The following is a 112,375-nucleotide window of genomic DNA, read 5'->3' on the forward strand; positions in this document are numbered from 1 at the left end:
CATGTGCCGGCAGTGAGGTAACGCACGTGCCAGATGGGCGATCAGTGCACCCGTGGAGCAGGCGGGGTCGTGTATCAAGGCCCCAGGTTTGAGACGGTCACGCAATAGGCGGACGCAGTGTTCTCGAAAGTGCCCTTCGTCTATATCTAACTGCGCGGCGCGTTCATCGTCGCACTCCCAGAAGCTCGGCGGGCAGATAAACTCTTTACCGTCCGGGCCCAAGGGCGGGTAGGGAAAGCAGACTTCACTGTGGGCGTATTGCTTGGCCTGGATGAATGCCTGTTGTTTTTCCTTCAGGGTGGCGGCTTGAAAAAAAACGCAAAGGCCTTCATGACTCCAATGCAGGTATTCAAGTGGGCCCAGTAACATCCAAGGTTGCAGGATACTGGTTAACCGATGTTGTCCCTGCCCTGAGGTTGTACGCCGGTTTCGGCCCACCCAGCGCAGGCTACCGGTATTGAGTATGAACAAATGGGCGAGTCCGAAGCCCTGCGGCTCCACATGACGCTGCCATGTGCAGGGCGAATGGTTGGCAGGGCTCACACTGCCACCGCCTCGGGCGACCCGCACAAGTCACGGCCTCGTCGATGGGGAACGACGATATTGCCGGTGGATACCAGGAAAAATCGCTCAAGCCCGGGTACCACCACATTGACCAGCGCAGTTCCAAGATGGCTTTTGAACAGCGTGCATACACCGGATACCAGGCCGTGCTTGGCCAGGTCCTTTACCAGATGCGCGATTTGCTCACTCAAAGGCATTGGCTGCGGGCTCCCTTGCAAGTTCACCCATTCCACGGGTTGCCCCAGCAAATGGTCGGTGTTGAATTGCAGGCACCGTAGCAGGCGGGGGAACTGGGCGAGGTGCCGTTGGGCATTGAGCAGGTAAGCGTGCAAAGGAGGTTCGGCCTCCAGTCGTTTCAATTGAGCCAGCTCTGTCAGCGCGCGCCAGGCTGCATGATTGGGCGTCAGCGAGGTGCCCGTGCCGTATACCGTGGGCATCGCGCAGGGGCTATTGATGAAAGCCAGGCAGGTGGTCGCGCAAAATTCGCTGCTGATATCCAGCAAAATCACTTCGCCCTTCAATTGCAGGCTGAGCTCGCGCCAGTAGGCTCTCGCATCCGGGCTCAATTGGCTGGGATCGATCCGGCGCAAGCTGTGCGGACGCTGGTAGTAGAAATGGTTCAGCAGAAACACTGACAAGGCATCACGTTCAATACTCTCGTTCAATGCATGCAGCAGCGCCTCGTCGTAGCTGGCGCCGATGGCTGTTCCATTGTTGCTTGAGTAACGCCGCAAGGCGCGCAGATCCGTAGGGTCGTCTTGCAGTGGAAACTCATTGTACCGGGGGCATGTCAGCGCAAGCGGATAGGAGAATGGCTGATCGTCAACCAGGCTGCGATAGGTACGACAGACGATACTGCCTTGCTGTTTCTGGACCAGCAGGTTTACTGCATCATCCGACGCAAAGTGCGGGTGGCTGGCGAAGTAGCTGAACGGTTGGCGGTGAAACGAGGCGGGAGGTAGGTTGTCGCTCAAGTAATGCTCAAGCGCTTCGTATAGCGCGCCTACCTCAGCTGCTGCCAGGAGACCCTTGCCTGCGCCACGGGCAGCTTCTTTCGAATCTGCCGTCAGCAAGCTGGCTTGCACGCACAGGATATCGGCACCCAGGGTGCGCAGGTTGGCGCGTAGCCCAAGCTCATCCAGTTGTTTGAGAATCAGTCGACGAGCCTGCTCCAGTGGCAGGCTGCGTTCGGGAGCATTGGCTGAGTGCGTGTTCATGATGCTGACTCCTGAAAAGAGGAGAGGCATTGCCTCTCCTCGACTCACTTACTCGGCTTCCAGTTCGGCTTTTTCCGTTTCGGTGAGTTGCAGGTTGTCGATGAAGTCATCGACCTGGCTCTGTTCCAACTGCTCCATCTCAGCGATTTTATTTGCATTTGCGCTAGCCATATATCCCATGGTGAAAGCCTCTCGGTTATTTGAAGGTTGTTGTTAAGTACTCGGTGAGCACCCTTGAAACCTACAAAACACCGCGAAATAGGGCAAATATCACGCATTTGTTACGAAAACGTGTTGGCGGCTGCTCGGAAAACAATCCACACGCTTTATCGCTCGACAATGCATGAAGAGCGTAAAGGCTGCTGTGTGCGGGTGTTAATCAGGTGCGTGTGCCCTCGGGCAATAGCGAGCGCTGTAGCGCGCACTCGTTGGCAAGGCTGCGAAAAGGTGTTCGAACGCATGTTGATTGTCGACAGGGGGCGAGGACGGATCTGCTGTTACAGGGCGCGGGCGCTTGGAGACCACCGTGCGCGTTGATATTTTTTACAGAACAATTGCTGCCTCAATGACCGCTGATCCGCACTCACGCAATCCCAATGGAATTTTGCATATATCCCAAGGCTCTGCATTTTAGAAGCGCACGTGTTCGAGCGCTCTTGCGGGGCCGCCTTGTTGGGAGGCCTGTTGTAACGGACTTTGCGGAAACTGCCATCATGACACTCCTTACAGCGCTGTCAGGCCAGCCGGCCTCCATGACCCCATCGGCTCACGGCCCCTATCAGGAGCTTTACCAGCAGCTTTATGGGGAAACCCATGGCTGTGAAGAAGCTGCGCGTAACCTCCTGCAAGCGCAATTGGCCCAGGTACGCGAGGCACCCAGTGAATTGCCCGAAATGCCCGAGCAGTTGCCGGCCTGGATCGAACAGCGTTGCGCGGACGTGGCCCAGGCTTACGCCGACTACCTTGAGCAACGCCAGCAAGGCCGGCCTCGGCGCTATTTCCAGAACAAGGCCCATGCGTTGTATTTCCTGCAGCGCGTGGGCCCGACCAAACAGGTGGATGGCGCCTGGCTCAACGGCTTGCTGCGCTATTGGCAAGACCCGCGTTTCGATGGCCTGCTCACCACCTACCTGGAAGAGTTGGGCGATGGCGAGGCCGCGCAGAACCATGTGGTGATCTACCGCAAATTGCTCAGCGACCACGATGCCGACAGCGAAGCCGGCCTGGACGATGACCACTACCTGCAAGGTGCGCTGCAATTAGCCCTGGGCCTGTGCGCCGAAGAGTTCCTGCCGGAGATCATCGGCTTCAACCTGGGCTACGAACAGTTGCCCCTGCACCTGCTGATAACCTCCTACGAGCTGAGCGAACTGGGCATCGACCCCTATTACTTCACCCTCCACGTCACCATCGACAACGCCAGCAGCGGCCATGCCTGCAAGGCCGCGCAATCGGTGCTGAGCCTGTTGCCGCTGGGCGAGGGCAAGGCGGATTTCTACCGGCGCGTGGCGCAAGGGTATCGCCTCAATGATCTTGGCCCGGGCACCACGGCGGTGATCAAGCAATTTAACTTGCAGGACGAAGTGGTCGCGATGCTTGAACGCAAGCGCGCCTTCGGCCAGCACATGCATTCAGACTACTGCCGCTTCGAAGGCAAGACCGTTAACCAGTGGCTGGCCAAGCCGGGGCAGATCGGCGATTTCCTCAAGGCCCTGGAAGACAAGGGTTGGATCAAACGCAATGAGGATCCCGCCGAGAGCCGCTTCTGGCAACTGATCGAGGGCGCCGGCGCGGCGATGTTTGGTGTGTTCAGCGGCTATGAAAAACAACTGATGCATGACTGGATCGCCGGGGACTGGATCAGCAGCCAGCGCGTGCCGCCGGTTCGTCCGGGACGTGGCAGCCGTTTCTCCCGCGAGCAGCATCGCCCGGCGGATCCGGACACTCAGGCCCTGGTGGATTCATTGTGGAAACTGCCCGATGACCAACAGCTCAACGCGCTGATTCCCTGGATGTCGGCGCGCCGTCACTGTACGCCCGCGGGGCTGTATGCGACCCGCCGCTTTATCCAATTGCGTGCGCGTTTGCGCTAAGGAACCTGCCCATGTCTGCACAACAACTCGCTGATCGCGCCTTGCTGAACCTGGGCCGAGGGTTGAAGGAAAGTGGCTATCGCTTTATCACGCCAACGCCCCTGACCCACGAGCGTGTCTACCGGCGTTTGGCGACGCCGCTGGCGATGAACATGCGTGACGTATTCGGCTGGTCGATGCCGTTCGACAATGAGCTGTTGCCGGAGGCGTTTCGCGAAGAACTGCAGCAAGCCGACGTGATCGAAAAGCACGACTCCTTATGGCGCAGCACGGTGCGTTGGTCGAGCCTCGATGGGCTGCTGTTTGCCCATTCACCATTTCCCACCGTGCAAGCGGATGCGGTATTTTTCGGCCCCGACAGCTACCGTTTTGCCCAGGTGATCGAAGCCCATCTGCAACAGCGTTTCGAACCGCTCAAGCGCGCAGTGGATATCGGCTGTGGTGCTGGTGTCGGCGCCCTGGTGGTTGCCCGCGCACGGCATGACGCCGAGGTGCTGGCGGTGGATATCAACCCCCGCGCCCTGCGCATGACCGCCGTGAATGCCGAGCTGGCCGGGCTGAGTAACGTCAGCGTCTATCACAGCGATGTGCTGGCCAGCGTCGAGGGTGAATTCGACTTGATCGTCGCCAACCCTCCGTACATGAATGACGATTGCCAGCGCGCCTATCGCCATGGCGGCGGCGCATTGGGCGAGCAGTTGTCGGTGCGCATCGTCAGCGAGTCCATCGGGCGCCTGTCCCTTGGCGGCAGCCTGGTGCTCTACACCGGCGTGGCGATGGTGGCAGGTGGCGATCCGTTCCTGGAAGCAGTCAAGCCGCTGTTGGCCAACGATGCCTATGGCTGGACCTACCGTGAATTGGACCCCGACGTCTTTGGCGAAGAACTCGACAAACCGGGGTATGAAGGTGTGGAGCGCATCGCCGTGGTCGCGCTTACCGTCACACGGCTGCGCTGACGTCCATGCTCACCTTTGGTATCGAAGAGGAATACCTGCTCACCGATCTGCGCACCCGCTGCATGCTCGCCGAACCCTCGACGGCGGTGCTGGCGGCCTGCCGTGAGGCGATTGGCGGTGGCTTCGCCTATGAGATGTTCCAAGGGCAGATCGAGGCCGCCTCACCAGTCTTCACTACCAGCGGCGAAGCGGCGGATTACCTGGCGACAGTGCGCGGCAACCTCGCCGACGCCTTGGGCGAATTCGGCCTAGGTGCCGTGTGTGCCGGCAGCCATCCCTTGGCCGATTGGCGCATGCAGCGGCCAACCCCACAGGCGCATTTCCAGCAACTGTTCGATGATATCCAGTATGTGGCGCGGCGCAGTGTGTTGTGCGGGCTGCACGTGCATGTGCAGGTCCCGCAAACACTGGACCGCATCGCCGTGATGAACCAGGTGTCGCCGTGGCTGCCGTTGTTGTTGCTGCTCAGTTGCTCGTCGCCGTTTTGGGACGGCATGCCCAGCGGCTTCATGAGTTATCGCCAGGCGGCTTGTGATGAGTGGCCGCGCATGGGCGTGCCCGAACATTTTGCCGATTGGGACGAGTACCTGCACTACCTTGCCTTGCTGCAGCGCATGGGCGCGATCAAGGCCGACGGCAACGGCTGGTGGGGCATTCGCCCGGCAGCGCGTTACCCGACCCTTGAGCTGCGCATGACTGACGCCTGCCCACGGCTGGCGGATGCCTTGGCCCTTGCCACGCTGTTTCGGGTGATGGTCACCCACGCGTGCACCCTGGAGCGCCCCGGCGCCGAATTCAGCGCCCAGGCGCGTTGGCTGCTCAAGGAAAACCGCTGGCAGGCTAAACGCTACGGCGCAGCGGGCCGGTTTGCGTTGGACGACAAGGGTGCCATGGGCAGCGCTGAGCAATGGCTGCAATGCGCCCGACAGACCTTTGCCGCCACCGCCGAAGCCATGGGCGAGGCGCAGCTGTTCGATTCCCTGCAAGCACTGCTGCGGCGCGGCAACAGCGCGACCGAACAATTGCGCTGGTACGCCCAGGCGCGGGCCGATGGTGCCGATGACCTGGAGTGCCTGCGCTATGTGGTCGACCAGCTGCTGGCCCAGGGCAGGGGCGACCACTGATCGGGTGCTGCACCAGGTTGAAGGAACACTGACGCACTTGCGCCGCCCTTAACTAGTAACCCCTCAACGGCAGGAGCGCAGAGCATGCGAGCGATGACTTACCAGGGCGCACACAAGGTGCAGGTCGACACGGTGCCCGATCCGACCATTGAACAACCCGACGATATCATTCTGCGTGTAACCGCCACGGCCATCTGCGGCTCGGACCTGCACCTGTACCGCGGCAAGATCCCCACCGTGGAACACGGCGACATCTTCGGCCATGAGTTCATGGGCATCGTCGAAGAAACCGGCCCGGCGGTCACGGCCGTACAGCGCGGCGACCGCGTGGTGATTCCATTCGTGATTGCCTGTGGCGATTGCTTTTTCTGCCAGCTCCAGCAATACGCCGCCTGCGAAACCACCAACGACGGGCGCGGAGCGATCCTGAATAAAAAAGCCATTCCACCGGGCGCCGCGCTGTTCGGCTATAGCCGCCTGTACGGCGGCATTCCCGGCGGCCAGGCAGAGTTGGTGCGAGTGCCCAAAGCCAACGCCGGGCCATTCAAGGTGCCGGGCACCCTGGCCGATGAAAAGGTGCTGTTCCTCTCCGATATCCTGCCCACCGCCTGGCAGGCGGTGACCAATGCCGGTATCGGCAAGGGCTCAAGCGTGGCGATCTATGGCGCCGGGCCCGTGGGCCTGCTCAGTGCGGCGTGTGCGCAGATGCTGGGGGCCGGGCAAATCTTCATGGTCGACGACCATCCGTACCGGCTGGCCTATGCGCAGAAGATGTACGGTGTGATCCCGATCAACTTCGAAGAAGACGATGACCCGGCCGATACGATCATCCGCCAGACCGCCGGCATGCGTGGCGTCGATGGCGTGGTGGACGCGGTAGGTTTCGAAGCCAAGGGCAGCACCACGGAAACCATCCTCACCACCCTCAAGATCGAAGGCAGCAGCGGCAAGGCCCTGCGCCAGTGCATCGCTGCCGTGCGCCGCGGTGGCGTGGTCAGCGTAGCCGGGGTGTATGCCGGATTTATCCATGGCTTCATGTTCGGCGATGCCTTCGACAAGGGCCTGACCTTCAAGATGGGCCAGACCCATGTGCAGCGCTTTTTACCCGAGCTGCTGGAGCATATCGAACTGGGGCACCTGAACCCCGAGGCGATCGTCACCCATCGGCTGTCCCTGGAACAGGCCGCGCGGGGCTATGAACTGTTTGATAAAGCCGAGGAAGAGTGCCGCAAGGTGATCCTGCTGCCGGGGATCAGTGATCGGCCGCTGACCGAGCCGCTGGAAGAGGAACTGACCCCTGAGTTGCGCGTGCAGGGCGTGCCTGGCTACTAAAAAATGTGGGAGGGGGCTTGCTCCCGATAGCAGTGTGTCAGCCCATACATCGGTTGACTGACACGCCGCCATCGGGAGCAAGCCCCCTCCCACATTTACAGTGTCAGGCCATGGCTTGGGGCTGAATGCGCAACTCGCCGTCCACATCCTTGACCAGCCCGCTGGCCACGAATAACGGCGCCAGGCGCTTGTGCAACTGCGGCTCGACAAACTCCTTCACCATCTCCAGCACCAGCACGCCACTAAGCGGCAGCTCGACCTTGGTGTACGACAACCACGCCTTTTTCAATGCCATCAACACATCACTGCCCGCTGTCGAAGCAAAGCGACGGTGCATAGGTTTGCCGTCGAAGGTGAACGTGTGCTGGAACTCATAGCCGCTTTCATCACCACCGCTGGCAGCGCAACGTACGCAGGTGCACGGGCCATCACCAAAGGCGCTGCGCAGGTAAGCGTTGAAGTCCACCACGGGCTTGAGTGACAGGCGCTTATCGACCTCAAACAGGTCCCCGGTCATTTTTTCGTCAGTGTTCAACGTCCATTTCCTCGCAGGTCAGTAGCGGTATTTCAAGCGCGGCACAATACCAGCCGAGCGCGGGTTTGTGGGTTATTTGCATGACAATAGATCCCGATATTCTGTTCGGGCCCTATGGCGCGCAGGCGGCCAACCCCCATTCTAGACATGAAATGCCGTCAAAAATGTGGGAGGGGGCTTGCCCCCGATGGCGGTGTGTCAGCCACAGTTGTGTGTGCTGATACTCCCTCATCGGGGGCAAGCCCCCTCCCACATTTTGATCTTCACAGCACCAAAGGATCAGCGGAAAAACTCACCAGGTGTCGTCTCAAACTGCTGACGAAATGCATTGATAAATGCCGACGTCGATTCATACCCACATCCCAACGCCACATCCGTGACCCGCTCACCTCGTTCCAGGGCGGGCAGGGCGCTCAGCAGTCGCAGGCGCTGGCGCCAGGCGCGGAACGTCAGCCCGGTGTCACTCAAGAACACGCGGCTGAGGGTCTTTTCGCTGACCCCCAGCTTGGCGCTCCAATCCCCCAGTGTGCTCTGCTGCTCCGGTCGCTGGCTCAGGCTGCGATAGATCTGCCGCAACCGCGGGTCATGGGGCAACGGCAACATCAGGTCCACCTGGGGCGCGGCGGCGAGTTGGTCGAGCAGCACCTGGGCCAGGCGTCCATCGGGCCCGTCCTGGGCATATTCCACCGGCACTTCGCTGAAACTGCGGATCAACTCGCGTAGCAGGCTGCTCACCTCCAGCACCTGGCAACGCTCGGCCGCCCAGGCCATGACGCTGCAATCGAGGTACAAACTGCGCATTTCCGTATGGGGCGAACTGAACACCCGATGGGGCATGCCCGCCGGGATCCACACTGCACGTTGCGGCGGCGCGACGAAGCGGCCAACGCTGGTCTGGATCTCCAGCACCCCGGAAATCGCATAGGACAACTGCACCCACGGGTGACTGTGCCGTCGTGTCAGCGCCCGATTGGGCAAGGATTCAGTACGCCCATACACCGGCCGGGGCAGGCTGGAAAGCCCGGGCACACTGCGTCGAATGGCTTTTTCATGTCCTTTAGGCGGCATTTACTGGCTCATTGGCGTTAGTCGGTAACAGGCGGTTACGTTAGAGTCGCCACGACGCTCTTGGCAACCCCTGGAAGACTTGCTTATGACCCGCCCGCGCTTTCTACCCGATAACTTCACCCTGACCCTGATTGCCACGGTGATCCTTGCTTCCTTGCTACCGGCCAGCGGCCAGACCGCCGTGGCCTTCGGCTGGGTCACCAACCTGGCCATCGCGCTGCTGTTTTTCCTGCACGGCGCCAAGCTGTCACGCCAGGCCATCGTTGCCGGTGCCGGTCACTGGCGCTTGCACCTGCTGGTGTTCAGCCTGACCTTCGTGCTGTTCCCGTTGCTGGGCCTGGCGCTCAAGCCGGTGTTATCGCCGCTGGTTGGCAAAGATTTGTACATGGGCATGCTCTACCTCTGCGCGTTGCCGGCTACTGTGCAGTCGGCGATTGCCTTTACGTCACTGGCTCGCGGCAATATCCCGGCGGCGATTTGCAGCGCGGCGGCTTCGAGCCTGTTCGGAATTTTCCTGACGCCGTTGTTGGTGGCGCTGCTGCTCAATGTGCAGGGGGACGGCGGCTCCACGGTCGACGCGATCTTGAAGATCAGCGTGCAGTTGCTGCTGCCATTCATCGCCGGGCAAATCGCCCGCCGCTGGATCGGCGACTGGGTCGGTCGCAATAAAGCCTGGCTGAAATTCGTCGACCAGGGCTCGATCCTGTTGGTGGTATACGGCGCGTTCAGCGAAGCGGTCACCGAAGGTATCTGGCACCAGATCCCATTGTGGCAACTGGGCGGTCTGGTGGTGGCCTGCTGCGTATTGCTCGCGCTGGTGCTGGTGGCATCCACGTTGCTGAGCAAGGCGTTTGGCTTTAACCAGGAAGACCGCATCACCATCCTGTTCTGCGGCTCGAAGAAAAGCCTGGCCACCGGTGTGCCCATGGCCCAGGTGCTGTTCGCCGGGGCTAGCATGGGCGTGTTGATTTTGCCGTTGATGCTGTTCCACCAGATCCAGCTGATGGTGTGCGCGGCGCTGGCCCAACGTTATGCCCAGCGCCCGGAGAGCATTCCTGAGTTGATGGGCCAGGTGGATCCCTGATTCACCTCTCATTCTCGGGTAAATAAGCTCAAGTTAACCGCCGCGCCGACGACTAACTTCTTACTAGCCCAAGAAGGAGTGTCGGCATGAACGTTGGTCGTTTTTCGGTAATGACAGGCTTCCTTTGCCTATGGGCAAGCACCTGCGGCGCGGCGCAGATAGTGGGGCAGGGCACTCTCAGGTTCACCGGCGCCATCGTCGAGTCGGGGTGTGCGACAAATGCGCGCAGCGGTGCCGTGATGGAGCTGCGCGGCTGTGCCAGAGTGAGTCGCGGCAGCCGCTTCGAGGTGCGCAATGTAGCGCCGGTTGCCAGCGTCAACGCGGCCCATGTGCGGCTGGTGGCGGACAGTGGCGAGGGGCGCTATTACGACCAGCGCTATCTGCTGGTGGACAACGCCGGTAAGCCCATCGAGTCGGGCAACTACGTGATTACCATGACCTCGCCATAGCTCCCGGGGCGACGATCCGCCTCAACAGCCGCCCGAGAAACCTATAGAATGCTCGGCGGCGGCGCTTGTCCTGGGCGGCGCCTGACCATCGCCAGAGTACCGCGCCCGTCAATGAGCCTTTCAGCCGCAACCCCCCAAGCCAATTGGCAACCGGTCATCGCCCTGGCGCTGGCCGCGTTTGTGTTCAATACCACCGAATTCGTACCTGTCGGGTTGCTCAGCGCCATCGGCGCCAGCTTTGACATGCCCGTGGCCAGCGTCGGCCTGATGCTCACCATCTACGCGTGGATCGTGTCGCTGACCTCGCTGCCGGTGATGCTGCTGACCCGCAACGTCGAACGGCGCAAATTGCTGATCGTGCTGTTCGGCCTGTTTATCGCCAGCCATATCCTTTCCAGCGTGGCTACCAGTTTTGGCTTGCTGATGGTCAGTCGGGTCGGCATCGCCCTGGCCCATGCGTTGTTCTGGTCGATCACGGCTTCTTTGGCCGTACGCCTGGCGCCGGAAGGCAAGCAGGTGCAGGCCCTTGGCTTGCTGGCCACCGGCACGTCCCTGGCGATGGTGCTCGGCATTCCCCTGGGCCGCCTGCTCGGCGAGGCCATGGGGTGGCGCACCACCTTCCTGGTGATCGCAGCGTTCGCAGCCGCCTTGGTGTTCTGGCTGGCGCGCACCTTGCCGCCGCTGCCCAGCCAGAACTCCGGTTCCCTGCGCAGCCTGCCACTGCTGTTCAAGCGCCCGGCGCTGGTGGCCCTCTACGTGCTGACCGCGATGACGATCACCGCCCAATTCACCGCCTACAGCTATATCGAACCCTTCGTCGAAGGCGTCGCCGGGCTGGGCGGCAGTGCGGTGACATTGATCCTGTTGGTGTTCGGCGGGGCCGGCATTATCGGTTCGTTGTTGTTCAGCCTGGTGCATCGCTTCAACCCCCATGTCTTCGTGATCAGCACGGTGTTCCTGCTTGCCGCGTGCCTGGCCTTGATGCTGCCGTTGAGCGGCGCCGAGTCTTACCTGGTGGTGTTGAGCATTTTCTGGGGCATGGCGATCATGGGCTTTGGCCTGGCCATGCAATCCAAGGTGCTGGTACTGGCACCGGACGCCACCGACGTGGCCATGGCGATGTTCTCCGGTATCTACAACATCGGCATCGGCGGTGGCGCGCTGATGGGCAGCTGGGTCGGCAGCCACTTCGGATTCGCTTGGATCGGCGCGGCGGGCGGGTTGCTGGCGGCGCTGGCGCTGGTGGGGTATTGCCTGGCGATTCGGCGCTTTGGGCAGGGTGTAGAGAAGTAAGGACGGTGCCTATCTAATAGTCGCAGGAGATTTATCATTAGATCAAATCCCCTGCGACGGATTTGGAATATCAACTCATTTCGCTCGGTGCATCAAAATTGAGCTTGGCCGCTCTTAATTATCTCCTTGACTCTATCTACACTATAGTAAGTCAGTGTACTGGTTTTGCCATTTTTTTGGTAAGTGTAAGCCTTGACTTGACCAACCAGGTTATCACCTTCCCAATGCCCTCCTGTCAGGCCTTCATGTATCTCATAGCCGTTGTAATTTTCTACCAGTGCCATATCAGTCTTCCTTATATAAAACTTGGTTGAAGAAAAACGCATTCAATCTGAGTCATCAACACGTGTTTAAGTATTGAGGCAACTTAAAGATAGATAAGGGCAGCGTGGGTTTGCACTGTCAAAATTGACAGTTATTTAGATCTTTTAATTATATAGGCATATTGATTTAGCGTTATGCAGGGGTGAGTGATCAAGCAAGGTTGACGATCTGGAGCCATCTCTTAGCGGACAAATTGCCTCATGCCACCGCAATCAACGGATCCGCCGCCGCCAGCGCCACTGCCCGATCCGCCGCCGGTGGGTAGATCCACACACTGTTGATCTGCTGCTTGAGTGCCTTGGCCTCCTGGCCCACCAGTTTCAGCTGGCGGTCCCAGCCTTCGGTGTACACCGCGCCCCAGGCGCCGAGGTCGAGGCAGGTCACGTATTTGGGTTGGCTGTAGGCCCTCAGCGCAACGCCGATCAGGCCTGCGGAGACGTTGTTGCCGGCGTAGCGGCCCAGGGCGATGGTGTATTGGCGGGACATGGCGGCGAAGTTACCCATCTCGTCGGTGGCGGCATAGGCCACGTCACCGGCGGCCCCTTGCACAAAGGCCACGCCCACGGCATCGAACAGCGGGCCCAAGGGAGCCAGCATGGTGTGCATCTCGGGCTCGTAGAACCGCGGGCGGACCCGCAGTTCCGCTTGCGGGGCGAGCAGGCTGATGTGCACATCGTTGCGGTCATGTTTGTCCAGCAGCCTGTCGGACCTGACCCGTGAACAACAACGCAGGGATGTGATGGAGATTATGGCGGTGCTCTCCAGGAAAAGGGGCAGGGCTCCTTTTGTACCACTTCCCGTCGGCCTTGTTTACCTTAGGGTTGCCAGGTCTGTACTGCCTTGGCATCCACCGCTTTGGGTAACAGCCCCGCCTTGAAGAACGCATCGGCAATCTTCTGCTGCTCCCCCAGTTGCTCGAGTGTCACCGGCTGCACCTGGTAGCTGCGGTGCGCATTGGCAGCTTCCACCGTCGCTGCATCCAGGTTGCCCCATAACGGCCCGAGCACTTTTGCCGCGTCCTGCGGATGGGCCTTCACCCATTGACCGGCTTGTTCCAACTGCGCGTATACCACCTTCAACACCTCGGGATGAGCCCGGGCGTAAGGCGTGCCGGTCAGGTAATAACGCTTGTAGCTCGCCAACCCGGCGCCGTCCGCCAGGGTGCGTGTGGGCAGTTGCCGCTGCACGCTGGTGAGGAAAGGCTCCCAGGTGACCCATGCATCCACCTTGTTGTTTTCAAAGGCGGCGCGGCCGTCAGCGGGGGACAGATAGGCTGGCTGGATATCGGCAAACGCCAGGCCGGCTTTGTTCAACGCGGCGATCAATAAATAGTGAGTGCCGGCGGCTTTGGTCACGGCGATTTTCTTGCCTTTGAGGTCCGCCAACTGCTGGATCGACGAGTCCTTGCGTACAACGATGGCCTGGGCCGCGGGCGAGGGCGCTTCCTGGGCGAAGTAGGTGAGCTGAGCCTGGGCAGCCTGGGCGAAGATCGGCACGGTATCGGCCACATCGGCGCTGATATCCACGTTGCCGACGTTCAGCGCTTCGAGCAAGGGCAGGCCGCTGGGGAACTCATGCCAACTGACGTCGATGTGGTCGGCCTTGAGGGCTTTTTCCAGGGTGCCCTGGGTTTTCAGCAAGGTGATCAGGGTCGAGGATTTCTGGTAGCCGATGCGCAGGGTTTCCTGAGCCTGGGCACTTACAGCGACAGCAAAAGCCAGCAATCCTAATACAGCGGCGAGAGGGCGGCGAAGGGTCATGAGGCGCTCGATTTTTCAACAAAATGAACCGAAGCATAAGGTTCTGAAAACCATTCGATAAATACTCTTTCGATCTGAGCTTAAGGCGCTTTTTTCGGCTTTTGCTGAATCTGGCATATCCATAGAGTTATATGTTTCTATCATAATAACCAGTCATTAATATAATAAAAGCACAATCAATCTGCGTATAAACAAGGATACCGTGCATGGCTGCCTTCGACCCTTTAACCCGTCGCCGTCTGCTCGGCATGGCCGGCCTGACCCTGGCCAGCCTGACGCTGCCGCGCCTGGTCTTTGCTGGCGACGCACACGCCGGCCACAACATCCCCCAGGAACCTGCCGGCACCGGTGAGTTCATCCGCCTCAATGCACCGCGCAAGTTGAAATTGGCAGTCAATCTCAACGCGGTGTGCCTGGCGCCGGTGGTGATCGCCCACGGCCAGGGCTTCTTCACTCAGCACAACCTGGACGTGGAACTGGTCAACTTCGGTAACTCCACCGAGGTATTGCTCGAAGCCATCGCCACCGGCAAGGCCGACGCTGGGGTGGGCATGGCGCTGCGTTGGCTCAAGGCTCTGGAACAGGGCTTCGACGTGAAGCTCACCGCCGGCACCCACGGTGGTTGCCTGCGCTTGCTCAGTGCGGCAAGCGGCAGCGTGAGCAAGCTGGAAGATCTCAAGGGCAAGGCCATTGGCGTCACCGACATGGCCAGCCCGGATCGCAATTTCTTTTCGATCCTACTGAAAAAGCATGGGGTCGATCCGGTGCGCGATGTGGAATGGCGCCTGTACCCGGCCGATTTGTTGGGCACCGCTTTGGAGCGTGGCGAAGTGCAGGCGGTCAGCGGCAGTGATCCGTTCATGTACCGCCTGATCAAGTCCGGCGTGGCACGCGAGCTGTCCACCAACCTGGTGGAGGAATACGCCAACCTCAGTTGCTGCGTGGTCGGCGTCACCGGCAAGTTGGTGCGCGAGGACAAGCGCGTGGTCGCGGCCCTGACCCAGGCGATCCTCGAAGCCCATGATTATTCCGTGCAACACCCAGAAGCCGTGGCCAAAGGCTTCCAGGCTTTTGCACTGAACACCTCTACCGAAGAAGTGCAGGCGATTCTCCACGATCACACCCACGGCCACCACGCGGTGGGCGCAGCGCTGACTGAGGAAATCACCACCTATGTGACCGACCTGAAAACCGTGGAGGTGATCAGCAAAGGCACCGACCCGGTAGAATTCGCCAAGGAGATCACCGCCGATGTCTTCAGTTGACGCCAGCACCCTCAACCCAACCCTGGCCTTCAAGCTCGGCTGGCAGGGCGCAGCCGTAGTAGCAGCCTGGCTGGCCGTCGCGCTGCTGATCAGCTATTGGCCCAACGCGACACGCCACTGGCCGATGACCCAAGGCTTGGCCAATTTCTGCGTGGGCGTGGCCGTGGTGTTCAGTACGTTGAGCCTGTTGGGGCGCAGGCTGTCGACATTGGCGCTGCGCCTGCGCAATGCCACGCCCTGGCTGATTGCGTTGCCGCTGCTGCTGGGTCTTTGGGAACTGCTCACGGCCAAGCTTGCGCTGTTACCGGTGCCGTTCTTCGCACCGCCCCAGGCCCTGCTGGCGGTGTATATCGAAGACTACCCGCGCTTGGCCGACAGCCTGCTGCACTCGGCATTGCTGCTGGGCTCGGGCGTGGCCCTTGGCGCGGCGACGGGGTTTATCGCCGGCGTGGCCATCGGTTGGTCCACGCGCATCGGCTATTGGCTGCACCCGGTGCTGCGCATCCTCGGCCCGGTGCCTTCCACGGCGCTGTTGCCACTGTGTTTTTTCCTGTTTCCCAGCAGTTGGAGCGCCAGCGTGTTTCTAATCGCCTTGGCTACCTGGTTTCCGGTCACGGTGCTGACCTGGTCGGGGGTGGCAAGTGTCGATAAAGCTTATTACGACGTGGCCCGCACCCTCGGCGCCAAGCCCGGTTTCCTGATCTTCAAAGTGGCGATTCCGGCGGCGATGCCCCATGTGTTTGTCGGCCTGTTCATGGGCTTGGGCGCCTCATTCTCAACCTTGGTGGTGGCGGAAATGATGGGGGTCAAGTCCGGCATCGGCTTTTACCTGCAATGGGCCCAGGGCTGGGCGGCCTACGCGAATATGTACGCGGCATTGTTGATCATGGCCCTGGCCTGTTCGGGGTTGATCACCGGGCTGTTCCTGGTGCGTGACCGGTTGCTTGCCTGGCAGAAAGGAACGATGAAATGGTAGCCCTCGCACCAACAGCAGCGGCATCGACAGGGTTGGCGCTGAGCATTGAAAACCTCAGCCACGGCTTTGCCTTGGACGGCCAGCACTTGCCGGTGCTGGAACGGGTCTCGTTGGACGTGGCAGCGGGAGAGTTCGTCGCGTTGCTGGGCCCGTCCGGGTGTGGAAAATCCACCTTGCTGCGCCTGGTGGCCGGGCTTGAGCCGGCGGACAGCGGCAGGTTGCTGGCCGACGGGCAGCCCATCACCGGCCCCGACCCCAGCCGCGTGGTGGTGTTCCAGGACCCCACGCTCTACCCGTGGCGACGGGTGTGGGACAACGTCGCGGTGGGCCTGGAGGCCCAGGGCTTGCTCAAGAGCCATGCGGCGAAGGTCGACCAGGCCCTGGAGAAAGTCGGCCTCAGCCAGTTTGCCCGGGCTTACCCGCGACAACTCTCCGGCGGCATGGCGCAACGGGTGGCCCTGGCCCGCGCACTGGTCAATGAGCCGCGGCTGCTGATTCTTGATGAGCCACTGGGCAAGCTGGACTCCCTGACGCGAATCACCATGCAAAAGGAGTTGATTGGGCTGTGGCAGCGCCAGGGGTATACGGCGTTGCTGGTGACCCATGATGTGGAAGAGGCGCTGCTGTTGGCCAACCGGGTGGTTGTGTTCAGCGATCGGCCAGCCAAGGTTCAGGCGCAGTTGACGATTGAGCGGCCGTATCCCAGGCATCGGGATGATCCTTATCTGGTGGATTTGCGGCGCAGCATTTTGGGGTTGTTGGGGTTGGGGGGCGATTGGTAGCCGGTCAGCCCTGGACACAAAATGCGGGAGGGAGCAAGCCCCCTCCCACAGGGGTTATGGGGTGTTGGTAGGTTTGGGTTGCAGGCAATCGAGTGCGCGGTCGGCGAGGGTGCGGGCCATTTCGATCAAGTGAGCGGTGGAGCAAGCCAGGTCGCGTTGGGTGCCTTTGAGGCCCTCGGCGGTTTCGGTTGCTGTGGTTGCGGCGCAACGTAGCAGCGAGGAAATGCTGGCGATGGCATCTTCGAAGCTCAGGTCTTCGTGGGCAACAAAAACGGCATAGGGTGGATCGGGGACGACTTTGCTCATGGATATAGCTCCTACTCAGTTGGGGCGCCATCCGGTGCCGTTTCCACACGGCAGATTGGGTGGCAGCCATACGCGGGGTGGAAACCGGGGAGTAGGACCCAGTCAGACCGAAGTCTGCCCGCGCACAGCCGCCATTGAGCGTTTGCATACGATCATGACGCCTACTCATTCCCAGGTTTCCACACCCGATCGCTGATATGCAGCGACGAAGCGAAGGCTAGCCAGTGCATTGAGCAGGCGCAAGGCCGAAGGATTGTCTAGGAAACGTCCTGCAAATTAAAGGGATATGGATTGCTGGCCTTTAACAATGCATGTCGAGCAGGCGACACAGGCCAAATGTGGGATTAAAAGCTTGTGCTGTCGTCTGTGGCATACATCCACCGCAACAACGAATGCCGTCCGCTGATGCCCAGCTTGATCGCTGCGCGCTTGAGGTAGCTTTCGATGGTGTTGACCTTCAACGCCATTTGCTCGGCCAGTTCCGGCGCGGTGCGGCCGGCCAGCAGGCCCACGCATACTTCCAGCTCACGCTTGGACAGGCTCAGCCCCGCCTGCACCAGGCGCTCCTGGATGCGTCGGCGCAGGGTGTCGATGCCCTGGTTGTGCGGCACTGGCGGCCCATTGTCCTGGCGGCACGGCTGGATCGCGGTGATGTGCTTTTCCACCATGGGCAGCAACAGCGTGGAGAAGTCCTGCAGCATGCTGCGCTCTTGCGCGGAAAAACTCTCGGATGGGTGTGAGCGGTACACCGATAGTACGTAGCGCACATCGTCCTTGCGCCGTGAGAGGTGCAGTTGTGCCGCAGGTTGCTCAGGCCCCAGGGCCGCCACCGAGTCGGTGTACACCGGGCTGATCTTGCGGCGGCTGTGGCCTTTGCTGCTGACCCGCAGCTGGGTGATATGGGTGGCATCCACTGCCAATTGGGTGAGGATAAGATCATGCAGCATGCGTGGAAAGTGGCGGCTGCCGGTGCTGGCGATGACCTTGCCTATATGGGGGAACAGGTGTGAGTTCATCAATTCGTCCATGAGTATCGAGCGCGGGCATCCAGCCATATAGCGACGGGGTTTAACAAGGTGAACAATATGAATAACCCGCAGTGATAATACTTCCCGCCGAGACCCATGCTAGTACAGGCTGGCGAAGGGAAGGGGATTCCAACCGAAAAAACAGATCAAATCCTATAGCGACGAGCGATAAGTTCGACCATCGCTTGTAGGAAAGAACAACGCCTGATGACGTTATCTCAGGACGTGGGCTGCTGTTGCGGCAGGGCGCACGCTGGGGCGGCTGCACTTGGCCAGGGCCTGGTGCACGTCCGCCAGCAGGTCCACGACATCCTCAAGCCCCACTGACAAACGCACCAAGCCTTCGCTGATACCGTGCTGCGCCCGTTCCTCGGGGGTGTAGGTGGAATGGGTCATGCTCGCCGGATGTTGGGCCAGTGACTCGGCGTCCCCCAGGCTCACCGCGCGGGTGAACAGGCGCAATGCGTTCATGAAGCGCCGGCCCGTCTCGATGCCGCCCTTGAGTTCAAAGGCAATCATGCCGCCGGGCAGCTTCATCTGTCGTTTCGCCAGCGCGTACTGCGGGAAAGACCGCAGCCCGGGGTAGGTTACCCATTGCACGGCCGGGTGCGCCTGCAAGGCTTCGGCCACTGCCTGGGCGCTGCTGCAATGGCGGTCCATGCGCAGGGCCAGGGTCTTGAGGCCGCGCATCAGCAACGACGCGTCCTGGGGCGACATCACGGCACCGGTCAGGTCCTTGAGCCCTTGCAGACGAATGCGCTGCGCCAGGGCATGACTGCTCACGGCAATGCCTGCGGTGATGTCGCCATGGCCGCTGAGGTATTTGGTGGCTGAGTGCACCACCACATCCGCGCCCGACTCCAGCGGACGTTGCAGATACGGCGTGCAGTAGGTGTTATCCACCACCAGGGTGATATTCGGCTGGCGGTGGGCAAGCTCTGCCACGGCAGCAATGTCGATCAGGCGCAGGTTGGGGTTCGCCGGGGTCTCGCAATAGATCATGCGGGTCGCCGGGGACAGCGCCGCTTGCAGGGCGGCCAGGTCGGTCAAGTCGACGTGCCGCACCTGGACGCCGAACTCGCCGATGCCGTGGTGCAACAGCGCGAACGTACAGCCGTAGAGGGTCTGGCTGACGATGATCTCATCGCCCGGGCGCAGCAGGGTCCAGAACGTCGCAGCAATCGCGCCCATGCCGGAGCTGAACGCCACCGCGGCCTCGCCGTTTTCCAGGCTGGCCATGCGCGATTCCAGCAAGGCCAGGGTCGGGTTGGAAATGCGCGTGTAGAAGTGGCCGCTGGCTTCACCGGCAAAGCAGGCGGCGCCATACTCGGCGGTAGGAAAGGCGAAGGTGGCCGACAGGTAGATCGGCGGCACCAGGGCGCCGTGGTGGTCCTTGGGGTCATAGCCGTGATGAATTGCACGGGTAGAAAAGCCGGATGCGGGGTGTTTATTGTTCATGTCGGGCGCTCCTTATTTCCTACAATGCTATGCTCATAACCGCAGATGAACCTTGCAAAAAATGCAGGGAAAAGCCGCGTTTGTGGATCAAACACCGATAAAAACAAGGATTAGAGGCACGTCATGCCCATCAAGCTGGACCGTACTGATAAAGCGCTGTTAAACGCCTTGCAAGGCAACGCCCGTCTGACCGTGGCCGAACTGGCCGAGCGGGTAGCCTTGACCACTTCACCGTGCTGGCGGAGGGTGCGCGCCCTGGAAGACAGCGGGGTGATCAGTGGCTACCAGGCGATCCTCTCACCCAAGGCGCTGGGCTACGGCGTGACGGCCTTTGTCAGCATCATGATGGACAGCCACACCCAGGACATCGCCCGGGCGTTCGAGCAGCGGCTGTTGGAAATTCCGGAAATCGTGGCCTGCCATAACGTGTCGGGGCGCTATGACTTTTTGCTGGAAGTGGTGGCCAAGGACCTGGAGTCGTTTGGCGAGTTCGCCCGCGAGGTCTTGCAGACCTTGCCCTGCGTCAAGGAGATCTACTCGAGCTTTTCCTATAAGTCGGTGCGGCCGTTGCGGGTGATTCCGCTGCCGGGGTGAAAGGTTCATTGGGCGACGCTTACGTGCGGCAATTGCGCTGGGCAACTCCATGCAACAACAGCGCCTCAAACACCCGCTGCACCCGTGGCTCATCGCTATGGGCCACATTGAAGCGCATCGAGTCACGATGGGCCGGGTCGTAGCCAAACAGCGCGCCGGGCGCGAGCACCATGCTGCGTTTCAATGCCTCCTGGGCCAGCAGTTCACCGTTGACCCCCGGCGGCAGGCGCGCCCAGATGAACATCCCGCCTTCATAGGCCATCGGCAGTTCGCAGCCGCAACGCTTGAGCCATTGCTCGACGCGTCCGCCGGCCTCCATCAGGCGTTGCACCATGCGCTTGCGATGCTTGGCGTAGCTGCCTTCGCTGAGCATGCGGTAGACGATCTGCTCAAACAATTCCGAGGTCACGCCGCCGCTCATCAATTTCATGTTGGTGAGATTGGCGGCCAGTTGCGGCGCGGCCACCACGTAGCTGACTCGGGTGTTGGCGCTGAGGATCTTCGAGAACCCCGACAGGTAGGTGACCTGATCCAGCCCGGCGACAGCGGCCAGGCGCGGTGGCGGGTTGGGGTGCAGGTCGCCGTAGAGGTCATCCTCGACGATATGGCAGTGGTACTGCTGGGTCAGTTGCAGCAGGCGAAACGCCTGGCTTGGGCTGAAGGAGTGGCCGGTGGGGTTATGCAGGACGCTGGTGGTCAGGTACAGGCTGGGACGGTGTTCGGCAAGCAAGTGTTCGAGAGCGGTGAAGTCGAAGCCGTCGGGGCGGCGCTCGATGGTGATGACCTTGACGCCATGCAGCGCCAGGTTGGCGTGGAAGTTGAAATAACACGGTGCGTCGAGCAGCACGGTATCGCCAGGGCGGGCGAGCAGGCGCATGAGCATGTCCAGGCCCTGCACGGTGTTGGGCGTCGTGATGATTTGCTCCACCGGTACCGATAAGCCCTCGCCATGCAGCTTCTGTTGCAACGCCTGGCGCAACGGCAGCAACCCGGCCGGCGTGCCCAGCCCGGCGATGCGCAACGACGGCGCGCGCACCACGCTGCGCATGGCCTGGCGAATTGCCTCGCCATTGAGCCATTCCTCTGGCAGGTGCCCGCCACCGGGACGCAGCTCGCCACTGGCGGTGACCAAGGGGCGGCGCAATACGCTGAGCAGGTCCTGGGGCAACAGGTCGACCCAGGTCACCGACGCCGGGCGGGCGTTGTCCATGGCCACGAAATACCCACGACCCTGGCTGGAGGTGAGCAGGTGGCGCCCGCGCAGGCGGTCCAGCGCTTCGTTGAGGGTGAACTTGCTGACGCCCAGGACCTGGGTCAGTTCACGCACCGACGGCAACTTGCTACCCGGTGCCCATTCGCCGTTTTCGATGGCCTGGCTGAACGCCTCGACGATCTGTTGCACCTTGGGGGTGCCATCCACAAAGGCGATAGCCGATACAAACATGAACATTCCTTGTCTTTGCTGGTGCTTTTACCGGTGAAGTTAGGCCGGATTAGGCATCACTTTACCTGCCTTGTGCAATGCCAGTCCCCTAGACTGCGCGGCATCTCGCCAGGAGTTGGCGAAGTTTCCTACAAGCGGGCAATGGATTCTGCATTCTCATGAAGACTTATATGTGTGTTCCCTGCGGTTTTATGTACGTAGAAGAATTGGGTATCCCGGAGGACGGGATACCCGCAGGCACCCCTTGGGAAGAGGTGCCTGAAGACTGGACATGCCCGGATTGCGGCGTGACCAAGGCCGACTTCATGGCTATTGAAATCTAACGCTCCATCCACGAAAGGAATCGCCCCATGGAAAGCAAACTGATCAACGCCACCGTGCCGTTCTGCACCGGTGTGGCCCACCAGAAATACCTGGGCGCCGAGAAGGGCCTGGAAACCGCCATCGAAGGCAACTGCACCCATTGGTATATCGACGGCAGCCTGTTTGGCGAAATGGTCGACGACTGGACCGATGCACGCATCGAAAGTCTGCAGGCGCAAATCGCTGCCACCGGCATCAAGCCGATCTTCCATGGCAACTTCAAGGCGCCGCTGGCCAGTGACGTCGAGGCGTTCCGTGCAGCAGCCGTGGAATATGTGAAGAAAGAAATCGACATCGCCAGCCGCCTGGGCGCGCCCCTGATCATTCATGGCGGTTGCATCGTCGAACCGAAAATGGTGCTGATGGCCAAGAAGGTCGCCCTGGAGCATTACCTCAAGTCGGTGCAGGAACTGGCGATTTACGCCGAGGCCAAGGGCACGGATATCTACCTGGAAAACCTGTCCAACTACGTCAACTACCGGCCGTTCCACTACATCTTCACCCATGAAGCGGAATACGCCTTTGTGTTCGAGCGCCTGCAAGCCCACAGCAATCTGTACTTTTTCCTCGATGCCGGCCACGCCAACATCGAGAACGGCCTGCCGGCGGAGGTGGTGCGCAAGTATCACCACCTGATCAAGGGCATTTCCTTCAGCAACAACAATGGCGTGCAGGATCAGCATTTCGGCATTCACGACGGCAACTGTGACTATGCCGACGTCATGCAGGCCATCGTCGAGACCAACTGGAAGGGCTTGGTGGCGTTCGAAACCCGTAACCAGACGGCCAAGGCGGCCCTGGCTGACCTGGCGGTGATGTACCGCGAATCCCTGACGACCGAAATCGCTGTCGCCTGATGGGCCCAGGGGCGGGCGCTTGCGGCGCTCGCCCCGTTGCTGTTTCTATCCACTCAAGGTCCCTGGCCATGACAAGTGCGTTAACCCTGTCTTCGTTTCTCTACTTCCTGCTGTTTTGCGCCACCATGACCTTCAGCCCCGGCCCCATGACCCTGCTGTTGCTGAGCCTGGGCTTGAAGGACGGCCTGCGCAGTTCGATCCCGGCGCAGATCGGCGCCAGCGTGTCGTACCTGATTTCCATCCTGATCTTTGCCGTCGGCTTCTCGGAGTTGATCAAGGGCAACCTCGCCATTACCCAGACCATCCAGTTTGTCGGCGTGGCCTACATCCTGTACCTGGCCTATAAGCAGTGGACCAGCAGCGGTGTGGCGATCAACAACGCCGGCGCCGTGGAGGGTTCGCGCAGCCTGTTCGGCAAAGGGCTATTGACCGGGTTTTCCAACCCCAAGACCATCATCATGTTCAGTGCGGTGTTCCCGCAGTTCGCCGGGTCGGGGGAGCACAGTTCAGCGGCGGATATCGCCATCCTCGGCCTGACGTTCCTGCTGCTGCAATTTGCCAGCGGCTGCCTGTATTGCTATTTCGGCCAGCGTATCAAGCACGTGTTGGAAAACCCCAAGCGGCGGGTGTTGTTGCAGCGCATCACCGCAGTGTTGCTGTTGGGTGTTGCGCTGATGCTGGCGCGTGGGTTTTCCCACTGACATCAGCTTCTAAGCGGTAGTGGCGATTTGCCGTTACCCTGATAGGCTCCAGGCACTCCCCCTGGATTGCACCCCATCATGTCAGCCGTCGGAGGAAATGGACTTCCGCTCGCTTCGCGCTTGTACAAATCACGCGTCCTGGGGCTCACGCTCGGCTTTATCTGCGTCGCGTTTGGCATGTATCCGCTGAGTCCCTCTGTATGGGTGTGGGTTTGGATGCTGATCAACGCGTTTGTGTGGCCGCATGTGGCTCTTCAAATTTCGTTGCGTGCGGCCCACACGTTGCGCAGTGAACGCCGCAGCCTGTTGTTCGACTCCTTCTGCGGTGGCTTCTGGGTCGGCGCGATGCACTTCAACCCGCTGCCCAGCGTCACCACCTTGTCGATGATGAGCATGAACAACGTCGCCATCGGCGGCCCGCGCTTCATGCTCGCCGGCTGGCTGGCACAGGCGCTGGGGCTGGGCACGGCGCTGATGATATTCGCCCCGGCGTTCATCACCGTGACCACCCAGGCCCAGGTGTATGCCTGCCTGCCGATCCTGATGCTGTATCCGATGGCCTTGGGCTGGATATGCTACCGCCAGGCGGTAACCCTGGCCCGCCACAAGCGCGAATTGCTGGCCCTGAGCCGTACCGACAGCCTCTCCGGCCTGCTCAACCACGGGGCCTGGAAAGACCACCTGGACATCGAATTCCAACGCTGCCGCCGAGGCCCGGCTGGTGCAGCCATCGCCTTGATCGACATCGACCACTTCAAGACCATCAACGACACCTACGGCCATGTGACCGGCGATATCGTGCTGCGCCAGTTGAGCAAGGTGCTGCGCCAGAACCTGCGCACCACCGACCTGGCCGGACGTTACGGTGGCGATGAGTTCTGTGTGATCCTGCCAGACATGCCGCTCAACCGTGCCACTGAGGTCATGGAGGCGCTGCGCGATCGCTTCAATGCCTTGGCCTACGCTCAGGATCCGGCGCTGCGCGTCAGCTTGAGCATCGGCCTGGCGCTGTATCAGCCGGCCCATGCCGACGCCATCAGTTGGCTCAACGATGCCGACCAAGCGTTGTACGAAGCCAAGAGCAGCGGGCGCAACCGCGTGAGCGCAGGGCAGGAGAGTTGGTTGCGTTCGGTCTAGTGGGGTAGGGTATTGGCGCACTTTCCAACAAAAAACAAGGATCGGCCCATGCTCTTCACCTTCCCCCGTACCCTCCTGGCCGCCACCCTGGCCTTGTCCTTCGTCCTGCCGGCCTACAGCGCCGAGCCCCACAAACAGATCCAGGCTGATGCCGAACAGTACAAGGCCGAGGCCTTGAAACTGTTGGAACGCCTGGTGAACATCGATTCAGGTTCAGGCTACGAGCCGGGCCTGACGCAAGTGCGCGACATCGCCGTGGACGAGTTGAAACAGTTGGGGTTCAGTATCGAACTGGTGCCGGATAAAGCCGCCAACAACAGCCATGTGGTCGCCACGCTCAAAGGCACAGGCAAGGCCAAAATCCTGCTGATGGCCCACATGGACACCGTGTTCAAGGAAGGCTCGGCCGCCGAACGCCCGTTCCACATCAAGGACGGCCGCGCTTATGGCCCCGGCGTAATGGATGACAAGGGCGGCATCGTCGCCGGCATCTACGCGCTCAAAGTCCTGAAAAACCAGGGCTTCAAGGACTACGCGCAAATCACCTTCCTGCTCGACGCCAGCGAAGAAACCGGCTCCGAAGCCGCCTCCGAACTGATCCGCAACACTGCCAAGGGCCACGACGTGACCCTCAACCTCGAACCCGGCCGCCCAGCCGACGGCCTGGTGGTGTGGCGCAAAGGCAGCGCCACCGCCGTGGTCGAAGTCAAAGGCAAGGCCGCCCACGCCGGCGTCGCCCCGGAACTGGGACGCAACGCCGCCATGGAAGCCGCGCACCAGATCCTGCAACTGGGCAAGCTGGGCGATGAAGACAAGAAAACCACCATCAACTTCACCGTGCTAAAAGCTGGCGACCGCACCAACGTCATCCCCGACCAGGCCACTGCCAAGGCCGACGTCCGCGCCGCCTTGCCGGAAGAATTTGACCGGATCGAAAAGGACCTGGCTCGGGTTTCAGCCAACAAGTTGATCCCCGACACCGACGTGAAGACCAGCCTGCAACGCGGCTTGCCCCCCATGCCGCAGACGGCCGAGTCGGATAAATTGGTGGCGATTGCCCAGGGCATTTATGCCGAGCTGGGACGTAAGTTGACCATTGAAGGCAGCGGTGGGGCGGCGGACGCGAGTTTGTCGGCCGGGGTAGGTACGCCGACGTTGGATGGGTTTGGGATAGTGGGCGGGAATATTCACACGCCGGAGGAATATGCCGAGGTGGAGAGTGTGGTGCCGCGGGTGTATTTGTTGAGCCGGATGATTATGGAACTGGCCAAGCGCTGATCAGATCCGGGATCACAGGACGAAGTAGATTCAAATGTGCGGGGCTTGCAGCAGTGGCGATATCTCAGCCGCCGAATATTACCTGATGCGCCTCAGTCCAAATGTGGGAGGGGGCTTGCCCCCGATGGCGGTGGGTCAGCTTGCACATGCATTGACTGAACCCCTGCTATCGGGGGCAAGCCCCCTCCCACATTGGATACTCAGCGCATCCAAAACTGAGGGCACCATAGTGAGTGGACTTCGAAGCTGGCTTTGGGTCATCTTTCCATCACTTACTGGTTAGCAGAAGGTACGTCTGACCTGCTCTCGACAATGTCAAGGTTGTATCTGCTGAGGCAGTCCAATAGTGTTTTCATGAACTGCCGTTTGTCGATTATTTCATCATCAAAGTAAGTATCAAACAGATAAAATATTGATTCAAAGCTTTCCCCAGTGCTAAGAAAATGCTGAAGTGTGTTGATGTACCATTCTCTTTCGTCCTGCCTATATTTCATGAATTCACGTTTGGTTAGCTCATCGAATAGCCATGTAAGCTCCTCGTGATGATTCACGTTTATGGAGGTAATGAGCTCTTCTCTGTCTACATCCCTGGTATTTTCGATGCAGTAAGTGAAAAGCAGGCCTTGGAGTATCGAGAGGTTTGGCTTGAGTTTCATTCGAGATCCTTAAAACTATGAAGAAAATACGTTGTTTAGCTTCGTGTAACTGTAATGTCGTTTTGCACTATATCGGTCCACGCATTGGTTCGGTCTTCTGGACAGGGGCCGCTTTGCAGCCCGTGCGGGAAATTCGCTTGCCACAAGGGGCCAATATGGCGCTGGAGAGCTTTTTTTTAAAAATTTAAATTTGATTCGTTATGGTAATTTTTCAAACAGCTTAAAAGAATTTGCATAAATCTTTTCTGATCGGTTACGGGTGCACTAAAGTAGGTTGACATGGTTTTAAAAACGGCATCGAAATTGTCGTTTATAGCTAGGAAGTGTGATATTGAATCAATGAACCACTCTTGCTCGGTTCTTGTGTAAAACAGGAATTCTGGTTTGGTCAGTTCGTCAAAAAGCTTTACGAGTTCTTCGTCGTTGTTTATGTTTCTTGATGAAATAATTTTCTCTCGTTCTAAGTCGTCCGTATTTTCAATGTCGTAAGTGAACAGGAGTCCACGGATTATTGACATGCTGGGTAGTTTTGTTTTCATATTGTTTTCTCGCGGCAGCCTCCGTTGTGTAGTTTTGTAAGCAGCGTAATAGCACGCTCATGAATTGCCTATGGTCAATTATCTCGTCATCGAAATAGGTGTCGAGAAGATAAAAAACAGAACTAAAATTTTCATCAGTATTAGATAGTGTTGAAGTGTTTCAATATGCCATTGTTGAATTTCAAGTTTGTATGATAGGAATTCTGGCTTGGTTAGTTTTTCAAAAAGCTCAGCGAGTTCTGTTTCGTTGTTGACATTTTTTGAAGCGATGAAGCGCTCTCTTTCAGGGTCGTCGTAGTTTTCAATGCTATAGGTGAATAGTAGGCTTTTGAGTATTGATAGTTCTGGTGTGAGCTTCATGTTTAGAATTCCGTGTACGCAGTAATCGGATGGCGCTGATCAGATAGCCGGATTGCAGAACGAAGCAGATTTAAATGTGGGAGGGGGCTTGCCCCCGATGGCGGTGGGTCAGTATTGCACATGCATTGACTGAACCACTGCTATCGGGAGCAAGCCCCCTCCCACATTGGATATTCGGTGTATTCAATACTGGGGGTCACCATGTGGAAGGGTCTTCGAGGCTGGCTTTTTGGAGATCTTCTTTCCAGACAGCTTGAGCGAGAATATAAATGTCCATTAAGAAACCCCTCGGGTCATCTAGCGCATACCACTCAGCTCTCGGCCACGATCCAGTTTCATTCTCGTCTATCTCGAATAACTTATCGAAGTTGTACTTTTCGTCCTTCAATTTGTTTTTTAAGCTTTCAATTAAAGCGTGTTTGTGTCTGTATGATAGATATTTCAAGTTCAAAGCATAATTTATTATAAGCTTTTTTCTATCGGATTTTTTATTTGGATCATATTGCGCGAGCTCCATGCCGAGCCCTTGCTCACGGTCATAAATATCAAAAGTCCCGATAAACCACATAAGGCTTGGATCAAACGGTTCGTTTAAGAATGGATCTTTCAGCATTATTTTTTCTCGGCAGGAAACGCGGTAAATGGTCGAGAGGTGTTCTTTCTATCAAACTTTATCTCAAACCAGTTCATGTTTTCGTTTAGGTGTGGGTTTTCAGGATTTCTGTTGTTCGGCCTGTATCCTCGACCTGCTCCCGGTAACTCCAATTTTAGTGTGGGATTTTTATTGTGATCTTGGCCATTGAATGGGTCGAGTCCGAGAGATTTGCGTGTCAACGCCTTATTCAAGGCATTCAACTGCATTTTCCAGCTATGAAACTGAGAGCTTAAATTGCCTCTTCCACCCGGGTTGGGCAATCCGGTGATCGGATCTGTTCCGTCAATAGCCCTTTGCTTCAATGCGGCGTCAGTTATTTCAGGTCCGTGCTTAGTAACGGTATGCATGTCATAGGTTTCTTCAATTTCTAGTACGCGCCGTTTTGCGTTCGCTTCGCTCAATTCCTTTATTCTATCCCGTCTCTGCTCACCGGCTGGCAGAGGGGCTGAAGGTTGCCCCTCACCAACTCTTGCTTTCTCAAGTGGGTTTTCTGGGCCGGTCCTTGACAGACACCCATTGCTACCCGGGCAATTATTCAACCCCAGCGGGTCCACCCACCCCGTAGGATTGGACGCGTACTGATAGGCGTTGACCCCACCCGCCAACTTCACCGGATCCGGCGTCAGGTAACGACCGATATCCGGATTGTAGTAGCGATGACGGTTGTAGTGCAGTCCGCTTTCCTGATCGAAATACTGCCCCTGAAAACGCAGTGGATTGTCGATCTTGCCTACGTCGAGTCGGGCGATCTGGCCGTAGGCGCGGTAGTGGGCGGACCAGACGATTTCGCCTGTGGGCGTGGTGAGTTCCTGCGGTGTGCCGAGGTGGTCGAGTTGGTAGTGGTAGGGCGTTGTGGCTTGTGGGCCGAAGCCTTCCAGTAGCGCCAGTGGGCGGAAGCTGCCGGGCTCGTAGATGTAGCTGCGGTGGCGTTCCGCATGATGCTCGGCAATCAGCTTGTCGCCTTGCCAGAAAAACTCCGTGGTCTTGCCGTCCACGGTCTTGCTGATGCGCCGCCCAAAGGGGTCATAGCGGTAGCTGGCGGTTTCGCCGTTGGGCTTTGTCACGCTGATCAGCCGATGCTGGCAGTCGTAACCATATTCAGTGACGAGCTGATGACCCTTGCCGCGTCGTTCGCGGATCAGGTTGCCGAAGGCGTCGTAGTCGTAGTGGCGGTCGCCCTGGATCACCAGGCGGTTCGCTGCGACGATGTCCGGCCCTGGGCGGTCTTGCATGAGCAGGTTGCCCGCTGGGTTGTGGGCGAAGCGTTCCTGCACGTCTTGGGAGTGGTCGGCGCGGGTCAGGCGGGCGAGGGGGTCGTAGTGGTAGCGGTGCTCGCCTTTGCGGGTGTCGAGCAGGCGGGTGAGGTTGCCGGATTTGTCGTAGTCGTATTGGCGCTGGTAGCGGTGGTTTTGGTGTTGGGTGACGGCGTGAGCGTGCAGGCGGTTTTGGTCGTCGTAGTGGTAGTGGCTGAGCAGCTGGCCTTGTTGGCGCTGGTGTTCGCGACCGTTTTTGAACAGGTGTGAGGTGAGCACTTCGCCATTGAGCTCGACGGTGGCGAGGTGGCCGCCTTTGTCGTGGTTGAAGGTGAGGCGGTTGTTGTCGGGCAGGCGCAGATTTTTCAGCTGGCCGCAGGCGTCGTAGCCGTAGCGCAAGGTGCCCCAGCCTTGGTGCTCGGCGACGAGGCGGTTTTGCTGGTCGTATTCGTAGGCCAGGGCCCAGTGGCCGTCCTCGACGCTGAGGAGGTTGCCTTGGCGGTCGTAGGCATAATCGATCGCGCTGCCATCGGGCAGGTTTTTTCGGACAAGGCGCCCGGCGTGGTCGCGCTCGTAGCGGGTGATGAGCTGACTGTTGTCGTCGCCGTATTCGGTCTTTTCCTGCAGGTTGCCGTTGAGGTCGTAGGCATAGGCGGTGCGCTGGCCGTCGAAGCCGGTTTCCTGTTGGAGCAGGCCGTTGGGGTGATAGGTGAGCTGGTAGGTTTCGCCGACTTCGTTTTCGATCTCGGTGAGCAACAGCCGGGCGTTGTCGTAGCGGTAGTGGACCTGGGTGCCGTCGGCGTTGAGGCGGCGGCTGATCAGGTGCAGGCCGTCGGCGTATTCGTAGTGGGTGACGTGGCCGAGTTCATCGCGCTCGGCGATGATTTTGCCGTAGGGGTTGTAGCTGAATTCCCGAGTGGCGCCGCCTGGCAAGACGAGGCGAATCAAGCGCCCGACGCTGTCCCACTGATACTGGGTTAGCGCGCCATATTCATCCTCACACGCTACTTGCCGCCCTAGATCGTCATAGCGATAGCGCTTGATCCCGCCAGTGGGCAATTGCTCCTCAAGCAACTGCCCACGTTCGTTCCATACCAGCCGATGACAACTGTGATCGGGGTACCAAACTCCGGTTAACTGCCCGCGTTTGTTGTAGCTGTAGTCCGTGACCTGCCCGTCAGGATCGGTCCTGCGCGTAACATCGCCCTGGCTATTACGCTCATATTTCCAGACCGCCTCACCACGCCTGACAACCCGTACGAAACCATTGTCATGCTCGTAGGACGTCGGCTCGTCATCCCCCGGAAACAGCGCCACCAAGCGTCCGGCTTCGTCGTACTGATAGGCCGTCACCGCGCCCAGCGGGTCTTGCTCGACGGTCAGCCGGCCTTGGTCATCGTAGGATTTGAAGTGCTGGGCGCCGTCGGGATCGATGCGCTGTACCAACCGCGCCCAGTCGTCGTGGACGTAAACTTCCTGGCTACCATCGGCGTTGTGCACGGTGACACGGCCGTCATCCGCCCAGGCATAACGCGTGTCCATCTGCGAAAAACTCGCCCAATGCCGGACACAGCGTGCCGCCTTGCCGACGCCTTCCCACGCCCAAAAGAAACTCGCCCCACCGGCCAACTGCCGCTCGACAATGACGTGCTGATCGTCGTACCGATAACGCTCGCTTTCCCCTACGGCATTGGTCGCGCAAACCAGTCGTCCGTCTTCGTCATAGGCGTAGGAAACGACGTTCTGCTCGGTCTCCCAGACGTAGGGCCCACGGTCTTTGGCGCGATGAACCTGGTAGTCCACCGCGACGATGCGATCCAGCTCATAGCGCAGCAACAGTGAGCGACCAGCTCCGTTATCCAACCGCTCAATTCGCCCGGAATGATCACGGCAAATGCGCAGGCGGTTGTCATACGCATCACTGATCGAGACCAGCACACCATCACGAAAGTGATAAAACCGCGACGCCTGGGCCAGCACTAACTCATCAGGTGCCGAGCCCAGGTAGATCGCCGCTTCGGCCAGGCTGTTGGTGATCGCCGGTCGAGAATCTGTGGGCAACGGAAACTGCGTACGGCGATTCTCATGGTCGGTCCACACCACCGACTCGCCCGACACAACAAGCCTGTGCGCCAGCGCGTGACTCCAGCCAAACCCCAACCCACAATCCACTTCCACCGCACTGGTGCGATACAAGCGTGTCCACTCAAACGGTAAAACCCCGTCCAGGGCACCATCGGTGAGGGTCAGCAATTCCTCCCCGGTGACCATCGACACCGGGCAGCCGTTGGTAACGGTCTTGTCCGCTGGCGCCGCCGCATCCCCCTTGGGATTCGAAGCCACGACAGGCACATCATCCACACGCTCTTTCTGCTTCAGCACCGCGTTCTGCCGCGCCTTCCAGCGCATCTGCATCGTGCCTTGCTTCAGCCCGCCGACCACCCCGCGAACCGCCACCGCTTTGTAACGGTCAACCGCCTGCATGAACTTCGTGAGAATCGCCAGCACTCCCTCCACGAAGCCCAATGCCGCCGCAAGAATCTGCTTGCCGTACTTGACCAGGCGCATGCTCAAATACGCCACGCCCGCCGCTGGCAACGCGATGGTCAACACTGCGCCAATCATCAGATCAATCAGCAGCGACACCATAAAACTGGCGGCTGCCTGCGCAACTTCACTGGGCGGTAACGCGTCCAGCCAGATCATGGCGGTGCGCAGTAACAGGTACAGCGCCGCTTCATCACTGGCCAGCAGCATCGCCTGCTCCATGACCCTGGGCGCATCGGTGGCGATCTGCGCCAACTTGGCCGCCTCGCTGCCCAGTTGCTCGACGTACTTCAACGGGTCTTCAAGCATCGCCTGCACCAGCTTGAGGCTGTCCCACACGTCATGGATCGCCGCCCAGCTGCCTGCCAGCACGCCGCTGCCAATCGCGCTGGCAGTAGAGCTTTCCCAGTGGGGTTTGAAGCTTTTCCACTGCGACCGAAGCCACTGTTCCAAGTCCGCCGTCAGCCCGGCATAGGAGGTAAACAAGTCGTCCACTTGCTGCGCTGAAACACCACCCTGAACCCGCACCTGATAGCGCCCGCCGGCGGCGCAGTAGTGCGAACCCTTGCCGTGCTTATCGAGCATCACCCGCGTGGAACTGCCGTCATCCAGGCCAATCACCTCAACCGGGATATCGCCAATCGGCACGTCATACGCTGATTCGAATTTGCTCTCGATCTTCAGCACGCCACCCACCGGGCAGCGGGCCACGGTAGAAAAATCCGCGTCGCTAAGGCTTACCGAACGCTGGGAATCCCCAACCCGTAACACCCGGTCCATGCCCAGCAACGACGGCATATCCGCTGCATGACTGACCGAATCCAGCGCACGCGAATACCAGGCGCCCATCTGCTGGCGGTACTCCACCAGGCTCTGATGGAAACCATCCAGCTCGTGTTCGATAGCGGCGATGTGGGTGGCGTGGGTCATCCGCGACCACTCCCCACGGGGGACGGCCACGCAACCAGCGCACTAACAAGAAAAACCATCTGCAATCCCTCGCACTGTTCAATCAGGCGAGGGACTTTGCAGAGGTTTGCAGGGAGGGGGAGTAGAGCTTATCCGGCGTTTACGTGGGACGTTTCAGCAACCTCGTCGCGTAGCACCAGGCTGCACAGCGCCGGCAGGAACAACAGCGTCAACACCGTGCCCACCAACACCCCGCCAATCAACACATAGGCCAGGGACGACCAGAACACCGACAGCGTCAGCGGAATAAACGCTAGCGCCGCTGCCAGTGCGGTGAGGATCACCGGACGCGCTCGACGCACCGTGGCTTCGATGATTGCCTCGCGAATCGCCATGCCGTGGTCCTGGTTCTGGCGAATCTGATCGGTGAAGATCAGCGTATTGCGCATCAGGATGCCGCCGATGCCGATCAAGCCCAGGATCGCGTTAAACCCAAACGGTTGATTGAACAGCAGCAAGGTCGGCACTGCGCCAATCAAGCCCAGGGGCGCGGTGGCGAAGACCATCAACATCACGCCGAATGAGCGCACCTGGAACATGATCACCGTGAGGGTCAGCAGGATCATGATCGGGAACAGCGCCGCCAGCGCCACGTTGGCCTTGGCGCTTTCTTCCACCGGGCCGCCGATGTCGATGTGGTAACCGGGCGGCAGCTTGGCGATCAGGGGTTGCAGGTCTTTGTACACGGCCATTTCCACATCGGGCGGTTGTACCCCGTCGATAATGTCGGCGCGCACTTCTACGGTGGTTGCGCGGTTACGGCGCTTGAGGATCGGCTCTTCCATCACCGCCTGGAAATGCCCGACCTGGGCCAGCGGCACCGACGTGCCGGCGCTGTTGGTCAGGGTCATGCTGTTGAGATTGGCGAGGTCTTCGCGCTGGCTGCCCTGGGCGCGGGCCACCACGGATACGGTGCGGTTGCCTTCGCGCACTTCGGTGATCGGGTTGCCGCTGAGCAGGGCGTTGAGTTGGGATTTGACATCGTCGGGGGTGAAGCCGAGCAAGCGCAGGCGATCCTGGTCCAGCACCAGGCGATAACCGCTGGTGCGCTCGCCCCATTCGAGGAAGGTGTCACGGGTCAGCCGATTGGCGGCCACCACTTGGCGCACTTGCTCGGACAGCCCGCGCAGCTCGTCCAGGTTGGGCCCGGATACACGGAACACTACGGGGAACGGCACCGGCGGGCCGAACACCAATTGGGTGACACGCACCCGCGCCGCTGGAAACTCACCAGCCGCGATGCGCTCGCGCATGCGCACTTTCAATGCGTCACGGGCGTGGGAGTCCGGGGTTTGCACGATCAACTTGGCGAATGCCGGGTCAGGCATTTCCGGGTTCAGCGACAGGAAGAACCGCGGTGCGCCGCCGCCTACATAGGTGTCGACCATGCTCGTCTGCGGCTCTTGCAGCAGGGCTTTCTCCACCTGCGCCGCCACTGCCTCAGTGCTTTTGAAGGCGCTGCCGGGCGGCATATACACTTCCAGGATCAGCTCCGAACGGTCGGAGTCGGGGAAGAACTGTTTCTTCACCACCGCCATACCCAGGCCGCACAGCACAAACGCGGCCACCACCAGCCCGGTCACCAGCCAGCGCCCGCGCACGCAGGCCTCCACCAAGCAACGGAGTTTCTGATAGTAACGCCCGGCATAAATCGCATCGTGCCCACCGGGCACAGGCTTGATCTGCGGCAACAGCTTCACGCCCAGATAGGGCGTGAATACCACCGCCACCAACCACGATGAAATCAATGCAAAGCCGACGATCCAGAAGATATTCCCGGCGTACTCGCCTGCACCGGATCGCGCAAACCCCACGGGTAAAAAACCGATGATCGTCACCAACGTACCGGTCAGCATGGGTGCGGCCGTGGAACTCCAGGCATAGGTCGCCGCATGGATACGATCAAAGCCTTCTTCGAGTTTCACCACCATCATCTCGATGGCGATGATCGCATCATCCACCAGCAAGCCCAGGGAAATGATCAGCGCGCCCAGGGTCACGCGGTCGAATTCGCGCCCGGTGACCAGCATGATCACGAACACGATCGACAACGTCAGCGGCACGGCTGCCGCCACCACCAGGCCCACGCGAAAGCCCAGGGCCAGCAGGCTGATCAGCATCACCACGGCCAAGGCGACGAAGAACTTGAGCATGAACTCATTCACCGCCAGGCTGATGTTTTTCGCCTGGTCGGAAACCTTGACGAAGTTCACGCCCAGGGGCAGGTCGGCGCGGATTTTGGCTTCCTGGGCCTGCAGGCTCTGGTCCAGTTCCAGGCCGTTCCAGTGTTTCTCCATGATCACCCCGAGCATCAGCGCCGGGTCGCCCTGGTGGCGGATACGGTAGCTGGGCGGGTCCTCATAACCGCGGCTGACGCTGGCGACATCGGCAATGCGCAGCACGCGGCCATTGACTTGCAGGGGCACATTTTCAATCAGCGCCAGGCTGTCGAAGGCACCGTCGATACGGATATACGCACGGGCGCCAGCGGTTTCGACAAAGCCCGAGGGCGCCACCGCGTTTTGTGCGGCGAGGGCGGCGAAAATCTGCTCGGGCTTGATGCCCAGGGTCGCCAGGCGCTCATAGGAAAACTCGACAAACACCCGTTGGGCCTGCTCGCCAAGAATATTGACCTTCTTCACCCCCGGCAGGTTGAGCAAACCCTGGCGCAGGGTCTCGGCCATTTGCACTTGCTGACGATGGGGCAGGTGTTCGGCTTCCAGGGCGTACAGCGCGAAATACACATCAGAGTATTCATCGTTGAAAAACGGGCCGATCACGCCTTTGGGCAATTGCGCGGCTTCGTCACTGAGCTTCTTGCGGGTCTGGTAGAACAGTGCCTGGATTTCGCTCGGGCGCGTGGATTCTAGAAAGGTCATGCGCATCGACACAAAACCCGGCTGGGCGATGGTCTCGACGCGGTCGTAGTAGTCCAGCTCCTGCAGGCGCTTTTCCAGGCGGTCGGCCACCTGTTCCTGCATTTCCTGGGCGGTGGCGCCCGGCCAGGCGGCGGTGATGGTCATGACCTTGACGGTAAACGAGGGGTCTTCGGCGCGCCCCAGTTTGCCGAACGCGAACATTCCGGCGACCAGGATTGCAATGAGCAAGAACAGCGTCACTGCGCGGTGTTTGACCGCCAGTTCAGAGAGGTTGAGCCCGCGCATGATCATTGGTCCTGTTTGCGGTTGAGGGCCAGGGCCTGGGCGGGGAGCAAGCGCACCTTGTCGCCGCTGTGCAGCAGGTGCGCACCCAGGGCGACGATGGTTTGCCCAGGTTGAACGCCGCTGTCGAGCAGGGCGTCTTCCTGGCCGAGGCGGGCGACTTTCACCGGCGCGAAGGTCAGCGTGTTGTCATCGCCGATCAGCCACACGCCGGGGCCCTGGCCTGCGTCCTGCAACGCGCCAATCGGCACGCGGGTTTGCGCGGCTTGGCCGTTGCCTTGCAGGCGTACGGTGATGGTGGAACCGAGGGCGAAACGCTCGACGGCACCGTGCAACACATAGCGGGCGCGGTAGGTGCGGGTGATGGGGTCGGCGCTGGCGGACAGCTCGCGCAGGCTTGCGGCCACGGCCTGGTCGGGGGCGCCGAAGGGGAAGGCCAGGGCTTTTTGCGCGGCCAGGTCGCGCTGGTTTTCCGGCAGGTTGACGATGGCTTCACGGGCGCCGTCGTGGGCCAGGCGCGCGACGATTTGCCCTTCGGCCACCACTTGGCCGCGGTCTGCTCGCACGTCGGTGATGATGCCGTCGCCATCGGCCTTGAGCACCGAGTAGGTGCGGCGGTTTTCGATCTGGCTGGCATCGGACTGCGCCGCGGCCAGTTCCGCCTCGGCAACACGCAGGTTGGTGGCCGACTGGTCGAAGATCTGCCGTGACACTGCGCCGGTACTGGCCAGGCGCTGGTAGCGGTTTTCATCGTCGCGGCGTTGGCGCAGCTGGGCCTGGGCGGCGTTGACGCGATTCTTGGCCGAGCGCAGCGCCAGTTCGAAGTCGCCGATGTCCAGCACCAGCAAGGTATCGCCACGGGCAACGCGCTGGCCGGGGTCGACCTTGCGCTCGATCACCTTGCCGCTGACCCGAAAGCCCAGGTCGCTTTCGGTGCGGGCAGCGACCACACCGGTATACGCGCTTTGCTGGGTGCCCGCGGCTTCGACGGTGGCCGCCAATACGGGGCGTGGCTGCGGCGCTTGAGCGGCGTTGTCAGCTTGGCTGTGGCAGCCACCGAGCAACATCAACAGGGCCAGGGGCGTGAGAAGACGCAGGGGGAGAGGGGGCATGGCGGGCTCCAGGGGTAACCATTGGGCAAAAAATTATGGACATAATTTTTTACGCATATTATGGTCGAAATATAAATTAATCCAGCCCCTGCTCAAAGGCCGCCAGTACCGGGCCTATGCCGTGGCCCTGGCCTGCACCTACGGCGCCATGTTTGCAGTGATCGCCGGCTCCTCGGCGGTGTTCATCAACCTGCTGGGGTTAAGCAGCCTGGAGTACGGCCTCAACTTCGGGTTGATCGTGTCGATGCTGATCGTGGGTTCCACCTATACCCGGCGTAATATCCAGCGCCTGGGGCCGCAGCGGATTGTGGCGATGGGCGTGACAATGGTCGCGCTCGGCGGGGTGGCAGCGCTGGTGATCTACGCACTGTTCGGGCTGTCGGTGGTGGGGCTGGACGTGCCCATTGCCCTGGTCACCCTCGGCGGTGGCCTGGTGTTGCCCGGTGCGGTGACCGGCGCGGTGATGCCCAATGCGCACCGTGCCGGTTTGGCGGCAGGGCTGATGGGGTTCGCGCAGATGTTCGGTGCCACCTGCAGCGGTTTGCTGTTGAGCCAGCTGCGCGATGGCAGTGCCGCGCCGATGGTGATGATTCAAGCCGGGTTTGCGCTGTCGGCCTTTGTTGCATTCCAGCTGTTGCGCCAGCGCCAACTTAAAACATTGTCCTATACATAGAACGATCAGGGCCGGTTTTGCCGTCTAGTGCTCAGGGATGAGGCGATTTATTGTGTACCCACTTTGGAGGTACACATGAAAAAGCTGATTGGTATCTACACCAGCCCTCGCGCCCACTGGGTCGGCGATGGCTTCCCGGTACGCACTTTGTTTTCCTACGACACCATGGGCAAGCACATCAGCCCATTCCTGTTGCTGGACCACGCCGGGCCGACCGAATTCACGCCCACCGAACAGCGCCGTGGCGTCGGCCAACACCCGCATCGCGGCTTTGAAACCGTGACTATCGTCTATGACGGCGAAGTCGAGCACCGCGATTCCACCGGTGCCGGCGGCAAGATCGGCCCCGGCGATGTGCAATGGATGACCGCGGCCAAGGGCATTCTCCACGAGGAGTTCCACTCCCAGGATTTCGCCCGTCGCGGCGGGGCGCTGGAAATGGTGCAACTGTGGGTCAACCTGCCGGCCAAGGACAAAATGGCCGATGCCGGCTACCAGACCATCATCGATGGCGATATTCCGGTGCTGCCACTGGCGAACGACGCTGGCAACCTGCGCCTGATCGCCGGTGAATTCGCCGGTGCTCATGGCCCGGCCCGTACCTTTACGCCGATTGACGTGTGGGACTTGCGCCTCAATGCCAATAAGGCGGTCACGCTGGACCTGCACGCCGGGCGTAATACGGCGCTGGTGATCCTCAGCGGCACTGTGCTGGTCAATGGCGATGAAGTTGCGCGCCAAGGTCAGCTGGCGCTGTTCGAGCGTGACGGTAACCAGGTCACCCTGGAGTCGAATGACGACGCCAAGGTGTTGCTGCTCAGCGGCGAACCCATCGACGAGCCCATCGTCGGCCACGGTCCGTTCGTGATGAACACCGAGCAGGAAATCCACCAAGCGTTCGCCGACTTCCAGTCGGGCAAGTTCGGGCAGATGCACGCCTGAATGCCGGGTTGGTTTAAATAACCCTTGTGGGAGGGGACTTGCCCCTCCCACATTTTTTCCTGCGCTATACCCGTCTTATCGATTTCATGCGATCTTCTCGGCATTCGCCCTGGAGTCGCCTGGATGCCCTCATTTATCGCTGATCACCCGATGCTGTGCGCCGTGGCGTTGATCTTTATCGACATCGCCGTGTGGCGTCTTATCTCCGCCGACCTGGCCAACTGGAAACTCGCCGCGCGGTTGGTGATCTTCGCGGTATTCAGCGTCGTGTTGTTCAACGACGGCATGAACCCCATGCAAGGGGCGCCCTATGCTGACGACACCACCTTGCACCTGGCCGCCACGGCGTTGCAGATCGGCTGGTGGTTGTTCGCTGCGCGCACCCTGACGGTGTTGCTCGGCGCGGTGATGATGCAGCGGGTCGGGCATACCGGGCGCTTGTTGCAAGACCTGATGGGCGCGGTGATCTTCCTGATCGCGATCATCGCCGCCATGGCCTATGTGCTCGACCTGCCGGTCAAGGGCGTGCTGGCCACCTCCGGTGCGGTGGCGATCATCGTCGGCCTGGCGTTGCAAAGTACCTTGAGCGACGTGTTTTCCGGGATCGTCCTCAATACCACCAAGCCTTACCAGATCGATGACTGGATCTCCATCGATGGCACCGAAGGCCGTGTCACCGATATCGACTGGCGCGCCACGCGTTTGCAAACCTCCCAGGGCAGCCTGGCGGTGATCCCCAACTCCCTGGCGGCCAAGGCCAAGATCATCAATTTCTCGCGCCCGGCGGACATGTTCGGCCTGGCAGTGAGCCTGCAAGTCAGCCCCCACGCACGTCCGCAAACCGTGATTGAGGCCCTGGAGCGGGCAATGCAGGGCTGTCGGCCATTGCTGGCCCAGCCGGCCCCGAGCGTGGCGTTCAAAGCCTCGACCAGTGGCGGCGTGGAATATGAAATCAGCGGCTTCGTACCGGCCATGGGCCTCAAGCGCGAAACGCGCAACCTGCTTTACGATTTGGCCTACCGGCACTTGCAGGCGGCGGGTGTGGGCCTGTTGTCTGCCACCGAGGGCAGCACGCCGCCAGCGGTGTCCGGTGCCCGGGCGTTGCTTGAACGCTCGTCGATTTTCTCCACCTTGCGTCAGGAAGAAAAAGACACCTTCAGCCAAAACATGACCCTGCACACCTACCGCGCAGGGGAGATGATCCTGGCGGCGGGGGAGGTCAGCGATCACTTGTTCATCATTGAATCCGGCGTGGTCTCGGTGCTGTTGGTCAAGGACGGGCACAAGTTCGAGGCCGGGCGCATGGGCCCTGGGGAGGTGATCGGCGAATCCGGCATCCTCTCGGAACAGGCGGCGCTGGCAGATTTTTCGGCCAAGACCTACTGCACGCTTTATCGCATCGAAAATGAATACCTCAAGCCCTGCCTGGACGCACGGCATGATATCGGCGAAGCCATGAAGGCGCTGCTGGACTTCCGTCGGCATGCCGCCCAGGCCCTGACCGAAGACGCGCCCGTGGTGCCGGTGAAGAAGGGCTTCCTGCAATGGCTGCGCAAGCGTGGCCTGTAGATTGGTCACCTGTTCTTCGCCCGGATTGGCTATTCCTCCAGGACGCCTTGGTGACTAACCTGCTCACCAATCCCACCGTTCTGGAGCAACACCATGCAAACCCGTACCGATTTCTACACCGCTTCCCCCGACGCCATGAAAGCCATGCTGGCGCTGGAAGCGGCGGTCGGCAAACTTTCCATCGAATTACCGCTGCTCGAACTGGTGCGCCTGCGCGTCTCGCAGATCAACGGCTGCGCGTTCTGCCTGGACATGCACACCGCCGACGCCCGCAAAGGTGGCGAAACCGAGCGGCGTTTGTACACCGTGTCGGCCTGGCGCGAGACCCCATTCTTTACCCCGCGTGAACGCGCCGCGCTGGCCTGGGCTGAAAGCCTGACCCTGCTCAGCCAGACCCACGCTCCGGATGCAGACTTCAATGCCCTGGCCGCCGAGTTCAGCCCACAGGAACAAGTCGACCTGAGCGTGGCCATCGCCACCATCAACAGCTGGAACCGCCTGGCGGTGGGCTTTCGCAAGATGCCCAAATAGCCCCTTGTAGGCGGGTGAATCAGAAATTCACCGATGCACTCAAGCGCGCCGTCAACGGCGCGCCCTGGAACAGGTAGTCATCGCCCATGTACTCGCCCGCATCGCGCCAGTAGCGCTTGTCGAACAGGTTGTCGACGCTCAGGCGAAACACCGTTTCATACCCATCGACCTTGGTGGTGTAGCGGCTGCCGAGATTGACCACTGCATAGTCGCCCACCTCCACAGTGCCGTTGCGGTTGGCCGACTTCCTGGCGCTGTATTGCACACCGCCCAGCACCGCCAGCCCATTGACCCACGGCAACGCATAGTCGGCGTACACACTGGCACGCAGCTTGGGCACATTGATCGCCTGGTGGCCTTCATAGTCCGGGGTGCCGCTGCCGCTCACCCGTGCGCGGATAGCCGCGACGCTGGTTGCGATTTGCAGGCGCTCGGTGGCCCAGCCGGTGGCGGACAGTTCCAGGCCGGTGTTTTTCTGCTCGCCCTGTTGCACATAGGTAAAGTTGCCCGCGCCATCCGGCTTGGAATACTGGTAGGCCTGACGTGTCTGGAATACGGCGGCGGCGAAACTGATGCGGCGCCAATCGTACTTCACCCCGGCTTCGATCTGCCGTGACGTAGTGGGCGCCAGGGTTTCGCTGCTGTTGGTGGCGAACCACGGCGCGGTGCCGCCCAGGGACAGGCCCTTGCTGTAGCTGGTGTAGAGCGAGATGTTCTCAATCGGCTTATAGATCAGCGAGGCCTGGGGCAGGAATACATACTGTTGGGTATGCCGTGACTCAGCGCCGTTCTTGTCGAAAGCCTTTTCATCCAGGCGCACTTCACGCCCACCGAGAATGGTTTGCCATTGCTCATTGAAGCGAATGCGGTCGGTGACGAACAGGCCGTACTGGCGGCTGTCGAGGTTGCGATGGCTATCATTGAGCGGCTTGTCGGTGGGTGGGAAGCTCGGCGCATCCTGATGGATATTGCCGCTGCCGATGTATTCATTGACCGAGTCGCGCTTGTCGACCACCCGGCGAAATGCGCTGGTGCCGAAGGTCAACTCATGACCCAGGCCAGCGGTGTCGAATAGCCCGGTCATGGCTGCCTGGATTTCATCATCGCGGCGGGTGTCGTCGGGGCTGCGATAGTCGTAGATGTCGTAGTCACCTTCGGGGCTGAAGGTGTTGGCATTGCAGTTGCTGACGTAATAGCAGCCCCAGGCAAACGAACTGTAGTCATCAATCACCACCTTGCTACGCGCCGCGCTGACAGTGCCTTTCCACTGGTCGCTGAAACGGTACTCGAACTTGCCGTTGAGGTTCAGCGAATCGATCCCCACTTGCTTGCCGCCGCTCTGATGCCCCAGCAGCCTCTTCGGTGAGGCGTCGTGGGGCACTTCGGTGCCACCCAACAGTTGGTAACCCGGCACCGAGCGCTGTTGCTTGTTCTGGTATTCGGCATCCAGTTGCAGCAGGGCGTCGGGGCTGATGTTCCAGTCCAAGGCCAGGGACACAAAATCGCGCTGGCCATTGGCGTGTTCCACATAGGAATTGAGGTCTTCATGGGCGACATTGGCGCGCAGGCCCAATTGCTGCTCGCTGCCAAACCAGCCACCGACGTCCGTGGCGATATAGCCGCTGCCGCGATCGTCGGTAGAGATGGTTACCGAGCGTACATCTTCAGGGCGCTTGGTCACGTAGTTGATCACGCCGCTGGGCTCGGAAATGCCGCTCTGCAACCCGGCCAGGCCCTTGAGCACTTCCACCTGCTGCTTGTTTTCCAGGGCGACGTTCTGCTCGCCGGTGATGGTGCGCCCATTGATCTTGTAGCTGCTGGCCGCGTTCAGCGAGAAGCCACGCACCACGAAATTTTCGTAATAGCCAATCGGCGCATAGCTGTCACCCACCGACGCATCGTTGCGCAGCACTTCACTGAGCAGGCGCGCTTGCTGGTCCTTGATCAGGGCGGCGTTGATCACCGTAATCGAGGCCGGCGTGTCCAGCAACGGTGCTTCATCGAAACCGCCCACCGAGGCAGTTTCGTTACGGTAGCCGGACTCATCCTGCCCCTGGACCTTGACCGCCGGCAGTTCAATCTCCGCGGCCAGGCTGCTGCCGATACCGCCGCTGAGCAGCAGGCCGAGAGCCAAACGTGTACTGACGACGGGACGAAAACGCAAAACCATGGGGCAGGGCCTTATAGCGCAGGGCGGGGGCGCATAAGCTAGGCATAACGGCCAGGTTTTACAAGCGTTCGGTACGCGCGCGTGTGCTGAGACACGGCGTCTCAACCCCTACGCCAAACCCCTTGCGCCTCGACAGCCCCGGCAGGCATCTGCGATAGACAAGGCTCTCTCATCCTTGCAGGAGATCGTCATGAGTATTGCTGGAAAAGTTGCGCTGGTGACCGGCGCCGGGCAGGGCATTGGCCGGGCCATCGCCCTGCGCCTGGCACAGGAGGGGGCCGACATCGCCCTGGTCGACATCAATGGTGCCAAGCTTGAAGCCGTGGCCGCAGAAGTGTTGGCCCTGGGGCGCAAGGCCTCGGTGTTTATCGCCGACGTGTCCAAGCGCGATCAGGTGGTGGCGGCAGTTGAGCATGCACACCAGACCCTTGGCGGCTTCGACATCATCGTCAATAACGCCGGTATCGCGCAGATCGACTCATTGCTGGACGTCAGCCCGGAACAGGTCGAGCGCACCCTTGGTATCAATGTGCAAGGCGTGTTATGGGGTATCCAGGCCGCCGGCAAGAAACTCAAGGCGCTCAAGCAAAAGGGCAAGATCATCAATGCCTGCTCTATCGCCGGCCATGAAGGCTTTGCGCTGCTGGGCGTGTACTCGGCCACCAAGTTCGCCGTGCGTGCCCTGACCCAGGCGGCGGCCAAGGAACTGGCAAGCGCCGGGATCACGGTCAATGCCTACTGCCCAGGCGTGGTGGGTACCGATATGTGGGTGGAGATCGACAAGCGCATGGCCGAGATTACCGGGGCCGAGGTGGGGGCGACCTACAAGAAGTACGTGGACGGAATTGCCTTGGGCCGTGCGCAAACGCCGGAGGATGTGGCTGGGTTGGTGGCCTACCTGGCCGGGCCGGATGCGGACTACATGACCGGGCAAGCGCCGTTAATCGACGGTGGCTTGGTCTACCGCTGACCTCTCAAGACCTGCCCGGTCAAATGTGGGAGGGGGCTTGCCCCCGATGGCGTCAGCCCAGCAAACATAGATGTTGGCTGACCCACTGCTATCGGGAGCAAGCCCCCTCCCACATGTTTAATTCCGTTGTGTCAGTGCTTGCGGGGCATGTCGATGCCCAGTTGGTTGACCCGGCGGTACAGGGTAGCCCGGGAAATACCCAGTGCCTGTGCCGTCGGCAACGGCTTCCAGCGGTGCCGGACCAACGCATCCAGCACCACCTGACGTTCGGGGCTCACGCTCGGTTCTGCAGCCAGCGAAACCTGTTCGCCGCGCACTTGCACCGGTAGATCCGCCAACTGGATGGTCCCGCCCTCACACACGGCACAGGCATACGCCAGTACGTGGTGCAACTGGCGCACATTGCCCGGCCAGGCATAGCCCAGCAGCCGTTCCAGTGCAGCCTGGCCGATGCCGACCGAGACGCCGCCGCGTGCTTGCTGCTCCAGCAACCGGTTGATCAGTGCCAGCTTGTCACTGCGTTCGCGCAGCGGCGGCAGGCAAAAGCGCGCGCAGCCGAGGCGGAAGTACAGGTCTTCGCGAAAGCGCCCGTCGCTGACCAGCGCGGCCAGGTCACGGTGGCTGGCGCAGATCACTTGGATGTCCACAGTGCGGCTCTTGGCCCCGCCCAGGGGCGCGACTTCGCCTTCGGCCATCACCCGCAGCAGGCGCGTCTGCAACGCCAGCGGCATATCGCCGATTTCATCGAGGAACAACGTACCGCCATCGGCCTGTACCAACAGCCCCGCCATGCCTTTGCTGGATGCACCGGTAAAAGCCCCGGCCACATAGCCGAACAGCTCGCTTTCAATCAGGTTCTCGGGGATCGCTGCGCAGTTGACCGCGACAAAGGGCCCCGTACGCCGGGCGCTGCGTTCGTGCAGTTGGCGAGCGAAAACTTCCTTGCCGGCGCCGGTTTCCCCCTGCACCAGTACCGGCAGGTTGCGGTCCTTGACGCGTACGGCCAGGCGCAGGTGTTCTTCCACCCGCGGGTCGACCTGAGCGTGCGCAACCGCTCGCGGCGGTTTGCGTCGCGGGGTATTGACCCGCACGTGCAATACGCCAGGCTCGCCCAGCCATGGCAGGTGTTGGGTCGATTGGTCCGTCACCGAGCGCAACGCATCCAGGTCGAACACTTCACCGATGTAGTCGGGCACCTGGCCGAAGCGCCGGCGCAATGCCTGGCGCGCCTTGCTGTTCAGGGCCCGTAGCCGGCCGTCCTGATCCCATGCCAGCAGCAGGTCCGGCTGGCTGTCCACATAGCCTGGTGTGCCGTGGGCCTGGAGCACCCAATGCTCGCGGGCACTGTGCATGAAGAAGGCGTTTTCGATGGCTTGCGCACTCTGCGCCACCATCTGCCGCACCAGGTGCTGGCTGCGTCGGTCATCCGGGGATTTGAGCGCCGAGGCGTCCATCACCCCCAGCAGGTTGCCCTGGGGGTCGAAGATCGGGGCGGCGGAACAGGTCAGGCCGATAAAGGCGGCACGGAAATGGTCGCGCTTGTGCACGGTCACGGCGGCTTTGCTGGTCAGCACCGTGGCCACGCCGCAGGTGCCTTCCTCGGCTTCCGACCAACAGGTGCCGAGATACAGGCCGGCTTTGCGACAGTCGCTGCGAATGGCGGTGTCCACGCGGTGGTCGAGGGTCTGGCCCTGGGCGTCGGTGAGCATCACGCAGTAGTCGGCGTGGCGCACACGGTGGTGCAGTTGCCCGACTTCTTCGCCGGCGATGCGCATGAACAGCTCAGCGCGCTCGCGGCATTCCTTGAGCAAGGGTTCGGTGAGAATGCGCGGCCCCTGCAGCGACCCGGGGTCGAGGTGGTATTGCTCCATGGAACGGCGCCATGAATCGAAAATCAGCGCCGGCACCGGCGCCTGGGGCAGTCGATCGGCATTTCGGACCACGCGACTGACGCAGTCGACGTGTTCTCTGGAGTTCGCGGCGAGCATAAGGCCTCCGGTTCTCGATCCTTGTTGTTATGCCCGCCATTAAGCGCCCATGGGCGCCGACCGACAAGGTTGGCCTGACCAACAGCCAGCGCTGAGACGCAGCGTCTCAGCCCGCCTGAGACGGAGCCTGCACAGTGCAATGGCGGGTCTCATTCTGCGCTGGCATGGCGCAGCGGCACAACCGTTCGGCACTGCTCTGGGTCAAGGCTTTGCCGGTTTTTCGTGGGCCTTGGCACAGCCTGTGCTCAAGCGCTTACAGCTGGCCGCAGCCAGCCTTTTGTGTGTCGAGACAACCTGGAGAACAACAAGATGTCCACTCACCTGTCCACCGATCAATTGCTGCATGCCTACACGGTGATGCGCACCATTCGTGACTTCGAAGAACGCCTGCATGTGGAATTCGCCACCGGCGAGATCCCTGGTTTCGTGCACCTGTATGCCGGCCAGGAAGCCAGCGCTGCCGGGGTCATGGCGCACCTCAACGATGAAGACTGCATCGCCTCCAACCACCGTGGTCACGGCCATTGCATCGCCAAGGGCGTGGATGTGTTCGGCATGATGGCCGAGATCTACGGCAAGAAAACCGGCGTGTGCGGCGGCAAGGGCGGCTCCATGCATATTGCCGACCAAGAGAAGGGCATGCTCGGCGCCAACGGCATTGTCGGTGCCGGTGCGCCGTTGGCGGCAGGCGCTGCGCTGGCCTCCAAGCTCAAGGGCAGCCAGGGCGTGGCCGTGGCGTTCTTCGGCGACGGCGGCTCCAACGAGGGCGCGGTGTTCGAGGCGATGAACCTGGCGTCGATCATGAAGCTGCCGTGCCTGTTCGTCGCCGAGAACAACGGCTATGCCGAGGCCACCGGTTCCGGCTGGTCGGTGGCGTGCAAGGACATTGCCGAGCGGGCAGTGGGCTTTGGCATGCCGGGGGTGATTGTCGATGGCAATGATTTCTTCGCGGTGTACGCGGCGCTGGGCGTGGCGGTGGAGCGCGCACGGCAGGGCGAAGGGCCGACTTTGGTGGAAGTGAAGCTCAGCCGCTTCTATGGCCACTTCGAAGGCGATGCACAAACCTACCGGGGCCCGGATGAAGTCAAGAACCTGCGCGAATCCCACGACTGCCTCGCCCTGTTCCGCCAGCGCTGCAATGCCGAAGGCTGGCTCGATGCCGCGCAGTTCGAACGTATCGACGGCGAGGTCGCGCAATTGATCGACGACGCGGTGCGCCTGGCCAAGTCCGATCCCAAGCCCCAGGCCGCCGACCTGCTCAGTGATGTCTACGTCGCTTACCGCTAATAACAACAACAGGTGGAAAAAATCCCATGGCTCGCAAAATCAGCTATCAGCAGGCAATCAACGAAGCCCTGGCCCAGGAAATGCGCCGGGACCAGAGCGTGTTCATTATTGGCCAGGATGTGTCCGGCGGCACCGGTTCGCCCGGCGAGCAGGACGCCTGGGGTGGTGTGCTGGGGGTGACCAAAGGTCTTTACCCTGAGTTCCCGGAGCGCGTACTCGACGCGCCGTTGTCCGAAGTCGGCTATGTCGGCATGGCCGTCGGCGCCGCCACTCGTGGCATGCGGCCGGTGTGCGAGTTGATGTTTGTCGACTTTATCGGCTGCTGCCTAGACCAGTTGCTCAACCAGGCCGCCAAGTTTCGCTACATGTTCGGCGGCAAGACCACCACGCCGCTGGTAGTGCGTGCCATGTACGGCGCCGGCCTGCGCGCGGCCGCCCAGCATTCGCAGATGCTCACCTCGATGTGGACGCACATTCCCGGCCTCAAGGTGGTGTGCCCGGCTACGCCGTATGACGCCAAGGGGATGTTGATCCAGGCGATCCGCGACAATGACCCGGTGATCTTCCTCGAACACAAGATGCTCTACAGCCTGCAAGGCGAAGTGCCGGAAGAGCTCTACACCGTGCCGTTCGGCGAGGCCAATTTTGTGCGCGAAGGTCGCGATGTGACCCTGGTGACCTACGGGCGCATGGTGCACGTCGCCCTGGAAGCCGCCGCCAACCTGGCGCGTCAGGGCATCGACTGCGAGGTGCTGGACCTGCGTACCACCAGCCCGCTGGACGAAGACAGCATCCTTGAGAGTGTGGAAAAAACCGGGCGCCTGGTGGTGATCGACGAGTCCAACCCGCGTTGTTCCATCGCCACCGACATCAGTGCGTTGGTGGCCCAGCAAGGCTTTTCTTTCCTGCGTGCGCCGATCGAGATGGTCACTGCGCCGCACACACCGGTGCCGTTTTCCGATGCGCTGGAAGACCTGTACATCCCCAACGCGACGAAGATCGAGGCCGCGGTGCTGAAGATCGCCGACAGGAGGAATGCCGCATGATCCATACCTTGACCATGCCCAAGTGGGGGCTGTCGATGACCGAAGGCCGCATTGATGTCTGGCTCAAGCAGCCCGGCGACCGGGTGGAGAAGGGCGAGGAGGTGTTGGACGTGGAAACCGACAAGATCTCCAGCAGTGTCGAAGCGCCGTTCAGCGGTGTATTGCGCCGAGTGCTGGCGCTGAGCGACGAGACCTTGCCGGTGGGCGCGCTGCTGGGGATCGTGGTGGAAGGTGAGGCCAGCGAGGCGCAGATCGATGCGGTGATCGAAAGCTTCAACGCCGGCTTTGTCTCCAGCCGCACCGAAGCCGAAGCCTGCGGGCCGAGTGCGCAGAAGATCGAGGTGGGCGGGCGCCTGTTGCGCTATCTCGACCTGGGCGAAGGCGCTACACCGCTGGTGCTGGTGCATGGTTTTGGCGGCGACTTGAACAACTGGCTGTTCAACCAACCGGCCCTGGCCGCCGAACGCCGGGTGATCGCCCTGGACCTGCCAGGGCATGGCGAGTCGGGCAAGGCCCTGCAAACGGGGGACGCCGAGGAACTGAGCCAGGCGGTGCTGGCCTTGCTCGATCACCTGCAGCTCGACCGCGTGCACCTGGCCGGGCACTCCATGGGCGGGCTGGTCAGCCTGACGGTCGCGCGCCAGGCACCCGCGCGCGTTGCCTCACTGACCCTGATCGCCAGCGCCGGGCTGGGGGCGGCTATCAATGGCGATTACCTGCACGGTTTTACCGAGGCCAACAACCGTAATGCGCTCAAGCCGCAACTGGTGCAACTGTTCAGCGACCCGGCGCTGGTGACGCGGCAGATGCTGGAGGACATGCTCAAGTTCAAGCGCTTGGAAGGCGTGGATCAGGCCTTGAAGCGACTCAATGCGCAGTTGTTTGACGGCGGGCGCCAGCGCGTGGATTTGCGCAACGTGGTGGGGCAGCAACCGAGCCTGGTGATCTGGGGCAGTGACGATGCAATCATCCCGGCCGACCATGCCCAGGGCCTGGAGGCCCAGGTGGAGATCCTGCCGGGCCAGGGGCATATGGTGCAGTTGGAAGCGGCGGAACAGGTCAACCAGCTGATTGCAACCTTCCTCAAATTCCAGCCTTGAAATGCGATCCCCTGTGGGAGGGGGCTTGCTCCCGATAGCGGTGGGTCAGTCTCAGTATCAGGTGACTGATCTACCGCCATCGGGAGCAAGCCCCCTCCCACATTGTTGACTGCATTTCAAAGTGAGCGCTTGAGGGTTTCGCTGGGCAGTTCCTTAAACAATCCTCGATAGCTGTTAGAGAACCGCCCCAAATGCCAGAACGACCAGTTCATCGCCACTTCGGCAACCGTCGTGTTCGTCGCGCTCAACAGCTCCCGCCGCGCCCCATTCAAGCGGCGCAACCTTAACCACTGCGCCGGGCTCATCCCGGTATAGGTCTTGAAACCTTGCTGCAATTGGCGCAACGGCACGCCGGCAATCTGCGCCAGTTCCAGCAGGTTGACGCTTTCATCCGGCGCATCCGCCGCCCATTCGCCGATGCGCACCATCAACCGGCGTGCTTCGCTGCGCTTTTGTAATGAGTCGCGGTCCAGGCACACGCAGGCGTTGTCGAGGATAAACAGGCAGTCGTCGAGCAGTTGCTGGGTAAGGGCATCGCGGCTGATGGGGTCGGTCAGTGCCGACAAACGTGTCAGCGTGCCACTGAGCCAGCGGGTGAACAGCGCGTTCTGCTGGCACCTCAGCGGAGCCATGAACAACCCTTCAAGTTTTGCTACGTCCAACCCATGGCGCTGTACAAACTGCGGGCCGAACACCACCGCCACTTCACGGTAGTTTTCCGGGGTGATCCAGGTGTTGCGGCTTTCGCCATTGAGCATATACAGGCTGTTGTCGCTGCCGTCGAAACAGAACGCCAGGGCCCCGGGTGGTGCATTGAAATGCTGTTCCACGCGGGTGTTCATGCACTCCTCGTATACCTGCACGCCTTGCAGGTCGAGGTAGCGTACCCGCCCGGCAAAATGCCCGGGGGACATCTGCTGGTACTGCTGCACCCAACCGGGTGTCGCACTGCATTGGGCGGCTACATCGCCGGTAGCGAAGGCCTGTACGCGCAAAGCGGTTGCCTGTGTCATGGGTGATCCGTGCGCACTCTATTGGTGCGTTGTGCTGCGTGCAAAGTGGATAGATGCGGTTTGAAGGCTGGCCCAAGATAGACCTCAATGCGCCGCAAGTACAAGCCGGCGTCGCATCCCACCCAAGACGAGGTCCTTATGAACGCCCCCTTCGATCAGCTCTCCACCTGGCTGAAAGAACACAAGATTACCGAAGTCGAATGCGTGATCAGTGATTTGACTGGCATCGCGCGCGGCAAGATTGCACCCACCAACAAGTTCCTGCATGAGCGAGGCATGCGCCTGCCGGAAAGTGTGTTGCTGCAAACGGTAACCGGGGACTTTGTCGACGACGATATCTACTACGACCTGCTCGACCCGGCCGATATCGACATGATCTGCCGCCCGGTGGCCAACGCCACCTACATGGTGCCCTGGGCCATCGAGCCCACGGCCATCGTGATTCACGACACCTTCGACAAACAGGGCAACCCCATCGAACTGTCGCCGCGCAACGTGCTCAAGAAAGTCTTGCAGCTCTACACCGACCAGGGCTGGCAGCCGATTGTCGCGCCGGAAATGGAGTTCTACCTGACCCAGCGCTGCGAAGACCCGGACCTGCCGTTGAAGACGCCTATCGGCCGCTCCGGGCGTGCCGAAACCGGGCGCCAATCGTTTTCCATCGACGCCGCCAACGAATTCGACCCGCTGTTCGAAGGCGTCTATGACTGGTGCGAAGCCCAGGGCCTGGACCTCGACACGCTGATCCACGAAGACGGCCCGGCGCAGATGGAAATCAACTTTCGCCACGGCGATGCCCTGGACCTCGCCGACCAGATCACCGTATTCAAGCGCACCTTGCGTGAGGCCGCGCTCAAGCACAACGTCGCCGCGACCTTCATGGCCAAGCCGGTGGCCGATGAACCGGGCAGTGCCATGCACCTGCACCAGAGCGTGGTGGAGATCGCCACCGGCAAGCCAGTGTTCGTCGATGCCGACGGCCGCATGACCCCCTTGTTTTTGCATCACATCGGCGGCTTGCAGAAGTACATCCCCAAGCTGCTGCCGATGTTTGCGCCCAACGTCAACTCGTTCCGCCGCTTCCTGCCGGACACTTCGGCGCCGGTCAACGTCGAGTGGGGCGAAGAGAACCGCACCGTTGGCCTGCGTGTGCCCACCTCCAGCCCGGAGGCGATGCGTGTGGAAAACCGCTTGCCGGGCGCCGATGCCAACCCGTACCTGGCGATTGCCGCCAGCCTGCTGTGTGGCTACCTGGGCATGATCGAGCAGATCGAACCCAGTGCGCCGGTGGAAGGCCGCGCCTATGAACGGCGCAACCTGCGCTTGCCGTTCACCCTTGAGGATGCGCTGGCACGCATGGAGGACTGCGACACGGTCAAGCAGTACCTGGGAGAGAAATTCGTGCGCGGCTACGTCGCGGTCAAGCGCGCCGAGCACGAGAATTTCAAGCGGGTGATCAGTTCCTGGGAGCGTGAGTTCCTGCTATTGAGTGTCTAAAAACAATCATAAAAGGGGTGTCGATATGCGTCTTGTGAACAAGCTTCTCCCGTTGGCCCTGGTGGCGGCATTCAGCAGTGCCGGTCAGGCCGCGCCGACGGTCAGCGTCTATAACTGGACTGATTACATTGGCGAGACCACCCTGGCGGATTTCCAGGCGAAAACCGGGATCAAGGTGATCTACGATGTGTTCGACTCCAATGAAACCCTGGAGGGCAAGTTGCTTGCCGGGCGTACCGGTTATGACGTGGTGGTGCCGTCCAACCATTTCCTGGCGCGCCAGGTGAAGGCCGGCGCGTTCCTCAAGCTCGACCGTGCGCAGTTGCCCAACTTCAAGAACCTCGACCCCAAACTGCTCAAGTTGCTGGAGCAGAACGACCCGGGTAACGCCCACTCGGTGCCGTACCTGTGGGGCACCAATGGCATCGGCTACAACGTCGACAAGGTCAAGCAGGTGCTGGGCATCGACCATATCGATTCGTGGGCGGTGCTGTTCGAACCCGAGAACATCAAGAAGCTCAACCAGTGCGGCGTGGCCTTCCTCGACTCGGCGGACGAACTGTTCCCGGCGATCCTTAACTACATGGGCAAGGACCCACGCAGCGAGAACCCCGAGGACTACAAGCAAGCCGAGGCCAAGTTGCTGACGTTGCGGCCGTACGTTACCTATTTCCATTCCTCCAAATACATTTCGGACCTGGCCAACGGCGATATTTGCGTCGCGTTCGGCTATTCCGGCGATGTATTCCAGGCCGCCAACCGCGCCAAGGAAGCCAAGAACGGGGTGAACATTGCCTACTCGATTCCCAAGGAAGGCTCCAACCTGTGGTTCGACCTGCTGGCGATCCCGGCAGACGCCACCAACCCCAAGCAGGCCCACGCCTTTATCAACTACCTGCTCGACCCCGAAGTGATCGCCAAGGTCAGCGCCTCGGTGGGCTACGCCAACGCCAACCCGGCGGCGAAGCCGTTCATGGCCCCTGAACTGGTGGACAACCCTGAGGTGTACCCGCCCCAGGCAGTGCTCGACAAACTCTATATTTCCACCACGCCGACCCCGGCAACCATGCGCCTGATGACCCGCGCCTGGAGCAAAGTGAAGACCAACAAATGATGCTGTCCCATGACCACGCCCAGTCCTATTATCGCGCCTCGGCCCACGCATTGCCTGAGCGTGCCGCCCTGGGTACAGACCTGAGCGCCGATGTGTGTGTGATCGGCGGCGGTTTTACCGGCGTCAACACCGCCATCGAACTGGCCCAGCGCGGGCTCTCGGTGATCCTGCTGGAGGCTCGGCGCATTGGCTGGGGTGCCAGTGGGCGCAACGGCGGGCAGTTGATCCGTGGCATCGGCCATGATGTCTCGGGGTTTGCCAAATACGTGGGTGAGGAGGGCGTGCGTTACCTGGAGCGGGCCGGCATCGACTCGGTGGCGTTGGTGGGCCAGCGCATTGTCGAGCATGGCATCGATTGCGACCTGCGCTGGGGCTTCTGTGAGCTGGCCAACACCCCGGCGCAGTTTGCGGCGTTCAAGGGCGAACAGGCACATTTGGCGGCCATGGGGTACGCCCATGAAACGCGACTGGTCGGCCCCCAGAACATGGCGCACGTGGTGGGCTCGACGGTGTATGCCGGCGGCCTGGTCGACATGGGCTCAGGACATCTGCACCCGCTCAACCTGGTGCTGGGCGAGGCCCAGGTGGCCGAGGCCCTTGGCGTGAAAATCTTCGAGCACACGCAAGTGCTGGAACTGATCCATGGCGACACCGTGCAGGTGCGCTGCGCCGCGGGCACTGTGCGCGCCGCCCAACTGGTGCTGGCGTGTAATGCGCATTTGGAAGACCTGGAACCGCGTTTGAGCGGCAAGGTGCTGCCGGCCGGCAGTTACATCATTGCTACCGAGCCGCTGCCTGAACGCGTGGCGCAACAGTTGATCCCACAGAACCTGGCGCTGTGCGACCAGAAAGTCGGCCTGGATTACTACCGGCTTTCCGCTGACCGACGCCTGTTGTTCGGCGGCGCCTGCCATTACTCGGGGCGCGACCCCCAGGACATCGCCGCGTATATGCGCCCGAAAATGCTCAAGGTGTTCCCGCAACTGGCCAACACCGCCATCGAGTTCCAGTGGGGCGGCAAGATCGGCATCACCGCCAACCGCTTTCCCCAGGTCGGACGGTTGCAGCAGTACCCGAATGTGTTCTATGCCCAGGGCTATTCCGGCCATGGCCTCAACGTCACGCACTGGTGCGCACGGCTGCTGGCCGAAGCAATTCACGCCGGCGGCAGCCGTGGCCTGGATATCTTCAGCCAGGTGCCGCACATGACCTTCCCGGGCGGCAAGGCACTGCGCTCGCCGCTGCTGGCGCTGGGCATGTTGTGGTATCGGTTGCGCGAGATGCTCTGACCCCAGGCGGTGTTTAAAGGGGCGGGGCAGTGTGGCGAAAAGCGGAAGGGCTTTTTTCAAGACACTTTTTCCGTCCCTTGCCTACTGACCGTACGGTTAGTTACCCGCGTGCAAATCTTTGCGTAAATTGCGCCCCGCACAAGCTGCGGTCCAGGGAGGAGCTTATAGACAGCCCCCGTGCCGCCCAAGACGCTGGCATAACGGGGGGAAGGGCCATGCGCCTGAGTAAATCCGATCTATTGGCAGGGCTGGCGGTAACGATAATCTGGGGCGCCAACTTCTCGGTCATCGGCCTGGGTCTGGAGGATTTGGACCCGTTTGTGCTGACCCTGTTGCGGTTCACCTTCTGTGCGCTGCCCCTGGTGATGTTCATTCCTAAGCCACAGGGTGTTTCCTATGTCTTGTTGGCTGCCTATGGCGTGCTGTTCGGTGCCGGGCTGTGGGGCGTGGTCAACGTGGCGATGCACAACGGGCTGTCGGCGGGGATGTCTTCGGTGTTCCTGCAGTTCAGTGCGTTCTTCACCCTCATCATGAGCCGGTTGTTTCTCAAGGAACCCATAAGCAGGGTCCACGGGGCGGGAATGCTGTTGTCTGCGCTGGGGCTGTTCATGATCCTGCACCTGTCGGAGCAGGCGTCCACCACTCTGGGCATTTTGTTGGTGTTGCTGGCGGCGTTGTCGTGGTCGTTGTGCAACTTGATCGTCAAGGTCAACCAGCCTGAGGACATGGTGGCCTTTATCGTCTGGTCCAGTCTGTTTTCGATCCCCATCCTGTTGTTGATGACCTTGTGGTTCGAGGGTGCCGAGCCGCTGACCCACCTGGTCACCGACCTGACCTGGGGAGCGGGGTTCTCGATTGTGTTCCAGTGCTATATCACTACCATCGTCGGGTACCGGGTATGGAACAATCTGATGAAGAAATACCCGGCTTCGCGGGTGGCGCCGTTGTTGTTGATGGTACCGGTGTCGGGGCTGCTCACTTCGTATGTGTTCTTCGGCGAACAGCTGAGCCTGGGGCAGGGGGTTGCGATTGGGCTGGTGTTTGTGGGGGTTGCGATTTTCGTCAATTCGGCGGGGATCATGGCGAGGTTGGCGCGCTAGAAAATGTGGGGCTGGTGTGATGATTCGATGGCGGTGGGTCGGTCACAGATCTGTTTGCTGACACTCCCTCATCGGGGGCAAGCCCCCTCCCACAGTTGATCGCATTTATTCAGGCAAAACGCGGTTGAAATGTAGGAGGGGGCTTGCTCCCGATAGCGGTGGTTCAGAGACAGGGATGTTGACTGACCCACCTATATCGCTGCAAACCTCCTCCCACATAGTTAGATAGCGGTAGGTTCAGTCAGCACCTTGCGAAAGGTTTCCACCAATGGTCGCAGGTTGACCCGGTGCCATGCCGCCCACAGCGGTGTGGTGTAGCTCAGCCATGGCAGCTCGCGCAACACCACGCCGGGCGGTGCGTTGCGGCTCAGGCCCTTCTGCACCATCGCCACTCCAAGCCCCGAGGCCACCAGGCCCAATGCGGTAAAGGGTTCGCTGGCTTCCATGGGAATCTGCGGGGTGAACCCGGCACGGATACAGGCGGCGACGAAATCATCGGCGGGGTTGGCGCCGGTTTTGCGCTGCACGCCGATCCATTGTTGTTCGGCCAGGTGTTCAGGCAACAATTCGCTTTGCCTGGTCAGCGGATGCTGTTCGGGCAGGGCCAGCAGCATCGGGTCGTCGAGCACTTGCAAGGCGGTCAGGTCCGGGTCGTCGGCGGCAGGCGGTTCGCCCACCAGGGCGATGTCCAGGCTGCGTTGGCGCAAGCCCTCCAATTGCTCAAGGGAGGGCAGGTTGTACAGTTTGATGTGCACGGTGGGCCGGTCATCGCGCAGGATGCGCAGGGCGTTGGGCAGTACGCCGGCATGCATGGCATTTTCGATATAGCCGATGCACAAGCCGCCTTCTTCCCCACGGCCCAGGCGCTTGCCCAGGGATTCCAGGCGATTGGCGTGGGTCAGCAGCGCCTTGGTTTCGGCCAGGAAGGTCTGGCCGTCGCGGGTCAGGCGGATGCGCTGCTGGCTGCGTTCGAACAGGGTCAGGCCCAGCCGCTCTTCGAGCTGGGCGATCTGGCGGCTCAGGGGTGATTGAGAGATGTGCAGGCGTTCGGCGGCGCGGCCGACGTGTTCTTCTTCGGCGACCACTTCGAAGTAGCGCAGTTGGCGTAGATCGATCATGTAAGACCTCTGGGGACTCAAGTTGGTCGCAGTATGTCTTGGACGGTCTGACCAGCGCAATCTAGGATCTGCTCAACGGTCACCCCCTTGAACCGATGAGGATCCCACCATGAGCTTGAAAGACAAACTGCCCGGCGTACTGGGCTTTGGCACCGCCCCCCTTGGCAATATGTTCCGCGCCATTCCTGAAGATGAAGCCCAGGCCACTGTCGAGGCCGCCTGGAGCCACGGCGTGCGTTACTTCGACACTGCACCCTTCTACGGCTCGGGCCTGTCGGAAATCCGCCTGGGCCAGGCCCTGTCTAACTACAATCGCGATGACTACGTGCTCAGCACCAAGGTCGGCCGGGTGATTCTGGATGAAGTAGAAGCCGGCTCTCGCGACCTCGGCGAAAAAAGCGGCGTGTTCGAACACGGCCGCCCGAACAAGATGCTCAATGACTACAGCGCCGACGCCACTCTACGCTCCATTGAAGACAGCCTCGAACGCCTGCAGACCGATCGCCTGGACATTGTGTGGGTTCACGACATCGCCCAGGACTTCTACGGCGACCAATGGTTGGAGTACTTCAACCAGGCCCGTACTGGCGCGTTCAAAGTACTGACCCGCTTGCGTGAAGAGGGCGTGATCAAGGCCTGGGGCCTGGGCGTCAATCGTGTCGAACCTTGCGAACTGACCCTGGACCTGGCTGAGGCCCAGCCCGACGGTTTCCTTTTGGCCGGCCGCTACACCCTGCTGGACCACGAGCGCGCCCTGCAACGCTTGATGGATTCGGCCTTGGCCCAGCACGTCGAAATTGTCGTTGGTGGCCCCTACAGCTCCGGCATTCTTGCCGGCGGCACGCACTTCGAATACCAACCAGCCAACCCGGCGATCATCAGCAAGGTCGAGCAGATCAAGGCGATCGCCCAGGTGTTTGGGGTGAGCGTGAAAGCCGCGGCGCTGCAGTTCTCCCTGGCGCACCCGGCAGTGGCGGCGGTGATACCCGGTGCCAGTCGTCCGGGACGGATTGCCGAAGATGTCGCGGCGTTGTCAGAGAAGATTCCAGCAGCCTTCTGGCAAGCGTTGCGCGAGGCCCGATTGATATCGGACCGTGCGCCTTTGCCTCTCTGATTCCCAAGGAGTTTAAGTATGAACATCGATGTGAGCGGCAAAGTGGCCATCGTCAGCGGCAGCACCGCTGGTATCGGCCTGGGCATCAGCCAGGCCCTGGCGCAATCCGGGGCCACGGTAGTGGTGATCGGTCGGGACGCGGGCAAGGTCGACGACGCCTTGGCCAGCATCCGTCAGGCGGTGCCCGGCGCTGACCTGCGTGGGCTGGTGGCCGACCTTGGCACCCTCGAGGGCGCCGAGAAACTATTCGCTGCCGAACCTCGCGCCGATATCCTGGTCAACAACCTCGGCATCTTTAACGATGTGGATTTCTTCGAGGCGCCGGACAGCGAGTGGACGCGCTTCTATGAGGTCAATGTGATCTCCGGCGTGCGCCTGGCGCGCCATTATGCGCCAGGCATGGTCGAGCAGGGCTGGGGCCGGGTGATCTTTGTGTCGTCGGAGTCCGGCGTGGCTACGCCGGCCGACATGATCAACTACGGCGTGACCAAAAGCGCCAACCTGGCGGTGTCCCACGGTTTGGCCAAGCGCTTGGCGGGCACCGGCGTCACGGTGAATGCGATCCTGCCGGGGCCGACCTTTACCGACGGCCTGGAGCAGATGCTCAAGGACGCTACGGCCCAGTCCGGGCGCAGTGCACGGGAAGAGGCCGATGTGTTCGTGCGTAATGCGCGGCCTACCTCGATCATCCAGCGCGCCGCCAATGTGGATGAAGTGGCGAACCTGGTGGCGTACATTGCTTCACCGCTGTCGTCTGCCACCACCGGTGCCGCGTTGCGGGTTGACGGCGGCGTTGTCGACAGCATGGCGATCTGATTTTTTTCCTGTTTTGGAGTATTTCTCGTGGCAACAGCATCTTCTGTGATTGAAATCCCGGCATCGGCCGACCAGGTCTGGCAACTGATCGGCGGCTTCAACAGCCTGCCCGACTGGCTGCCCTTTATCGCCAAGAGCGAGCCAGGCGAAGGTGGTCGTGTGCGTCACCTGACCACGGCTGACGGCGGCCAGATCGTCGAGCGCTTGCAGAGCTTCGACAACGTGGCGCGCACCTACAGCTATACCATTGAGGCGTCGCCGTTTCCGGTGAGTGCTTATCTGGCGACCTTGCAGGTTGAAGCGCTGACTGAGACGTCGGCGAAAGTGACTTGGTCCGGCGTGTTCACCCCGGCAGCAGGCACTACGGATGCGGCAGTGGAAGAACTGTTTGCCGGCGTCTACAGCGGTGGACTCGAGGCGTTGCGCGGTAATTTCCCCGACTGAATCCGGCTAAAGCTCGACAGCTCCCACATTGAACAGATGTGCGTGGGCTGTCGCGACTGCCTGTGCCGGCGTTATTCGCGCGGTATCAAGCCTGAACGCCGGTTCATCCCAGGGTTCGTACTCATGCACCAGCACCGACTGCCAGGTCGGCGGCACCAGCCCGGGAACATCGCCCACCCGGCGTTCCACACGGCGCCGGTGCTCCTGCTGATCAGAACACACCACCTGGATATTGATCAGTTCTACCCCCGCTGTCGTCGCCACCGCCTGCCAGGCTTGGCGGCTCTCCCTGACCGGGTTCACGCAATCGGCAATGACCCGCTGCCCCAAGCGCAAATTACTCAGCGCCAGCGCATTCGCCACGCCGTAGCCGCTGGCACCCACATCGCCCATCAATACCGCTGCGTCCCGCAGTGCCTGTTCGATCACATCGATGCGCAGGTAAACCGCGCCGGTCTGTCGCGCCAGTTGCCTGGCAATCGTGGTCTTGCCGCTGCCGGGCAGGCCGCTGAATACGATAAGCATGACCATCAACCCTTTGTAGGAGCGAGCTTGCTCGCGAAGAACGTCAACGATAACGCGTACTTGCAGGTAAAACGTGTCGTCTTCACGATTTTCGCGAGCAAGCTCGCTCCTACAGTGTTATTAGAACTGCTTCACTTCGACAACAGGACCTGCACCCATGACCTTGCCGTTCGTGAAGATGCACGCCCACGGCGACGACTTCATCATCATCGACCGCCGTGGCCAGGACAACCCCATCACTGCGCAGGTTGCCCGTCGCCTGGGTAATCGCCACACGGGCATCGGTTTCAATCAACTGGCGGTGGTGCTCGACTGTGAGGATGCCGCCGCGCGCATTCAATTCTGGAACCCCGACGGCACGCGCCTGCACACTTGCGGCAGCGCTACCCGCGGCGTGGCTGACCGCCTGATGCACGAGGCCGGTACCCAGGCCGTCGTGCTGCGTACCGAGCGTGGGTTACTGACGTGTACCCGCGTCGAAGGGCAGCAGGTGTCGGTGGACATGGGCGCGCCGTTGCTGGACTGGGCAGCGGTGCCCCTGGCCAAGGCGATCGACACCCGCGTGCTGCCCATCGATGGCAGCCCGGCGGCTTGCAGCATGGGCAACCCGCACTGTACGTTTTTCGTGGAGGACATCGCCGCCATCAACGTCGCGACGGTCGGCCCGGCACTGGAAGTTCACCCACTGTTCCCGGCCAAGACCAATGTACATTTCGTACAAGTGCTGAGCCGCAGCCATATCCGCCTGCGCATCTGGGAGCGTGGCGGCGCTGTGCCGTTGGGGTCCGGTTCGTGTTGTTGCGGGGCGGTGGTCAATGGAATTCGGCGCGGGCTGCTCGATGACACCGTGGCGGTCGAGTGCGACGGCGGTACGGTCACGGTGCAATGGGACGGGCAGGGCGGGGTGATACTGACCGGCCATGTAGAACCGATCATGCAGGGCGCCGCGTACCTGTACTAGAACATCACGGTAAAGGTGGTGCCGGCCATCACACAGGAACTCACCGCCACATCGCCGCCGTGCACCCTGGCCAGTTCGCGCACGATATACAGGCCCAGGCCGACGCTGCGCACGTCGCTGCCCTGATCGGTGCCACGGGTCATGGGTTCGAACAGCCCCGCAAGCAGTGTTTCGGGAATTGCCGGGCCATGGTTGTGCACGGCGACGGCGCAGGCGTTGTCGCCCAGGCGCGAGGTGATGGTGATCGGTTGCAGCAGGTCGCCATAGGCCACGCTGTTGGCGACGAGGTTGCCAATGATCTGCTGCACCCGGTCGGCATCCAGGCACGCTTGGCCAAGGCCCTCGGCGTGATGCACCAGCGTGGCGGCCGGGAAGGCCACGCGCAGTTCGTCCACCGCATGCTGGATCACATTGTGCAGATCCAGCGGTACCGCCTTGATGGTGATGCCTTGGCCGACTCGGGCCTGGGTGAAGTCCAGCAAGTCGGCGATCATGCGTTGAGCGCGTTCCGACGACTGGCCGATGTGCCCCAGCAACTGGCGCTCCTTGGCTGTGCGCTCGCCGCGCTGGAGAAAGTCCGAAGCCATGCGGATCGCGGTGAGCGGGTTTTTCAAATCGTGGCTGACAATCGCCACCATCTGCTCGGCGAACAACGCCCGGCGCTGGGCGATGGCATAGGCCTTGCTCAATTCGGCCTGGGCCTGGTGCAAGGCCAGTTCGGTGGCGGTTTTTTCCTGGAGCAGGGCTTCGGCCAACTTGCGCGCATTGAGCAGTTCGCGCTCGTACTTGTCACGGTCGGTGGTGCCGAACAGCGCCAGGTCATACACCACGCCGTCGGGCTGCTGGCGCTGGCTGGCGTTGAGCAAGACGGTGAATTTGTGCCCGGCGCAATGGCGGATGTCGAGCTTCACCTCGGTGACGCTGCCATGCATGCGCAGCATCGGTGCCAGGTGGGTCTGGTAGAAGATCCGTCCGCCCATGGTCAGCAGGTCCTGGAACCTGCGCCCCTGCAACTCGGCCGCGCTGAACCCGAGCCAGTCGCTCAGGCGCGGGTTGACGTGCAGGATGCTGCCGTCCTCCTGGGTCACGGCCAGGGCGCAGGCGGCGCTGTCGAACAGCGAGTCAGGCATCGGCAGCTGCCCACGGCGCCAGGAACAAGTCCATCGCCGCCGCGCACGCCTGGGGCGCGCTCATATGCGGGCAATGGCCGACATTGTCCACCAGGCGATAAGTGCTGTTGGCCATCACGGCATGCAGGTATTCACCCACGGCCACGGGGGCGATCAGGTCGTCGCTCGATTGCAGGATCAACACCGGGGTGGCCAGGCCCTGCACGTCGTGGCGGTTATCCGAGAGGAAGGTCACGCGTGCGAACTGCTTGGCGATGTCCGGCTCGGTGCGGCAGAAGCTTTCGGTGAGTTCGGTGCTCAATGCCGGTTGAGTCGGCGCGCCCATGATCACCGGGGCCATGGCGCTGGACCAGCCCAGGTAGTTGCTGTCCAGGGTATCTAGCAGGTCGTCGATATCGTCGTGCTTGAAGCCGCCGACATAGTCCTCGCTGTCGATATACCGGGGTGACGGGCCGATCATCACATGTGCGGCAATGCGCCCGGGGGCGAAACGGTCGGCGAGGGTGCCGATCATCGCGCTGACCGAGTGGCCCACCAGAATCACCGGGCCTTTGGCGTAGGCGTCGACAATCTCGTTGAGGTCGCGGGCATAGCCGTCCAGGCTGCTGTATTTGGTTTTGTCGAACGCACTCAGGTCCGACAGGCCGGCGCCGACCAAGTCATACAGCACCACGTGAAAGCGCTCGAGAAAGTGCGGCGCCAGATAATTCCACATCGCCTGGTTACAGCCAAAGCCGTGGGAAAACACCAGGGTCGAAGGCCCATGGCCCTTCACACTGACGTGGTTGCGGTGACGTAGATCCATGGGCGTCTCGTAGATGGCAAATAGCTATGTGGGCGTGGCAGCAGTTTAGATAGTCGCACGCTTAGGGTCACGTGTTATACGTCGATCAGGTAGAGTCGATGCCTTCAGGAAGAAACTTCAGGTAACAAAGCATGGTGATGATTCTACGGCAATCGGTGTTGAGCCTGCTGGTTCTGTTGCTTGTCGGCGTGATGAGCCTGGCCCGGGCTGACACTTCGCCCATCGGGGTGGCCCTGGACCAACGGGTGATCGACCTCACCAACACTCTCGACTCCACTACCACCCAACGCTTGAAAAACCAACTCGCCGAGCTTGAACAGCGAAAGGGTGCGCAAGTCGCCGTGTTACTGGTACCGACTACCGGCAGCGACGGCATCGAGGACTATGCCAACCAATTGTTCCGCGCCTGGAAGCTGGGGCGCAAGGACATCAACGACGGCATCCTGCTGGTGGTGGCCAAAGACGATCGCAAAGTGCGCATCGAGGTGGGCTACGGCCTGGAAGGTATCGTCACCGACCTGCTGGCCCATCGCATTATCGAAGAGCGCATCACCCCGGCGTTTCGCCAGGGGGACTTTGCGGGCGGTATTCAACAGGGCGTAAACGCCTTGACCGTGTTGGTGGATGGCGGCGATCTGCCCAAGGTCGCTGAACCGAGGTTGCCACTCGGAGCCACTGCGGTGTTGCTGGCGTTCGTTTTCGGCGCTGTCGGCGGCGTGCTGATAGTGACTCGCAAGCTGGACTGGCGCCACGCCTTGATTGCCACGGTTGTGCTCACGGTGCTGGTGGTAGTTTTTGTCGGCGGTGCGCAATGGCCGCTGTACCTCTTGGTATTCCCGCTGAATATGCTGATCGGCGCTGCCATTTTCGGTGCGCTGTGGAGGGCACGCACGATATTTTACTGCGCACTGCTGTTTTTGATTTACATCGTCGGGCTGGTGGTGGTGAATCAATACACTGAGGTCAACTTCTTCGATTGGTTGATGTTTCTGGTGGGAGCATGTTTTTTACTGTGGCTGCATCTGCTGTTGCTGGTGTTCATGAAAGACGCTTGGGGCAAGAGTCGGATGGGTTTTATCGTGCGGCTTTTCCTGGCGATGATGGTGTATCTGACCGCAGTATTGATTGCCGACGGTGACGGCTGGCAGGAGACGCTTCCGGGCGCATTCGTTCTATCGTTGTTTATCTTCATCTACAACGGCAGTGGGGCTGGTTCAAGTTCGGGTGGTGGTTTCCTCCGTTCGAGCTCAAGCAGTCACCCCTCCAGCGGCCGTTCCTCCAGCGCGGGTAATTCCAGCAGCGGTAATTCCAGCAGCGGTGGTTCCGGTAGAGGGGGCTCCAGTGGCGGCGGTGGGGCTTCTGGCAGTTGGTAACGATTTGGCTGATGCCTCTAATTCAGAAGTGGGAGCGAGCAAGCCCACACCCACATTCAGACTGGGATTCGACCTGGCGTGGTTTGTAGCCCGCCCAACCTTTAAAGCCTGGATTAGGCTTTTACCCAACCGCCGTTGCCGTCGGATTTGATTTCGAAGTCGATGGGTTCCTGACTGTCATCGGCCTTGACCCAACCGTCGTTGCCGTCGGATTTGATCTCGAAATCAATAGGTTCATGGTTGGCTTCCTGTTCGAGTCGCTGGCGGTTGGCGTGGGCCCGATATTGGTCGCTGGCGCTTATCCAGCCGCCCTTGCCGTCGGATACTTCTGCATCCTCACCAAACTCGTTTTGTTCCAAGGCGTTTGACTTGGGTGTGTCGTTACCGATCCTGGTTGTGTCAACCGGCTGGTACGCAGGGATGGAGGGGGTGGGAGTATTGATTGAAGACATAATTGCACCTCTGTGATAGCTAGGAAATGGACCTGCCAGGATCAGTTCACGGCTAGGCGTTTCGCAGGCTACAGCGCCATGAAGGGGTGCTCAATCAGACCTGTTCGGGGTGATTGTAACGACGTAAAACCACTGAGCGTTCAGGTTGCTGAGGTGCAGGAGTGGCTGTAGGCACAGTCTGGAAGATCATTTGCAATGCCCGGCTTGACGTCAGGGAGTGCAGATGAACTCAGGGGTTTTGCTCGTTGAAATGCATTTTTTCGCCGCGCGGTTGTTGGCGGTTTTACGTTTTGCAACATAGATGCGATCGCTGTGTAAGGGGGCTCTTAAAACACCATCACCATCTCATGCCACGCCATCCCACCGTGATCCGAAGGCGAAGGGCGCACATAGGTGTAGCCCATGCGGGTGTACAACGGCACATGCTGCTCCTTGCACATCAGGTGAATGGTCTGCTTGCCCAGCGTACGCATGTGTTGCACGAACTCAGTCATCAGGGTTGTTGCATAGCCTTTGCCCTGATGCGCCGGGTCGACCACCACCGACATGATCACCACGTTCGGCGCCTCGGGTGAATGACCGACCAACTCCTTGAAGGCTTCGTCTGACATCACCACCTCATGGGCGCAGCCTGAGTTGATAAACCCGACCACATCGCCGTCTGCTTCCAGGATCAGAAAGCCCTGGGGATACTGCGCGATGCGCGTGGCGATCTTTTCCAGGGTCGCGGCTTCGTCGCCTTCGTAGGCGCTGGTTTCGATTTCAAAGCAGCGGTGGGCGTCGGCGGGGAGGGCGTTGCGCAAGGTGAGGGTGGGCATGGGTGTTTCCTGGGGCGTTGAGCGAAAGGCCATATCATAGAGAAACATTGGGTGTATGGCACCGGAAGGCTATTTGCTTCGAGGGGAAGAAGTGAGGTTCAACTGACCCATGCAGATCCAAATGTGGGAGGGGGCTTGCCCCCGATGGCGGCCTGACAGCCGACCAGGATGTTGGATCATACCGAGTACATATCCATTGCTGCGGTAACGGCTACTTAGGGTTCCGCTCTTACAGCGGCTCACTTTTGGAAGGACCCAAAAGTAAGCAAAAGGTCCTCGCCCCACCACTCGGCACCTCGCTTAGGCTCGGTGTGCCCGTAATCCGACAGCGATTTGGGGGGCCGCCGCCACGCGCCATCCATGGCGCGGGGCGGCTAAACCGGCATCCCTGCCGGTTTATCCCCCAAATCGCTGTCGAATTCCGGCCAGCGTGGTTTAACGGGGCGCCTCAGATCAAAAGCAAGATCAAGAGCGGCTCGCTTCGCATCGTGGTTACGTATCGGGGGCAAGCCCCCTCCCACAGTTGACCGAGTTCGACATATCCTGGCGGTAGGTTTGAGTTCTGCAAAAACCAGAAAACCCGCCAAGGCGGGTTTCCTCACAGCTCACATCACATCAGGCAATAGCAGGCGAATCAAAGCCGCGCTTTTCAATCACTGTAAACACATCCGCCACATCCTGGACCATGATCCGGGCGGTATTGGCGACGGTGTTGATATCGTGCTCGGCATAGTCCGACACGTTGGAGCAGGCCATCAGGTGCAGGTAGGCGAGTGCGGCATTGAGCCGTTCGCTGGCACAGGCGTGCAACTCGCTCAGCGGCGCGTCGCTGTCGATCAGCAGCACGGGGTAGTCGGTTGCGGTTTGGGACATGGGGGTGAAGCGGCGTGGCGGGTGTTGAGTAGTCATAAGGTTCGATTCTATTTGGGTAAAAAGAACTGCCACCTTGCTGCTGCGAAACAGACTGGGTGGCAACTGTGCGCGGGTTCGCAGACCAGGAAGAATCACCCCCGGCAGACCCGAAGGTCTCCCACGCACAGCCGCCATAAACAAGACGCAAGCGGACTCCGCCTGAGGGTCTGATGACTGTGCAGGTTGATTCTATTTTGTAGGGCTGCGAAACCCTGTCGCCAGCCAACGCCAGCGACGGAGCGAACTATAAAGTGCCCTCGACCTGGGCGCAACCGAGAGTCTGTATCAGACCCCCCCCACCAACTTGCCCCCATCCATGCGGCGCTTATACGCACTGTCGCGACTCGCCAACCAGAAGTACAACGGCGACGTCACCACCAACCCCACCACCCAGGACAGGTCCGCACCGTTGATGTGCTCGGAAATCGGCCCCACGTACAGCGGCGTGTTCATAAACGGAATCTGCACCGCAATCCCCACCGCATACGCCAGCAGCGCCTGTGGGTTGTACTTGCCGTAGATGCCGCCATCCACGCGAAAGATCGAGGCGATGTCGTACTTGCCTTTGTGGATCGCATAGAAGTCGATCAGGTTGATCGCCGTCCACGGCACCAACACCACCAGCAGCACCAGCACCATGTCGACGAAGTGGCCGATGAAGTCCTTGGAGGCGAACACCGCCGCAATCGAACAGGCGGCCAGCACGATGATGGAGATCACGGCGCGGCTTTTGGCCGTGGGGATCCAGCGGTAGGCGAAGGTCTGCACCAGGGTGATGATCGACAGTACCGCGCCGTACAGGTTGAGGGCGTTGTGGCTGATCACGCTGAGCAAAAACAGCACCAGCATCAACGGGCCGATGGCGCCTGTGGCGAGTTTGACCGCGTCCATGGTGTCCATGCCTACCGGGGTGGCGAGCACGGCGACGGCGCCGAAGATGAAGGCCAGGCTCGAACCCAGGGCCGAGCCCAGGTAGGTGGTCCAGAAGGTGGCGGCGACGGGGACGTCGGCCGGCAGGTAGCGGGAATAGTCCGATACGTACGGCGCAAAGGCGATCTGCCACAGCGCAGCCAGGGAAACCGTCGCCAGCCAACCGGAGATGTTGAAGCTGCCGCGGGTCAGGAAGTCGGTGGTCTGCACGTGGGTGAAGATGTAGCCGAAGCCCAGTACGATGCCGGCGCCCAGCACCCAGGTGCCGATACGGTTGAGCACGTGGATAAAGCGATAGCCGATGATGCCGATGATGCCGGAGCCGATGGCGCCGATCACAATGCCCACCGGCACGGGCACCGCGTCGACCACGCCGTGCAGGGATTTACCGGCGAGCACGATGTTGGACGCGAAGAAACCGATGTACATCACCCCGGCAATCACCACCACCAGCAGCGCACCGAGCGAGCCGAACTGAGCGCGGCTCTGGATCATCTGCGGGATGCCCATCTGCGGGCCCTGGGCCGAGTGCAACGCCATCAACACACCGCCGACCAGGTGGCCGACGAGGATGGCGACAATGCCCCACATCAGGTTGAGGTGGAACAGTTGCACACCCAGTGCGCCGGTGACGATCGGCAACGGCGCGATGTTGCCGCCGAACCACAGGGTGAACAGGTCTCTTACCTTTCCATGGCGATCTTCCGGGGGCACGTATCCAATCGTGTGTTTTTCGATAAGCGGGGCGCTGGATGTTGCAGTGGTAACCATGACGAGCTCCAAGGCAAGGTGAGTACGTTGACGTACTTCGCTGTGCGCTGCACGGGGCGGCGCTTTGTTGTTGGAGTGATCATCTGCAATGGGCGCGGGGAGGTAAATTAGTAAGTTTGTTGCTATAGACCTTAAAAAAAGTATCTCGCGCAGATTTTTGCTCCGGTATGTTGCATGGGCTCGAATCGATGAAAAAAGCGCGATTTTTTCGCACTTGTTTGGGGCGAAATCCCACGTTTATGGAGGTGCCGATGGCTGCCTATAACCTGCGCCAGCTCAGATATTTTGTGACCACGGCCGAATGCGGCAGCGTCGCCGAGGCGTCGCGCAAGCTGTATATCGCCCAACCGTCGGTGTCCACGGCGATCAAGCACCTGGAGGAGAGTTTTGGCGTGCAGCTGTTTATCCGCCATCACGCCCAGGGCGTTTCGCTCACCCCCAGTGGCGCGCGTTTTTATCGCAAGGCCCTGGAGCTGTTGCGGGTGGCCCATGAGTTCGAGCAGAACGCCCTGGCGGACAATGATGTAGTGGCGGGGCAGATCGATATTGGCTGCTTTGAAACCGTGGCGCCGCTGTACCTGCCGCGTTTGATCGCCGGTTTCAAGGCGCGCTGGCCGGGGGTTGAGATCCGTATTCGCGACGGCGAGCAGCAGGAGCTGGTGCAGGCGCTGACGGCAGGCAGTATCGATGTGGCGATGCTGTTCGAACACGACCTGGGCGGCACCATCGAGACCACGCCACTGATGCCGCCGCAACAGCCTTATGCGTTGCTGCCGGCCGATCACCGTTTTGCACAACAGGCCAAGGTGTCCCTGGCCGACCTGGTGCTGGAGCCGATGATCTTGCTCGATGTGCTGCCCAGCCGGACCTATTTCGTGAGCATCTTTGAAGAGCGCGGGCTGACGCCGAATATCGTGTTCAGTTCGCCGTCCATCGAGATGGTGCGCGGCATGGTGGGGCGCGGGTTCGGGTTCTCGATCCTGGTGACCAAGCCGTTCAGTGAGTACACCTATGATGGGCAGAAGGTGGTGTGTATTCCGTTGGCGGAAACGGTGACGGGGTCGGGGTTGTCGGCGGTGTGGCTGAGGCGGGCCCCGCTGACCAAGCCGGTGCAGTTGTTTGTGGATTACTGCCGTGAAGAGCTCGCACGGTTACTCGGCTGAACGCAGGACCCCGTGTGGGAGGGGGCTTGCTCCCGATGGCGGTGTGTCAGTCACAGCTGCTTTCACTGCCACTCCCTCATCGGGAGCAAGCCCCCTCCCACATTGGATCTGTATTTTCTTCAAATCTGAATCGAGTCCAGCATCCTTCGCAGCATGGCATCGCAGCCGTCGAGCTGTTCCACATTCACAAACTCATCCGGCTTATGCCCCTGGTCCATGCTTCCCGGCCCGCACACCACGGTGGGTATGCCCACGGCATCGAACAGCCCGCCTTCGGTACCAAACGCAACGGTGCCAAAGTCCCGCGAGCCCGAAAACGCCGCGATCAACTCCGCCGCCTGGCTACGCTCGTCGGTAACTAAGCCGGGGTAGGCCGACAACTCGGTAAACCTGATCGAACTCTGCTTGCTCACCGCCTGCATGCGCGGCAACACCTGCTGCATCGCATACGCCTGCAACTCCTCGGCCACTTCGCCCGGGTCCATGGCGGGTAGGGCGCGTACTTCGAAATCGAAGCGGCAATCGGCGGGCACGATGTTCAACGCCTTGCCACCGCTGATCATGCCGGTCTGTACCGTGCTGAACGGCGGATCGAACCTTGGGTCCTGGCGCGAACGCAAGCGCTGGCCAATGCGCCCCAGCTCGCCGATCAACTCGGCAGCGTGTTCAATCGCATTCACTCCCGAGGGCGCATACGCCGAGTGGCATGCCTCGCCATGCACGTCGCAACGCATCGCCAACTTGCCCTTGTGGCCGAGCACGGGTTTGAGCTCAGTCGGTTCACCGATGATGCACAGCATCGGTTTTACCGGGCGCTGCTCCAATACCGCAAGCAGCGAGCGCACACCGAGGCAGCCGACTTCCTCGTCATAGGACAGGGCGATATGCACCGGCAGGCGCAAAGGCGTCTTGACCAGCTCCGGCACCAACGCCAGCACACAGGCGATATACCCCTTCATGTCGGCAGTGCCGCGCCCGAACAGTTTGCCGTCGCGTTCGGTCAACTCGAACGGCGGCAGCGTCCAGGGTTGCCCGTCCACCGGCACCACGTCGGTATGCCCCGACAGCACGATACCCGGCAACTCCACCGGGCCGACGCTGGCAAACAGGTTGGCCTTGCTGCGCTGCGCGTTGTAGACGAGTTCACTGGCTACACCAAACCCGGCGAGGTAATCGCGCACAAACTCGATCAACTGCAGGTTGGATTCGCGGCTGGTGGTGTCGAACCCCACCAGCATGCGCAGCAATTCGCGGCTGCGGCTCATCGGTCGTCTCCGGCCACGCCGTAGCCGGGGGAGCGGTCGGGGGCGAGGGCGCGGTCGATATAGTCCTGCACTTGCGGGCGGTAGGCGTCCCAGAGTGATTGAAGTTCGCCAATGGGGTTTTCATCGGCCCAGTCCACACGCAGATTGATGATCGGCCAGGTCAGCTCGCCCACCACCACCAGCGCGGCAGAGTGCACCGGACCGGCTTCGCCACCGGCGGCGATGGCGGCATGCATGGCCGCCAGCAGCCGGTCTGCCAGTTGCCCTTCACCCTGTTCGAAGGCTGTGACCATCGCCGTGATGACTTCGCGGTCGGCAAGCATATTGCCCGCCGCCACGCATTGCTCGCCCGATACCGCATGATGGGTGCCCAGGGTCTGGCTGCCGCTGAAATGCACGCTGCGGCCCAGGTGGTCAATCGCCGTCACTTGCCGGTATTGGCTGTAGCCGTTGCGCGTGAGGGCTTGGTCGAGGGCCTCGGCCGGGGCCAGGCCCTGTTCCAGCAGGTCGAGCACGTCCGGGCCGAGGGCAGGCAGGGTGATGTTCTGGGTCGACACTGCGCCCACACCGGGCCGCAGCCACGGGCAGCGGGCGCCCACGGCGATGCTCGATGAGCTGATGGCGATGCCCAGCTGGCCGGTTTCCGCGCAACGGCCGACGATGGAAAAGGTCATGGCTAGCCTCCTTATTCTGGAATAACCGCGATCACGTCGATTTCCATCAGCCACTGCGCCTGGCCCAGGGCCGAGACCACCAGCCCGGTGGAAATCGGGAACACGCCCTTGAGCCACTTGCCGACTTCCTGATATACCGGCTCGCGGTAGCGTGGGTCGATCAAATAAGTGGTGGTCTTGACGATATGGCTGAGGTCGCTGCCGGCTTCCTCGAGCAGTTGCTTGACGTTTTTCATCGCCTGCTCGGCCTGGGCGCGGGCATCGCCAAGGCCCACCAGGTTGCCGTCGAAATCGGTACCCACCTGGCCGCGTACATACACGGTGTTGCCGGCGCGCACTGCCTGGCACAGATCATTGTCCAGGCTCTGGTTGGGGTAGGTTTCTTTGGTGTTGAACATGCGGATACGAGTGTGGGTAGGCATCAAAAAACTCCAGGAAAAAGTGCTCAGGCGCTGACAGGGGTCTGGTGGGCAACCGGTGCGGGTTCGCGGTACTCAAGGTACTGACGCTGGATGGCAATGTGGTCGGCCACGTATTTGGCGTCGTGCCACACACCCCAGATGAATGACGAACCACGCCGCGATTGCCACGGCAAACCGAGGAAATAGATGCCCGCTTCACTGCAAACCCCGCGCTGGTGCCGGGGCTTGCCGGCGGCGTCGAAGGCGTCGACTTTCAACCAGCTGTAATCCGTGGCAAACCCGGTAGCCCAGATGATCGTGGTGATGCCGGCCTCGGCCAGGTCCAGTTGCAGGATCGGGTTCTTGATGCATTCGGCATCGGGAAACACGCGACGCGCTTCGGGCTCCAGCGGCAGGTCGAGGCCGTTGCGCTCGATATAGGCGTCAGCCGCATCCAGCAGGGCCAGGTAGTTTTCGTCGCCGCGTGCCAGGTTTTCCACCAGATTGGGCTGGAAGCTGGCCACGTTGCCGTCAAAGGCTTGGGTCAGGCCGACCAGGGTCATGCCTTGCTGGGCCAGTTCACGGAAGTCGATGGTCTTGCCGCCGTGGGCGCCGCTGACCGCGATGGTCACGTGCTCGCGGCCGGGTTTCATCGCCACCTGGTCCCATTCACCCAGCACCCCCAGCCACCAGCAGAAGTCGCGGTTGCGATAGGCGCGTGGCGGGCGGTCATGGGCGCCGACCGACAGGTACACCTGGCGCCCGGCGCGCTGCAATTCATCGGCAATCTGCACCCCGGAAGAGCCGGCGCCCACCACCAATACCGCGCCCGCCGGCAGTTGCCCGGGGTTGCGATAGTCGGCGGAATGGATCTGGTGCAGCGCGATGTCTTTCGGCGCGATGGCCGGAATCACCGGCTTCTGGAACGGCCCGGTGGCAGCCACGACGCGGTTGGCTTCGATCACACCTTCACTGGTGTGCACGGTAAAACCGGGGCGGCCGACGTTGCGTACCACTGAGGTGACGTCCACCCCGGTGCGGATCGGTGCATTGAACTTGCGTGCATAGGTTTCAAAATAATCCGCCACCGTCTCTTTGGGCGCGAAGCCATCGGCGGGCACATCATCGAATTCCAGGCCAGGGAAACGGTCATGCCAGGCCGGGCCGTTGGCGACCAACGAATCCCAGCGCCCGGTGCGCCAGCGCTCGGCGATGCGGCTGCGCTCCAGCACCAGGTGCGGCACGCCTTGCTTGCTCAGGTGCTCGCTCATGGCTACGCCAGCTTGACCCGCTCCCACTACCAGCGTGTCTATTTTTGTTATTGCTTGAGTCATGTGTCTGTCCTTGCGTAATGCAGTTGGATTCAGCTTGGGCATGACGTCAAGTTAGGGGGCGGGCGGTGATTAATAAAATATTATTAAGCTGGGAAGTGAGCATAAATATCGGATGCAGAGCGGCGCCTGACTGATGCGACTCGGTTTAATGTGGGAGGGGGCTTGCTCCCGATGGCGGTGGGTCAGTCCCAGATGCATTTACTGAGACTCCTCCATCGGGAGCAAGCCCCCTCCCACATTTGACCTACAACTCTCCGGAATACTTCACTGCTGCTGCCGCCCGTGACGGCACGTCCAGCGTGCGCAGCAGCGATGACACATGGATACGCACGGTAAACGGCGAGATATCCAGGGCCTTGGCAATTTCCTTGTTGGTCTTGCCCTGGGCAATCAGGCGCAGCACTTCCCGCTGGCGGGTGGTGAGGGTGTGGGTGCCCAGCGGCAGCAGGCCCGAAGGCGCGAACTTGACCAGCACTTCGCCGTCGCGGATCGCCAGCAACGCCTGGCCGATCTCGTCAGGGGAGATGTTCTTGCCGATAAAGCCGTCCATGCCCAGGGCCATGACCTGTTCGATCAGCGCGGCGTCGTCGACCATCGACACCACCACCAGGGTAGTGCGCCGCAGTTGCTGGCGCAGGTCGGCCAGCTGGCTGATGCAGGTCAGGCCAGGGAAGCGCAGGTCGAGGATCAGGGTGTCGACTTCGCCGGCCTCGCGCAGCAGCGCATTTACCGTGGCCAGGTCGCCGGCCTCTTTCACCTGGGCATCGGGCAACAGGCGTTGCACGGTACGCGCCATGCCTTCGCGAAACATCGGGTGGTCGTCGGCGATGATGATCCGGCCGGTCATGGTGTGCTCCTTCCTGGGGCAAGGGTGTGCTGAGGCATGTTACTTTACCTGCGGGGCCAAGGGCCCCTTGCTTCTACTGATGATATGTCAAGGATATGACTATGGGTCTCGAGACCAACTCTGAACTCGACCAGGCTAACCTGCGCATTGTGGTGGCCACCATCGCCATTGTGTATATCAGCCTATTGGGTTTCCTACCCGGGCACTCGCTGGACACCTACCTGCCGGTGATCCTGTATATCTTCCTGTTCCTGCTGGCGTCCATCGTGTTGCGCCAGGTCATCGCACGCTGGCCCGGGCATTACCCGGCGCGGCGCATCTTCGGCATGCTCCACGACTACACCGGTACTTCGTTCGGCCTGGTGGTGGGCGGTGAAGCGGCGTTGCCGCTGTATGCGGTGATGGTTTGGGTGAACCTGGGCAACGGCATGCGCTACGGTTCGCGCTACCTGGCGATTGCCACGGGGCTGGCGTTGCTGGCGCTGTTGGTGGTGTACCAGCTCACGCCGCTGTGGCAGGCGCAGCCGTTCATGGTGCTGATGCTGATGATCACCAGCACGGTGATCCCGGTGTACGCCCATATCCTGCTGGAGCGTACGCGCAAGGCTTCCGAAGAAGCCATCGCCGCCAACCTGGAAAAATCCCGTTTTCTCGCCCAGGCCAGCCATGACCTGCGCCAGCCGATCCACTCCATCGGCCTGTTCACCGCCTGCCTGCGCGAAGCCCGGCTGGGGGATGACGAGCGGCGGCTGGTGGATAACATCGACCGTTCGCTGCTCAACGTGTCGCAACTGTTCCGTTCGATTCTTGATCTCTATACCCTCGACAATGGCCGGCTGCTGCCCAAATACCAAGTGATCCACCTGGGCGACTTCCTCGCCGACCTGATGCGCCAGAACGCTGAAGCCGCACGCTGGGCCGGCGTTGAGCTGCGCTTGCGGCCTTGCACCCACTGGGTACTGGTGGACCCGGGTATGTTGGCGACCATGGTGCAGAACCTGCTCTCCAATTGCTTCAAATACGCTGCACAACGGCCAGTGCTGGTCGGCGTGCGTATTCGCGATGACGGCCTGGTGGTGGAGGTGCATGACCAGGGGCGGGGGATTGCCAGGGAACATCTGTCACAGGTCTTCGAGGAGTTCTACCGCGTGCGTCAACTGCGTGACAAGGACGTCGAAGGCGTTGGCCTGGGGCTGTCCATCGTCAAGCGCCTGGGGCAATTGATGGGGTTGCGCGTGAGCCTGCGTTCGCGGGTGGGCCGTGGCACCTCAGTAAGCCTGCATGGCCTGGCACTCGCCACTGCGCCGGTTCAACCGGCATTGCGCGCCGATGCGCGCCAGGCCGGCCTGCTCACGGGTTTGAAAGTGTGCCTGGTGGAAGATGACCACAACGTACTGCTCGCCACCCAGGCCCTGCTGGAGCGCTGGGGTTGCGAGGTGCAGGCCGAGTCCAGTGGGCAGGGCCTGGTCAGCGACTGCGACATCATCGTCGCCGACTATGACCTGGGCAACCACGCCACCGGTATCGAATGCATCGATCAGCTACGCCAGCAACGTGGCTGGGCGGTGCCGGCGTTGATCCTCACCGGTCATGACGTGGAGAAAATCCAGGCTGCGTTGCACGATCGTCAGATCGCAATACTCTCCAAGCCGGTGCGCCCTGCGGAACTGCGCGGCAGGTTGCGCGACCTCAGACGGGAAAACATTACTGCATGAATGGCGTCAGTCCGTTGCCACGTGCGCCTTTGGGCTGGCAGTAGGCGGCAGGTTTCATCAGGCCAAAGCTGGCGATTGCGAACGCACCGCCGCTGGCACCGCTGGGTACGGAGCAGTTGTATTCGCCGGATGCGGTGTTGGCCACATAGTAGGTGGTCATGGAGTCGCTGCGCACATTGGAGATACGTTTTACCGGCTCGCCCAGGTTGGTCTCCGACAGCGTCTTGAGATGGTCTTCGGTGGGCTTGATATTGCTGCAACCGGCTACGCCGATGATCAGGGCGCCCAGCAGGGCAAGGCGAGTAACGGGGGAGTGGAGTTTCATGGTGCTTCTTCCTTGGGGTTGTTTTGGTTTTTCCGACGCACAACGAACCCGCGCGCAATGGATGCGCGGTGCCGAAGGAGCGTTGGAAGTGCCGGGGAATATAGCGCCGCAGGTGGGAAGGGTCGATTAGCACAAATGGGCTAATGGCAAATTGAGGTCACACAAGGACATCGCAATGCTGGAGATAACCCGTGCGACACCCGAGGACGCCAACTGCGCGTTTGACATCCGCCGCGACGCCATCCTTGGCCAGTGCATTGGCGCCTACAGTGCCGAGCAGATGGCGCTTTGGACGCGGGGCAAAGCCGCCGATGGCTATGACACGCTGATGGACAAATTGTTTTACCTGGGGTGGGTGAACGGCGAGGCCGTCGCAACCGGCATGCTCGATCTTGATAACAATGAAGTGGGGGCGTTGTTCGTGCGGCCTGGGTTCACCGGACGTGGATATGGCAAGGCGATGCTTGACCATTTGGAGGACGTTGCGCGACTGAGGGCCATTGAAGAGGTGATGCTCGATGCAACCTTGAATGCGGTGAGTTTCTATCGGGCGTCTGGTTATGTGGGCGATGAGCAGGCGGTGTATCACTCGCCGTCGGGGCTGGTGCTGGCGTGTATTCCGATGGTGAAGCGGCTGCGTGTCATGACTCTGACATAGCGCAGTTGCTCAAACTGATTTATGGAGATCCAAATGTGGGAGTGGGCTTGCTCCCGATAGCCATGGGTATCTACACAGCTCTGACGTAGCGACCGTCAGTAACCACGATGCGAAGCGAGCCGCTCTTGATCTTGATCTGCTTTTGATCCTAGGCGCCCCGTTAAACCACGCTGGCCGGAATTCGACAGGGATTTGGGGGGTAAACCGGCAGGGATGCCGGTTTAGCCGCCCCGCGCCATGGATGGCGCGTGGCGGCGGCCTCCCAAATCCATGGCGGATTACGGGCACACCGAGCCTGGGCGAGGTGCCGAGTGGTGGGGCAAGAGCCTTTTGGTTACTTTTGGGCTCTTTTCAAAAGTGACCCGCTGTAAAAGCGGAACCAATAGTGGCCGTTGCCCAAATAACGGATATGTACTCGGTCTGATCCAACATTCTGGTCGGCTGTCAGGCCGCCATCGGGGGCAAGCCCCCTCCCACATTTTGACCGAGTTTGACGTTTTGAACTGGTCGGCTTTGAGGCCACCACTGGATCAAGTTCGCTCCCACAGCCCAATCAATGCATCTTGCTATGGTCCATCTTGCTGTGGTCCATGCCATCCAGGCCACGGGCGGCAGCCTTTACTTCAACCGTCTGCTTTTCACCCTTGGCATCCTGCACCGTAAGGGTCAGCGGCACCTGGTCGCCTTCCTTGATCTGGCCGGTCAGGCCCATCAGCATCACGTGGTAGCCGTTCGGGTCGAGCTTGACGGCTTTGCCAGCAGGCAGGGCCACCGAGTCCACCGGGCCCATGCGCATCACGTCGTCCTTCATGCTCATTTCATGGATCTGCACGTCCTTGGCCACCGGCGAGGCCACGCTGAGCAGCCGGCTGTCGCTGTCGGCGGTCACGGTCATGAACGCACCGCTGGACGGTTGGCCCGGCACGGAAGCGCGCACCCAGGCGTCTTCGACCAGTACCTGGGCGCTGGCGTGGGCGGCGAGGCCCAGCAGGGTTAGGCCGAGGGTCAGGCGCTTGAGATATTGAACGGCAGTCATTAGCAGACCTCCATGACGGTGAGCAGGTCTTCTGCACACTCTTGAGCGGTAAGGGATGCCTGCAAGCCAAGGCGCAGGTTGCCACGGGTGTCGAACACGAAACTGGTGGCGGTGTGGGACAGGGTGTAGGTGTCGCCGGCGGGGATCTTTTCATAAAAGATCCCGAATTCCTTGGCGGCCACGGCGATTTCTTCCGGGGTGCCGTAGAGCGCTTCGAAGCTGGGATCGAAGGCCTTGACGTATTTGTCGAGGATTTCAGGGGTGTCGCGCTCGGGGTCCAGGGTGATGAACACCACCTGCATGATCTCACCGTCGCGGCCCATCAGCTTCTTGGCCTGGGCGGCGCGGGCCAGGGTCGTCGGGCAGACCGCCGGGCACTGGGTGAAGCCGAAGAACACCACCGGCATCAGGCCTCGGTACGAACTCAAGGTGACGGTTTCGCCGTCGGTATTCTTGAGCTTGAAGGTGCGGCCCATGATCTTGTCACTGAGGTCCTTGCCGTATTTGAAATTCAGCTTGGGGCTGTAGTCACAGCCGCCCAGCAGGCTGCCCAGGCCCAACAGGCCCATGCCGGTCAGCACTTTGCGGCGGGTGAATAACGTACTCATTAACTGTGCATCCTGTGAAACGCCTGCATTGCTCTGGATCTACACATCAGGCTTTGAAAGCCAGGCTTTGAAACGTAGAAACGAGGAGGGCCCACAGTCTAGCAACCCTGGCTGACCGGCGTAATCTGCGACGTTCTGCCACAGGGGCGCGCCGCACTTCATCCTTTTGCGGCTTCGGTGGTAGAGTCGCCGCCATGAAATTGCGCCATTGTGACCGTTCGCTGATCGCCTGGGCCCTGTACTTCTGCGTGCTGATGAACCTCTTCGCCTGCGGTTTGGGGCATGGCCAGATGATGGGCCAGCAACTCAATGGCATCGGTGGCCTGTTCTGTTCAGCCGACGGCGGCCAGTCGCCCCTTTCCGATAAAGGGTTGGCTAACCCGAATTCCAGCAACATCTCGAACTACTTTGCCTGCCCGGTGTGCAGCGCCGTTACCGTCGCCATCGTCTTCCTGATCGGCCTGGCCTGGCTGTTGGGCCTGGCGCAAACCCCGCGTCCAGCCCATGAACGGCGCAACAAGGCGCCGCCGCGTTATTCCTGGCCCTCGGCCAACCCCCGCGCTTCCCCAGACTTCTGACGTGTGCCTTGGGCCCCCTGTGACCAGGGGGCGTTCTATCGTCATGACTGTGAGTGCGACCCATGAATCATCAATTGCCTGCAGGCGCCAACCGCCTGGTCAGCAAGGCGTCCCGCCGCCTGCGCAGCGAGCCGGCGCTGCCCGACTACCCGAGTAATTCCCGCTGTTTCGTGCACCTGGATGCACGCTTGCTGCCCCATTGGCACACGTTGTTTGATATCTGCCCGGCACTGCTCAAGCTCGACCCGCCGGAGGGGCTGAACCTGTTCCGCAGTTTCATGACCTGGGCCTACCGCAATCAGCCAGCACTGGATTGGACCTATCACCTGAACGTGTGCCGCTGGCTGCTGGTCTCGACTTACCGTGCGCAGATCGACGACGAGCCCATCGAAGCCTTCATGGCGGCCTCGGCGGCGTGTTGGGTCAATACCGATCAAAGCCAGGCCCAGGGCGTGGTACTGGCCTGGCAAGGGACAAGGGTTTTCGATTGGAAGGGCGCACCATTACTGGGTGCCGAACGCCAGGCGTTGCCCGACCCGGCAGGGGACTTTGCCTGGTGTCCATTGACTCGCCAGGCGCGTTTCGGTGGTTGGTTGCCCGTGCCTTGAGACGCTGCGCGAAATCGAATGGAACCCTGAGGCCAGATACTTGACCTAATGCATAGACCTCAGGAGGTGATTCATGCAAGTAGACTATATCTGGATCGTATTGGCGGTGATTCTGCTGCTGGCGGAATTGTGGGCAATCAACGTCGTATTGCGCAGCACCGGTGGTTGGGAGAGCAAGGGGCTGTGGCTGGTGATCCTGATCTTCGTGCCGTTGCTGGGCTTGATTGTGTGGGCGCTGTTCGGGCCCAAGCGCGAGATGGCTTCAGCGCGTAAAGACTGAGGCGCAGCTTGGCTACAGACTGTGTTTGACAATGCCCCGTATTGGACGATACGGGGCATTGTTGTAATAGCGGCAGGAAAACCCCAGCGCGCAGTCGCTACTGGGCTGGGGGTCTCTAGAGTGACTTGGCGCCATGACTGAACACTGTGTTTTGAACCTCAGGCCGCCAGCGGTTTGCTGGCGTGGGCCTTTTTATAGGCCGCTTTCATCGCTTCCATTTCAGCGCCCAGTTCGTCAAGCACCGCCTTGCCGAGCAATTTCCTGGCCTGGGGGAACATTTCCGTTTCTTCCTCTTCGATGTGGTGCTCAAGCAACTCCTTGACCACTTTGACCCGCCCGGAAAACTCGGTGGATGACGGGTCGGTCTGCTTCAGGTCGGGCAGCACCAGCGAGTCGACGGTGCGGTGCTCTTCCTTGGCTTCGTGGTACATGATGTCCTGCTCCTTGCCGCCAGCTTTGCGGAAAGCGGGGTAGAGGATTTCCTCTTCGAGCTGGGTATGCAGGGTGATTTCCATCTCGAGCTTGGCCAGCAACTCGGTACGCTTTTTAACCCCGCGCTCGGTGGATTCGCTCAGTTGGGTCAGCAGGGTCTTTACGCGTTCGTGGTCGGCTTTGAGAAGGTCGATGGCATTCATGTAGAACCTCACGGTAGTGGACGGGCGTGTCGAAATGCACGCCTCGTAGTCAGGCTATTGCATCAGGCGTACCAACTTTTGCTTCGGTAGATTTATGTTTAAAATCAAGTAGATATAAGTTAAGTAATGATTGGCTTTCGTGCAGCTTGCATGGTCGGGCTCCCGCAGGATTGCACAATGCTGCCCAGGTCAAAATGTGGGAGGGGGCTTGCTCCCGATAGCGGTAGGTCAGCTAGCCTATGCTTCACTGACCCACCGCTATCGGGAGCAAGCCCCCTCCCACATTTTCAGCTCCAGCGTCCTGGAGATTTTTATCTCGTGATCAGCCGGCAACAGCCTTGGCAATCGCCTCGTTGAACGCTGGCAAGTCGTCCGGCGTACGTGAGGTGATCAAGGTCCAGCCGTTGGCCTTGCACTCCTTGACCTGGGCATCGACCACACCCGCGGCACCTGCGTTTTCAAGGTCGATGCGCACGCTTTTATAGGCAGTCAGGGTCTTGCCCTTGACCACGCCGGCATCAATCAGCGCCCATGGCCCGTGGCAGATGGCCGCGATGGTTTTGCCGGCTTCGGCGAAGTCCTTGATCAGGCGCAGCGCTGCGGCATCCTGGCGCAAGGTATCGGCATTCACCGTGCCGCCCGGGATGACCAGCGCATCGAAGTTGCCGCTGACCACATCCGACAGTTGCACGTCGGACTCCACGGTCCCGTCCTTTTCGGTATCGCCGACAAAGGTCTGGGTGGTGCCGCCTTTGCTGGAAGCGTGGGTCACGGTGGCGCCGTAGCCCCGCAGGGCTTCCAAGGGTTTGAGCAGCTCGTCGCGCTCGATGCCGGTATTGGAGGTGATGATCAGGATTTTCTTACCGTTGAGTTGTGCACTCATGAGCGGATATCTCCTGTGTGGGTGAGTGGGTTACTTGGCGTATTTGCTTTGCAGCTCCTTGGCCATTTTCAGGTGTTTTTCCAGGGTCGGCAGCTTCTCGCTGGCAAAAGCCTTCAGCTCGGCGTTGTCCGAGGAAGTCGATTCTTTCTTGAACAGTTCGACGGCTTCTTCATGGGCATTGACCTGGTTGTTGGCATAGGCCTTGTCGAAGGATTCGTCGCGCATCTCGAGAATGGCTTTCTTGGCCTTGTCCATGAGCGCGGCATCATCCGGCACTTCAAGATCATGTTTCTTGGCCAGTGCCATCAGTTCCTGGTTGGCCTTGGTGTGGTCGTCGACCATGTGCTGGGCGAAGGTCTTCACGTCAGCCGAACTGCTTTTTTGCAGGGCGAGCTTGCCGGCCTCGACTTCGGTGATACCACTCTGCGCGGCCTTGTCGACGAAGTCATTGGAGGTCGCCGCCATGGCAACGGAAATCGAACCCGCAGCCAGTGCGAAGGTCAGGCCCATCTGTTTCATCAGCTTGCTAGTCATGGTGAATCTCCTTATGGATGACGTGATGTCGTTACCTGAGTGTTGAGCCGGCGGCCGCGCAAAAGGTTTAAATTTTTTTTGCGTTTTTTCGCCAGCGGTGACGAAGGCAATTTCCTTGAACTATCGAATTACGGCGGGCTCTGCTGCATAAGTGCCTGCCGATTTTCGCAGGCTCGCATCTGCCAGGAGATACACCGTGACTGACGCCAAGACTGCCGACAAAACCCCCAACCCCATCAGCTCCGAAGACGCCCAGACAGGTGCCGAAAAACCCGTCAAGGGACAGACCCTCGGGCATCCGGACCCAAAGACAGAAACCGTCGACAAGGTCCTGACCCCGACGTCGATCAAGGATACCGAGCGCCAGACTGACGCCATCAATGAGCAGGCCGACAAGGCTGAGCGCAAGCTGGGTCATTGAGATGGCCAAGTCGATCACGGCGTCTGAACTCGGCATCGAACTCAAGCCCGATGATGACGCCAGCCTGTTTAAATGGTTTATCGCCAGCTTTCTGATGGGCAAGCGTATCCAGGCGCCGATTGCGGCCCAGGCGTATCGGGTGATTATCGAAGAGGAGGGCCGCGATACTGCGCGCAAGCTGCAGCATTGCACCTCCCGTGAGCTGGTTTCGATGTTGGGGCGTGCCCACTACGTACGCTACGACGAAACCACCGCCCAGCGCCTGCTGGACCTGAGTGCCAAATTGAATGCCGAGTACGCGGGCAAGATCACCCAGATCAAATACGCCAGCGAGGACCGTCACGCTTTCGAACAGCGCCTCGGCGAGTTTGACGGGGTCGGGCCCAAGACCATCGAGATTTTCATGCGCGATGCAGCCAAGGTGCTGTTTTGACGGCACCTGTGTATGTGGGATGTGCGGGGTGGAGCCTGCCGCGCGAACACTGGGCGGCGTTTGTCGAAGAGGGCACTCATCTGCAGCGCTATGCCTCGCGTTTCAACGCGGTGGAAATCAACAGTTCGTTTTACCGTCCGCACCTGCCCAAGACCTATACACGCTGGGCGCAATCGGTGCCGTCGGCATTTCGTTTCTCGGTCAAGGTGCCTAAGCGCATTACCCATGAACTGCGCTTGCAAGGGTGCGCTACCGCGCTGGATGAGTTCCTTGAGCAGTGCCTGCATCTGGAGCAGAAGCTGGGCTGCCTGCTGGTGCAACTGCCGCCTTCGTTGCGCTATGAACCGGCGTTGGCCACAGGTTTTTTCACTGCACTGCGCCAGCGTTTTGCCGGCGCCGTGGTGCTGGAGCCGCGTCACCCCAGTTGGCTTGACGCCGAGGCCATGTTGCTGGACATGCAGATAGGCCGGGTAAACGCCGACCCGGCCGTCATCGACCCAGGCGCCGGCTGGCAAGGCGTGCAGTATTGGCGCTTGCACGGCTCGCCGCGCATTTATCACAGCGCCTACGGCTTGCAGCGTGTGCAGGCCTATGCACGGCTGCTGGAGCCGTCGGCTGCGGCGGGTGTTCCCACTTGGTGCATCTTCGATAATACGGCCAGCGGCCATGCGGTGATGGACGCTCTTTTGATGGTGAACAGCGAACATCTGGTTATGCCGCACGCTGCACCTCCTAGCCAATAAAACGTTGGTTGCGAGCCAGTGGTTGGCTGCACAGCCGATCGCCGGTTAATCTCTTCCCTCAGTTCAGGGAGAGGTGACCCGATGTCGTTGATCACAACCATCGAAGACTTACGCAAGCTGGCGCAGAAACGTGTGCCACGGATGTTCTACGACTACGCTGATTCCGGTTCCTGGACTGAGAGCACCTATCGCGCCAATGAGAGTGATTTTGCGCGCATCCAATTCCGCCAAAGGGTGGCGCGTAATATCGATGAGCGTTCAATCCGCGCCACGATGATCGGCCAGGACATGGCCATGCCCGTGGCCCTGGCGCCCACCGGCCTGGCGGGCATGCAGCATGCCGATGGCGAGATTCTTACCGCCCGTGCCGCTGCCGCATTCGGGTTGCGTTATACCTTGTCGACCATGAGCATCTGCTCCCTGGAAGACATCGCCGAGCATGTCGGCCAGCCGTTCTGGTTCCAGCTGTATGTGATGCGCGACCGCGAGTTTATCGAGCGGTTGATCGAGCGCGCCAAGGCTGCCGGGGTGGATGCGTTGGTGCTGACCCTTGACCTGCAGATACTCGGGCAACGCCACAAGGACTTGATCAATGGCCTGTCGGCACCACCCAAGCTGACCCTGCCGAATATCCTCAACATGATGACCAAGCCGCGCTGGGTAATGGGCATGCTCGGCACCCAGCGCCGTGGTTTCGGCAATATCGTCGGGCATGTGAAGGGCGTGGCCGACATGAGTTCGCTGTCGTCCTGGACCGCCCAGCAATTCGACCCGCGCCTGAGTTGGGACGATGTGGCGTGGATCAAGAAATGCTGGGGCGGCAAGTTGATCATCAAGGGCATCCTCGACGTGGAAGATGCGCGGCTGGCGGCCGATTCCGGCGCCGATGCGCTGGTGGTAAGCAACCACGGCGGTCGTCAGCTGGATGGCGCGCCGTCGAGCATCAGCCAACTGCCGGCGATTGTCGAGGCCGTGGGCAAGCGCATCGAAGTATGGCTCGATGGGGGGATTCGCTCCGGCCAGGACGTACTCAAGGCCATCGCCCTGGGGGCCAAGGGCACCATGATCGGTCGCCCGCACCTGTATGGCCTGGGTGCGATGGGCGAGGCGGGCGTGACCAAGGCGCTGGACATCATCGCCCGAGAGTTGGACGTGTCGATGGCGCTGTGTGGCTATAACGATATACGTGATGTGAACCGCGAGATTTTGCTGCCCGGGAGCTTTCCTGAATGTGTTGCCTGAGCAAAAAAATCGTAAAAAAATAAAAAGAGTTGTCCACGAAAACCGTGGGTATCTCTGTGGATAACTTTACGAAGGCCCGGTAGCGTTGGCGATTTCAATGCAGGTCATTATTTGATCAACTTCTGTTTCGGGCCAGCATGGGCAGGGTTTGCGCTTGACAGCCAAGCGCGAACCCAGTGCCGAAAAGCCTGTTTATGATGCGTTGTCGCGCGCTGTGGAGTGAGTCACTACCGGGTCGGGCATCCTGGTGCGCATCAGCCTGTCCAGTGCCTGGCCATAGCTGCGCCCGGCCAGGCTCATGCTGTTGTTATGGCTGGCGCCCGGTACCAGCAACAGATGCTTGGGCTCCTGGGCGGCTTCAAACAACTGCTGGCTGAAACGCGGTGGCACGTAGCGGTCGTCGAGGCCGTGGACCACCAGCAACGGCATGTGGATATCGGCAATCTTGTCAATGGAATCGAACTTCTGCGACAGCAACCAGCGCACCGGCAAAGAGGTATTGCTGACAGCCGTGGCCACATCCGCGAGGGAGGTGAAGGTGGATTCGATCACCAGCCCACGTACCGGCAGCGGCACCTGCTTGCCCAGTTCGGCGGCCAGGTCGATTGCCACCGCGCCACCCAGGGAATGCCCGTAGATCAGGCGCTTGCCCGGGTCCGGTTGCAGGGTCTGGAAGCGCTCCCAGGCGATGCGTGCGTCTTCGTACACCGTGGTTTCCGAAGGTAGGTCGCCGTGGCTTTGGCCGAAGCCGCGATAGTCGATGGCTAATACCGAGAAGCCCAGGGCATGCAATTGCTCGATGCGAAACAGCTGGCCTGTGAGATTCCAGCGCACCCCGTGCAGGTAGAGGATGGCCGGCGCCTCCTTCGTCGCAGCCGGGTACCACCAGCCATGAATGTTCTGCCCCGATTTGAAATTGGCGGGCCTGAGTTCGAATTCCTGCACCGCCTTGGGCAGGCCGGTGTACCAGCCGGCAGTCCCCGGCTCGATGCGAAACACCAGCTCGCGTTCCTTGTGTTGCAGCACGGCGCAGCCGACGGGCAGGCCGACGATCAGCGCAGCCATGCACAGCAAGGGCAGCCAGCGCAGGCCCAGGCGGGCGATAAAGCGAGAAGACATGAAAGCTCCAGGACAAAAGCGAAGCACGGGTTTTACCAGATGGCCCGAGCGCGCAGGCATTAATGCGACGGTTGTAGCAGAGCAAAGTGTTACAGCATTGAACAATCCAGGCGCAGGTTGTTAGGGTGGTCGGCTCAACGGCAGCCATCGCCACTGAACCTGTTCCCACCTGCATAGGCCCACTATGGACAACAGCCCCGTTCGCATCACCGCCGAAGAAACCCTCTCGGACAGCTGGTACCTCTTGAAAAAATACAGCTTCGACCTGCGTCGCCGGGATGGCAGCTGGCAAGCCCAGACCCGCGAGGTGTACGACCGTGGCAACGGCGCGACGATCCTGCTGTACAACCGCGGGCAACGCACAGTGCTGTTGATCCGCCAGTTCCGCATGCCCACCTTCGTCAACGACTATCCCGGCTACCTGATCGAAGCGGCGGCCGGCTTGCTGGATAACGCCAGCCCTGAAGAACGCATCCGCCTGGAAGCCGAGGAAGAGACCGGGTATCGCGTGGGGCATGTGGAGCAAATCTACGCGGCGTTCATGAGTCCAGGCTCGGTGACTGAGCGGATTCACTTTTTCATGGGCGAGTATCAGCCGGGGGATCGGGTGGGTGCGGGCGGCGGCCTGGAAGAGGAGGGCGAGGATATCGAGGTGCTCGAACTAGGCTTCGAGCAGGCACTGGAGATGGTGCAGAGTGGGGATATTGTGGATGGCAAGACAATCATGTTGTTGCTGCACCTTGAACTGAAGATGCTGAAAGAAGGCTGGTGAGGGAGCTTGCTCGCGCAGCGGCCCGACAGCCGCCGATGATCCCACTGACGCACCTGCGATCCAATGTGGGAGGGGGCTTGCTCCCGATGAGGGAGTATCAGGCAACGCATCTAGGACTGACCCACCGCCATCGAGAGCAAGCCCCCTCCCACATTTTTTACCGGGTGCAGTCAATCAGACCGTTATGAAATCAAGCTCCCGGATCAGAGTCGCGCAACCACCTCGCTAACCTCAACCCCGACTGACGGTAATTGTCAGAAATTTCCCAGAGGAGTACAAATGTACTCCATGACGAACCTGACCCCCCGCCGTACCGCCATCCTGACCTTCATCCGTGACCGCATCGCGCAACAAGGCCAGCCCCCCAGCCTCGCCGAGATCGCCGAGGCGTTCGGCTTCGCCTCGCGCAGCGTCGCCCGCAAGCATGTGGTGGCCCTGACTGAAGCTGGCTTTATCGAGGTCAACCCCAACCAGGCCCGTGGTATTCGTCTGCTCAATCAACCCGTGCGTGCCGAGTGGCTGGATGTCCCGGTGCTTGGCCGTGTGGCGGCCGGCCGGCCCATCGACGCCGATGCCGAAGTGCACAGCCGCTTGCAACTGGACCCTGCCACCTTCGCGAAAACCCCCGACTACCTGCTGCGGGTGCAGGGCGATTCGATGATCGAAGACGGCATTCTCGACGGCGACCTGGTGGGCGTGCGTCGCAGCGTCGAAGCCTTGAACGGACAGATTGTAGTGGCGCGCCTGGACGGTGAAGTCACCATCAAGCGTTTCGAGCGCAGCGGCGACCGGGTTCGCCTGTTGCCACGCAATCCTGCGTATCAACCCATCGTGGTCGGACCCGATCAGGACCTGGCCATTGAAGGGGTGTTCTGTGGCCTGGTGAGGCAAGGCTGATGGGCGCCGTGGTTGCCCTGGACTCGCTGTTCAATGGTGGGCGAGTCTGGAAGGGCCGGCCTGCCGCACCACCGGCCAGCGTGCACCCCACGGGGCTGGCGGCGCTGGATGCGGTGCTGCCCAGTGGCGGCTGGCCGGAAGCTGCCTTGAGTGAAATCCTGATGGCCAAGGACGGTGTGGGCGAGTTGCAGCTGGTACTGCCGACCCTGGCGCGCTTGTCGGCCCAGGGCGAGCGCATTGTGCTGGTGGCGCCGCCTTATACGCCGTACCCCCATGCCTGGCAGAACGCCGGGGTGGATGTGCGCAAGCTTTCCATCATCCAGGCCGAGGAGCGCGACGCGCTGTGGGCGGTGGAGCAGTGTCTGCGTTCCGGCAGTTGCGGCGCGGTGTTGTGCTGGCCGCGCAAGGCCGATGACCGGGCCTTGCGGCGTTTGCAGGTGGCGGCGGAAACCGGCCAGACCCTGGCGTTTGCCTGGCGCTCCTTGAGTGAGGCGGTCAATGCATCGCCCGCGGCATTGCGTCTGGCGGTCGAGGCCCGGCCGGCACAAGTGCGGGTGCTCAAGTGCCGCGGCGGGTTGGCCCACCCGGCGCCGATCGCCCTGACGGGGCATTGAGGTTGCCATGCGTTGGGTGTGTATTGTCTTCCCGCAATTGGCGCTGGACGGGGCGCAGCGTGTGCATCCCGAGCCCGACCAACCCCTGGCACTGCTGGCCGGCACGTCGCAGCGGCGGGTGCTGCAAACCGTCAATGCCGCCGCCCGGGCCTTGGGCCTGCGCCCCGGCCAATCCTTGACGGCGGCCCATGCCCTGGCCAAAAGCTTTGCCTGCGTCGAATACGACCCCTTGGAGATCGAGCGCCTGCAGCAGTTACTCGCCGCCTGGGCCTACCGTTTCAGCTCCCAGGTCAGCCTGTATTACCCGCGGGCCTTGTTGTTCGAGATCGAGTCGAGCCTGGGCCTGTTCGGGCCCTGGCCGCAGTTCGAGGCGCGTTTGCGCAAGGAATTGACCGAGCTTGGCTTTCGTCACCGCATCGTCGCTGCGCCCAATCCTGCGGCGGCAAGGGTGTTGGCGAACCTTTACGATGGCCTGGCCGTGGCCGATGACAGCGCCTTGATGCACGCCCTGGCGCTGCTGCCCATCGACCGCGCCGGCCTCGAGCCGCAAGCCGCCACGGCTTTGTCACGCATGGGCCTGCGCACCCTGGCCCAGGTACAGGTACTGCCCCGGCACACCCTGGCGCGGCGCTTTGACGCCAGCCTGCTCAAGCACCTCGACGCCTTGAGCGGGCAACGGCCCTTGGCCTTGGGGTTCTATCAGCCGCCGGACCAGTTCGATGCGCGCATCGAGTTGAACTTCGATGTGCAATCCCACCAGGCGCTGCTGTTTCCCTTGCGCCGCTTGACCGGCGACTTGTCGGCCTTCCTTTGCGGGCGCGACAGTGGCGTGCAGCGCTTCGACCTGCATCTGGAACATGCCCAGGCACCGGACAGTGTGATCAAGGTCGGCCTGCTCAGCGCCGAACGCGAGCCCTTGATGCTGTTCGAGCTGGCCCGCGGGCGCCTGGAGCAGGTCCAGGTCACCTCGCCGGTGCGCGGCTTGCGCCTGGTGGCCGAGGACTTGCCGGTGTTCGTGCCGCAGCGCCAGGACCTGTTCGACGACCGCCCGCAACAAACCCTGCCATGGGAACAACTGCGCGAACGCCTGCGTGCGCGCCTGGGGGATGACGCCGTGCAGGGCTTGCGTTTCCACGCCGACCACCGCCCCGAATGCGCCTGGCAGGCCGCGACCGACAGCCGACCATGCCCGAGCTTGAGCAAGGTCCGGCGGCCCGGCTGGCTATTACTCGAACCGACCTTGCTGGCAGAGCAAGGCGTGCGCATTCTGATGGGGCCGGAGCGCATCGAGTCCGGCTGGTGGGATGGCGCCGATGTGCGCCGCGACTATTACCTGATCCAGACCCGTGCCGGCCAGCAAGGCTGGGCCTACCGCAACGTCGGGAACAGCGATGGGCTGTGGCTGCAAGGCTGGTTTGCATGAGTTACGCCGAGCTGCACTGCCTGTCCAACTTCAGCTTCCAACGCGGTGCCTCCAGCGCCCTGGAACTGTTCGAGCGGGCCAAAGCCCAAGGCTACAGCGCTTTGGCGATCACTGACGAATGCACGCTGTCGGGCGTTGTGCGAGCCTGGCAAGCGGCGAAGGCGGTAGACCTGCCGCTGATTATCGGCAGCGAGATGCGCCTCGAAAACGGCCTGAAACTGGTGCTGCTGGTGGAAGACCTCAGCGGCTATCAGCACCTGTGCCGTTTGATCACCCTGGCCCGGCGTCGCGCCGAAAAAGGCCGTTATCGCCTGCTGCAGGAAGACTTCGAGCAACCGTTGCCCGGCCTGCTGGCACTATGGGTGGCACAAGACGAGGACACCCAAGCCTCGATCCAATGGTTGCGCCGTACCTTCGCCGAGCGCCTGTGGCTGGCGGTGCAGTTGCATTGCGGCCAGGACGACGAACGCCACTTGGAACAGCGCCTGCAATTGGCCGCCAGCCTGCACATCCCCGCCGTGGCCTGCGGCGATGTGCATATGCATGCACGCGGGCGTCGCGCCCTGCAAGACACCATGACCGCCATCCGCCACCACGTAGCGGTGGCCGACGCCGGCACGCTGTTGCACCCCAATGGCGAGCGGCACCTGCGTAGCCTGGATGCCCTGGGCGGGCTCTACCCGCAAGCACTGCTGGACGAAACCCTGGCGATAGCCCGGCGTTGCACCTTCGACCTGAGCCAGCTGCGTTACCACTATCCGCGGGAACTGGTGCCCAGCGGCCATGACGCCGCCTCCTGGCTGCGTGCGGTCACCGAAGAAGGCATTGCCCGGCGCTGGCCCAAGGGCGTCGATGCCAAGACCCTGGAACAGATCGATAAAGAGTTGAAGCTGATCAGCGAGCTGGGCTACGAAAGCTATTTCCTCACGGTGCACGACATTGTGCGCTTTGCCCGCAGCCGTTCGATCCTGTGCCAGGGCCGAGGTTCGGCGGCCAATTCGGCGGTGTGCTTTGCCCTGGGCATCACCGAGATCAACCCGAGCCTGACCAGCCTGTTGTTCGAGCGCTTCTTGTCCAAGGAGCGCAACGAGCCGCCGGATATCGACGTCGACTTCGAACACGAACGCCGCGAAGAAGTGCTGCAATACGTCTTCCAGCGCTATGGCCGCCACCGCGCGGCATTGACGGCGGTGGTCAGCAGCTACCACGCGACCGGCGCGGTGCGGGATGTGGCCAAGGCCCTGGGGTTGCCGCCAGACCAGATCAATGCGCTGGCTGACTGCTGTGGGCGCTGGAGTGACGACGCGCCGCCCCTGGAGCGCCTGCGTGAAAGCGGCTTCGACCCGGACAGCCCACTGTTGCGCCGTGTGCTGACGCTGACCCAGCAATTGATCGGCTTTCCTCGGCACCTGTCCCAGCATCCCGGCGGCTTCGTGATTTCCGAATACCCACTGGATACCCTGGTGCCGGTGGAAAACGCCGCCATGGCCGAGCGCACCATCATCCAGTGGGACAAGGACGACCTCGACGCGGTGGGCCTGCTCAAGGTGGATATCCTCGCCCTGGGCATGCTCAGCGCAATTCGCCGCTGTTTCGACCTGCTGCGCCGTCATCGCAATCAGGACTTGAGCCTGGCAAGCATTCCCAAGGAAGACCCGGCGACCTACGCGATGATCAGCAAGGCCGACACCATCGGTGTGTTCCAGATTGAATCGCGGGCGCAAATGTCGATGTTGCCCAGGCTCAAGCCGCAGACGTTCTATGACCTGGTGATCGAAGTCGCCATCGTGCGTCCGGGGCCGATCCAGGGCGGCATGGTGCATCCGTATTTGCGCCGACGGAACAAGGAAGAGCCCACGACCTATCCCTCGCCGGCATTGAAAGTGGTGCTGGAGCGGACCCTGGGCATCCCGCTGTTCCAGGAACAGGTGATGCAGATCGCCATGGTCGCCGCCGACTACAGCCCCGGCGAGGCCGACCAGTTGCGCCGCTCCATGGCCGCCTGGAAGCGTCATGGCGGGCTGGAGCCGCACCAGCAACGCTTGCGCGACGGCATGCTCAGGAACGGCTACACCGAAGCCTTTGCCGCGCAGATTTTCGAGCAGATCAAGGGCTTTGGCAGCTATGGCTTCCCTGAGTCCCACGCGGCCAGTTTTGCCTTGTTGACCTACGCCAGTTGCTGGCTCAAGTGCCATGAGCCGGCAGCTTTCGCCTGCGCCCTGATCAACAGCTGGCCCATGGGCTTCTACAGCCCGGACCAGATTCTGCAGGACGCCCGGCGCCATCGCTTGCAGATTCGCCCGGTGGATGTACAGGCCAGTGACTGGGATTGCAGCCTGGAACCCATCGACGGCCAGCAGCCGGCGATTCGCTTGGGCTTGCGCATGATCTCGGGGTTTCGCGAGGAAGACGCACGGCGTATCGAAGCCGTCCGCCAGCGGCAACGCTTCAGCGACATCGCCGATCTGGATGCACGCGCCGGCCTGGATGCCCGGGCCCAGGCGCTGCTGGCGGATGCCGGTGCCTTGCGCGCCCTGGCCGGTAACCGTCATCAGGCGCGCTGGGATGTGGCCGGCGTGCACCAGCAGCTTGGATTGTTTGCCGGCCTGCCGAGTCCCGATGAAGCGGTGGTGGCGTTACCCGCGCCCAGCGTAGGTGAGGACCTGCAGGCCGATTACGCCACGCTCGGCACCACCCTTGGCCCGCATCCCTTGGCTCTGCTGCGCAGCGAGTTGCGCAAGCGACGCTGCCGCAGTTCCCAGGAGCTGCTGGCCGTGGAACATGGACGCAACGTCAGCATTGCCGGGCTGGTCACCGGTCGCCAGCGTCCTGGTACGGCCAGTGGCGTGACCTTTGTCACCCTGGAAGATGAATTTGGCAACCTCAACGTGGTGGTCTGGCGTGACCTGGCCGAGCGCCAGCGCCAGGCGCTGGTGGGCTCGCGGTTGCTCAAGGTGGACGGCCGCTGGGAGGCGGTGGGCGAGGTGCGGCACTTGATCGCCGGGCGCCTGACTGACCTGACGCCGCTGCTGGCAGGGATCACTGTGCGCAGCCGGGATTTTCATTGAGGCCGCTGGTTTCTGCGCTTACGATCGCCTAATTTGTACAAGATGAAACCATCTCGCGCCGGTGCGCTCCAAAAGTTGCGATTGTCCTCTTTGCGCAGAGTTGAACCATGCCATTTTTATCCAACCCTCACGGCTGTGACGGCTGGGCCGGCGAAATGGCCCAGCGTATTCGCGCGTTTGACTGGTCGGCCACCGACCTTGGACCCATCGGCTCTTGGTCCACCAGCCTGGCCTGTACCGTACAGATGATGCTGGCTTCGCCGGTGCCGATGGTGATGCTGTGGGGGCGCGCCGGCTACATGATCTACAACGACAGCTATTCGGCCTTTGCCGGCGGCCGTCACCCGTATCTGCTCGGCACGCCGGTGGAATTGGGCTGGCCGGAAGTGGCCGAGTTCAACCGCCATGTGGTGGACACCTGCCTGGCGGGCGGCACCCTGTCTTTCAATAACAAGGACCTGGTGCTGTCGCGTAACGGCAAGCCGGAAACCGTGTGGCTGGACCTCTATTACAGTCCGGTTGCCGGCGATGACCAGCAACCGGCCGGGGTGCTGGCGATCGTGGTCGAGACCACTGAGCTGGTGAAGTCCGAGCACGTGCGCCAGGAACTCACCCACAACCTTGAACAGCGGGTGGCCGCCGAAGTGCAGGCGCGTTCTTCTGCCGAAGACCAGTTGCGCCAGTCCCAGAAGCTGGAGGCGATTGGCGGCCTCACCGGCGGCGTGGCCCATGACTTCAATAACCTGCTGCAAGTGATCGCCGGCAACCTGCATTTGCTCGCCCGCCATGAGCCGGACAACCCCCAGGTGCAACGTCGCGTCAACGCCGCGATTGCCGCGGTGGAACGTGGCGCCAAGCTGTCCTCGCAACTGTTGGCGTTTGCCCGGCGCCAACCCTTGTCGCCGGCGGTGTACAACCCGCAACGCATCTACGCCGGCCTGGGCGAGCTGCTGCAAAGGGCGTTGGGGGAAACCATCCATATCGATGTGCAGTTGCCTCAGGATTCCTGGTGCATCAACGTTGACCGTAACCAGTTGGAGAACGCGCTGCTCAACCTGGCGATCAACGCCCGCGATGCCATGCAGGGCGAAGGCGTGATTCGTATCACCGGCGAAAACATCATCCTCAACCCCGCCGATTGCATCGGTAAAAGCATCAAGCCCGGCGAGTATGTGCGCCTGGCGGTGGCCGACACCGGCGTGGGCATGTCCGAGGCGACCCTCAAGCGTGCGTTCGAACCCTTCTTTACCACCAAGCGCGAAGGCCAGGGCACCGGCCTGGGGCTGAGCATGGTGTTCGGCTTCGTGCGCCAGAGTGGCGGGCATGTGGACATGTGGAGCGAGGAGGGCAAGGGCTCGGTGGTGCAGATGTATTTCCCCCACAGCCTGGAGCCCGAATGCCTCGACGCGCAGGGTGAGCTGGACCTGCAGAGCGGCGGCCAGGAAACCATCCTGGTGGTCGAGGACAATGAAGGCGTGCGCCTGACCGTGGTCGAGTTGCTGGAGCAGTCGGGCTACACCGTACTCACCGCCGAGGATGGCGATCACGCCATGCAAGCGTTGCACGACGGCTTGGCGCCTGACCTGATCTTCACTGATGTGGTCATGCCCGGCCGGGTCAAGAGTACCGACCTGGCCGACTGGGCCCGGGCGCAGAACCCGCCGGTGGCGGTGTTGTTCACCTCCGGCCATACCCGCGACATTCTGTCGTCCAATCATCTGCTCAGCGCCGATATCCATCTGCTGAGCAAACCCTATAGCCCCGATGCCCTGACGCAGCGCGTACGCACGGTGCTCACCGCAAGACAAGGTTGCCCATGACTTCACAGCGCAACATCCCTTCGCTCACCGCCCAGCAGTCGGGCTTCGTGCGGGTGCGTGGCGCCCGCGAACATAATTTGCGTAACGTCGATGTGGACATTCCCCGGGATGCCCTGGTGGTATTTACCGGCGTGTCCGGCTCCGGCAAGTCGTCCCTGGCGTTTTCTACCCTGTATGCCGAGGCCCAGCGTCGCTATTTTGAATCGGTGGCGCCCTATGCGCGACGCTTGATCGACCAGGTCGGCGTGCCGGATGTGGACAGCATCGAAGGTTTGCCGCCGGCCGTGGCCCTGCAACAGCAACGTGGCACGCCGAGTGCGCGCTCCTCGGTGGGCAGTGTCACCACCTTGTCGAGCTTGATCCGCATGCTGTACTCCCGCGCCGGCAGTTACCCGCCGGGGCAGGCCATGCTGTATGCCGAGGACTTCTCGCCGAACCTGCCCCAGGGCGCGTGCCCGCAATGCCATGGCCTGGGCCGGGTGTATGAAGTGACCGAAGCGCTGATGGTGCCCGACCCGTCCCTGACCATCCGCCAGCGTGCAGTGGCGGCCTGGCCGTTGGCGTGGCAGGGCCAGAACCTGCGCGACATCCTTGTAACCCTGGGCTACAACGTGGATATCCCGTGGCGCGAGCTGCCGAAAAAACAACGCGACTGGATCCTGTTCACCGAAGAAACTCCTACCGTGCCGGTGTACGCCGGCTTCACCCCAGAGCAGACCCGCGATGCGTTGAAGCGCAAGCTCGAGCCCAGTTACCAGGGTACGTTCAGCGGGGCCCGGCGCTATATCCTGCACACCTTCGCCCATACCCAGAGCGCGCTGATGAAAAAGCGCGTGTCGCAATTCATGCAAGGCAGTGCCTGCCCGTTGTGCCACGGTAAACGCCTCACCCAAGCAGCGCTGTCGGTGAAGTTTGCCGGGGTGGATATCGGTGAATTGTCGCAACTGTCCCTGGCGCAACTGGCCGAGTTGCTGCGCCCGGTAGCGGCCGGGCAGGACAAGATGAAGCTGTCGGTGGAAAAACGCCTGGCGGCCCAGCGCATCGCCCAGGACCTGCTCGAGCGGGTCAGTACCTTGATCGACCTGGGCCTGGGCTACCTGTCCCTGGAGCGCAGCACGCCGACCTTGTCGTCCGGGGAATTGCAGCGCCTGCGCCTGGCGACCCAATTGGGCTCGCAGTTGTTCGGCGTCATCTATGTGCTGGACGAGCCCTCGGCAGGCCTGCACCCGGCGGATGGCGAAGCGTTGTTCACCGCGCTGGAGCGCTTGAAGGCCGCGGGTAATTCGTTGTTTGTGGTGGAACATGACCTGGAAACCATGCGCCGCGCCGACTGGCTGATCGACGTCGGCCCCGCCGCCGGTGAACATGGCGGGCAAGTGCTGTACAGCGGCCCGCCTGCGGGGTTGGCGCAGGTCGAGGCATCGCAGACCCGCGAATACCTGTTCGCCGAACAGCGCCCTTCGAATCCGCGGCGCCGCGAACCCAGTGCCTGGCTGAAGCTGGAAGGTGTGACGCGTAATAACCTCAACGGACTGAAAGTGGATTTCCCGCTGGGCTGCTTTACAGCAGTAACCGGTATTTCCGGCTCGGGTAAATCCAGCCTGGTCAGCCAGGCGCTGCTGGAACTGGTGGGCCAGGGCCTGGGGCGTGTACTGGAAAGTGACGACGAGCCGAGCCTGGAAGACGCAGCCCCCCAAGCCAGTGGCGGGCATATCAGCGCCGGGCTGGAACACATCCGCCGCCTGGTACAGGTGGACCAGAAACCCATCGGCCGCACCCCGCGCTCCAACCTGGCGACCTACACCGGGCTGTTCGACAACGTGCGCAAACTCTTCGCTGCCACGCCAGCGGCCAAGAAGCGCGATTACGACGCCGGGCAATTCTCCTTCAACGTCGCCAAGGGCCGTTGCCCGAACTGCGAAGGCGAAGGCTTTGTCAGCGTTGAACTGTTGTTCATGCCAAGCGTGTATGCGCCATGTCCGACCTGCCATGGTGCGCGCTATAACCCTGAAACCCTGGGGATCAAATGGCAGGGCTTGAATATCGCTCAGGTATTGGGACTGACGGTGGAGCAGGCGGTGGACGTGTTTGCAGAACAGCCTGGGGTGTTGCGTTCATTGCAAGTGCTGCGCGATATCGGCCTGGGTTACCTGCGCCTCGGCCAGCCGGCCACCGAGTTGTCCGGTGGTGAAGCGCAACGCATCAAGCTCGCTACCGAGCTGCAACGCAATGCCCGTGGCGCTACGTTGTATGTGCTCGACGAACCCACAACCGGACTGCACCCCAAGGACGTCGACCGCTTGCTCATCCAGTTGAATCAGTTGGTGGATGCGGGGCATACAGTGGTTGTAGTGGAGCATGAAATGCGCGTAGTGGCCCAGAGTGACTGGGTAATCGATATCGGCCCGGGGGCAGGGGACCTGGGTGGGAAGGTAGTGGCGTGTGGCACACCGCAGAAGGTTGCCAAAAGCAAGAACAGCCGCACGGCGCCCTATCTGGCCAGAGAGCTGGTCTAAAGCGTGATGATGTTCAAATGTGGTAGGGGGCTTGCCCCCGATGGCGGCGGGTCAGTCACAGATGTATCACTGACACGCCCTCATCGGGGGCAAGCCCCCTCCCACATTTAGATCAATGTTCTGTCAGTTGGATTTGTTGCTTGGCCAACGCCGCCGAGGCGCGCTGTTCATCACTACCTTGGCGCCGGCCTGGAGAGCTGATCTAAAGGTTGATGATGTTCAAATGTGGGAGGGGGCTTGCCCCCGATAGCTGCGGGTCAGTCACAGATGTATCACTGACACGCCCTCATCGGGAGCAAGCCCCCTCCCACTTTTTTGATCAGTGCTTGGTCAGTTGAATTTGTTGCCTGGCCAGCTTCACCACATTCTCCACGGTGAACCCGAACTTCTCCTGCAACTTGGCCAGCGGTGCCGAGGCGCCGAAGCTGTTCATCACTATTTTGGCGCCGGTCTGCCCGACATAACGGGCCCAACCCAAGGGACCTGCCTGCTCCACCACGACCCGGGCTTTTACTGCCGGCGGCAAGACGCTGTCGCGGTAAGCCTGGTCTTGATCTTCAAACAACTCCCAGCTCGGCATCGATACCACCTGCGCGGCAACGCCTTCGCCCTTGAGCTGTTCATAGGCAGCCACTGCGAGACTAACCTCACTGCCTGTGGCGATCAGAATAACCTCGGGTTGATCCGCACCGGCCAGCACATACGCCCCCTTGGCCGCCCCGGACGCTGGCGCATACTGGCTGCGATCCAACGTGGGCAGCGGCTGGCGCGACAGCACCACACAGCTCGGCCGATGGGTTTGGGCCAGGGCCACTTTCCACAGTTCCAGGGTTTCATTCGCGTCACCCGGGCGCAGGGTCAGCAGCCCCGGGGTGGCGCGCAGTTGGGTCAGGTGTTCGATAGGTTGGTGCGTTGGCCCATCCTCGCCTACGCCGATGGAATCATGGGTGAATACGAAGATTACCGGCAGTTCCATGATCGCCGCCAGGCGGATCGGCGGTTTCATGTAGTCGCTGAACACCAGGAAGGTCGAGGTGTACGGACGCAGGTAGGACAGTGCCATGCCGTTGGCAATCGCGCCCATGGCATGTTCGCGGATACCGAAGTGCAGGTTGCGCCCACTGTAGTCATCTGCGCTGAAACGCCCGGCGCCGTCGAAGGTGAGGTTGGTCTTGGTCGAGGGCGACAAATCCGCCGAGCCGCCCAGCAGCCACGGGATTTGCTGGGCAAAGGCATTCAGCACTTCGCCACCCGAGGCACGACTGGCGACGCCTTTGGCATCGGCGGCGAAGCTCGGCAGGTGCGCTTGCCACTGCTCGGGCATTTCCCCGGCGCGCATGCGCTGCAGTTCATCGGCCCGTTGCGGGTCGAGGGACGCCAGGGTCTGGTTCCACTCGGCGTACAGCGGTTCGGCGCGTTCGTACAGGGCATCGCGCAATACCGCACGGGCCTCTTCGGGCACCAGGAAACTCGAATCCTGCGGCCAGCCATAGGCAGCCTTGGTCAGGCGAATTTCGTCTTCGCCCAATGGCTCGCCATGGGCGGCGGCGATGTTGTGTTTGTGTGGCGAACCGTATCCGATCACGCTGTCGACCACGATCAGGGTCGGTGCACCGGTGTTGGCCTTGAAAGTTTCCAGGGCCACGCTCAAGGCCTGCAAGTCATTGGCATCGGTGACGTGCACGGTGTGCCAGCCGTAGGCCTGGAAGCGCTTGATCACGTCTTCGCTGAACGCAAGCTCAGTGTGGCCCTCGATGCTGATGGTGTTGTTGTCGTAGATCCAGCACAGGTTATCCAGCTTCAAGTGGCCGGCCATCGACGCCGCTTCGCTGCTGATGCCTTCCATCATGTCGCCGTCACCGCACAGGGTGTACACGTCGTAGTCGAACAGCACCTGGCCGTCGCGGTTGAAACGCTCGGCCAGCCAGCGTTCGGCCATGGCCATGCCGACGCTGTTGGCGCAGCCCTGGCCCAGCGGGCCGGTGGTGGTTTCTACGCCGGTGGTCATGCGGTACTCGGGATGGCCTGGCGTCTTGGAACCCATCTGCCGGAACTGCTTGATATCGTCGAGGCTGATGGCCGGCTGGCCGGAACGCTTGCCGTGGGCGTCAATCTCCACCACACCGGCCAGATGCAACAGCGAATACAGCAACATCGACGCATGCCCCACCGACAGCACAAAACGATCGCGGTTTGGCCAGTCCGGATGCTCAGGGTGATAGCGCAGGAAGCGACTCCACAATGTGTATCCCACCGGCGCCAGGCCCATGGGCGTACCCGGGTGGCCCGAGTTGGCCTTCTGCACGGCATCCATGGCCAGGGTGCGAATAGTGTTAATGCATTGGGTGTCGGCAGCAGTGGCAACGTGATTCATAAAAACGTTCTCCCTCGGGTGGCGATCTATAGTGGAGGGCAGGGCACGGCAAAGGTTTGATCCCATCGCCAGGGTTACGACGAACGGACGCGTATTGACCTGGCACATGACAAGACCGGTTGGAATGGGCTAGTTTCAAGGGCGTAGGCCATTGAATAACTTGTGGAGGTACGCCATGCCAGTGAAACACGACCTGTATCAGGACTTGGGTTTTAGCAAGGAAGCCGTTCACGAACGCAGGGCGAGTGACAAGCGGCTGGACGCGTTGCTTACGCAATATGACGTTGCGGACGGGGAGGTGCTCAAGGCAGAAAAAGCCAGTGCCAGCGATGAGGATGTGGAAATCCTGAAGAAGAAACGGCTGCTGATCAAAGACGAGATTGCAGGGCGCTTGGGTTAACAGCAACGCGGCAATATTTGTTCAGATTTACCAGCGGGACATTGTAGGACTCAGTCTTTATGATGCGCCCCGTCCACCCGGCTCTGGGGACTGTTGTGGCGCAAGGATTGTGCTGCTGAGCCGGGGAGGACGCCCTATTTCATGCCAGCAGTGTGCCCAAACATTCATCAATGGAACGCTGCTGCGTCTGGCCGTAAAGCTGCAACTCATCGATCGTCTTGCGCCCCAGCGCCTGTTCGAATTGCGCCTGGTTGGAGTTGGCCGCGTAATGACTCTGCGCCGCATCCCCCAGGTTTGACTGGAAGATTCCCGCCGCACTCACCGGCAGGAAATCCTCGTACACCAATGGCTCCACCGTCACGTGACCGGCGTTGACCAGCGCTTGCAACTCACGCGGCTGGTCGGCCTGGCCGCGGGCTGCCAGGCCTTTGTCGGTGACGAAGTAGCGATAGTACGCCAGGCCCTGTTCCCGCATCTGCCCATGATCATCGGGGAACGCCTGAAAGTGCTGTTCCAGCAATTGCACATAGCGTTGGGCATTGGCCTCAGTGGGAAATGCGCCGAGTTCATCGCGGGCGGCGTTCAGCAGTTGGTCGTACAGCGCACGGCCCTTGGGCGTCAGTGCGACACCGCGTTGTTCGATTTCGCCGAAGCGTGCGCTGTGGCTGCCGTGGGCATCGGTGAAGGCGATGGGTTCGTCGAGGGCCTTGAAGCTGGTCTGGCGCAGCAGGATCGGGCATTGGCGCCGCGGTGGGCCTTCGATCACCGCCTTGGGCGTGATGCCTTTGCCGGGCATGGCGGCTTGCACCTGGTCAATGTCCAGAGTGCGTGGGGTAAGGTGGTTGATATGCGGGCCCTTGAACGCCACCACGTCGGCGATCAGGCGATGCTGGTCGCTGAGTTGCTGGTACTGCGCGCGCGTCACCGTGGCGGTGTGGTGCCAGCGGAAAGTCTCCAGGGCTTGGCAGATAAAAACCTCGGCGTCACTGGCATTCAGGCCACCTTGTGTTTCAGCTTGTTCGATCAACGCCAAGGCGCCGGGGGTGAAGATCGAGCGCTTGGCCAGGGCGCTTTCGGCGAACGTGCGCAGCGTTGGGTTTTCGATCAGTTCCAGGCGCAACAATGAGGTGAACACGCGAAACGGGCTGGTTTGCAGTGCGTGTTCATGCACGGCGCGAAAGGCGGTGGAATGCACCGGCACCCCGGCGGGGGTGAGGTCGTAGTAGCCCACCGGTTGCATGCCCATGACCGCGAACAAGCGGCTGATGGTCGCCAGTTCCGCAGCGGTGCCCAGGCGGATGGCGCCGTGGCGCTCCCTGTCCAGGCGCTGGATTTCCCCGGTGCGTTGCAACTGTTGCGCCAGGCGCGGTTCGCGGTCGAGCACGCCGGCATTGGTCTCGGCCACCAGTTCCAGCAGCGCGCCGTACAGCGGAACTTCATCGCGGTACATGTCGGACATGGCCTTGGAAAAGCCCTTGCGGATCTCATCGGGGCTGACATGTGCAGTGGCGTGCATAGAAAAATTCCTGATGGCTATGGCGATGAAAGTGGCCTTTGCCTGATTTTGTTGAGCCGCAGCCCGGCTTGCAAACGAAGATTCCTCAGGACTTCATTCTGCAAATGAATGATGACCTGAACATGCGAGAACCAACTCGCCCGGTCTTCAACTACACCCACTTCTCAAGTCTTCATGTGCAACCGGGCGTCATTGGGTTTTACACTGCCCCTCACTGTGTAGGTGATGGAGGACTCAATGACGGCCGTACCCGCAACCCGCCTGCTGGACACGATTGAAGGCCAGCGCCTGCTCACGCAGGACGCCGAGCGTTGGCGCGAGTGGGGCCCGTACCTGAGTGAGCGCCAATGGGGCACGGTGCGCGAAGACTACAGTGCTGACGGTGACGCCTGGGCCTACTTTCCCCATGAACAGGCACGCAGTCGCGCCTATCGCTGGGGCGAGGACGGGTTGGCCGGTTTCAGCGATAAAGCGCAACGCTGGTGCCTGGGCCTGGCGCTATGGAATGAGCGCGACGCAATCCTCAAGGAACGCCTGTTTGGCCTCAACAACGCCGAGGGCAACCACGGTGAAGACGTCAAGGAGCTGTACTTTTTCGTCGATGGCGTACCGAGCCATGCCTACATGCGCATGCTGTACAAATACCCCCATGCCGCTTTTCCCTATGCCGACCTGATCGCCGAAAACGCCCGCCGCGGGCTGGGCGATGCCGAGTATGAAATCCTCGACACCGGTGTGTTTGAAGACAACCACTACTGCGACGTCAGTGTCGAATACGCCAAGCACCAGCCCGACGATATTTTCATGCGCGTCACCGTGCACAACCGCTCGGACCAACCAACGCGCCTGCAGGTGCTGCCCCAGCTGTGGGCGCGCAATGACTGGAGCTGGACCTTCGATGCGCCCAAGCCCAGCTTGACCCTGGAGGGCGACCGCGTGCTGGCCCGCCATCATGAACTGGACGATCGTCATCTCAGCGCCTGGGGCCAGGACGGCGTGCAATGGCTGTTCTGCGAAAACGAGAGCAACTTCGCCAAACTGGGCGGGCAGCCGACGCCCGGGCCGTTCAAGGACGGCATCAACGATTACGTGGTAGAGGGTGATCAAGGGGCCATTCGCGGTGACGCGGGCACCAAGGTGGCGGCGCGATTCAGTCTTGAACTGGCGGGCCTGGAGAGCAAAAGCCTCTATCTGCGCTTTGCCCCTCTGGACGCCCCCGAGGTCAACGCACGCAAGTTGTTCGAACAGCGCCGCCAGGAGGCCGATGACTTCTACGCAGCCTTGCAACAAGGCATCGCCGATGACGATGCGCGCAATGTACAGCGCCAGGCCCTGGCCGGCTTGCTGTGGTCCAAGCAACTGTACTATTTCGACGTCAACCAGTGGCTCGACGGCGACCCGGCCCAGCCTGCGCCGCCGCCCGAGCGTTTACATATCCGCAATACCCATTGGCGGCACCTGTCCAATTTCGACATCCTGTCCATGCCCGACACATGGGAATACCCGTGGTACGCCTCCTGGGACCAGGGCTTCCAGGCGGTGGCCATCGCGCTGATCGACCCGGGCTACGCCAAACAGCAGCTGTTGTTGCTGGTAAAGGACCGCTTCATGCACCCCAACGGCCAGCTGCCCGCCTATGAATGGCGCTTCGACGACGCCAACCCACCCGTGCACGCCTGGGCCAGCTGGCGTGTGTATCAGCAGGACAAGGCGTTGACCGGGGTGGGCGACATGGACTTCCTCGAGCGGATCTTCCACAAGCTGCTGCTGAATTTTTCCTGGTGGGTCAACCGCAAGGATGCCGAGGGCCGCAACCTGTTCCAGGGTGGGTTTCTTGGCCTGGACAATATCGCCTTGTTCGATCGCTCCGCCGCGCTGCCACCGGGTTACCAGTTGGATCAAGCCGACGGCACCGCCTGGGTCGCGGCCTATGCCCTGGACCTGATGCGTATCGGGCTGGAACTGGCCAAGCGCAATGTTGTGTACGTGGACATCGCCGTGAAGTTTTTCGAGCATTTCCTGTATATCGCCGGCGCCATCAACCGCGTCGACGACAGCGCCGAAGGCCTATGGGATGAGCAGGATCTGTTCTTCTACGACGTACTGCATCGCCCCGACGGCCAGAATGAACCGGTGCGCCTGCGTTCGATCGTCGGCCTGATGCCGTTGTTCGCGGTGCTGGTGCTGGAGCAGCGCGAGCATGAGGGGCTGGAAGGATTGCGCGAGCGTCTGCTGGGGTTTATGCATCACCGACCGGACTTGGCCAAACTGGTCTCACGCTGGAACGAACCGGGGCAGGGCAATCGCCTGTTGCTGGCGTTGCTGCGCGGCGAGCGCACCAAGGATCTGCTGCGCCGCATGCTGGATGAAAACGAGTTCCTGTCGGCCTTCGGCGTGCGCTCCTTGTCCAAGGCGTTCGCAGAGCAACCCCTGGCGCTGCAGATGAATGGCGACACGCTGTGCGCCAGTTACCAGCCGGGCGAGTCCGACTCGCGTTTGTATGGCGGCAATTCCAACTGGCGCGGGCCGCTGTGGATGCCGGTTAACTACATGCTGATCGAATCGCTGCGCGAGTTTCACCGCTACTACGCGGATAACTTCTCGGTGGAGTACCCCACGGGCAGCGGTTATCTGGCGTCCCTTGAGGAAGTGGCAAACAGCCTCAGCCAGCGCCTCACGCGCTTGTTTCTACGCGATGAAAATGGCCTGCGCCCTTCGATGGCGGGGTATGCGCAATTGGAAGCGGACCCGGCCAGTCGCGATCTGGTGTTGTTCCATGAGTATTTCCACGGCGAAACCGGGCGTGGCCTGGGGGCGTCGCATCAGACGGGGTGGAGTGCGTTGGTGGCGTTGTTGCTGCAGCCGAAAAGCTAAGCCGCACCACTGACTTGCTTTTCTGTGGGAGCTGCATTGCTTGCGACATTGCAGGCAAAAAATCCCGCCACCAAAAGGCTTGAATCAGGTAGATTCGCCGGCCTTACCCTTACAAGGATGTAGATCATGGCAAACCGCGCCATCGTTTCAAGCCCTGCCAACCTGCTGGGCGCATTGCTGGTCAGTGCCGCTGCGTTGCTCGCCTGCCTGCCGGTTGGCAGCGCCGGTGCGCAGGAGCTGAGGGCAATGTGCCTGGCATGCGATGTCGGCTTTGCGACCGATGCGACTAAATGGGTCAAGAACGGCATGTACCGTCTTGACGCAGTGACGCTGACGGATGACGAAAAGGAGATGGGTGCAGAAGCCGACGAGAAACGCAAAATGACCCGGATCAAACCTTTGGTTCTGGGCATTGATGAAAATGATGCGTTGGTTCAGGCAAGCGTAGACGCAATCGATGCCATGGGTAATTCCGGACGCGATAGCACTGTGTTGGAGCAGCAGTGGCCCGACCTGACTCGTCGTGCGCGGTACGCGTACAGTCTTTTTATGGCTGAAGATCAACCTGTGGACTTTTATAAAGTCTATGTGCGGGTAGGTCGCAATCAATACATGGTGACGGTTGGCCGGGACGTGGAGAGCGGCGAATTCAAGATGAGACCGGGCCATTGGCGGTTCCTCAATGAATACGGCAACCCGGGTTCGCCAGAAGAAGTGGCGCAGTTTAAAAAAGTCGAAGCCGCTGCTGGGCGTTGATAACGAGGCTTGGGCCAGAAATGAAAAATCCCGCCGGAAGGCGGGATTTTTTTGAGCGCGGCGTTATCAGGCCGGGAACAGCTCGCTCAGCTTCATCGCCAGCATCATGTCGCCTTCGGTGCGCAGTTTGCCGCCCATGAAGGCCTGCATGCCGTCGGTGGAACCGTCGACGATGCCTTCCAGGGTTTCGCTGTCCATGACCAGGGTCACTTGGGCGTCAGGGTTTTCGCCTTCCAGCAGTTCGCAGGTCTTGTCCTTGACCACCAGCGAAAAGTTCTTGGTGTCGTCGATGCGGAAACCGAATACCAGGTCCAAGCCTTCGGCAGCGCTTGGGTTGAATTTGGCTTTCATTGCTTCTACTGCTTTGGCTACGTCAGTCATGGTTTCGATCCTTTTATGGTGAGTCCAGTGACCTTGGGGTCACGGTTGGCCACAGCTCATCGGAAAGTGATGAGCTGCGGCGCCTTCAACAGTTGCAAGTGGGCATGGTTGTTGAAGGAAGCCAGTGCCACCTCGCGACCGCGGAATTTCAGCTGGTTGAGCGAGGTGTTAACAATTTGCCAGTTCATTTCGAACGCCTGGGCGGCGGGCATTCGGGTAATCAGGTGGAGCAGGGCGGTGATGGTGCCGCCGGAGGTGAATACGGCGATCTTGTCGGCGTTGTCGGCGGCTTCGAGGATACGCTGCAAGCCGCCCTGGACGCGTTCGACAAACCCCAGCCAGCTTTCCAGCTCCGGTGGGTCATAAGTGCCGGCCAGCCAGCGCTCGACAATCAGCGCGAAGATACGCTGGAACTCGCTGCGGTTCTGCGGGCCGTTACGCAGGATGTGCACGGCATCGGGTTCGCTGCCGAGCAGGTCGGGCAACAGGCCGCGGATGATCGCTTCGCCGTCGAATTCGTTGAACGCGCTGTCGGTCTCCAACGTCGGAACCGGGAGGCCAAGGGCGCTGTATTGATCGAACGTGGCGCTGGCGGTGTGCTGCTGGCGGCGCAGGTCACCGGCGATGCAGCGGTCGAAGCTCAGGCCCAGGTCGACCAGGTGGCGACCGAGCACTTGCGCCTGCTCCACGCCAACGGGCGATAGGACGTCATAGTCGTCTGCACCGAAGGAGGCCTGGCCATGTCGAATCAGATAGATGCTGCCCACGTCCGTTTTCCCGGTACGTTGAAAGTCTGGCGAGGTTATGAGGATGCCTGCAAGCTGTCAATGAAAAAACATACGCTTGTTTTAAAAGCTCGTTGGAGCCCGCCTGCTGGCGGTTTGATCACTGGCTCCTGCGCGATGGCGTCGGTATGCTGGGGCCATCCGCGCCTGGCGCAGTGCATTCTTAAGGAGACATATGGATTTTTTGGCCGAATACGCGAGCTTTCTGGCGAAGACCGTCACTCTGGTGGTCGCTATTCTGGTGGTACTGATCAGCTTCGCAGCCCTGCGCAGCAAAGGTCGTCGTAAATCCGCCGGCCAATTGCAGGTCAGCAAGCTGAATGATTTCTACAAAGGCCTGCGCGAGCGCCTGGAGTCGAGCCTGCTCGACAAGGACCAGCTCAAGGCCTTGCGCAAAGCCGAGAGCAAGACTGAAAAGAAAAAGGGCAAGAAGAAACCCGAGCTCAAGCCGCGAGTGTTCGTGCTGGATTTCGACGGCGACATCAAGGCCTCGGCCACCGAGAGCCTGCGCCATGAAATCACCGCGCTGCTGAGCCTGGCCACACCCAAGGATGAAGTGGTACTGCGCCTGGAAAGCGGCGGTGGCATGGTGCACAGCTATGGCCTGGCTTCGTCGCAACTGGCGCGCATCCGCCAGGCCGGTGTGCCATTGACCGTGTGCATCGACAAGGTGGCGGCCAGCGGCGGCTACATGATGGCGTGCATCGGCGAGAAGATCATCAGCGCACCGTTCGCCATCCTCGGCTCCATCGGCGTGGTCGCGCAGTTGCCCAACGTCAATCGCTTGCTGAAAAAGCACGATATCGACTTCGAAGTGCTGACTGCCGGCGAATACAAACGCACCCTCACGGTGTTTGGCGAAAATACTGAGAAGGGCCGGGAGAAGTTCCAGGAAGACCTGGATATCACCCACCAGTTGTTCAAGAACTTCGTCTCGCGGTACCGCCCGCAATTGGCGATTGACGATGTAGCGACCGGTGAAGTGTGGCTGGGTGTGGCCGCCCTCGACAAACAGTTGGTCGACGAGCTGCAAACCAGCGATGAATACCTGGCCACCAAGGCCAAGACTGCCGAAGTGTTTCACCTGCACTATGCCGAGCGTAAAAGCCTGCAAGAGCGCGTGGGCCTGGCGGCCAGCGGTTCGGTAGACCGGGTATTGCTGACCTGGTGGAGCCGGCTGACCCAGCAGCGGTTCTGGTAACCATCCTCAGGTTGTAGGCGGTCCCCTGTGGGAGGGGGCTTGCCCCCGATGGCGGCCTGACAGCCGACTAGGATGTTGGATCAGACCGGGTACATATCCGTTATTTGGGCAACGACCACTATTGGTTCCGCTTTTACAGCGGGTCACTTTGAAAAGCGCAAAGTAACCAAACGCTCTTGCCCCACCACTCGGCACCTCGCTTAGGCTCGGTGTGCCCGTAATCCGACAGGGATTTGGGGGGCCGCCGCCACGCGCCATCCATGGCGCGGGGCGGCTAAACCGGCATCCCTGCCGGTTTACCCCCCAAATCCCTGTCGAATTCCGGCCAGCGTGGTTTGACGGGGCGCCTCAGATCAAAAGCAGATCAAGATCAAGAGCGGCTCGCTTCGCATCGTGGTTACCTTTAGCTGCTACGAAGTTGTGTAGGTGCCGATGCTCATCGGGAGCAAGCCCCCTCCCACATTTAGCTGTGTGTGGGTATCGGCTTGCGCATCAGGCTCCCCACCACCAGCGCGCCCAGCAACCCCAATAAACCCGCCACCCACAACACCCCGCTGAACCCACCCACAAACGCCTGCCGCGCCAGCGGTTGCACCGTCACCCTTGCCGCCTCGGGCACCAGATCCAGCGCCGCGGGCATATCACCGGCTACTACCCGCGAAGCAATACCCGCCACCTGCGCCTGCCACTGCGGGTCGATACTCGCGCTCAGCAACTGCTCGCTGTGGCTGCTCAGCAATGCGCCATACACGCCGATGGCCAACATGATTGCGCTGAAACGCATGGTGGTGCTCATGCCCGAGGCCATGCCTGCGCGATCTCGCGGCACGCAGGCCATGATGTTTTTCTGCGTGTCGCCATTGAGTAACCCCGCGCCTGCACCGGTGACGGCGATTGCCAGGGCAAAGGGCAGATACCCGCCAGCCTGCACGGCCCACGCACTCAACAGATTGCCGCAGCCCACCAGGGTCAAGCCGCTCGCCATCATGGTCGCCGGTGTGAAGCGGCCCGCCAAGCGTGCACCGATGCGTGGGCAGACCAGCATGGTCAAGGCAAACGGCAACATGCCCAGGCCCGAGGCAATCGCGGAAAAACCCAGGCCGTTCTGCAGGTAGAACGGCAGAAGCGTCATCATCACCTGGGCGCACCCGGCATAGGCAAACATGCCGAGCAAGGCGCCGATAAAGCGCGGGTGCCGAAACAGCTGTAAGTCCACCATCGGTCGCTGCTGCAGGTGCTCGGCCAGCACAAATACGCCCATCAACAGCCCGCCACCGATGAGGCGGGCGTAGGTCAGCGGGCTGTCCCAGCCGATGCGATTGGCCTCGATCAGCCCCCAGATCAGGCACAGCAAGCTGCCACTGAACGCCAGGCTGCCCCTGGGATCCAGGCGCGCCGATCGGGTATCGCGGGACTCGGGAATCGCCCGCAGCACCAAGGCCATCAGTACCAGCCCCACCGGCAGGTTGAGATAGAAAATCCAGCGCCAGCCCAGGTACTCGGTGATCAAGCCACCCAGGGTCGGCGCGGCGGTCATCGCCACGCCCATGCACGCGCCCCAGAACGCCCAGGCCTTGGCGCGTTCTATTTCATCGTGGAAGGTATGCCCGATAGATGCCAGTGCCGAGGTCAGCAGCAGCGCCGCACCCACCCCCTTCACGGCCCGGGCGATGTCCAGCCACAGCGCGGTGGGTGCTGCGCCGCAGCCCAGGGACGCGAGGATGAAAATACCCAGGCCCCAGACCAGGGTTTTCTTGCGGCCAAAGCGGTCGGCGATACTCCCGGCCGGCAACAACAAGGCGGCGAATGCCAGCATATAAGCGCTGACTACCCACTCGATATCGGCAAAGTTGGCGCCCAGGTCGCGGGCGATGCTCGGCAGCGTGACGGCAACGATGTTGGTATCCAGCACGATCAACGAGCAGGCAGCGGAGGCGGTCACCAGCGTCAGGCGTGGACTGACCCGGCTCACAAGCAAATTACCTGGTAGGCAATACGGAAATCTCGGTTGACTTGCATCGCAAGGGCTCTCTAGTGTTCAGGTAATGCGAGCTTATCCCTGGCTAATCACATTTTTGTTAGGCACCAGGAAGTACTTCATTACCTTTGAGCTAATGCTGCCATGGAAATCCGCCATTTTCGTTACTTCCTGGCCGTGGCCCGGCAGCGCAATTTCACCCGCGCCGCCGAGCAATTGGGTATTGCGCCGCCGACCCTGAGCCGGCAAATCCAGGACATGGAAGCCAGCCTGGGCACGCGCTTGTTTATCCGCCGGCAGCGCGAAGTCAGCCTCACCGAAGCGGGTGCCGCGCTGCTGAGCGAGGCTGAAGCCGCCGTGCGCCAATTCGAGTTCGCCCAGCGCAGTGCCCAGCGCGCCGGGCGTGGCGAGATCGGGCATATCGAGTTAGGTTACGTGGCCTCGGCGCTGTACTGCGGGCTGTTGCAGCGCCAGGTGCGAGGGTTCAGCCAGGCGTTTGCCGATGTGAACGTGAACCTGCGCGAATGGGCCATGGCTGCGCTACCGGGCGCGGTGGCCGATGGGCGCTGCGATATCGGTTATATCCGTTCGCCGATGACCCTGCCGGACGGCGTTGAGGCGGTGCGCCTGGACAGCGAAGGCTTTGTGCTGGCGCTGGCTCATGACTCATGGCTGCTGGGACTCAAGGCAATCACCTGCGAGCACCTGGAAAACGAGACTTTTATCCTGCCGGAACAAATCAGCGGCACCTTGCATGTCGCCGCTCAGGGCGGCTACGCACCGCGTCTGGGCGCGCAGCCGGGCGGGTTGGTGGCGGTGGTGGCCCTGGTGTCGTTGGGGCAGGGGGTTGCGGTAGTGCCGGCATCGATGGTCGGGCATGTGAGCCTGCCCGGCGTGGTGTATCGCAATATCCAGGGCAATGAGGCGTCGTCGTGGTTGTCGTTGATTTACCGGCGCTTTGAAAAAGCGCCGGCGGTGGCGCGGTATATCCAGCAGGTCAAGCAGTCAGTCGCGGCTGCACCGAGTCGGCCAGGCGCGTAAGAATCAGGCAACACGACACCGCCCCGGCGTCCAGCACCCCGAGAGAGCGCTCGCCCAGGCGACTGGCGCGGCCGATCTTGGCCACCAGGTCCTTGGTCGAATCGCGCCCCTGGGAGGCGGCGGTTTTCATCGCCTCCAGCGCATCGTTGAAAGACGCCCCGGATGCATGTGCCTGTTCAAACGCCTCTACTGCAGGAATAAGGGTATCCATCAGGCACTTGTCGCCCACGCCCGCCTCGGTGATGTCCTGCAATGAAGTCAAGCCGCCGCGCAACAGATGGGCGAAGGTCGCGGCGTCGATGTCTTCACAGTTGCGCACTTCGTCGGCCATGCCAATAAACAGGCTGCCATACAGCGGGCCCATGGAGCCGCCGATGCCTTCCATCAGGCTCAGGGTCAGTTCATCCAGGGCTTGGGCCAGGCTCAGTTGGCGGCCTTCGATAGTGCGACCGCAGTGGGCGAAGCCCTTGGCCATGTTGATGCCGTGGTCACCGTCGCCAATGGCGCCGTCGACTGCGCTGAGGTATTCGCGATTGGCCACGATGACGCTGACCAGGTCGGCGACGATGGCGCTGCCGTCACGGGTGGAAAAGTGCTGGCTCATGTTTACTCCGCCTGGGTCATGCCGATGGAACGGCAGGGTTGGTCGATCAGGGTTTTCAGCTCGGCGTCGAGGCCGAGCAGGGTCAGGGTCACGCCCATCATTTCCAGGGAGGTGAAGTAGTTGCCGACGTAGCAGCGATGGATCTTCAAGCCCTTGGCCTTGAGCTGTTTTTCCACCTCGGCGTAGAAAATGTACAGCTCCATCACAGGCGTGGCGCCAAGGCCGGAGACCAGCACCACCACGCTGTCGTCCTGGCTGAAATCGCGGTCGGCGAGGATCGGTGCGAGCATGCGCTCGGCCATGGCCGCAGCCGGCTCGATCGGGATGACTTCGATGCCCGGCTCGCCATGATGGCCGATGCCCAGTTCCATCTGGCCGTCAGCGATCTGGAAGTTCGGCTTGCCCACGGCGGCGATGGTGCACGGCGTGAGGCCGATGCCAATGGAGCGGCACTGGTCGACGGTTTTCTGCGCGACGCGAATCACCCCGTCCAGGTCGTAATGCTGGGCGGCGGCGGCACCGCCGATCTTCCACATGAAAATTTCCCCGGCCACCCCGCGACGCTTGGCGATGTCGGCCTTGGGTGCCGACGCCACGTCATCGTTGGCCACTACGGTGCGGATGCGCATGTCTTTGCTGGCGGCCATCTTCATCGCCAGCTTGACGTTCATATTGTCGCCGGCGTAGTTGCCATACAGGCAGGCCACGCCCGCGCCATGGTCGGCGGCGCGGAAGGCGTCGAAAAAGCTCTTGGCGGTGGGCGAGGAGAAAATCTCGCCGACGGCCACGGCGTCCACCAGGCCCGGGCCGACATAGCCGAGGAACGCCGGCTCATGCCCGGAGCCGCCGCCGGTGACGATGCCGACACGGCCCTGGGCGGACGGCCTGGCCTTGACGATGACCCGTGGGTTGGTCTCGTACTGGCGCAGTTCGGGGTGCGCGACCAGGATGCCGCGCAGCATGTCCTCGACCACTTGGTCGGGATCGTTGATGACTCGATTCATAACGCGGGTTCCTGTGTTCTTGTTCTGTTGGTTCAACGCAGTTCAGTGTGGGAGGGGCGGTGCGACGATTCGACTTGCCCCCGATGGCGGTACAACAGTGAAAAATCAGTTGGTTGACACACCGCTATCGGGAGCAAGCCCCCTCCCACATTTGGACCTGTGGTGTGCTTAAGGCTCGAGTACAACTTTGAGCGATTTATCGCCGCGCTCCATCACCGCAAACGCCTCCTTGAAATCCGCCAGGGCAAACTTGTGGGTCACCACATCGCGCATGTCGATCTTGCGGTTGCCGATAAAGTCGATGGCCCGCGGGTACATATAGGGCCCCAGGTGCGAGCCGAGGATGTCCAGCTCCTTGCGGTCGCCGATGATCGACCAGTCCACCGTGGCTTCGTCGTTGAACACGCTGAATTCGACGAAGCGCCCCAGCTTGCGCAGCATCGCCAGGCCCTGGTTGACCGCCTTGTGGTGCCCGGTGGGTTCGATGTAGATGTCGCAACCGTAGCCATCCGTGATCTCGCGGATTTTCGCCAGCACATCCACCTCGGCCGGGTTCCAGACTTCGTCGGCGCCCATGCGCAGGGCGAGGGCGGCGCGTTCGGGTTTAATGTCCAGCACGATGAGTTTTTTCGGGTTGCGCAACCGCACCGCGCCGATGATGCCCAGGCCCAAAGTGCCGGCGCCTGCGACCACTACGATGTCGTCATGGTCGACGTTGGCGCGCTCCGCCGCGTGCAGCGAGCAGGCCAGCGGCTCGATCAGGATCGCTTCGTCGGGCGCGATGGATTCCGGCACTTTGTGGATGATGCCTTCCTTGGTGAAGATCATGTACTGGGCCATGGCGCCCTGCACATTATTCTGGAAGCCATACAGGTCGTGCTTCTGGCACATCCAGTACTGGCCGTGGTTGCAGAAGCGGCAACCCCAGCATGGCACGATCTGTTCGGAAATCACCCGGTCGCCGACCGCCACGCCACGCTTTTCGGCACCGGGGCCTAGGGCGACTACACGGCACACGAACTCATGTCCGGGAATCATCGGCGGCTTCACATAGCGCGGTTGCTCGGCATCGCCCCAGAACGACGGCGCGCCGCGATAGGTCTTGATATCGCCCATGCAGATGCCGCACAGCTCGACCTTGGTGAGGATCT

The 112,375-nt window shown here is 61.2% G+C and carries 104 protein-coding genes (2 of these 104 running past the window's edge); 55 read left to right on the top strand and 49 right to left on the bottom strand.

Going from position 1 to position 112,375, the window contains the following annotated elements:
- The 3 genes from BLU48_RS07950 to BLU48_RS32495 form a co-directional block, all read right to left on the bottom strand.
- Positions 1–369, bottom strand: partial view of a class I SAM-dependent methyltransferase gene (locus BLU48_RS07950; RefSeq protein WP_057025583.1) — the 5' portion only. 354 nt of this gene lie to the left of the window's left edge; 369 of the gene's 723 nt are visible here — the first part of the coding sequence; the start codon lies at positions 367–369; its stop codon lies beyond the left edge, outside the window.
- 170 nt (positions 370–539) lie between these two features.
- Entirely contained in the window at positions 540–1,781 is a 1,242-nt protein-coding gene (locus tag BLU48_RS07955; RefSeq protein WP_057025584.1) for a YcaO-like family protein, read from the bottom strand.
- Positions 1,782–1,829: 48 nt separating this feature from the next.
- Positions 1,830–1,952: a hypothetical protein gene (locus BLU48_RS32495; protein WP_255320523.1), complete on the bottom strand. Its 123-nt coding sequence runs from the start codon at positions 1,950–1,952 to the stop codon at positions 1,830–1,832.
- Between the two features lie 542 nt (positions 1,953–2,494).
- On the opposite strand from BLU48_RS32495, the gene BLU48_RS07960 reads away from it, so the two are divergent.
- The 4 genes from BLU48_RS07960 to BLU48_RS07975 all read left to right on the top strand — a co-directional run bounded on the left by BLU48_RS07960 (position 2,495) and on the right by BLU48_RS07975 (position 7,286).
- Positions 2,495–3,874, top strand: a complete 1,380-nt coding sequence (locus BLU48_RS07960) for an iron-containing redox enzyme family protein (protein WP_057025585.1) — start codon at positions 2,495–2,497, stop codon at positions 3,872–3,874.
- Between the two features lie 11 nt (positions 3,875–3,885).
- Positions 3,886–4,830, top strand: coding sequence for a methyltransferase (locus BLU48_RS07965; RefSeq protein ID WP_057025586.1), 945 nt, complete (start codon positions 3,886–3,888; stop codon positions 4,828–4,830).
- A 5-nt stretch (positions 4,831–4,835) separates the two neighbouring features.
- On the top strand, positions 4,836–5,954 hold the full coding sequence (locus BLU48_RS07970; protein ID WP_057025587.1) for a carboxylate-amine ligase: 1,119 nt from the start codon (positions 4,836–4,838) through the stop codon (positions 5,952–5,954).
- A gap of 84 nt (positions 5,955–6,038) precedes the next feature.
- Entirely contained in the window at positions 6,039–7,286 is a 1,248-nt protein-coding gene (locus BLU48_RS07975; protein ID WP_043046718.1) for a zinc-dependent alcohol dehydrogenase, read from the top strand.
- A 103-nt stretch (positions 7,287–7,389) separates the two neighbouring features.
- Here BLU48_RS07975 and BLU48_RS07980 read toward each other — a convergent pair whose 3' ends face one another.
- The gene (locus BLU48_RS07980) at positions 7,390–7,821 is read right to left on the bottom strand and encodes a hypothetical protein (protein WP_056846517.1); all 432 of its coding nucleotides are present in this window, start codon (positions 7,819–7,821) and stop codon (positions 7,390–7,392) included.
- Between the two features lie 279 nt (positions 7,822–8,100).
- Positions 8,101–8,889: an AraC family transcriptional regulator gene (locus BLU48_RS07985; protein WP_057025588.1), complete on the bottom strand. Its 789-nt coding sequence runs from the start codon at positions 8,887–8,889 to the stop codon at positions 8,101–8,103.
- A gap of 85 nt (positions 8,890–8,974) precedes the next feature.
- On the opposite strand from BLU48_RS07985, the gene BLU48_RS07990 reads away from it, so the two are divergent.
- The 3 genes from BLU48_RS07990 (at position 8,975) to BLU48_RS08000 (ending at position 11,715) form a co-directional block, all read left to right on the top strand.
- Entirely contained in the window at positions 8,975–9,973 is a 999-nt protein-coding gene (locus tag BLU48_RS07990) for a bile acid:sodium symporter family protein (RefSeq protein ID WP_056846515.1), read from the top strand.
- 86 nt (positions 9,974–10,059) lie between these two features.
- Complete coding sequence (locus BLU48_RS07995) at positions 10,060–10,422, top strand: hypothetical protein (protein WP_057025589.1); 363 nt, start codon at positions 10,060–10,062, stop codon at positions 10,420–10,422.
- 111 nt (positions 10,423–10,533) lie between these two features.
- The gene (locus BLU48_RS08000; protein ID WP_057025590.1) at positions 10,534–11,715 is read left to right on the top strand and encodes a sugar transporter; all 1,182 of its coding nucleotides are present in this window, start codon (positions 10,534–10,536) and stop codon (positions 11,713–11,715) included.
- 92 nt (positions 11,716–11,807) lie between these two features.
- Here BLU48_RS08000 and BLU48_RS08005 read toward each other — a convergent pair whose 3' ends face one another.
- From BLU48_RS08005 to BLU48_RS08015, 3 genes are all read right to left on the bottom strand, one after another.
- Positions 11,808–11,999, bottom strand: coding sequence for a hypothetical protein (locus BLU48_RS08005; RefSeq protein ID WP_057025591.1), 192 nt, complete (start codon positions 11,997–11,999; stop codon positions 11,808–11,810).
- A gap of 238 nt (positions 12,000–12,237) precedes the next feature.
- Entirely contained in the window at positions 12,238–12,804 is a 567-nt protein-coding gene (locus BLU48_RS08010) for a hypothetical protein (protein ID WP_082636740.1), read from the bottom strand.
- A gap of 50 nt (positions 12,805–12,854) precedes the next feature.
- Complete coding sequence (locus BLU48_RS08015) at positions 12,855–13,799, bottom strand: aliphatic sulfonate ABC transporter substrate-binding protein (RefSeq protein WP_057025593.1); 945 nt, start codon at positions 13,797–13,799, stop codon at positions 12,855–12,857.
- A gap of 206 nt (positions 13,800–14,005) precedes the next feature.
- Between BLU48_RS08015 and BLU48_RS08020 the strand changes: the two genes are divergently transcribed.
- From BLU48_RS08020 to BLU48_RS08030, 3 genes are read left to right on the top strand one after another with little or no spacing between them, the layout of a single operon-like run.
- Positions 14,006–15,064, top strand: coding sequence for an ABC transporter substrate-binding protein (locus BLU48_RS08020; protein WP_057025594.1), 1,059 nt, complete (start codon positions 14,006–14,008; stop codon positions 15,062–15,064).
- The gene (locus BLU48_RS08025) at positions 15,051–16,040 is read left to right on the top strand and encodes an ABC transporter permease (protein WP_057025595.1); all 990 of its coding nucleotides are present in this window, start codon (positions 15,051–15,053) and stop codon (positions 16,038–16,040) included. The genes BLU48_RS08020 and BLU48_RS08025 overlap by 14 nt, the downstream gene beginning before the upstream one ends.
- Complete coding sequence (locus BLU48_RS08030; RefSeq protein WP_057025596.1) at positions 16,034–16,822, top strand: ABC transporter ATP-binding protein; 789 nt, start codon at positions 16,034–16,036, stop codon at positions 16,820–16,822. The genes BLU48_RS08025 and BLU48_RS08030 overlap by 7 nt, the downstream gene beginning before the upstream one ends.
- Before the next feature lie 54 nt (positions 16,823–16,876).
- On the opposite strand, the gene BLU48_RS08035 is transcribed toward BLU48_RS08030, so the two are convergent.
- The 3 genes from BLU48_RS08035 to BLU48_RS08045 form a co-directional block, all read right to left on the bottom strand.
- Positions 16,877–17,128, bottom strand: a complete 252-nt coding sequence (locus tag BLU48_RS08035) for a DUF6124 family protein (protein WP_057025597.1) — start codon at positions 17,126–17,128, stop codon at positions 16,877–16,879.
- 344 nt (positions 17,129–17,472) lie between these two features.
- Positions 17,473–18,144 (bottom strand): helix-turn-helix transcriptional regulator, encoded by a 672-nt coding sequence (locus tag BLU48_RS08040; RefSeq protein ID WP_172833415.1) that lies wholly within the window; start codon positions 18,142–18,144, stop codon positions 17,473–17,475.
- A gap of 225 nt (positions 18,145–18,369) precedes the next feature.
- The gene (locus BLU48_RS08045; RefSeq protein ID WP_057025599.1) at positions 18,370–19,614 is read right to left on the bottom strand and encodes a methionine gamma-lyase; all 1,245 of its coding nucleotides are present in this window, start codon (positions 19,612–19,614) and stop codon (positions 18,370–18,372) included.
- Positions 19,615–19,737: 123 nt separating this feature from the next.
- Between BLU48_RS08045 and BLU48_RS08050 the strand changes: the two genes are divergently transcribed.
- Positions 19,738–20,208 carry an Lrp/AsnC family transcriptional regulator gene (locus BLU48_RS08050; protein ID WP_056846504.1) on the top strand — a complete coding sequence of 157 codons (471 nt, stop codon included), beginning with the start codon at positions 19,738–19,740 and terminating at the stop codon, positions 20,206–20,208.
- 19 nt (positions 20,209–20,227) lie between these two features.
- Here the strand turns inward: BLU48_RS08050 and BLU48_RS08055 are convergent, their stop codons facing one another.
- Positions 20,228–21,652, bottom strand: a complete 1,425-nt coding sequence (locus BLU48_RS08055) for an aminotransferase-like domain-containing protein (protein WP_057025600.1) — start codon at positions 21,650–21,652, stop codon at positions 20,228–20,230.
- 158 nt (positions 21,653–21,810) lie between these two features.
- Between BLU48_RS08055 and BLU48_RS08060 the strand changes: the two genes are divergently transcribed.
- The 5 genes from BLU48_RS08060 to BLU48_RS08080 all read left to right on the top strand — a co-directional run bounded on the left by BLU48_RS08060 (position 21,811) and on the right by BLU48_RS08080 (position 25,988).
- Positions 21,811–21,975: a rubredoxin gene (locus BLU48_RS08060; RefSeq protein ID WP_057025601.1), complete on the top strand. Its 165-nt coding sequence runs from the start codon at positions 21,811–21,813 to the stop codon at positions 21,973–21,975.
- A gap of 27 nt (positions 21,976–22,002) precedes the next feature.
- A complete protein-coding gene (locus BLU48_RS08065; protein WP_046068574.1) occupies positions 22,003–22,872 on the top strand; it encodes a sugar phosphate isomerase/epimerase family protein in 870 nt (289 codons plus the stop codon).
- A gap of 68 nt (positions 22,873–22,940) precedes the next feature.
- Entirely contained in the window at positions 22,941–23,573 is a 633-nt protein-coding gene (locus BLU48_RS08070; protein WP_046068573.1) for a LysE family translocator, read from the top strand.
- 78 nt (positions 23,574–23,651) lie between these two features.
- Positions 23,652–24,710, top strand: coding sequence for a diguanylate cyclase (locus BLU48_RS08075; RefSeq protein ID WP_057025602.1), 1,059 nt, complete (start codon positions 23,652–23,654; stop codon positions 24,708–24,710).
- Positions 24,711–24,758: 48 nt separating this feature from the next.
- Positions 24,759–25,988 (top strand): M20/M25/M40 family metallo-hydrolase, encoded by a 1,230-nt coding sequence (locus tag BLU48_RS08080; RefSeq protein ID WP_057025603.1) that lies wholly within the window; start codon positions 24,759–24,761, stop codon positions 25,986–25,988.
- A 272-nt stretch (positions 25,989–26,260) separates the two neighbouring features.
- Here the strand turns inward: BLU48_RS08080 and BLU48_RS08085 are convergent, their stop codons facing one another.
- The 6 genes from BLU48_RS08085 to BLU48_RS08115 form a co-directional block, all read right to left on the bottom strand.
- A complete protein-coding gene (locus tag BLU48_RS08085) occupies positions 26,261–26,644 on the bottom strand; it encodes a hypothetical protein (protein ID WP_057025604.1) in 384 nt (127 codons plus the stop codon).
- A gap of 617 nt (positions 26,645–27,261) precedes the next feature.
- Positions 27,262–27,543, bottom strand: coding sequence for a hypothetical protein (locus BLU48_RS08095; protein WP_371851122.1), 282 nt, complete (start codon positions 27,541–27,543; stop codon positions 27,262–27,264).
- Between the two features lie 196 nt (positions 27,544–27,739).
- Positions 27,740–28,156: a hypothetical protein gene (locus BLU48_RS08100; protein ID WP_057025606.1), complete on the bottom strand. Its 417-nt coding sequence runs from the start codon at positions 28,154–28,156 to the stop codon at positions 27,740–27,742.
- Positions 28,156–32,928 (bottom strand): RHS repeat-associated core domain-containing protein, encoded by a 4,773-nt coding sequence (locus BLU48_RS08105; protein ID WP_083348196.1) that lies wholly within the window; start codon positions 32,926–32,928, stop codon positions 28,156–28,158. Before BLU48_RS08105 ends, BLU48_RS08100 begins: the two co-directional genes overlap by 1 nt.
- Before the next feature lie 128 nt (positions 32,929–33,056).
- Positions 33,057–36,131, bottom strand: coding sequence for an efflux RND transporter permease subunit (locus tag BLU48_RS08110; protein WP_057025607.1), 3,075 nt, complete (start codon positions 36,129–36,131; stop codon positions 33,057–33,059).
- 2 nt (positions 36,132–36,133) lie between these two features.
- Complete coding sequence (locus BLU48_RS08115; protein ID WP_057025608.1) at positions 36,134–37,240, bottom strand: efflux RND transporter periplasmic adaptor subunit; 1,107 nt, start codon at positions 37,238–37,240, stop codon at positions 36,134–36,136.
- Between BLU48_RS08115 and BLU48_RS08120 the strand changes: the two genes are divergently transcribed.
- The 4 genes from BLU48_RS08120 to BLU48_RS08135 all read left to right on the top strand — a co-directional run bounded on the left by BLU48_RS08120 (position 37,212) and on the right by BLU48_RS08135 (position 40,955).
- The gene (locus tag BLU48_RS08120) at positions 37,212–37,913 is read left to right on the top strand and encodes an MFS transporter (protein WP_331717123.1); all 702 of its coding nucleotides are present in this window, start codon (positions 37,212–37,214) and stop codon (positions 37,911–37,913) included. The genes BLU48_RS08115 and BLU48_RS08120 overlap by 29 nt on opposite strands.
- A gap of 75 nt (positions 37,914–37,988) precedes the next feature.
- Positions 37,989–38,855, top strand: a complete 867-nt coding sequence (locus BLU48_RS08125; RefSeq protein ID WP_057025609.1) for a pirin family protein — start codon at positions 37,989–37,991, stop codon at positions 38,853–38,855.
- Positions 38,856–38,978: 123 nt separating this feature from the next.
- On the top strand, positions 38,979–40,424 hold the full coding sequence (locus BLU48_RS08130; protein WP_057025610.1) for a mechanosensitive ion channel family protein: 1,446 nt from the start codon (positions 38,979–38,981) through the stop codon (positions 40,422–40,424).
- A gap of 93 nt (positions 40,425–40,517) precedes the next feature.
- Complete coding sequence (locus tag BLU48_RS08135; protein WP_057025611.1) at positions 40,518–40,955, top strand: carboxymuconolactone decarboxylase family protein; 438 nt, start codon at positions 40,518–40,520, stop codon at positions 40,953–40,955.
- 19 nt (positions 40,956–40,974) lie between these two features.
- On the opposite strand, the gene BLU48_RS08140 is transcribed toward BLU48_RS08135, so the two are convergent.
- Positions 40,975–43,125, bottom strand: coding sequence for a TonB-dependent siderophore receptor (locus BLU48_RS08140; RefSeq protein ID WP_057025612.1), 2,151 nt, complete (start codon positions 43,123–43,125; stop codon positions 40,975–40,977).
- A 190-nt stretch (positions 43,126–43,315) separates the two neighbouring features.
- On the opposite strand from BLU48_RS08140, the gene BLU48_RS08145 reads away from it, so the two are divergent.
- The gene (locus BLU48_RS08145) at positions 43,316–44,095 is read left to right on the top strand and encodes an acetoin reductase (RefSeq protein WP_057025613.1); all 780 of its coding nucleotides are present in this window, start codon (positions 43,316–43,318) and stop codon (positions 44,093–44,095) included.
- 131 nt (positions 44,096–44,226) lie between these two features.
- On the opposite strand, the gene BLU48_RS08150 is transcribed toward BLU48_RS08145, so the two are convergent.
- On the bottom strand, positions 44,227–46,083 hold the full coding sequence (locus BLU48_RS08150; protein WP_057025614.1) for a sigma-54-dependent Fis family transcriptional regulator: 1,857 nt from the start codon (positions 46,081–46,083) through the stop codon (positions 44,227–44,229).
- Between the two features lie 309 nt (positions 46,084–46,392).
- Between BLU48_RS08150 and BLU48_RS08155 the strand changes: the two genes are divergently transcribed.
- From BLU48_RS08155 to BLU48_RS08165, 3 genes are read left to right on the top strand one after another with little or no spacing between them, the layout of a single operon-like run.
- Positions 46,393–47,370, top strand: a complete 978-nt coding sequence (locus BLU48_RS08155) for a thiamine pyrophosphate-dependent dehydrogenase E1 component subunit alpha (protein ID WP_057025615.1) — start codon at positions 46,393–46,395, stop codon at positions 47,368–47,370.
- A gap of 26 nt (positions 47,371–47,396) precedes the next feature.
- Complete coding sequence (locus BLU48_RS08160) at positions 47,397–48,416, top strand: alpha-ketoacid dehydrogenase subunit beta (RefSeq protein WP_057025616.1); 1,020 nt, start codon at positions 47,397–47,399, stop codon at positions 48,414–48,416.
- On the top strand, positions 48,413–49,516 hold the full coding sequence (locus BLU48_RS08165; protein WP_057025617.1) for an acetoin dehydrogenase dihydrolipoyllysine-residue acetyltransferase subunit: 1,104 nt from the start codon (positions 48,413–48,415) through the stop codon (positions 49,514–49,516). The genes BLU48_RS08160 and BLU48_RS08165 overlap by 4 nt, the downstream gene beginning before the upstream one ends.
- A gap of 116 nt (positions 49,517–49,632) precedes the next feature.
- Here the strand turns inward: BLU48_RS08165 and BLU48_RS08170 are convergent, their stop codons facing one another.
- A complete protein-coding gene (locus BLU48_RS08170) occupies positions 49,633–50,529 on the bottom strand; it encodes a helix-turn-helix domain-containing protein (RefSeq protein ID WP_057025618.1) in 897 nt (298 codons plus the stop codon).
- 138 nt (positions 50,530–50,667) lie between these two features.
- Here BLU48_RS08170 and BLU48_RS08175 point away from each other — a divergent pair, with 138 nt between their 5' ends.
- From BLU48_RS08175 to BLU48_RS08190, 4 genes are all read left to right on the top strand, one after another.
- Positions 50,668–52,026 (top strand): glutamine synthetase family protein, encoded by a 1,359-nt coding sequence (locus tag BLU48_RS08175; RefSeq protein WP_057025641.1) that lies wholly within the window; start codon positions 50,668–50,670, stop codon positions 52,024–52,026.
- A gap of 25 nt (positions 52,027–52,051) precedes the next feature.
- The gene (locus tag BLU48_RS08180; protein WP_057025619.1) at positions 52,052–53,140 is read left to right on the top strand and encodes a polyamine ABC transporter substrate-binding protein; all 1,089 of its coding nucleotides are present in this window, start codon (positions 52,052–52,054) and stop codon (positions 53,138–53,140) included.
- Positions 53,137–54,429 carry an NAD(P)/FAD-dependent oxidoreductase gene (locus BLU48_RS08185; RefSeq protein WP_057025620.1) on the top strand — a complete coding sequence of 431 codons (1,293 nt, stop codon included), beginning with the start codon at positions 53,137–53,139 and terminating at the stop codon, positions 54,427–54,429. Before BLU48_RS08180 ends, BLU48_RS08185 begins: the two co-directional genes overlap by 4 nt.
- A gap of 215 nt (positions 54,430–54,644) precedes the next feature.
- Positions 54,645–55,529 (top strand): EamA family transporter, encoded by an 885-nt coding sequence (locus tag BLU48_RS08190; RefSeq protein ID WP_057025621.1) that lies wholly within the window; start codon positions 54,645–54,647, stop codon positions 55,527–55,529.
- Positions 55,530–55,750: 221 nt separating this feature from the next.
- Here BLU48_RS08190 and BLU48_RS08195 read toward each other — a convergent pair whose 3' ends face one another.
- Complete coding sequence (locus BLU48_RS08195; RefSeq protein ID WP_057025622.1) at positions 55,751–56,647, bottom strand: LysR substrate-binding domain-containing protein; 897 nt, start codon at positions 56,645–56,647, stop codon at positions 55,751–55,753.
- A gap of 109 nt (positions 56,648–56,756) precedes the next feature.
- On the opposite strand from BLU48_RS08195, the gene BLU48_RS08200 reads away from it, so the two are divergent.
- From BLU48_RS08200 to BLU48_RS08210, 3 genes are read left to right on the top strand one after another with little or no spacing between them, the layout of a single operon-like run.
- A complete protein-coding gene (locus tag BLU48_RS08200; RefSeq protein ID WP_057025623.1) occupies positions 56,757–57,761 on the top strand; it encodes an aldo/keto reductase in 1,005 nt (334 codons plus the stop codon).
- Between the two features lie 18 nt (positions 57,762–57,779).
- Complete coding sequence (locus tag BLU48_RS08205; RefSeq protein WP_057025624.1) at positions 57,780–58,577, top strand: SDR family NAD(P)-dependent oxidoreductase; 798 nt, start codon at positions 57,780–57,782, stop codon at positions 58,575–58,577.
- A gap of 27 nt (positions 58,578–58,604) precedes the next feature.
- Positions 58,605–59,021, top strand: a complete 417-nt coding sequence (locus BLU48_RS08210) for an SRPBCC family protein (protein WP_057025625.1) — start codon at positions 58,605–58,607, stop codon at positions 59,019–59,021.
- A gap of 6 nt (positions 59,022–59,027) precedes the next feature.
- On the opposite strand, the gene BLU48_RS08215 is transcribed toward BLU48_RS08210, so the two are convergent.
- On the bottom strand, positions 59,028–59,546 hold the full coding sequence (locus BLU48_RS08215) for a P-loop nucleotide/nucleoside kinase family protein (protein ID WP_057025626.1): 519 nt from the start codon (positions 59,544–59,546) through the stop codon (positions 59,028–59,030).
- Between the two features lie 157 nt (positions 59,547–59,703).
- Here BLU48_RS08215 and dapF point away from each other — a divergent pair, with 157 nt between their 5' ends.
- Positions 59,704–60,507 carry a diaminopimelate epimerase gene (gene dapF / locus BLU48_RS08220; RefSeq protein ID WP_057025627.1) on the top strand — a complete coding sequence of 268 codons (804 nt, stop codon included), beginning with the start codon at positions 59,704–59,706 and terminating at the stop codon, positions 60,505–60,507.
- Here the strand turns inward: dapF and BLU48_RS08225 are convergent.
- On the bottom strand, positions 60,504–61,637 hold the full coding sequence (locus BLU48_RS08225; RefSeq protein ID WP_057025628.1) for a PAS domain-containing sensor histidine kinase: 1,134 nt from the start codon (positions 61,635–61,637) through the stop codon (positions 60,504–60,506). The genes dapF and BLU48_RS08225 overlap by 4 nt on opposite strands.
- Positions 61,630–62,442, bottom strand: coding sequence for an alpha/beta fold hydrolase (locus BLU48_RS08230; RefSeq protein WP_057025629.1), 813 nt, complete (start codon positions 62,440–62,442; stop codon positions 61,630–61,632). Before BLU48_RS08230 ends, BLU48_RS08225 begins: the two co-directional genes overlap by 8 nt.
- 131 nt (positions 62,443–62,573) lie before the next feature.
- On the opposite strand from BLU48_RS08230, the gene BLU48_RS08235 reads away from it, so the two are divergent.
- A complete protein-coding gene (locus BLU48_RS08235) occupies positions 62,574–63,815 on the top strand; it encodes a TPM domain-containing protein (protein WP_057025630.1) in 1,242 nt (413 codons plus the stop codon).
- A gap of 113 nt (positions 63,816–63,928) precedes the next feature.
- On the opposite strand, the gene BLU48_RS08240 is transcribed toward BLU48_RS08235, so the two are convergent.
- From BLU48_RS08240 to BLU48_RS08260, 4 genes are all read right to left on the bottom strand, one after another.
- A complete protein-coding gene (locus BLU48_RS08240) occupies positions 63,929–64,267 on the bottom strand; it encodes a hypothetical protein (protein WP_082636742.1) in 339 nt (112 codons plus the stop codon).
- 326 nt (positions 64,268–64,593) lie between these two features.
- Positions 64,594–65,085, bottom strand: coding sequence for a GNAT family N-acetyltransferase (locus BLU48_RS08245; protein ID WP_057025632.1), 492 nt, complete (start codon positions 65,083–65,085; stop codon positions 64,594–64,596).
- A gap of 615 nt (positions 65,086–65,700) precedes the next feature.
- Positions 65,701–65,994, bottom strand: coding sequence for a hypothetical protein (locus tag BLU48_RS08255; protein WP_043050396.1), 294 nt, complete (start codon positions 65,992–65,994; stop codon positions 65,701–65,703).
- 288 nt (positions 65,995–66,282) lie between these two features.
- Entirely contained in the window at positions 66,283–67,698 is a 1,416-nt protein-coding gene (locus BLU48_RS08260) for a purine-cytosine permease family protein (protein WP_057025633.1), read from the bottom strand.
- 251 nt (positions 67,699–67,949) lie between these two features.
- Here BLU48_RS08260 and BLU48_RS08265 point away from each other — a divergent pair, with 251 nt between their 5' ends.
- Positions 67,950–68,861 (top strand): LysR substrate-binding domain-containing protein, encoded by a 912-nt coding sequence (locus BLU48_RS08265; protein WP_046068540.1) that lies wholly within the window; start codon positions 67,950–67,952, stop codon positions 68,859–68,861.
- 119 nt (positions 68,862–68,980) lie between these two features.
- Here the strand turns inward: BLU48_RS08265 and argE are convergent, their stop codons facing one another.
- From argE to BLU48_RS08290, 5 genes are all read right to left on the bottom strand, one after another.
- Positions 68,981–70,126, bottom strand: coding sequence for an acetylornithine deacetylase (argE, locus tag BLU48_RS08270; protein ID WP_057025634.1), 1,146 nt, complete (start codon positions 70,124–70,126; stop codon positions 68,981–68,983).
- The gene (locus tag BLU48_RS08275; protein ID WP_057025635.1) at positions 70,123–70,800 is read right to left on the bottom strand and encodes a DUF1028 domain-containing protein; all 678 of its coding nucleotides are present in this window, start codon (positions 70,798–70,800) and stop codon (positions 70,123–70,125) included. The genes argE and BLU48_RS08275 overlap by 4 nt, the downstream gene beginning before the upstream one ends.
- 11 nt (positions 70,801–70,811) lie before the next feature.
- A complete protein-coding gene (locus BLU48_RS08280) occupies positions 70,812–71,222 on the bottom strand; it encodes a RidA family protein (protein ID WP_057025636.1) in 411 nt (136 codons plus the stop codon).
- Between the two features lie 23 nt (positions 71,223–71,245).
- The gene (locus BLU48_RS08285; RefSeq protein WP_371851109.1) at positions 71,246–72,577 is read right to left on the bottom strand and encodes a flavin-containing monooxygenase; all 1,332 of its coding nucleotides are present in this window, start codon (positions 72,575–72,577) and stop codon (positions 71,246–71,248) included.
- A 202-nt stretch (positions 72,578–72,779) separates the two neighbouring features.
- Complete coding sequence (locus tag BLU48_RS08290; RefSeq protein WP_057025638.1) at positions 72,780–73,382, bottom strand: LuxR C-terminal-related transcriptional regulator; 603 nt, start codon at positions 73,380–73,382, stop codon at positions 72,780–72,782.
- Positions 73,383–73,483: 101 nt separating this feature from the next.
- Between BLU48_RS08290 and BLU48_RS08295 the strand changes: the two genes are divergently transcribed.
- Entirely contained in the window at positions 73,484–75,097 is a 1,614-nt protein-coding gene (locus BLU48_RS08295; protein ID WP_057025639.1) for an ATP-binding response regulator, read from the top strand.
- Here BLU48_RS08295 and BLU48_RS08300 read toward each other — a convergent pair.
- A complete protein-coding gene (locus BLU48_RS08300; RefSeq protein WP_046068533.1) occupies positions 75,087–75,422 on the bottom strand; it encodes a hypothetical protein in 336 nt (111 codons plus the stop codon). The two genes, BLU48_RS08295 and BLU48_RS08300, sit on opposite strands and share 11 nt — an antisense overlap.
- A gap of 175 nt (positions 75,423–75,597) precedes the next feature.
- Here BLU48_RS08300 and BLU48_RS08305 point away from each other — a divergent pair, with 175 nt between their 5' ends.
- On the top strand, positions 75,598–76,080 hold the full coding sequence (locus BLU48_RS08305) for a GNAT family N-acetyltransferase (protein ID WP_057025640.1): 483 nt from the start codon (positions 75,598–75,600) through the stop codon (positions 76,078–76,080).
- 553 nt (positions 76,081–76,633) lie between these two features.
- Here the strand turns inward: BLU48_RS08305 and BLU48_RS08315 are convergent.
- Together BLU48_RS08315 and BLU48_RS08320 are read right to left on the bottom strand one after the other, a co-directional pair.
- Positions 76,634–77,116 (bottom strand): copper chaperone PCu(A)C, encoded by a 483-nt coding sequence (locus tag BLU48_RS08315; RefSeq protein ID WP_057025063.1) that lies wholly within the window; start codon positions 77,114–77,116, stop codon positions 76,634–76,636.
- A complete protein-coding gene (locus BLU48_RS08320; protein WP_043050409.1) occupies positions 77,116–77,724 on the bottom strand; it encodes an SCO family protein in 609 nt (202 codons plus the stop codon). The genes BLU48_RS08315 and BLU48_RS08320 overlap by 1 nt, the downstream gene beginning before the upstream one ends.
- Before the next feature lie 194 nt (positions 77,725–77,918).
- Between BLU48_RS08320 and BLU48_RS08325 the strand changes: the two genes are divergently transcribed.
- From BLU48_RS08325 to BLU48_RS08335, 3 genes are all read left to right on the top strand, one after another.
- Positions 77,919–78,302: a DUF2946 domain-containing protein gene (locus tag BLU48_RS08325; protein WP_057025064.1), complete on the top strand. Its 384-nt coding sequence runs from the start codon at positions 77,919–77,921 to the stop codon at positions 78,300–78,302.
- A 62-nt stretch (positions 78,303–78,364) separates the two neighbouring features.
- Complete coding sequence (locus BLU48_RS08330) at positions 78,365–78,910, top strand: putative natural product biosynthesis protein (protein WP_057025065.1); 546 nt, start codon at positions 78,365–78,367, stop codon at positions 78,908–78,910.
- 73 nt (positions 78,911–78,983) lie between these two features.
- A complete protein-coding gene (locus BLU48_RS08335; protein WP_043050413.1) occupies positions 78,984–79,190 on the top strand; it encodes a hypothetical protein in 207 nt (68 codons plus the stop codon).
- 158 nt (positions 79,191–79,348) lie between these two features.
- Here BLU48_RS08335 and BLU48_RS08340 read toward each other — a convergent pair whose 3' ends face one another.
- From BLU48_RS08340 to BLU48_RS08350, 3 genes are all read right to left on the bottom strand, one after another.
- The gene (locus BLU48_RS08340) at positions 79,349–79,825 is read right to left on the bottom strand and encodes a hemerythrin domain-containing protein (protein WP_043050414.1); all 477 of its coding nucleotides are present in this window, start codon (positions 79,823–79,825) and stop codon (positions 79,349–79,351) included.
- A gap of 322 nt (positions 79,826–80,147) precedes the next feature.
- Positions 80,148–80,708 carry a type 1 glutamine amidotransferase domain-containing protein gene (locus BLU48_RS08345; RefSeq protein WP_057025066.1) on the bottom strand — a complete coding sequence of 187 codons (561 nt, stop codon included), beginning with the start codon at positions 80,706–80,708 and terminating at the stop codon, positions 80,148–80,150.
- A gap of 30 nt (positions 80,709–80,738) precedes the next feature.
- Positions 80,739–81,242, bottom strand: a complete 504-nt coding sequence (locus BLU48_RS08350) for a DUF4142 domain-containing protein (protein WP_043050416.1) — start codon at positions 81,240–81,242, stop codon at positions 80,739–80,741.
- Positions 81,243–81,438: 196 nt separating this feature from the next.
- On the opposite strand from BLU48_RS08350, the gene BLU48_RS08355 reads away from it, so the two are divergent.
- The 4 genes from BLU48_RS08355 to BLU48_RS08370 all read left to right on the top strand — a co-directional run bounded on the left by BLU48_RS08355 (position 81,439) and on the right by BLU48_RS08370 (position 84,081).
- Positions 81,439–81,663 carry a hypothetical protein gene (locus BLU48_RS08355; RefSeq protein WP_057025067.1) on the top strand — a complete coding sequence of 75 codons (225 nt, stop codon included), beginning with the start codon at positions 81,439–81,441 and terminating at the stop codon, positions 81,661–81,663.
- Between the two features lies 1 nt (position 81,664).
- Positions 81,665–82,096 carry a hypothetical protein gene (locus BLU48_RS08360; RefSeq protein WP_057025068.1) on the top strand — a complete coding sequence of 144 codons (432 nt, stop codon included), beginning with the start codon at positions 81,665–81,667 and terminating at the stop codon, positions 82,094–82,096.
- Positions 82,093–82,839, top strand: coding sequence for a DUF72 domain-containing protein (locus tag BLU48_RS08365; RefSeq protein ID WP_231989024.1), 747 nt, complete (start codon positions 82,093–82,095; stop codon positions 82,837–82,839). The genes BLU48_RS08360 and BLU48_RS08365 overlap by 4 nt, the downstream gene beginning before the upstream one ends.
- A gap of 81 nt (positions 82,840–82,920) precedes the next feature.
- Positions 82,921–84,081, top strand: coding sequence for an alpha-hydroxy acid oxidase (locus tag BLU48_RS08370; protein WP_057025069.1), 1,161 nt, complete (start codon positions 82,921–82,923; stop codon positions 84,079–84,081).
- A gap of 192 nt (positions 84,082–84,273) precedes the next feature.
- Here BLU48_RS08370 and BLU48_RS08375 read toward each other — a convergent pair whose 3' ends face one another.
- Complete coding sequence (locus BLU48_RS08375; RefSeq protein ID WP_057025070.1) at positions 84,274–85,200, bottom strand: alpha/beta hydrolase; 927 nt, start codon at positions 85,198–85,200, stop codon at positions 84,274–84,276.
- A gap of 184 nt (positions 85,201–85,384) precedes the next feature.
- On the opposite strand from BLU48_RS08375, the gene BLU48_RS08380 reads away from it, so the two are divergent.
- The 7 genes from BLU48_RS08380 to uvrA all read left to right on the top strand — a co-directional run bounded on the left by BLU48_RS08380 (position 85,385) and on the right by uvrA (position 96,310).
- Entirely contained in the window at positions 85,385–85,972 is a 588-nt protein-coding gene (locus BLU48_RS08380) for an NUDIX domain-containing protein (protein WP_057025071.1), read from the top strand.
- A 279-nt stretch (positions 85,973–86,251) separates the two neighbouring features.
- Positions 86,252–86,869 (top strand): transcriptional repressor LexA, encoded by a 618-nt coding sequence (lexA, locus tag BLU48_RS08385; protein ID WP_057025072.1) that lies wholly within the window; start codon positions 86,252–86,254, stop codon positions 86,867–86,869.
- Positions 86,869–87,483: a translesion DNA synthesis-associated protein ImuA gene (gene imuA / locus BLU48_RS08390; protein WP_057014782.1), complete on the top strand. Its 615-nt coding sequence runs from the start codon at positions 86,869–86,871 to the stop codon at positions 87,481–87,483. The genes lexA and imuA overlap by 1 nt, the downstream gene beginning before the upstream one ends.
- 7 nt (positions 87,484–87,490) lie before the next feature.
- Positions 87,491–88,906, top strand: a complete 1,416-nt coding sequence (locus tag BLU48_RS08395) for a Y-family DNA polymerase (RefSeq protein WP_057025073.1) — start codon at positions 87,491–87,493, stop codon at positions 88,904–88,906.
- Positions 88,882–91,974, top strand: coding sequence for an error-prone DNA polymerase (locus tag BLU48_RS08400; RefSeq protein WP_197678342.1), 3,093 nt, complete (start codon positions 88,882–88,884; stop codon positions 91,972–91,974). The genes BLU48_RS08395 and BLU48_RS08400 overlap by 25 nt, the downstream gene beginning before the upstream one ends.
- Positions 91,975–92,081: 107 nt before the next feature.
- Entirely contained in the window at positions 92,082–93,794 is a 1,713-nt protein-coding gene (locus BLU48_RS08405; RefSeq protein ID WP_057025075.1) for an ATP-binding protein, read from the top strand.
- Complete coding sequence (gene uvrA, locus BLU48_RS08410) at positions 93,791–96,310, top strand: excinuclease ABC subunit UvrA (RefSeq protein ID WP_057025076.1); 2,520 nt, start codon at positions 93,791–93,793, stop codon at positions 96,308–96,310. The genes BLU48_RS08405 and uvrA overlap by 4 nt, the downstream gene beginning before the upstream one ends.
- A 319-nt stretch (positions 96,311–96,629) precedes the next feature.
- Here the strand turns inward: uvrA and tkt are convergent, their stop codons facing one another.
- Positions 96,630–98,684 carry a transketolase gene (gene tkt / locus BLU48_RS08415; protein ID WP_057025077.1) on the bottom strand — a complete coding sequence of 685 codons (2,055 nt, stop codon included), beginning with the start codon at positions 98,682–98,684 and terminating at the stop codon, positions 96,630–96,632.
- Between the two features lie 175 nt (positions 98,685–98,859).
- On the opposite strand from tkt, the gene BLU48_RS08420 reads away from it, so the two are divergent.
- Positions 98,860–99,084, top strand: coding sequence for a YdcH family protein (locus BLU48_RS08420; RefSeq protein WP_057025078.1), 225 nt, complete (start codon positions 98,860–98,862; stop codon positions 99,082–99,084).
- A gap of 139 nt (positions 99,085–99,223) precedes the next feature.
- On the opposite strand, the gene hglS is transcribed toward BLU48_RS08420, so the two are convergent.
- Positions 99,224–100,600, bottom strand: coding sequence for a 2-oxoadipate dioxygenase/decarboxylase HglS (hglS, locus tag BLU48_RS08425; protein WP_057025079.1), 1,377 nt, complete (start codon positions 100,598–100,600; stop codon positions 99,224–99,226).
- A 237-nt stretch (positions 100,601–100,837) separates the two neighbouring features.
- Here hglS and BLU48_RS08430 point away from each other — a divergent pair, with 237 nt between their 5' ends.
- The gene (locus tag BLU48_RS08430) at positions 100,838–103,474 is read left to right on the top strand and encodes an MGH1-like glycoside hydrolase domain-containing protein (RefSeq protein ID WP_057025080.1); all 2,637 of its coding nucleotides are present in this window, start codon (positions 100,838–100,840) and stop codon (positions 103,472–103,474) included.
- A 126-nt stretch (positions 103,475–103,600) separates the two neighbouring features.
- The gene (locus BLU48_RS08435) at positions 103,601–104,230 is read left to right on the top strand and encodes a hypothetical protein (RefSeq protein ID WP_057025081.1); all 630 of its coding nucleotides are present in this window, start codon (positions 103,601–103,603) and stop codon (positions 104,228–104,230) included.
- A 66-nt stretch (positions 104,231–104,296) separates the two neighbouring features.
- On the opposite strand, the gene BLU48_RS08440 is transcribed toward BLU48_RS08435, so the two are convergent.
- Both BLU48_RS08440 and BLU48_RS08445 read right to left on the bottom strand, forming a co-directional pair.
- Positions 104,297–104,611: an SCP2 sterol-binding domain-containing protein gene (locus BLU48_RS08440; RefSeq protein WP_057025082.1), complete on the bottom strand. Its 315-nt coding sequence runs from the start codon at positions 104,609–104,611 to the stop codon at positions 104,297–104,299.
- A gap of 56 nt (positions 104,612–104,667) precedes the next feature.
- The gene (locus BLU48_RS08445) at positions 104,668–105,378 is read right to left on the bottom strand and encodes a histidine phosphatase family protein (protein WP_057025083.1); all 711 of its coding nucleotides are present in this window, start codon (positions 105,376–105,378) and stop codon (positions 104,668–104,670) included.
- Between the two features lie 193 nt (positions 105,379–105,571).
- Between BLU48_RS08445 and sohB the strand changes: the two genes are divergently transcribed.
- Positions 105,572–106,597, top strand: coding sequence for a protease SohB (gene sohB / locus BLU48_RS08450; RefSeq protein WP_057025084.1), 1,026 nt, complete (start codon positions 105,572–105,574; stop codon positions 106,595–106,597).
- 463 nt (positions 106,598–107,060) lie between these two features.
- On the opposite strand, the gene BLU48_RS08460 is transcribed toward sohB, so the two are convergent.
- The gene (locus BLU48_RS08460) at positions 107,061–108,569 is read right to left on the bottom strand and encodes an MFS transporter (RefSeq protein WP_057025085.1); all 1,509 of its coding nucleotides are present in this window, start codon (positions 108,567–108,569) and stop codon (positions 107,061–107,063) included.
- 150 nt (positions 108,570–108,719) lie between these two features.
- On the opposite strand from BLU48_RS08460, the gene BLU48_RS08465 reads away from it, so the two are divergent.
- Complete coding sequence (locus tag BLU48_RS08465; protein WP_057025086.1) at positions 108,720–109,616, top strand: LysR family transcriptional regulator; 897 nt, start codon at positions 108,720–108,722, stop codon at positions 109,614–109,616.
- Here the strand turns inward: BLU48_RS08465 and dhaL are convergent.
- The 3 genes from dhaL to BLU48_RS08480 form a co-directional block, all read right to left on the bottom strand.
- Positions 109,573–110,220 (bottom strand): dihydroxyacetone kinase subunit DhaL, encoded by a 648-nt coding sequence (dhaL, locus tag BLU48_RS08470; RefSeq protein WP_057025087.1) that lies wholly within the window; start codon positions 110,218–110,220, stop codon positions 109,573–109,575. The two genes, BLU48_RS08465 and dhaL, sit on opposite strands and share 44 nt — an antisense overlap.
- Before the next feature lie 2 nt (positions 110,221–110,222).
- Positions 110,223–111,224, bottom strand: a complete 1,002-nt coding sequence (locus tag BLU48_RS08475) for a dihydroxyacetone kinase subunit DhaK (protein ID WP_057025088.1) — start codon at positions 111,222–111,224, stop codon at positions 110,223–110,225.
- A 168-nt stretch (positions 111,225–111,392) separates the two neighbouring features.
- A protein-coding gene (locus tag BLU48_RS08480; RefSeq protein ID WP_057025089.1) for an MDR/zinc-dependent alcohol dehydrogenase-like family protein crosses the window boundary here: on the bottom strand, positions 111,393–112,375 show its 3' portion. The gene runs 133 nt beyond the window's last position; only the last 983 of its 1,116 coding nucleotides appear in the window; its start codon lies off the right edge, out of view; the stop codon is at positions 111,393–111,395.

Origin of the sequence: Pseudomonas synxantha, assembly GCF_900105675.1 — a bacterium.
GTDB lineage: Bacteria > Pseudomonadota > Gammaproteobacteria > Pseudomonadales > Pseudomonadaceae > Aquipseudomonas > Aquipseudomonas synxantha.

Excerpts from the sequence above, each read along its gene's own strand:
- BLU48_RS08180 (WP_057025619.1), top strand. The coding sequence starts at position 52,052 with ATGCGTCTTGTGAACAAGCTTCTCCCGTTGGCCCTGGTGGCGGCATTC.
- BLU48_RS08145 (WP_057025613.1), top strand. The coding sequence starts at position 43,316 with ATGAGTATTGCTGGAAAAGTTGCGCTGGTGACCGGCGCCGGGCAGGGC.
- sohB (WP_057025084.1), top strand. The coding sequence starts at position 105,572 with ATGGATTTTTTGGCCGAATACGCGAGCTTTCTGGCGAAGACCGTCACT.
- dhaL (WP_057025087.1), bottom strand. The coding sequence starts at position 110,220 with ATGAGCCAGCACTTTTCCACCCGTGACGGCAGCGCCATCGTCGCCGAC.
- BLU48_RS08235 (WP_057025630.1), top strand. The coding sequence starts at position 62,574 with ATGGTGATGATTCTACGGCAATCGGTGTTGAGCCTGCTGGTTCTGTTG.
- BLU48_RS08025 (WP_057025595.1), top strand. The coding sequence starts at position 15,051 with ATGTCTTCAGTTGACGCCAGCACCCTCAACCCAACCCTGGCCTTCAAG.
- BLU48_RS08255 (WP_043050396.1), bottom strand. The coding sequence starts at position 65,994 with ATGACTACTCAACACCCGCCACGCCGCTTCACCCCCATGTCCCAAACC.
- BLU48_RS08335 (WP_043050413.1), top strand. The coding sequence starts at position 78,984 with ATGCAAGTAGACTATATCTGGATCGTATTGGCGGTGATTCTGCTGCTG.
- BLU48_RS07985 (WP_057025588.1), bottom strand. The coding sequence starts at position 8,889 with ATGCCGCCTAAAGGACATGAAAAAGCCATTCGACGCAGTGTGCCCGGG.
- BLU48_RS08285 (WP_371851109.1), bottom strand. The coding sequence starts at position 72,577 with ATGCCCAAGCTGAATCCAACTGCATTACGCAAGGACAGACACATGACT.
- BLU48_RS08315 (WP_057025063.1), bottom strand. The coding sequence starts at position 77,116 with ATGACTGCCGTTCAATATCTCAAGCGCCTGACCCTCGGCCTAACCCTG.
- hglS (WP_057025079.1), bottom strand. The coding sequence starts at position 100,600 with ATGCACGCCACTGCACATGTCAGCCCCGATGAGATCCGCAAGGGCTTT.
- BLU48_RS08050 (WP_056846504.1), top strand. The coding sequence starts at position 19,738 with ATGCCCATCAAGCTGGACCGTACTGATAAAGCGCTGTTAAACGCCTTG.
- uvrA (WP_057025076.1), top strand. The coding sequence starts at position 93,791 with ATGACTTCACAGCGCAACATCCCTTCGCTCACCGCCCAGCAGTCGGGC.
- BLU48_RS08105 (WP_083348196.1), bottom strand. The coding sequence starts at position 32,928 with ATGACCCACGCCACCCACATCGCCGCTATCGAACACGAGCTGGATGGT.
- BLU48_RS08080 (WP_057025603.1), top strand. The coding sequence starts at position 24,759 with ATGCTCTTCACCTTCCCCCGTACCCTCCTGGCCGCCACCCTGGCCTTG.
- BLU48_RS07995 (WP_057025589.1), top strand. The coding sequence starts at position 10,060 with ATGAACGTTGGTCGTTTTTCGGTAATGACAGGCTTCCTTTGCCTATGG.
- BLU48_RS07955 (WP_057025584.1), bottom strand. The coding sequence starts at position 1,781 with ATGAACACGCACTCAGCCAATGCTCCCGAACGCAGCCTGCCACTGGAG.
- BLU48_RS08475 (WP_057025088.1), bottom strand. The coding sequence starts at position 111,224 with ATGAATCGAGTCATCAACGATCCCGACCAAGTGGTCGAGGACATGCTG.
- BLU48_RS08140 (WP_057025612.1), bottom strand. The coding sequence starts at position 43,125 with ATGGTTTTGCGTTTTCGTCCCGTCGTCAGTACACGTTTGGCTCTCGGC.
- BLU48_RS08330 (WP_057025065.1), top strand. The coding sequence starts at position 78,365 with ATGAATCATCAATTGCCTGCAGGCGCCAACCGCCTGGTCAGCAAGGCG.
- BLU48_RS08115 (WP_057025608.1), bottom strand. The coding sequence starts at position 37,240 with ATGCCCCCTCTCCCCCTGCGTCTTCTCACGCCCCTGGCCCTGTTGATG.
- BLU48_RS08135 (WP_057025611.1), top strand. The coding sequence starts at position 40,518 with ATGCAAACCCGTACCGATTTCTACACCGCTTCCCCCGACGCCATGAAA.
- BLU48_RS08030 (WP_057025596.1), top strand. The coding sequence starts at position 16,034 with ATGGTAGCCCTCGCACCAACAGCAGCGGCATCGACAGGGTTGGCGCTG.
- BLU48_RS08300 (WP_046068533.1), bottom strand. The coding sequence starts at position 75,422 with ATGAAACTCCACTCCCCCGTTACTCGCCTTGCCCTGCTGGGCGCCCTG.
- BLU48_RS08320 (WP_043050409.1), bottom strand. The coding sequence starts at position 77,724 with ATGAGTACGTTATTCACCCGCCGCAAAGTGCTGACCGGCATGGGCCTG.
- BLU48_RS08065 (WP_046068574.1), top strand. The coding sequence starts at position 22,003 with ATGGAAAGCAAACTGATCAACGCCACCGTGCCGTTCTGCACCGGTGTG.
- BLU48_RS08190 (WP_057025621.1), top strand. The coding sequence starts at position 54,645 with ATGCGCCTGAGTAAATCCGATCTATTGGCAGGGCTGGCGGTAACGATA.
- BLU48_RS08420 (WP_057025078.1), top strand. The coding sequence starts at position 98,860 with ATGCCAGTGAAACACGACCTGTATCAGGACTTGGGTTTTAGCAAGGAA.
- BLU48_RS08200 (WP_057025623.1), top strand. The coding sequence starts at position 56,757 with ATGAGCTTGAAAGACAAACTGCCCGGCGTACTGGGCTTTGGCACCGCC.
- BLU48_RS08035 (WP_057025597.1), bottom strand. The coding sequence starts at position 17,128 with ATGAGCAAAGTCGTCCCCGATCCACCCTATGCCGTTTTTGTTGCCCAC.
- BLU48_RS08245 (WP_057025632.1), bottom strand. The coding sequence starts at position 65,085 with ATGCCCACCCTCACCTTGCGCAACGCCCTCCCCGCCGACGCCCACCGC.
- BLU48_RS08175 (WP_057025641.1), top strand. The coding sequence starts at position 50,668 with ATGAACGCCCCCTTCGATCAGCTCTCCACCTGGCTGAAAGAACACAAG.
- dapF (WP_057025627.1), top strand. The coding sequence starts at position 59,704 with ATGACCTTGCCGTTCGTGAAGATGCACGCCCACGGCGACGACTTCATC.
- BLU48_RS08360 (WP_057025068.1), top strand. The coding sequence starts at position 81,665 with ATGGCCAAGTCGATCACGGCGTCTGAACTCGGCATCGAACTCAAGCCC.
- BLU48_RS08430 (WP_057025080.1), top strand. The coding sequence starts at position 100,838 with ATGACGGCCGTACCCGCAACCCGCCTGCTGGACACGATTGAAGGCCAG.
- tkt (WP_057025077.1), bottom strand. The coding sequence starts at position 98,684 with ATGAATCACGTTGCCACTGCTGCCGACACCCAATGCATTAACACTATT.
- BLU48_RS08195 (WP_057025622.1), bottom strand. The coding sequence starts at position 56,647 with ATGATCGATCTACGCCAACTGCGCTACTTCGAAGTGGTCGCCGAAGAA.
- BLU48_RS08265 (WP_046068540.1), top strand. The coding sequence starts at position 67,950 with ATGGCTGCCTATAACCTGCGCCAGCTCAGATATTTTGTGACCACGGCC.
- BLU48_RS08295 (WP_057025639.1), top strand. The coding sequence starts at position 73,484 with ATGGGTCTCGAGACCAACTCTGAACTCGACCAGGCTAACCTGCGCATT.
- BLU48_RS08280 (WP_057025636.1), bottom strand. The coding sequence starts at position 71,222 with ATGCCTACCCACACTCGTATCCGCATGTTCAACACCAAAGAAACCTAC.
- BLU48_RS08435 (WP_057025081.1), top strand. The coding sequence starts at position 103,601 with ATGGCAAACCGCGCCATCGTTTCAAGCCCTGCCAACCTGCTGGGCGCA.
- BLU48_RS08085 (WP_057025604.1), bottom strand. The coding sequence starts at position 26,644 with ATGAAACTCAAGCCAAACCTCTCGATACTCCAAGGCCTGCTTTTCACT.
- BLU48_RS08305 (WP_057025640.1), top strand. The coding sequence starts at position 75,598 with ATGCTGGAGATAACCCGTGCGACACCCGAGGACGCCAACTGCGCGTTT.
- BLU48_RS08240 (WP_082636742.1), bottom strand. The coding sequence starts at position 64,267 with ATGTCTTCAATCAATACTCCCACCCCCTCCATCCCTGCGTACCAGCCG.
- BLU48_RS08395 (WP_057025073.1), top strand. The coding sequence starts at position 87,491 with ATGCGTTGGGTGTGTATTGTCTTCCCGCAATTGGCGCTGGACGGGGCG.
- argE (WP_057025634.1), bottom strand. The coding sequence starts at position 70,126 with ATGAGCCGCAGCCGCGAATTGCTGCGCATGCTGGTGGGGTTCGACACC.
- BLU48_RS08095 (WP_371851122.1), bottom strand. The coding sequence starts at position 27,543 with ATGAAGCTCACACCAGAACTATCAATACTCAAAAGCCTACTATTCACC.
- BLU48_RS08465 (WP_057025086.1), top strand. The coding sequence starts at position 108,720 with ATGGAAATCCGCCATTTTCGTTACTTCCTGGCCGTGGCCCGGCAGCGC.
- BLU48_RS08125 (WP_057025609.1), top strand. The coding sequence starts at position 37,989 with ATGAAAAAGCTGATTGGTATCTACACCAGCCCTCGCGCCCACTGGGTC.
- BLU48_RS08020 (WP_057025594.1), top strand. The coding sequence starts at position 14,006 with ATGGCTGCCTTCGACCCTTTAACCCGTCGCCGTCTGCTCGGCATGGCC.
- BLU48_RS08225 (WP_057025628.1), bottom strand. The coding sequence starts at position 61,637 with ATGCCTGACTCGCTGTTCGACAGCGCCGCCTGCGCCCTGGCCGTGACC.
- BLU48_RS08070 (WP_046068573.1), top strand. The coding sequence starts at position 22,941 with ATGACAAGTGCGTTAACCCTGTCTTCGTTTCTCTACTTCCTGCTGTTT.
- BLU48_RS08150 (WP_057025614.1), bottom strand. The coding sequence starts at position 46,083 with ATGCTCGCCGCGAACTCCAGAGAACACGTCGACTGCGTCAGTCGCGTG.
- BLU48_RS08015 (WP_057025593.1), bottom strand. The coding sequence starts at position 13,799 with ATGACCCTTCGCCGCCCTCTCGCCGCTGTATTAGGATTGCTGGCTTTT.
- BLU48_RS07970 (WP_057025587.1), top strand. The coding sequence starts at position 4,836 with ATGCTCACCTTTGGTATCGAAGAGGAATACCTGCTCACCGATCTGCGC.
- BLU48_RS08380 (WP_057025071.1), top strand. The coding sequence starts at position 85,385 with ATGGACAACAGCCCCGTTCGCATCACCGCCGAAGAAACCCTCTCGGAC.
- BLU48_RS08045 (WP_057025599.1), bottom strand. The coding sequence starts at position 19,614 with ATGAACAATAAACACCCCGCATCCGGCTTTTCTACCCGTGCAATTCAT.
- BLU48_RS08060 (WP_057025601.1), top strand. The coding sequence starts at position 21,811 with ATGAAGACTTATATGTGTGTTCCCTGCGGTTTTATGTACGTAGAAGAA.
- BLU48_RS08275 (WP_057025635.1), bottom strand. The coding sequence starts at position 70,800 with ATGACCTTTTCCATCGTCGGCCGTTGCGCGGAAACCGGCCAGCTGGGC.
- BLU48_RS08340 (WP_043050414.1), bottom strand. The coding sequence starts at position 79,825 with ATGAATGCCATCGACCTTCTCAAAGCCGACCACGAACGCGTAAAGACC.
- BLU48_RS08170 (WP_057025618.1), bottom strand. The coding sequence starts at position 50,529 with ATGACACAGGCAACCGCTTTGCGCGTACAGGCCTTCGCTACCGGCGAT.
- BLU48_RS08110 (WP_057025607.1), bottom strand. The coding sequence starts at position 36,131 with ATGCGCGGGCTCAACCTCTCTGAACTGGCGGTCAAACACCGCGCAGTG.
- BLU48_RS08040 (WP_172833415.1), bottom strand. The coding sequence starts at position 18,144 with ATGAACTCACACCTGTTCCCCCATATAGGCAAGGTCATCGCCAGCACC.
- BLU48_RS08075 (WP_057025602.1), top strand. The coding sequence starts at position 23,652 with ATGTCAGCCGTCGGAGGAAATGGACTTCCGCTCGCTTCGCGCTTGTAC.
- BLU48_RS08375 (WP_057025070.1), bottom strand. The coding sequence starts at position 85,200 with ATGTCTTCTCGCTTTATCGCCCGCCTGGGCCTGCGCTGGCTGCCCTTG.
- BLU48_RS07975 (WP_043046718.1), top strand. The coding sequence starts at position 6,039 with ATGCGAGCGATGACTTACCAGGGCGCACACAAGGTGCAGGTCGACACG.
- BLU48_RS08440 (WP_057025082.1), bottom strand. The coding sequence starts at position 104,611 with ATGACTGACGTAGCCAAAGCAGTAGAAGCAATGAAAGCCAAATTCAAC.
- BLU48_RS08230 (WP_057025629.1), bottom strand. The coding sequence starts at position 62,442 with ATGGATCTACGTCACCGCAACCACGTCAGTGTGAAGGGCCATGGGCCT.
- BLU48_RS08215 (WP_057025626.1), bottom strand. The coding sequence starts at position 59,546 with ATGCTTATCGTATTCAGCGGCCTGCCCGGCAGCGGCAAGACCACGATT.
- BLU48_RS08160 (WP_057025616.1), top strand. The coding sequence starts at position 47,397 with ATGGCTCGCAAAATCAGCTATCAGCAGGCAATCAACGAAGCCCTGGCC.
- BLU48_RS07960 (WP_057025585.1), top strand. The coding sequence starts at position 2,495 with ATGACACTCCTTACAGCGCTGTCAGGCCAGCCGGCCTCCATGACCCCA.
- BLU48_RS08005 (WP_057025591.1), bottom strand. The coding sequence starts at position 11,999 with ATGGCACTGGTAGAAAATTACAACGGCTATGAGATACATGAAGGCCTG.
- BLU48_RS08290 (WP_057025638.1), bottom strand. The coding sequence starts at position 73,382 with ATGACCGGCCGGATCATCATCGCCGACGACCACCCGATGTTTCGCGAA.
- BLU48_RS32495 (WP_255320523.1), bottom strand. The coding sequence starts at position 1,952 with ATGGCTAGCGCAAATGCAAATAAAATCGCTGAGATGGAGCAGTTGGAA.
- BLU48_RS08185 (WP_057025620.1), top strand. The coding sequence starts at position 53,137 with ATGATGCTGTCCCATGACCACGCCCAGTCCTATTATCGCGCCTCGGCC.
- BLU48_RS08205 (WP_057025624.1), top strand. The coding sequence starts at position 57,780 with ATGAACATCGATGTGAGCGGCAAAGTGGCCATCGTCAGCGGCAGCACC.
- BLU48_RS08130 (WP_057025610.1), top strand. The coding sequence starts at position 38,979 with ATGCCCTCATTTATCGCTGATCACCCGATGCTGTGCGCCGTGGCGTTG.
- BLU48_RS07990 (WP_056846515.1), top strand. The coding sequence starts at position 8,975 with ATGACCCGCCCGCGCTTTCTACCCGATAACTTCACCCTGACCCTGATT.
- BLU48_RS08405 (WP_057025075.1), top strand. The coding sequence starts at position 92,082 with ATGCCATTTTTATCCAACCCTCACGGCTGTGACGGCTGGGCCGGCGAA.
- BLU48_RS08350 (WP_043050416.1), bottom strand. The coding sequence starts at position 81,242 with ATGACTAGCAAGCTGATGAAACAGATGGGCCTGACCTTCGCACTGGCT.
- BLU48_RS08325 (WP_057025064.1), top strand. The coding sequence starts at position 77,919 with ATGAAATTGCGCCATTGTGACCGTTCGCTGATCGCCTGGGCCCTGTAC.
- BLU48_RS08345 (WP_057025066.1), bottom strand. The coding sequence starts at position 80,708 with ATGAGTGCACAACTCAACGGTAAGAAAATCCTGATCATCACCTCCAAT.
- BLU48_RS08165 (WP_057025617.1), top strand. The coding sequence starts at position 48,413 with ATGATCCATACCTTGACCATGCCCAAGTGGGGGCTGTCGATGACCGAA.
- BLU48_RS07965 (WP_057025586.1), top strand. The coding sequence starts at position 3,886 with ATGTCTGCACAACAACTCGCTGATCGCGCCTTGCTGAACCTGGGCCGA.
- BLU48_RS08000 (WP_057025590.1), top strand. The coding sequence starts at position 10,534 with ATGAGCCTTTCAGCCGCAACCCCCCAAGCCAATTGGCAACCGGTCATC.
- BLU48_RS08100 (WP_057025606.1), bottom strand. The coding sequence starts at position 28,156 with ATGCTGAAAGATCCATTCTTAAACGAACCGTTTGATCCAAGCCTTATG.
- lexA (WP_057025072.1), top strand. The coding sequence starts at position 86,252 with ATGTACTCCATGACGAACCTGACCCCCCGCCGTACCGCCATCCTGACC.
- imuA (WP_057014782.1), top strand. The coding sequence starts at position 86,869 with ATGGGCGCCGTGGTTGCCCTGGACTCGCTGTTCAATGGTGGGCGAGTC.
- BLU48_RS08260 (WP_057025633.1), bottom strand. The coding sequence starts at position 67,698 with ATGGTTACCACTGCAACATCCAGCGCCCCGCTTATCGAAAAACACACG.
- BLU48_RS08155 (WP_057025615.1), top strand. The coding sequence starts at position 46,393 with ATGTCCACTCACCTGTCCACCGATCAATTGCTGCATGCCTACACGGTG.
- BLU48_RS08370 (WP_057025069.1), top strand. The coding sequence starts at position 82,921 with ATGTCGTTGATCACAACCATCGAAGACTTACGCAAGCTGGCGCAGAAA.
- BLU48_RS08055 (WP_057025600.1), bottom strand. The coding sequence starts at position 21,652 with ATGTTTGTATCGGCTATCGCCTTTGTGGATGGCACCCCCAAGGTGCAA.